This is a genomic window from Coprococcus ammoniilyticus, from assembly GCF_025567345.1.
Classification (GTDB): domain Bacteria; phylum Bacillota; class Clostridia; order Lachnospirales; family Lachnospiraceae; genus Coprococcus; species Coprococcus ammoniilyticus.
The window spans coordinates 224,527-339,869 of sequence record NZ_JAOQJS010000001.1 but is presented as its reverse complement, the minus strand read 5'-3'; the positions used below and the strand labels follow the sequence as shown (position 1 = coordinate 339,869).

Annotated in this window: 89 protein-coding genes, 1 tRNA gene and 1 other annotated feature (2 of these 91 only partly in view); of the genes, 55 read left to right on the top strand and 35 right to left on the bottom strand. The window is 42.7% G+C overall.

Annotated elements, in window-relative coordinates; all coding sequences use genetic code 11:
- A protein-coding gene (locus OCV60_RS01375) for an FtsX-like permease family protein (protein ID WP_262529094.1) crosses the window boundary here: on the top strand, window positions 1-1,910 show its 3' portion. It extends 472 nt beyond the left edge of the window; the window shows 1,910 of its 2,382 coding nt (coding positions 473-2,382); its start codon lies off the left edge, out of view; the stop codon is at window positions 1,908-1,910.
- Between the two features lie 75 nt (window positions 1,911-1,985).
- Here OCV60_RS01375 and OCV60_RS01370 read toward each other — a convergent pair whose 3' ends face one another.
- Window positions 1,986-3,509, bottom strand: coding sequence for an aminoacyl-histidine dipeptidase (locus OCV60_RS01370; RefSeq protein ID WP_262529093.1), 1,524 nt, complete (start codon window positions 3,507-3,509; stop codon window positions 1,986-1,988).
- Window positions 3,510-3,669: 160 nt separating this feature from the next.
- The gene (locus tag OCV60_RS01365; protein WP_117822447.1) at window positions 3,670-4,416 is read right to left on the bottom strand and encodes a helix-turn-helix transcriptional regulator; all 747 of its coding nucleotides are present in this window, start codon (window positions 4,414-4,416) and stop codon (window positions 3,670-3,672) included.
- 212 nt (window positions 4,417-4,628) lie between these two features.
- Between OCV60_RS01365 and OCV60_RS01360 the strand changes: the two genes are divergently transcribed.
- Window positions 4,629-8,075, top strand: a complete 3,447-nt coding sequence (locus OCV60_RS01360) for a carbohydrate binding domain-containing protein (protein WP_117822448.1) — start codon at window positions 4,629-4,631, stop codon at window positions 8,073-8,075.
- Window positions 8,076-8,173: 98 nt separating this feature from the next.
- Here OCV60_RS01360 and OCV60_RS01355 read toward each other — a convergent pair whose 3' ends face one another.
- Complete coding sequence (locus tag OCV60_RS01355; RefSeq protein ID WP_008401711.1) at window positions 8,174-9,058, bottom strand: YitT family protein; 885 nt, start codon at window positions 9,056-9,058, stop codon at window positions 8,174-8,176.
- A gap of 193 nt (window positions 9,059-9,251) precedes the next feature.
- On the opposite strand from OCV60_RS01355, the gene OCV60_RS01350 reads away from it, so the two are divergent.
- The 4 genes from OCV60_RS01350 to OCV60_RS01335 all read left to right on the top strand — a co-directional run bounded on the left by OCV60_RS01350 (window position 9,252) and on the right by OCV60_RS01335 (window position 13,555).
- Window positions 9,252-10,286 carry an alpha/beta hydrolase gene (locus tag OCV60_RS01350; RefSeq protein ID WP_117822449.1) on the top strand — a complete coding sequence of 345 codons (1,035 nt, stop codon included), beginning with the start codon at window positions 9,252-9,254 and terminating at the stop codon, window positions 10,284-10,286.
- Between the two features lie 79 nt (window positions 10,287-10,365).
- Window positions 10,366-11,199 carry an Mrp/NBP35 family ATP-binding protein gene (locus tag OCV60_RS01345; protein WP_117784589.1) on the top strand — a complete coding sequence of 278 codons (834 nt, stop codon included), beginning with the start codon at window positions 10,366-10,368 and terminating at the stop codon, window positions 11,197-11,199.
- Complete coding sequence (locus OCV60_RS01340; RefSeq protein WP_117784590.1) at window positions 11,196-12,110, top strand: radical SAM protein; 915 nt, start codon at window positions 11,196-11,198, stop codon at window positions 12,108-12,110. Before OCV60_RS01345 ends, OCV60_RS01340 begins: the two co-directional genes overlap by 4 nt.
- 83 nt (window positions 12,111-12,193) lie before the next feature.
- On the top strand, window positions 12,194-13,555 hold the full coding sequence (locus tag OCV60_RS01335) for a CAP domain-containing protein (RefSeq protein ID WP_262529088.1): 1,362 nt from the start codon (window positions 12,194-12,196) through the stop codon (window positions 13,553-13,555).
- 86 nt (window positions 13,556-13,641) lie between these two features.
- Here OCV60_RS01335 and OCV60_RS01330 read toward each other — a convergent pair whose 3' ends face one another.
- The 8 genes from OCV60_RS01330 to OCV60_RS01295 form a co-directional block, all read right to left on the bottom strand.
- Complete coding sequence (locus OCV60_RS01330; protein ID WP_262529087.1) at window positions 13,642-14,844, bottom strand: DHHW family protein; 1,203 nt, start codon at window positions 14,842-14,844, stop codon at window positions 13,642-13,644.
- A 12-nt stretch (window positions 14,845-14,856) separates the two neighbouring features.
- Complete coding sequence (locus OCV60_RS01325) at window positions 14,857-16,284, bottom strand: MBOAT family O-acyltransferase (protein WP_021944299.1); 1,428 nt, start codon at window positions 16,282-16,284, stop codon at window positions 14,857-14,859.
- A gap of 460 nt (window positions 16,285-16,744) precedes the next feature.
- A complete protein-coding gene (gene trpA, locus OCV60_RS01320; RefSeq protein WP_008401720.1) occupies window positions 16,745-17,515 on the bottom strand; it encodes a tryptophan synthase subunit alpha in 771 nt (256 codons plus the stop codon).
- Window positions 17,508-18,692 carry a tryptophan synthase subunit beta gene (trpB, locus tag OCV60_RS01315; RefSeq protein WP_008401721.1) on the bottom strand — a complete coding sequence of 395 codons (1,185 nt, stop codon included), beginning with the start codon at window positions 18,690-18,692 and terminating at the stop codon, window positions 17,508-17,510. The genes trpA and trpB overlap by 8 nt, the downstream gene beginning before the upstream one ends.
- A gap of 94 nt (window positions 18,693-18,786) precedes the next feature.
- The gene (gene trpC, locus OCV60_RS01310; protein ID WP_262529085.1) at window positions 18,787-19,617 is read right to left on the bottom strand and encodes an indole-3-glycerol phosphate synthase TrpC; all 831 of its coding nucleotides are present in this window, start codon (window positions 19,615-19,617) and stop codon (window positions 18,787-18,789) included.
- A 70-nt stretch (window positions 19,618-19,687) separates the two neighbouring features.
- A complete protein-coding gene (trpD, locus tag OCV60_RS01305) occupies window positions 19,688-20,698 on the bottom strand; it encodes an anthranilate phosphoribosyltransferase (protein WP_262529084.1) in 1,011 nt (336 codons plus the stop codon).
- A 234-nt stretch (window positions 20,699-20,932) separates the two neighbouring features.
- Window positions 20,933-21,499, bottom strand: a complete 567-nt coding sequence (locus OCV60_RS01300; RefSeq protein WP_262529083.1) for an anthranilate synthase component II — start codon at window positions 21,497-21,499, stop codon at window positions 20,933-20,935.
- Entirely contained in the window at window positions 21,496-22,983 is a 1,488-nt protein-coding gene (locus OCV60_RS01295) for an anthranilate synthase component I family protein (RefSeq protein ID WP_262529081.1), read from the bottom strand. The genes OCV60_RS01300 and OCV60_RS01295 overlap by 4 nt, the downstream gene beginning before the upstream one ends.
- 150 nt (window positions 22,984-23,133) lie before the next feature.
- Window positions 23,134-23,382, bottom strand: a binding site (T-box leader).
- A 200-nt stretch (window positions 23,383-23,582) separates the two neighbouring features.
- Here OCV60_RS01295 and pta point away from each other — a divergent pair.
- From pta to OCV60_RS01265, 6 genes are all read left to right on the top strand, one after another.
- Window positions 23,583-24,632, top strand: a complete 1,050-nt coding sequence (gene pta / locus OCV60_RS01290; RefSeq protein WP_008401728.1) for a phosphate acetyltransferase — start codon at window positions 23,583-23,585, stop codon at window positions 24,630-24,632.
- Window positions 24,633-24,956: 324 nt separating this feature from the next.
- Window positions 24,957-26,123, top strand: a complete 1,167-nt coding sequence (locus tag OCV60_RS01285) for a hypothetical protein (RefSeq protein WP_262529080.1) — start codon at window positions 24,957-24,959, stop codon at window positions 26,121-26,123.
- Between the two features lie 87 nt (window positions 26,124-26,210).
- Window positions 26,211-27,050, top strand: a complete 840-nt coding sequence (locus tag OCV60_RS01280; protein WP_262529079.1) for a DUF6734 family protein — start codon at window positions 26,211-26,213, stop codon at window positions 27,048-27,050.
- 10 nt (window positions 27,051-27,060) lie between these two features.
- Window positions 27,061-27,528: a GtrA family protein gene (locus OCV60_RS01275; protein ID WP_262529078.1), complete on the top strand. Its 468-nt coding sequence runs from the start codon at window positions 27,061-27,063 to the stop codon at window positions 27,526-27,528.
- A gap of 221 nt (window positions 27,529-27,749) precedes the next feature.
- Window positions 27,750-28,988, top strand: a complete 1,239-nt coding sequence (gene fabF / locus OCV60_RS01270; RefSeq protein WP_008401733.1) for a beta-ketoacyl-ACP synthase II — start codon at window positions 27,750-27,752, stop codon at window positions 28,986-28,988.
- A 6-nt stretch (window positions 28,989-28,994) separates the two neighbouring features.
- Window positions 28,995-30,704, top strand: coding sequence for an acetyl-CoA carboxylase carboxyltransferase subunit alpha (locus OCV60_RS01265; protein ID WP_262529077.1), 1,710 nt, complete (start codon window positions 28,995-28,997; stop codon window positions 30,702-30,704).
- Window positions 30,705-30,790: 86 nt separating this feature from the next.
- On the opposite strand, the gene OCV60_RS01260 is transcribed toward OCV60_RS01265, so the two are convergent.
- Together OCV60_RS01260 and OCV60_RS01255 are read right to left on the bottom strand one after the other, a co-directional pair.
- Window positions 30,791-31,360: an iron-containing alcohol dehydrogenase gene (locus OCV60_RS01260; RefSeq protein ID WP_262529076.1), complete on the bottom strand. Its 570-nt coding sequence runs from the start codon at window positions 31,358-31,360 to the stop codon at window positions 30,791-30,793.
- Window positions 31,361-31,409: 49 nt separating this feature from the next.
- Window positions 31,410-32,279: a DMT family transporter gene (locus OCV60_RS01255; RefSeq protein WP_021944311.1), complete on the bottom strand. Its 870-nt coding sequence runs from the start codon at window positions 32,277-32,279 to the stop codon at window positions 31,410-31,412.
- A 238-nt stretch (window positions 32,280-32,517) separates the two neighbouring features.
- Between OCV60_RS01255 and dnaK the strand changes: the two genes are divergently transcribed.
- The 5 genes from dnaK (at window position 32,518) to OCV60_RS01230 (ending at window position 39,300) form a co-directional block, all read left to right on the top strand.
- Window positions 32,518-34,272, top strand: a complete 1,755-nt coding sequence (dnaK, locus tag OCV60_RS01250) for a molecular chaperone DnaK (RefSeq protein ID WP_173783734.1) — start codon at window positions 32,518-32,520, stop codon at window positions 34,270-34,272.
- 105 nt (window positions 34,273-34,377) lie between these two features.
- Window positions 34,378-34,773: a zinc ribbon domain-containing protein gene (locus OCV60_RS01245; protein ID WP_021944313.1), complete on the top strand. Its 396-nt coding sequence runs from the start codon at window positions 34,378-34,380 to the stop codon at window positions 34,771-34,773.
- Between the two features lie 14 nt (window positions 34,774-34,787).
- On the top strand, window positions 34,788-35,699 hold the full coding sequence (locus tag OCV60_RS01240) for a DUF5685 family protein (RefSeq protein WP_262529075.1): 912 nt from the start codon (window positions 34,788-34,790) through the stop codon (window positions 35,697-35,699).
- A complete protein-coding gene (locus tag OCV60_RS01235; protein ID WP_262529073.1) occupies window positions 35,700-36,500 on the top strand; it encodes a J domain-containing protein in 801 nt (266 codons plus the stop codon).
- 355 nt (window positions 36,501-36,855) lie between these two features.
- On the top strand, window positions 36,856-39,300 hold the full coding sequence (locus OCV60_RS01230; protein ID WP_021944316.1) for a glycogen/starch/alpha-glucan phosphorylase: 2,445 nt from the start codon (window positions 36,856-36,858) through the stop codon (window positions 39,298-39,300).
- Between the two features lie 282 nt (window positions 39,301-39,582).
- On the opposite strand, the gene OCV60_RS01225 is transcribed toward OCV60_RS01230, so the two are convergent.
- The 3 genes from OCV60_RS01225 to OCV60_RS01215 form a co-directional block, all read right to left on the bottom strand.
- Window positions 39,583-41,946 (bottom strand): right-handed parallel beta-helix repeat-containing protein, encoded by a 2,364-nt coding sequence (locus tag OCV60_RS01225; RefSeq protein ID WP_262529071.1) that lies wholly within the window; start codon window positions 41,944-41,946, stop codon window positions 39,583-39,585.
- Between the two features lie 81 nt (window positions 41,947-42,027).
- A complete protein-coding gene (locus tag OCV60_RS01220) occupies window positions 42,028-44,700 on the bottom strand; it encodes a right-handed parallel beta-helix repeat-containing protein (RefSeq protein WP_117822460.1) in 2,673 nt (890 codons plus the stop codon).
- Window positions 44,701-44,728: 28 nt separating this feature from the next.
- Complete coding sequence (locus OCV60_RS01215; RefSeq protein WP_021944319.1) at window positions 44,729-45,679, bottom strand: glycosyltransferase family 2 protein; 951 nt, start codon at window positions 45,677-45,679, stop codon at window positions 44,729-44,731.
- Between the two features lie 190 nt (window positions 45,680-45,869).
- On the opposite strand from OCV60_RS01215, the gene OCV60_RS01210 reads away from it, so the two are divergent.
- Window positions 45,870-47,114, top strand: a complete 1,245-nt coding sequence (locus tag OCV60_RS01210; protein ID WP_021944320.1) for an acyltransferase family protein — start codon at window positions 45,870-45,872, stop codon at window positions 47,112-47,114.
- 79 nt (window positions 47,115-47,193) lie between these two features.
- Here OCV60_RS01210 and OCV60_RS01205 read toward each other — a convergent pair whose 3' ends face one another.
- Window positions 47,194-49,677: a glycoside hydrolase family 94 protein gene (locus OCV60_RS01205; protein WP_021944321.1), complete on the bottom strand. Its 2,484-nt coding sequence runs from the start codon at window positions 49,675-49,677 to the stop codon at window positions 47,194-47,196.
- A gap of 268 nt (window positions 49,678-49,945) precedes the next feature.
- Here OCV60_RS01205 and OCV60_RS01200 point away from each other — a divergent pair, with 268 nt between their 5' ends.
- A complete protein-coding gene (locus OCV60_RS01200; RefSeq protein WP_262529068.1) occupies window positions 49,946-51,142 on the top strand; it encodes a hypothetical protein in 1,197 nt (398 codons plus the stop codon).
- Window positions 51,143-51,243: 101 nt separating this feature from the next.
- A complete protein-coding gene (locus OCV60_RS01195; protein ID WP_021944323.1) occupies window positions 51,244-52,029 on the top strand; it encodes a hypothetical protein in 786 nt (261 codons plus the stop codon).
- A 302-nt stretch (window positions 52,030-52,331) separates the two neighbouring features.
- Here the strand turns inward: OCV60_RS01195 and OCV60_RS01190 are convergent, their stop codons facing one another.
- The gene (locus OCV60_RS01190; RefSeq protein WP_173789089.1) at window positions 52,332-53,333 is read right to left on the bottom strand and encodes an aldose 1-epimerase; all 1,002 of its coding nucleotides are present in this window, start codon (window positions 53,331-53,333) and stop codon (window positions 52,332-52,334) included.
- 336 nt (window positions 53,334-53,669) lie between these two features.
- Here OCV60_RS01190 and OCV60_RS01185 point away from each other — a divergent pair, with 336 nt between their 5' ends.
- Entirely contained in the window at window positions 53,670-54,686 is a 1,017-nt protein-coding gene (locus OCV60_RS01185) for a GDSL-type esterase/lipase family protein (protein ID WP_173789090.1), read from the top strand.
- A 69-nt stretch (window positions 54,687-54,755) separates the two neighbouring features.
- A complete protein-coding gene (locus OCV60_RS01180) occupies window positions 54,756-55,244 on the top strand; it encodes a DUF4358 domain-containing protein (RefSeq protein WP_117784610.1) in 489 nt (162 codons plus the stop codon).
- A gap of 93 nt (window positions 55,245-55,337) precedes the next feature.
- Here the strand turns inward: OCV60_RS01180 and OCV60_RS01175 are convergent, their stop codons facing one another.
- A complete protein-coding gene (locus OCV60_RS01175) occupies window positions 55,338-55,679 on the bottom strand; it encodes a helix-turn-helix domain-containing protein (RefSeq protein ID WP_021944327.1) in 342 nt (113 codons plus the stop codon).
- Between the two features lie 207 nt (window positions 55,680-55,886).
- Here OCV60_RS01175 and recJ point away from each other — a divergent pair, with 207 nt between their 5' ends.
- From recJ to OCV60_RS01115, 12 genes are all read left to right on the top strand, one after another.
- Complete coding sequence (gene recJ / locus OCV60_RS01170; protein ID WP_117784611.1) at window positions 55,887-57,764, top strand: single-stranded-DNA-specific exonuclease RecJ; 1,878 nt, start codon at window positions 55,887-55,889, stop codon at window positions 57,762-57,764.
- A gap of 88 nt (window positions 57,765-57,852) precedes the next feature.
- Window positions 57,853-58,377, top strand: a complete 525-nt coding sequence (locus tag OCV60_RS01165; protein ID WP_021944329.1) for an adenine phosphoribosyltransferase — start codon at window positions 57,853-57,855, stop codon at window positions 58,375-58,377.
- Window positions 58,378-58,475: 98 nt separating this feature from the next.
- A complete protein-coding gene (locus OCV60_RS01160; protein ID WP_117784737.1) occupies window positions 58,476-60,779 on the top strand; it encodes a RelA/SpoT family protein in 2,304 nt (767 codons plus the stop codon).
- 9 nt (window positions 60,780-60,788) lie between these two features.
- Window positions 60,789-61,421, top strand: coding sequence for an MBL fold metallo-hydrolase (locus OCV60_RS01155; RefSeq protein ID WP_118615110.1), 633 nt, complete (start codon window positions 60,789-60,791; stop codon window positions 61,419-61,421).
- A gap of 24 nt (window positions 61,422-61,445) precedes the next feature.
- Window positions 61,446-62,999: a coproporphyrinogen dehydrogenase HemZ gene (gene hemZ / locus OCV60_RS01150; RefSeq protein WP_117784612.1), complete on the top strand. Its 1,554-nt coding sequence runs from the start codon at window positions 61,446-61,448 to the stop codon at window positions 62,997-62,999.
- The gene (locus OCV60_RS01145; RefSeq protein WP_021944333.1) at window positions 62,996-63,616 is read left to right on the top strand and encodes an HD-GYP domain-containing protein; all 621 of its coding nucleotides are present in this window, start codon (window positions 62,996-62,998) and stop codon (window positions 63,614-63,616) included. The genes hemZ and OCV60_RS01145 overlap by 4 nt, the downstream gene beginning before the upstream one ends.
- A 41-nt stretch (window positions 63,617-63,657) precedes the next feature.
- Complete coding sequence (hisS, locus tag OCV60_RS01140; protein WP_021944334.1) at window positions 63,658-64,908, top strand: histidine--tRNA ligase; 1,251 nt, start codon at window positions 63,658-63,660, stop codon at window positions 64,906-64,908.
- 23 nt (window positions 64,909-64,931) lie between these two features.
- On the top strand, window positions 64,932-66,737 hold the full coding sequence (aspS, locus tag OCV60_RS01135) for an aspartate--tRNA ligase (RefSeq protein ID WP_262529064.1): 1,806 nt from the start codon (window positions 64,932-64,934) through the stop codon (window positions 66,735-66,737).
- A gap of 188 nt (window positions 66,738-66,925) precedes the next feature.
- The gene (locus OCV60_RS01130; RefSeq protein WP_021944336.1) at window positions 66,926-67,738 is read left to right on the top strand and encodes a hypothetical protein; all 813 of its coding nucleotides are present in this window, start codon (window positions 66,926-66,928) and stop codon (window positions 67,736-67,738) included.
- 110 nt (window positions 67,739-67,848) lie between these two features.
- Window positions 67,849-68,388 carry a DUF4342 domain-containing protein gene (locus OCV60_RS01125; protein WP_173789091.1) on the top strand — a complete coding sequence of 180 codons (540 nt, stop codon included), beginning with the start codon at window positions 67,849-67,851 and terminating at the stop codon, window positions 68,386-68,388.
- Between the two features lie 255 nt (window positions 68,389-68,643).
- A complete protein-coding gene (locus OCV60_RS01120) occupies window positions 68,644-69,327 on the top strand; it encodes a response regulator transcription factor (RefSeq protein ID WP_021944338.1) in 684 nt (227 codons plus the stop codon).
- Window positions 69,328-69,422: 95 nt separating this feature from the next.
- Window positions 69,423-70,721 carry a sensor histidine kinase gene (locus OCV60_RS01115; RefSeq protein WP_117784614.1) on the top strand — a complete coding sequence of 433 codons (1,299 nt, stop codon included), beginning with the start codon at window positions 69,423-69,425 and terminating at the stop codon, window positions 70,719-70,721.
- A 278-nt stretch (window positions 70,722-70,999) separates the two neighbouring features.
- Here OCV60_RS01115 and OCV60_RS01110 read toward each other — a convergent pair whose 3' ends face one another.
- The 7 genes from OCV60_RS01110 to OCV60_RS01080 all read right to left on the bottom strand — a co-directional run bounded on the left by OCV60_RS01110 (window position 71,000) and on the right by OCV60_RS01080 (window position 75,357).
- Window positions 71,000-72,367 (bottom strand): MATE family efflux transporter, encoded by a 1,368-nt coding sequence (locus OCV60_RS01110; protein WP_262529062.1) that lies wholly within the window; start codon window positions 72,365-72,367, stop codon window positions 71,000-71,002.
- Window positions 72,368-72,382: 15 nt separating this feature from the next.
- Window positions 72,383-72,859: a dihydrofolate reductase gene (locus tag OCV60_RS01105; RefSeq protein WP_262529061.1), complete on the bottom strand. Its 477-nt coding sequence runs from the start codon at window positions 72,857-72,859 to the stop codon at window positions 72,383-72,385.
- A gap of 60 nt (window positions 72,860-72,919) precedes the next feature.
- Window positions 72,920-73,366, bottom strand: coding sequence for a YunG family protein (locus tag OCV60_RS01100; RefSeq protein WP_243104438.1), 447 nt, complete (start codon window positions 73,364-73,366; stop codon window positions 72,920-72,922).
- Between the two features lie 67 nt (window positions 73,367-73,433).
- Window positions 73,434-73,985, bottom strand: coding sequence for a histidine phosphatase family protein (locus tag OCV60_RS01095; protein ID WP_262529060.1), 552 nt, complete (start codon window positions 73,983-73,985; stop codon window positions 73,434-73,436).
- A 34-nt stretch (window positions 73,986-74,019) separates the two neighbouring features.
- A complete protein-coding gene (locus OCV60_RS01090) occupies window positions 74,020-74,637 on the bottom strand; it encodes a flavodoxin family protein (RefSeq protein ID WP_262529059.1) in 618 nt (205 codons plus the stop codon).
- Window positions 74,634-75,131 (bottom strand): hypothetical protein, encoded by a 498-nt coding sequence (locus OCV60_RS01085; protein ID WP_118675202.1) that lies wholly within the window; start codon window positions 75,129-75,131, stop codon window positions 74,634-74,636. Before OCV60_RS01085 ends, OCV60_RS01090 begins: the two co-directional genes overlap by 4 nt.
- Window positions 75,132-75,138: 7 nt before the next feature.
- Entirely contained in the window at window positions 75,139-75,357 is a 219-nt protein-coding gene (locus OCV60_RS01080) for a helix-turn-helix domain-containing protein (RefSeq protein WP_118482885.1), read from the bottom strand.
- 87 nt (window positions 75,358-75,444) lie between these two features.
- Here OCV60_RS01080 and OCV60_RS01075 point away from each other — a divergent pair, with 87 nt between their 5' ends.
- On the top strand, window positions 75,445-75,702 hold the full coding sequence (locus OCV60_RS01075; protein ID WP_147352424.1) for a hypothetical protein: 258 nt from the start codon (window positions 75,445-75,447) through the stop codon (window positions 75,700-75,702).
- Here the strand turns inward: OCV60_RS01075 and rlmD are convergent.
- From rlmD to OCV60_RS01050, 5 genes are all read right to left on the bottom strand, one after another.
- A complete protein-coding gene (gene rlmD, locus OCV60_RS01070) occupies window positions 75,666-77,117 on the bottom strand; it encodes a 23S rRNA (uracil(1939)-C(5))-methyltransferase RlmD (protein ID WP_262529055.1) in 1,452 nt (483 codons plus the stop codon). The genes OCV60_RS01075 and rlmD overlap by 37 nt on opposite strands.
- A gap of 19 nt (window positions 77,118-77,136) precedes the next feature.
- Window positions 77,137-78,078, bottom strand: coding sequence for a 3'-5' exoribonuclease YhaM family protein (locus tag OCV60_RS01065; RefSeq protein WP_021944344.1), 942 nt, complete (start codon window positions 78,076-78,078; stop codon window positions 77,137-77,139).
- Between the two features lie 16 nt (window positions 78,079-78,094).
- Window positions 78,095-78,724 (bottom strand): uracil phosphoribosyltransferase, encoded by a 630-nt coding sequence (gene upp / locus OCV60_RS01060; RefSeq protein WP_117807840.1) that lies wholly within the window; start codon window positions 78,722-78,724, stop codon window positions 78,095-78,097.
- 206 nt (window positions 78,725-78,930) lie between these two features.
- Window positions 78,931-79,536 carry a transglutaminase-like domain-containing protein gene (locus OCV60_RS01055; RefSeq protein ID WP_008401776.1) on the bottom strand — a complete coding sequence of 202 codons (606 nt, stop codon included), beginning with the start codon at window positions 79,534-79,536 and terminating at the stop codon, window positions 78,931-78,933.
- 63 nt (window positions 79,537-79,599) lie between these two features.
- Window positions 79,600-80,799 (bottom strand): class I SAM-dependent rRNA methyltransferase, encoded by a 1,200-nt coding sequence (locus OCV60_RS01050; RefSeq protein ID WP_262529052.1) that lies wholly within the window; start codon window positions 80,797-80,799, stop codon window positions 79,600-79,602.
- A 221-nt stretch (window positions 80,800-81,020) separates the two neighbouring features.
- On the opposite strand from OCV60_RS01050, the gene uvrB reads away from it, so the two are divergent.
- The 3 genes from uvrB to OCV60_RS01035 all read left to right on the top strand — a co-directional run bounded on the left by uvrB (window position 81,021) and on the right by OCV60_RS01035 (window position 86,712).
- The gene (gene uvrB, locus OCV60_RS01045) at window positions 81,021-83,009 is read left to right on the top strand and encodes an excinuclease ABC subunit UvrB (RefSeq protein WP_021944347.1); all 1,989 of its coding nucleotides are present in this window, start codon (window positions 81,021-81,023) and stop codon (window positions 83,007-83,009) included.
- Between the two features lie 318 nt (window positions 83,010-83,327).
- The gene (gene uvrA, locus OCV60_RS01040; RefSeq protein ID WP_008401783.1) at window positions 83,328-86,165 is read left to right on the top strand and encodes an excinuclease ABC subunit UvrA; all 2,838 of its coding nucleotides are present in this window, start codon (window positions 83,328-83,330) and stop codon (window positions 86,163-86,165) included.
- A gap of 118 nt (window positions 86,166-86,283) precedes the next feature.
- A complete protein-coding gene (locus OCV60_RS01035) occupies window positions 86,284-86,712 on the top strand; it encodes a hypothetical protein (protein ID WP_008401785.1) in 429 nt (142 codons plus the stop codon).
- A gap of 47 nt (window positions 86,713-86,759) precedes the next feature.
- Here OCV60_RS01035 and OCV60_RS01030 read toward each other — a convergent pair whose 3' ends face one another.
- Window positions 86,760-88,067 (bottom strand): MATE family efflux transporter, encoded by a 1,308-nt coding sequence (locus tag OCV60_RS01030; protein ID WP_008401786.1) that lies wholly within the window; start codon window positions 88,065-88,067, stop codon window positions 86,760-86,762.
- A gap of 250 nt (window positions 88,068-88,317) precedes the next feature.
- On the opposite strand from OCV60_RS01030, the gene OCV60_RS01025 reads away from it, so the two are divergent.
- The gene (locus tag OCV60_RS01025) at window positions 88,318-89,355 is read left to right on the top strand and encodes a YeiH family protein (protein WP_008401789.1); all 1,038 of its coding nucleotides are present in this window, start codon (window positions 88,318-88,320) and stop codon (window positions 89,353-89,355) included.
- A 152-nt stretch (window positions 89,356-89,507) separates the two neighbouring features.
- Here OCV60_RS01025 and fba read toward each other — a convergent pair whose 3' ends face one another.
- Window positions 89,508-90,377, bottom strand: a complete 870-nt coding sequence (gene fba / locus OCV60_RS01020; RefSeq protein WP_021944348.1) for a class II fructose-1,6-bisphosphate aldolase — start codon at window positions 90,375-90,377, stop codon at window positions 89,508-89,510.
- Window positions 90,378-90,682: 305 nt separating this feature from the next.
- Here fba and OCV60_RS01015 point away from each other — a divergent pair, with 305 nt between their 5' ends.
- From OCV60_RS01015 to OCV60_RS00995, 5 genes are all read left to right on the top strand, one after another.
- Window positions 90,683-93,316 (top strand): ABC transporter ATP-binding protein/permease, encoded by a 2,634-nt coding sequence (locus tag OCV60_RS01015; protein WP_008401791.1) that lies wholly within the window; start codon window positions 90,683-90,685, stop codon window positions 93,314-93,316.
- A gap of 19 nt (window positions 93,317-93,335) precedes the next feature.
- Window positions 93,336-94,040 (top strand): ABC transporter ATP-binding protein, encoded by a 705-nt coding sequence (locus OCV60_RS01010; protein WP_008401792.1) that lies wholly within the window; start codon window positions 93,336-93,338, stop codon window positions 94,038-94,040.
- Window positions 94,041-94,049: 9 nt separating this feature from the next.
- Complete coding sequence (locus tag OCV60_RS01005; RefSeq protein ID WP_021944349.1) at window positions 94,050-96,605, top strand: ABC transporter permease; 2,556 nt, start codon at window positions 94,050-94,052, stop codon at window positions 96,603-96,605.
- Between the two features lie 136 nt (window positions 96,606-96,741).
- On the top strand, window positions 96,742-97,896 hold the full coding sequence (locus OCV60_RS01000; RefSeq protein ID WP_021944350.1) for an FprA family A-type flavoprotein: 1,155 nt from the start codon (window positions 96,742-96,744) through the stop codon (window positions 97,894-97,896).
- Between the two features lie 75 nt (window positions 97,897-97,971).
- Window positions 97,972-98,580: a phosphoribosylanthranilate isomerase gene (locus OCV60_RS00995; RefSeq protein WP_021944351.1), complete on the top strand. Its 609-nt coding sequence runs from the start codon at window positions 97,972-97,974 to the stop codon at window positions 98,578-98,580.
- Between the two features lie 501 nt (window positions 98,581-99,081).
- On the opposite strand, the gene OCV60_RS00990 is transcribed toward OCV60_RS00995, so the two are convergent.
- A tRNA-Pro gene (locus OCV60_RS00990) sits at window positions 99,082-99,155 on the bottom strand.
- 522 nt (window positions 99,156-99,677) lie between these two features.
- On the opposite strand from OCV60_RS00990, the gene OCV60_RS00985 reads away from it, so the two are divergent.
- The 3 genes from OCV60_RS00985 to OCV60_RS00975 all read left to right on the top strand — a co-directional run bounded on the left by OCV60_RS00985 (window position 99,678) and on the right by OCV60_RS00975 (window position 104,429).
- Entirely contained in the window at window positions 99,678-102,119 is a 2,442-nt protein-coding gene (locus OCV60_RS00985) for a winged helix-turn-helix domain-containing protein (RefSeq protein WP_021944352.1), read from the top strand.
- A gap of 173 nt (window positions 102,120-102,292) precedes the next feature.
- On the top strand, window positions 102,293-102,496 hold the full coding sequence (locus OCV60_RS00980) for a helix-turn-helix domain-containing protein (RefSeq protein WP_021944353.1): 204 nt from the start codon (window positions 102,293-102,295) through the stop codon (window positions 102,494-102,496).
- Between the two features lie 130 nt (window positions 102,497-102,626).
- On the top strand, window positions 102,627-104,429 hold the full coding sequence (locus OCV60_RS00975) for a bifunctional homocysteine S-methyltransferase/methylenetetrahydrofolate reductase (RefSeq protein ID WP_021944354.1): 1,803 nt from the start codon (window positions 102,627-102,629) through the stop codon (window positions 104,427-104,429).
- Here the strand turns inward: OCV60_RS00975 and OCV60_RS00970 are convergent.
- On the bottom strand, window positions 104,392-105,756 hold the full coding sequence (locus OCV60_RS00970) for an MATE family efflux transporter (RefSeq protein ID WP_173789096.1): 1,365 nt from the start codon (window positions 105,754-105,756) through the stop codon (window positions 104,392-104,394). The genes OCV60_RS00975 and OCV60_RS00970 overlap by 38 nt on opposite strands.
- Before the next feature lie 276 nt (window positions 105,757-106,032).
- Between OCV60_RS00970 and OCV60_RS00965 the strand changes: the two genes are divergently transcribed.
- The 8 genes from OCV60_RS00965 to OCV60_RS00930 all read left to right on the top strand — a co-directional run.
- Window positions 106,033-107,316, top strand: coding sequence for a L,D-transpeptidase family protein (locus OCV60_RS00965; protein ID WP_117784629.1), 1,284 nt, complete (start codon window positions 106,033-106,035; stop codon window positions 107,314-107,316).
- A 129-nt stretch (window positions 107,317-107,445) separates the two neighbouring features.
- A complete protein-coding gene (gene hflX / locus OCV60_RS00960) occupies window positions 107,446-108,672 on the top strand; it encodes a GTPase HflX (protein ID WP_117784741.1) in 1,227 nt (408 codons plus the stop codon).
- 151 nt (window positions 108,673-108,823) lie between these two features.
- Window positions 108,824-111,127: a hypothetical protein gene (locus OCV60_RS00955; RefSeq protein WP_262529049.1), complete on the top strand. Its 2,304-nt coding sequence runs from the start codon at window positions 108,824-108,826 to the stop codon at window positions 111,125-111,127.
- Between the two features lie 32 nt (window positions 111,128-111,159).
- Window positions 111,160-111,927, top strand: a complete 768-nt coding sequence (gene aroD / locus OCV60_RS00950) for a type I 3-dehydroquinate dehydratase (protein ID WP_021944359.1) — start codon at window positions 111,160-111,162, stop codon at window positions 111,925-111,927.
- A 20-nt stretch (window positions 111,928-111,947) separates the two neighbouring features.
- Complete coding sequence (locus OCV60_RS00945) at window positions 111,948-113,570, top strand: aminotransferase class I/II-fold pyridoxal phosphate-dependent enzyme (protein ID WP_021944360.1); 1,623 nt, start codon at window positions 111,948-111,950, stop codon at window positions 113,568-113,570.
- A gap of 82 nt (window positions 113,571-113,652) precedes the next feature.
- Window positions 113,653-114,279, top strand: a complete 627-nt coding sequence (gene tmk, locus OCV60_RS00940; protein ID WP_021944361.1) for a dTMP kinase — start codon at window positions 113,653-113,655, stop codon at window positions 114,277-114,279.
- A gap of 19 nt (window positions 114,280-114,298) precedes the next feature.
- Entirely contained in the window at window positions 114,299-115,291 is a 993-nt protein-coding gene (locus tag OCV60_RS00935; protein ID WP_021944362.1) for a DNA polymerase III subunit, read from the top strand.
- Window positions 115,291-115,343, top strand: partial view of a PSP1 domain-containing protein gene (locus tag OCV60_RS00930; protein ID WP_021944363.1) — the 5' portion only. 856 nt of this gene lie beyond the right edge of the window; only the first 53 of its 909 coding nucleotides appear in the window; the start codon lies at window positions 115,291-115,293; the stop codon falls past the right edge of the window. The genes OCV60_RS00935 and OCV60_RS00930 overlap by 1 nt, the downstream gene beginning before the upstream one ends.

Below are 115,343 nucleotides of genomic sequence, written 5' to 3'. Positions count from 1 at the left end.
TTTTAAATGATTATGATTATAGTACACAGGATGTCTATAAGGTTGCGATCGTAAATGGAAGTACACGGGGAAATTTATACAACATCTATATTCATTTTAATGATCGACGGGACTATCAACCGGGATATAAAGCAATAAAAAAATATTTGGATCTGAGTACTAAGCAGATCTTTAATGGTGATACCGCCCATGGATTTATGGAAGGATACCATATGATCACAAATGGAGATCTGAACGCGATAGAGATTGACAGATCAGGCGGACTGGAGGATACCAATATTGGACAACTCCTCATGGGTTTTATCATACTGATCATACTCACTTCACTCATTCTTGGTATTCATATTTTCCTGTCGTATATGAGTGAAAGAAATAATCAGCAGGGAATCCTTATGAGTCTTGGATTTTCAAATAGCTATATTTTTTCGGCATATTTCCTGGAGGGTTTCATTCTAATAATCATTGGATGTGTGCTTGGACTTATACTTGGAAGATATATAACCATTTTGATCTTTAAACTTATACAGTCATTACGAACCATCCCACTGGAGCATTTTGCTCCACAGTTCCAGCCAATTTCATATTTGGTCATTTTGGGAATCTGTGTCTTGGATTTTGTAGTTGGAATCTGTCCTGTATTAATATATCGTTCCAGAATGAAATTGATCGATATTATGAAAGGCGGCAGAAACAATTATAAGGTAAAGGATAAACGTGGATCTGAAAAAGGAAATATCATGATGCGGTATTCCATTCGGGATACCGGAGATTATGAAAAGGTATTTTCATTCCTGTCTCTTGTATTGATCGGAATGGTAACGATGCTGGTTCTTATGGTAAATCGTTATGTATCATATCAGTTATTGTCTGAGGAAAGTCAGGATGTACAGTTTTCACTAATATCCGATGATGTCAGCCATATGGATGATTTTGAAAATCTCATACCGGGCGTTTCCTACTATGATGAGGTTTATGATACTATGGGTGAGTTTTTCATTGATCCTTCTCTTATCAATATGGACTATGCAGATGATTTGATATTTTCAGATGATGAAAAGGGTGTGTGGTGTGAGATCGTTGGTGTCAGTGAAAAACAATATAACCGAAAAATAGAGATGTCACAGGAGGTCAGCTATAATAAGTTTGTCCAATCTGGGGGAGTGATCATAATTGATAATTATAAGAATACAGAAGATTGTATTTTAAATGATATCCCGGATACACTAAGGTATGCGGGTCGTCAGGAGGAAGAAGGATCGGTATTTTCAGGGGGAGAAGTCCCGGTTTTCGGAAGGAGCAGATTCTTAAACTGGAAGGATCAGAATGGAATCGCTATCATTCTTCCTGAAGAGCTGTTTAAAAAACAATTCGATTATACAAATGTACTTATTAATATAAATGTAAAGTCGGGTTATGAGTTAAAGGCAGCAGAGTTTCTGAATACACATGCACCTGTATATGAATATTCTTTCTTTGATACTTTGACAGATTACATCCGGGATCAGGATAATAAGAAAACGATTCAGGGTGGTACTTATGGAATTTTTGTAATCATTATGGTAATTAATTTCCTGGCAGTTTTATATATCCATGCACTGACATTCGTTCGACGCAGACATAACTTTGCCATCCTGAAGGCAATTGGCCGCACAGACAGCAGTATTATTTTGCCGATGCTTCTGACCAAGATTGGTCAGGGAATTGTTGTATCTATTGTAGCTGTCTTTATAGTGACACTTTTGTGCCGCTTATATTTGCCAGAAATAACAAAAAATATTGTGTTGGTTGATGGCTGGAAAAGCATAGCACTGGTGCTTGCATTTGTTCTGTTTATTCAGATAGTGGCAATTTTTATGGATGTTATTCAATTAAAAAGACAAAGAATCTTAAAGGATCTGAGAGAGGAATAAGGGAGGGTAATTATGATAAGAGCTGACACGATAACAATAGAATTGTTAGGTGTCAGCTCCTTTTTGTAAGATGTATTATTTTAATTCTTTCAATATCTCTAAGGTGTATTCCCATGTCCGGCGGACACTTTCAACGTTCATGGATTCATTGGTTGTGTGGATATCGTCCATATCCGGTCCGAAGGATACACAGTCGAGTCCCGGCATTTTCGACGCAAAGATTCCACATTCTACACCGGCATGGAGTGCCTGTATTACAGGTTCTTTTCCATACTGCTGTTTGAATATTTTTACCATCAGATCGCGAAGCGGAGAATCTTCCCGGTATTCCCATGCGGGATAATCTCCGGTTACTGTCAGTGTTCCGCCTGCAAGAGTGGCGAGAGATTTCAGGCTGTTAAGCAGAGCATCTTTTTCGCTTCCGATACTGCTTCGGACGGAGCTTTTAAAAGATACCATGCCATTTGTTGATTGATCGTCTGGTTTGATCGTTGACAGGATACCGAGGTTCAGGGAAGTCTGAACCAGTCCTGCGATATCCTTGCTCATTTTCCGGACACCATTTGGATAAGCCATTAAGACATCGATCACGGTATGGGTAGATGTATCCGCCATTGTGGCTGCCGGAAGATCAACAGGCTCTAAGGTGATACAGATATCCGGGTCTGTATGGGTGCATTCATGACGGATGATCTGATTCCACTTGGAGATGAGATCCTGAAGACTTGCGTGCGCAGAATTTGCTGGAATATCTGCATGGCCTGGTGTGCTTATGTCAGACATATCGGTATCAGAAAAGATAACGACAGCTTCTGCATCGGTCGGAATGGCGTTATCCTTTAAGCCACCGGAGAGTGTAGATAATTTCATATCAAAATCGTTTGCAAGTGCGTTCAGAACACGTCCTAACACCTTGCTGGCATTTGCACTTTGCTTGTTGATCTCGACACCGGAATGACCGCCACAGGCATGTGAGACAGAGAGCTTATAGGCAGATGCCTTTTCGTTCGTATTTTCCCATTTAACAGGGATCTGAACATCTGCGGTTGCGCCGCCTGCACAACTGACAAGCAGATAGCCTTCGTCTTCGGAATCAAGATTTAACATGATACGGGATGAAAGTGGTGTGCAGTCAAGAGCCACCGCACCGAGCATGCCGATCTCCTCATCAACCGTGAAGACTGCTTCCAGTGGTGGATGTGGGATATCGTGAGAGTCGAGTATTGCAAGTGCAAATGCGACAGCGATTCCATCATCACCGCCAAGGGTCGTGCCTTCTGCGCTGATAATGCCGTTTTCCAACTTGAGTTTCAGACCGTCGGTATCCATATTGATCGGGCAGTCCTTTTCTTTCACAGCAACCATGTCAATATGTCCCTGCAGCATGACAGGGGCGGAAGTTTCATAGCCGGATGTTCCCGGCTTAAAGATAATGACATTGTTGGAAGCATCTTTGATATATTTCAGTTCATGTGCTTCGGCAAATGCAGCCAGATAATTACTGATCGCATCGGTATGACCGGAGCCGTGTGGGATGGAGCAGATTTCTTCAAAATAATGGAATACATTTTGCGGTTCTATAGATGATAATATAGACATATGTGCCTCCTTGAAATAAGCTCACGATATAATGCTGAAAAATCACTTGCTTGCAAGGGATGATTTTTCGAATGCATTGAGTGAGCTATGCTTACACTATAATATAAAATAAAATATGCATATCCAGTATAACACAAGATATGCACAGATAGTTGTTGTATTATTTTCCAAGGGCAGTTGTTCGTAAAAAAGATTCCTGATATTTTCTTGGAGTGACTCCAGTTGTCTTTCGAAATACTTCTGTAAAATAACTCTGGCTGGGAAATGCCAGAATTGAGGCAATTTCAGAAGGCGAGAAATCAGAATAAAGTAACATATTTTTCGCTGTTTCAATTTTTTTATCACGAATATAGTTGCTGATTGTCTGACCGGTTTCCTTTTTAAAAAGCCGGGATAGATAGGAGATATTTAATCCTGTCAGCTTAGCAAGTTGTTCTGCTGTGATATGGGTATGAAGATGATCATAGATATAATCCAGACAGACAGCAATATGGAGTGATGATATTTTGGATTTTCGAAGGTTTCGCATTCGTTTCGCATAATCCATACACATGGCAGGATGAAGTGCTGCAACTTCCTCTGGCGTTTTGCAACGGTCCGCTTTTTGGATATAGAAATCGCTCAGACTGTAGGCATTTGACAATTCCATACCACCTTCAATGCAGTAACGTGCAATAATTGCTGTTGTAATGACATAATGGTATTTTATGTTTTGAAGATAGTGGTCGGACAAGGTGCCTAATCCTTCTTTATCTAATAAGGATTCCTGACACAGCTGTTCAACCTTTGCTACATCTCCTTCTTTTATCGCTGTATAAAAGGAAACCTCCGGATTGTATGGAGCCCGCAGAAGATTATTTTCCCTTTGAACAAATTCTCGGTATACAAGTTCTTTTTTCAGTTGCATATTCTATCCCCGTTCGTATAAAACAGTCATAAGACTATATAGTAAATATGACAGATAAAACAATAAGACTATTAGTAAATTTGTATAAATTGTATCATAAAACATGACTATGGTCAATAAAACGATATAAAAGTAATATAAACGATATAAAGAAAACAGTAGTCTTCTTATACTATTTGCATAACAAAAATTTATACGGGAGGTATGTATTCATGAAAAATGCAAAAAAGATTATTGCTTTTTTAATGGCTCTTACACTTTTAGTAAGCACCATCCAGATGCCGGTTATGGCTGCAACAACAAAAAAAGCAACAATCAAGACGGTATCGATTGTAAAGCCTGAGACAAAAACGCTTGTTTTAAAAGCAAAGAAATCATACCAGTTGAAAACAAAAGTAACTGTAAATGGAAAAATCAGTAAGAAAGTAACCTACAAATCTTCAAATGAAAAGGTTGCTACCGTAAGTAAAAACGGTAAAATCAAGGCATTGAAAAAGGGAAAAACAACTATAACAGTAAGAAGCAAGGTAAATAAGAAGAAAAAGACAACCTTGAAGGTTATTGTTGGAACACCTGTTAAAGCTGTAAAGCTCAATAAAAGCAAGGTGAAAACACAGGTTGGCAAGAAGGTAAAATTAAAAGCAACAGTTTCACCTAAAAAATCCAGTGTAAAGGGTGTAAAGTTTACTTCAAGCAATAAGAAGGTTGCAACAGTAAGTAAAAAGGGTGTTGTTACCTGTAAAAAGGCTGGAAAAGTTACAATTACAGCTACGGCTAAAGATGGAAGTGCAAAGAAGGCAAAATGTACAATTACTATTAAAAAGAAGAAAACTGAGCCATCCAATAAACCGGGAACGCCAAACAAGCCGGGAACGCCAAACAAGCCGGTAACACCAAACAAGCCGGTAACACCAAACAAGCCGGATGATAAAGACGACCAGGATAACAAGGGCGATGAAGACAACAAGCTTTCTTATGATGGATATAATCTGAAATGGGAAGATGACTTTGATGGTGATGCGTTAAATGAGGATGACTGGAATTATGAAGAGCATGCACCAGGATGGGTAAACAGTGAATTACAGGCATATGTAAAGTCTGATCAGAATGTATATGTAAAGGATGGAAAGCTGGTTATCCAGCCTGTCAAGACAAAGAATGAAGATGGTTCATATTCTATTACTTCAGGAAGAATCAATACACAGGGTAAGCATGATTTTACATATGGATTGTTTGAGGTAAGAGCTAAGGTTCCAAGTGGAAAAGGTTTCCTTCCGGCCTTCTGGATGATGCCAACAGATGAAAATCTGTATGGACAGTGGCCAAGATGTGGTGAGATTGATGCTATGGAAGTTATGGGGCAGGAAACAGATAAGGTTTATGGCACGATTCACTATGGAAGTCCACATGCGGAAAAGCAGGGAACATATACATTAGAGAATGGAAATTTTGCAGATGAATATCATACATTTTCATGTGACTGGCAGCCGGGTAAGATCACATGGTATGTAGATGGAATAAAATATCATGAGACAAGTGACTGGTTCACAGCCGTTGAGGGTGAAACAGAGGTTGCTTATCCTGCACCATTTGATCAGCCATTTTACATGATCTTAAATCTTGCAGTTGGTGGATCATGGGTTGGATATCCGGATGATGATGCAGATTATATCAATACTCAGAGTTATAGTATTGATTATGTAAAAGTATATCAGAAGGACAGCTATAATGAAGATGTAGAAAAACCTGTTAACGAAGTAATTATCCGTGATCCGGATGCAAATGGAAACTATGTAAACAATGGAGATTTTGCTAAGACAGAAGATCTCACAGATGACATAGACTGGAAATTCCTTACCACTTTAGAAGGAGAAGGAAATGCAGTTATTAAAAACAAGGCAATTGAAATACATACAGATAAAGCCGGAACAGTTGATTACAGTATTCAGCTTGTTCAGCCATCAATTCCTGCAGAAAAAGGCGGCGAATATACAGTAACATTTGATGCATGGGCAGATGAAGCACGTACTATGAAAGTAGATGTATCTGCACCAGATCGTTCCTACAAGCGTTATCTGAATGATACGGTTGTTGATCTTACAACAGAGAAGCAGACCTATACTTATACATACACCATGACGGATAAGCCGGATGCAAATGCACGTCTGGAGTTCAATTTCGGTGCTACAGATTCAACAGCTACTGTATACATTACAAATGTATCAATTAAAAAGACAGCACAGAAGGAAATTGATAATAGTAAAAAACCTTTATCAGATGGTAACTATATTTACAATGGTGGTTTTCAGGAAGGTAAGAATCGTCTCGGTGACTGGACTGTGACAAATAACTGCCAGGCAGTAGTTAGCGTAACAGGATTGGCAGATGGCCGTCGTCTTATGGTAAAGGCTGATACAAAGAATAAAGCGGATGTAATCCTTTCACAGGATGGTCTTCCACTTAACGTTGAGACAGAATATGCATTGAGCTTTGACGCACAGGCAGATACAGATATGCAGCTTGATGTAGTTATTGCAGGTGAAACATTTACTGCAGATGTAACAACAGACAAACAGACATTTAACTATGTATTTAAAACACCGGAAGAGTTAACTGATGCATTTAAGACGATAACATATTTCCTTGGAAATAAGGGAACGATCTATTTGGACAATGTTCGCGTTGTTGAAAATACACTGATTAAGAACGGAAGTTTTAAGGCAGGTTTCTCTGGTTACGAAGTATATGCAGAAGGCAGCACAGATGTATCTTATGTAGTCGACAGTCAGACAGAAGATTGTGCAGCAGATTTTACGATCAAGGATACAGGTGCTCAGGACTGGATGATCCAGTTAAAGCAGAACAATATTAGTCTTGAAGAAGGTCAGTGGTACAGACTATCATTAAAGGCAAAATCAGATATGAACCGTAAGCTTATGGTTGCACTTCAGAGAGATGGTTCATCTGATGATGACTGGACACCATATTCAGGATCAAAGACAGTTGATCTTACAGATGAATATCAGTCTATTGTTGTTGAGTTCAAGATGAAGAACAAGAGTGATCCTAGAACAATTTTAAGTATTTCTATGGGTGCTGTAGGCGGTGTTCAGATCAAACAGCAGCATAGAATCTGTATTGATGATATTATTCTTGAGAAAATTGATGCTCCAAAGGTTGATGAGACGGAGTCAGATGTGAATCTGATCAAGAACGCAGATTTCTCAGAGGGAGACAATGGACTTTCAAACTGGGAAGGTGGTATTATGGGTGATGCTGTTGGAACACAGACAGTTGATAAGGGTGTTATCACTTATGAATTATCAGATGTTGGAACTGCTGACTGGAATGTACAGTTGAAGCAGACGGGACTGGCATTGGAAAATGGAAAGACCTATGAAGCAAGTATTACTTTAAAGTCAACCGAAGCAAGAACGGTATTATTGAATTTCATGAGCAACACTTATAAATGGTATGGTGGAGAAACAATTGTTCTTCCAAAGAATGAAGAGGTTGTAAAAACCATTACATTCACAATGAATGAAGAGACAGATACTGATGCTGGATTCTTCCTCTCTATGGGTAAGATTGCGGATGTTGATACCCCTGCATCTACAATCACAGTATCAAATATCTCTTTAAAAAAGCTTGCTGAATAATTCACAGGCATATAAACACATAAGTATTTACACAAGACAGGCATCGGTATTGTTACCGGTGCCTGTTTCGATTATGTAGATAAGTTATCAGGATGTTATTATTGTTTGTTAAAGCTGTAAACTTCGGCAATCTCGCTGATGGAGACATAGGCTTTATCGTCAAGTTCATGGACAATATTCTTCATCTTTCCAATCTGGAAACGGTTTACAACAATGTAGATCATGGTCTTTTCCTGATCCGAATAGAAGCCCTTTGCATCGATCATCGTTATACCGCAGGAAAATGTATCCGAGAGTTCCTGACAGATTTCCTGTGGCTTCGTTGTAATGATATAGGCGGCTTTGGAACGGTCAATACCTTCTACGATAAAGTCGATAGTCTTAAGTGCAGCCATATATGTAACGATGGAATAGAGAGGCAGGATCCAACTGTTCAGGATAATGCCACAGATGATATAAAGCATTACATTATATGCCATAACAAAGGTTCCGACGGTGATGCCAAGGCGTTTGGCAAATATGATTGCAAGTGTCTCGATACCATCCATTGCACCGCCAAAACGGATCGCAAGTCCGCTTCCCGCACCGGAGATCAGACCGCCAAAGAGTGCGCACAGAAGCAGATCGGAGCCTGCAAGCGGAGATACAAATCGGACATCGACAGGAAGGACATCTGTAATCAACCATGCACCCAGAGAGTAGATCGCAACTACATAGATCGCATAGATGGTGAAGGTAGATCCCTGCTTTTTCCAGCCATATAAGAATAGTGGAATATTTAAAATAATAAGGAAAACAGAAAGTGACAGGTGTTCCGGAGTGATCTGACTTAGTAGCATGGAAGTACCGGATATGCCACTGTCATAGAGATTAACAGGACTTAAAAATATCGTAATACCGAAGGCATTGATAAGCCCGGCAATGGTCAGCCCGAGGATATTTTTCCAGTGTAGGGAACGAAAGATGGTTTTTAGTTTATTCATATAAAAGCCTCCTGTTCTGTCATATACATTTTTTACTATGGTCAAATATTACACGAGAAAACCATTGATTACAAGAGAATCGTGCTTAATTTAATTAAATCTTTACTGGAAGTTTATTGTTTTCTTGCATTCGTATTTGTCAGAGAGTAAGATAGACTTATATATTATGTGATATTAGAGGAAATAGAATAATATGAAAAATGTTTCGGAAATTATAGAGCAGGGAAATAAGAATGCAGAGCTTCCGGCGTGGTTAAATATGCGGCATGCATGGAGTGCCAGTGATGCAAAGCGGGATGAAGGACTGGCATATCCGGATAATGTAATTCAGATCAAGAATTTGGATTATAAGAAAGCGATAGACGTTAAAAAATGGAATGAATCTTTCCAGAGAGAAGATAATGAAAGAATCATTTATTATAATGAACCGGACGATGCTTCGAATCTTGATTCTGAACGTTATGCATCAAACAGTTTATTTGATATATATTATCCGGCTGAGCCGGATGCGCAGACAACATATCCGGTGATCGTCAGCGTTCATGGCGGTGGATGGTTTTATGGAGATAAAGAGCTGTATAGTTATTATTGCTGCCATCTGGCATCAAAGGGATTTGCGGTTGTGAATTTTAATTACCGGCTGGCACCTCAGAACAAATATCCGGCAGCGATTGAGGATGTGGCATACATTATCCATTATATTCACGAGAATGCAGGGATGCTTCATCTGGATACGGAAAAGTTTTATATGCTGGGGGATTCAGCAGGAGCGCAGCTTACGGCAAATTACTGTATTATTGCCGGGAATGCAGCGTATCGGAGCAAGCTGGATTTCTTTACATATGACAGACTTCCAAAGGCTGTGTGCCTGAACTGCGGAGCATATGAGATGGACAAGCGGGAGGATAATATTTCTGACTGGTATATGAAGAAGGAAGATGGAAGTTATGTAGTATCTGAAGAGCAGAGAAAGTTGTTCCTTTCACAGCTTGAGTATCTGACGAAAGATTTTCCACCGGCATATCTGATGTACAGTGTAAATGATGATCTGAGATTTCAGACCATTCATCTGGATGAACGAATGGAGAAGCTGGGTGTCCGGCATGTGATCCGGTCATTTGGAGAGAAACATCCGGACAGCGGACATGTATTTCACATTAATCTGAAAAACCCGGAAGGCGTACAGTGCAATGAGGAAGAATGTGCATGGTTCCGTCAGTATGAATAAGTACATGGCGGTTCATATAGAAAGTATATGTATTTGTAAGACTTGAAAAAATATGAAATGAAATTTGGAGTACAAGAAAATGGCAGAAGGTTGTAATCATAATTGTAGTAGTTGTGGAGAGAGCTGTTCATCAAGAACTGCTCCTCAGAGTTTACTTGAAACACCACATGAAGGAACAAAGATCAAACATATCATAGCAGTTATCAGTGGAAAAGGCGGTGTTGGAAAATCATCCGTAACGACATCCCTTGCAGTTACCTTGAATCGTCTTGGTTATAAAACGGCGGTTCTGGATGCAGATATTACCGGACCTTCGATTCCGACAGCATTTGGAATAAATGAAGAACCGGAGAGAGGCGATGATTTCCTGTATGCGGTTGAAACAAAGACCGGAATCAAGATGATGTCGATCAATCTGTTGATCGAAGATCAGACGGCACCGGTTATCTGGCGTGGTCCGATCATCGCGGGAGCAGTAAAACAGTTTTATACAGATGTTGTCTGGGGAGATATTGATTATATGCTGGTTGATTGTCCGCCCGGAACCGGAGATGTACCGCTTACGGTATTCCAGTCTCTGCCGGTTGATGGCGCAGTTATTGTTACAACACCTCAGGATCTGGTGTCTCTTATTGTGGAGAAGGCAGTCCGTATGGCAGACGATATGGGAATCCGTATCTTAGGTCTGGTTGAGAATATGTCATATTTCAAATGCCCGGATTGCGGCAAAGAACACAGCATCTTCGGTGAGAGTAAAGTAGAGGAGATACAGGATCGTTTCGGTATCGAGACGGTCGTAAAGCTTCCGATCGACCCTGCACTTGCCGGTCTGATGGATGAAGGTAAGATCGAGGATATGCCGGAATCAAAGCTGAAGGAATTCGCACAGACGATCGTGGGAAAGATAGGATGAAACTTAGAAAATTACTGGAAAGCTGCCACCTGTGTCCGAGAAAATGCGGGGTGAACCGCATAAACGGACAGACAGGGGCATGTAATGAAACATTATCAATATCAGCCGCAAGGGCGGCATTGCATATGTGGGAGGAGCCTTGCATTTCCGGAGAGAACGGATCGGGCGCGGTATTCTTTTCCGGTTGTTCACTTGGATGTGCATATTGCCAAAACCATGATATATCCGGGGGCTTGAATGGAAAAGAGATCACGATAAAGCGCTTATCGGAAATTTTCTTTGAGTTAAAAGAGCAGGGAGCCAATAATATCAATCTGGTAACGCCGGATCATTTTATTCCTCAGATCATAGAGGCAATCGATATGGCAAAGGAGCAGGGGTTCAATCTTCCGTTTGTCTATAATTGCAGTGGATATGAGGAGATCGACGCCCTGAAGCTGTTAGATGGATACATTGACATTTACCTGCCCGATTTTAAATATATGTCGGCAGAACTGGCGGCGAGATACAGTCACGCACCGGATTATCCGGAGGTGGCGAAAACGGCACTGGCGGAGATGGTACGGCAGGTTGGAGGAGATCAGACGACATTTGACGAGGATGGCATCATGAAGCGTGGTGTTATTGTCCGTCATCTGGAGCTTCCGGGATGTATCGAGGATTCCAAGGCTGTCATTCGTTACTTATATAAAACATATGGAAATAATATTTACATCAGTATTATGAACCAGTATACGCCGATGGAGGGTATCGGTAAGAAATTCCCGGAACTGAACCGCAAACTGACGGAACGGGAGTATGATGAACTGGTTGATTATGCGATTTCGATCGGTGTAGAAAATGGTTTCATCCAGGAAGGGGAAACGGCATCAGAAAGTTTTATACCTCCATTTACAAATGAAGGGGTATGATGCAGAAATGTCCGGTATAATAGTTGAAACAGATCAGATGAAAATATCTGGTTTAAAATAAAAAAGGAAAGGAAGATGGGAGTATGAAAAACATCTTAAAGCAGGCTGCAATGAGTATCTTACTTGTTGCGCTGGTGTGTTCTTTCTGTGTAACACCTGCAATGGCAGCGACAGAGTTTATCGGAGAGATAAAAGAAAACAGTACAGTTGTTTCAGATGAAAGTGCAGAACTTGCTGCAAGTTCAGGCTGGGTAAAGAAGAGTTCCGGCCGTTTTGAATATTACAGCAAGGCAGGCAAGGTAACGAAGAAGCTGGTGAAGAAGAATGGGTTCTTCCGTTATTATCTGAAAAAGAATGGCAAATGGAAAGCGCAGAAAAAGGTATGGGTGACAATCTCACATAACCAGTATTATGCGAATGCAAAAGGCAAGGTCACCACGATCTACTATGGTGCCAGCAAAAAGGCAAAGCGGTATTCCGGTGGTAAATGGAAGTATGTGAAGAATGATACTTTGCGTCTGGCAAATGGGAACGTGTATTATTTCAGTGCAAATGGTATCCGTCAGACGAAGCATAGCTGGTATAAGATCAATGATAATCGTCATGTTCTGGTCGGCGAAAAGGGTTCCGATACCGTAGATTATCTGTTGAAGAAGGATCACGGTGCATGGAAATGTTATGTCAGCACAAAGAAAGGCTGGGATAAGTTCAGAAGCAAGTGGGCACAGGCATATGGCAAGATCTATTACTTTGATGCAACCGGAAAGGCATCCAGAATCTACTATGTGGAGTCCATGAAATGCTATGAATACAAAAATGGCAAATATGTAATGTGGAGAAATACAACAAAATACATTGGTAAATATCTGTTGTATTTTGGTTCCGATGGTGTACGTGTTACCAAATCCGGTTGGTATAGGATATCATCAGATAAAGAGATCTATGTAAATTCACAGGGAGTTGTTACGGATTCCAGAACACCTGTAAAAGAAACAACCGGACATTCTGCAACCGGCTGGTATACGATCAAGCTTAGTAATGGCAGTACAAAGCAGGTATATGGATATTTTGATTATGATGCAGAAAATGCGATCATCCGTCAGTTAAATGCTTACAGAAAGGCAAATGGTCTTAATGAATTGACAAGATCACAGAGCTTGATGAATTCTGCAAGAGTACGAGCATATGAGTGCTCTTATTCCTTCTCACATACAAGACCGGATGGTACTCAGTGTTTTACTGCTTCATCAGAAATGAATGGCGAAAATATTGCAGCCGGCTATCCTTCTGCAGATGCAGCAATGACAGCCTGGAAAAATTCACCGGGACATGATGCAAATATGAAATTGCCACTATTCAGTAAAATTGGTGTTGGTGTATTTGTAGCAGTATCCAGTGATAATTGTGGATATAAATATTACTACGTTCAGAACTTTGGTATTTAGAAACAGATTGTATATTTTATTCATAAAGTAAAAGGTACTTCAGAATGTTTAACATAATTGTATGACATCCTGAGGTACCTTTATTTTTATAAGCCTGCTTTTATAAGGTCGTTTTCATCGGAAAAAGTAATGCAGTTATATAAGAATAATACCTGATCGTAGTCTTCGACATTTACCAGATTGCTGATCGATTGATTCGTGTACCGCAGGTCGATCATGGTCACGGTATCGTAGTTATTGATCAGAAACTGTATCATTGAATTCGCATAGCTGTCCTTGATCACAAGAATGGAACGGTTTTCAGAATCCGAAATATTTGAATCATTTGCCGCATCGGATGCTTTGTTACGGCTGATTGTTGCAACTGCAACATTCTGTCCGGTATAAGATGCGTATTTGTCTTTGACGTCCAGATAGTCACGGAAGAAAATGGAGTCATAGGAAGCTTCTTTATCAAGTCCATTCGAGGTTGTCATGGATGGTGTTGCACTATTATCTGCCAGAGTGTAGAAATCAATCTCATCTTTTGTAACAGACTGATCTAAGGTCTTTGAGAACAGGGTTCCCTGAAATTCTGTGCTGGCGGTTTCCTTTGTAAAATCCTTCAATTCATAAGGAGTATATCCAAGTTCTGCTCCGGCAGACTGATATGCATAGTAAGCACCAAGGGATGTCCAGTGGTGGTCGGTATGATAATAGATATACTCGCTATCATGTTCCTTTAAGGCATTATATATATTGATCGGTGTCACACTGGATAGTTCGTTATAACAGGATTCGATCATGTCTTTTTCATCAACTGATACATTCTTAACAGCCGAAGGCAGCAGGGAATTTCCATAGACACCGACAGAGGTCGGACACAGCATGAAGTAGGTTGGAATCTCCGGATGCTTTGCAGCGAAGCTGTTAATGACAGCAAGATTTGTATGGATCTTATCAGCATCATATGCCGCACCGATATCGTCATAATCCGAAAGTACCTGCATCATCCGATCGTCTTTTGTATATACTGTTGAAATCTCTGTTTTGCCTATCAACCGTTCAGAATCATTCATGGCTGAGATCCACTGTTCCCTGCCATAGAACCGGTCAGAGAACCAGGAATCAAAACCGTTCATAAATGTCTCGTCCTTGATGGAGGAAAGACTGATGGTTGGAAATTCCGACAGATAACGATTTTCATTTTCGGAAAAAGGCGCTTTCTCTTTTGGCAGCTTAACAAGTGTCAAAATGGGAAGAGCGATGATGATACATGCAAATATGATAATTCCGATTTTTTTATGCATAAGGGCTCACCTCTAAAAATTAAAGTACAAAAATGGGTTATAGCTTGCGTTGACAAGGTAGGCGGTGGAAAGCAACATCAGAATCGCCATCAAAATGACGCTTCCGTAATTGCCGACAGCCGGAACTTTGTCTGCGAGCTTAACAGCCAGCTTCTTTGGCAGATCCGTAGAACCGATGATCGCAATGATGAATAACAATCCGAAGTTCACAAGGATATATATGGTATAACTGTCGTAGAAGCTACTGCCAAAGCGGAACATCCGTCCCATATAGGAGAATGCCTGTGCGATCGTTGATGTATCAAAGAGTACCCATCCAAGCATGACGAGGACGATCGCATAAACACGTTTTATAATAGAAGGAATCTTTGTAAAGATATCCTGCTTTCCTACTTTTGTCAGAGCAGTTGTAACCAGCTTTTCTATAATGATCAGAACACCGTACAGAGAACCCCACAGAATGAAGTTCCAGCTTGCACCATGCCAGACACCGGTTAAGAACCAGACAACTGCGGTGTTGAATATCGTACGGGCAAGTCCCTTGCGGCTTCCGCCGAGAGGAAAATATACATAGCTCTTGAACCAGCCGGAGAGTGTCATATGCCATCTGCGCCAGAATTCACTGATACTCTTGGACATATACGGATAATTGAAATTTTCCGGGAAATGGAAACCGAGCATCTTACCCAGACCGATCGCCATATCAGAATAACCGGAAAAATCAAAATAGATCTGTAAGGTATAAGCGGCAATACCAAGCCATGCGGTTGCAACCGGAAGCTCGGATAAGTCCATAGCTTTGACATTTGTCCAGACAACACCGATATTATTTGCGATCAGAACCTTCTTGCCAAGACCGACCGCGAAGCGGAGAATACCATCCCAGATCAGGTCGATGTCGATCACACGTTCATTCAGCTCGGCAGCTACATCTTCATAACGAACGATCGGACCTGCTACGATCTGTGGGAACAGCGTGACAAAGGCTGCAAAGGTGATCGGATTCTTCTGAACAGAGATGTTCTTCCGGTACAGGTCGATCGTATATGACATGGACTGGAAGGTAAAGAAGCTGATACCGATCGGAAGCAGAGAGGTCGGTGAACCATAGTGCGTTCCGAATATGTTATTAATATTTTCTATGATGAAATTGCTGTATTTGAAAAAGCCAAGCAAGGACAGATTCATGACCATCGATACGATCAGTGCAAGCTTTCGAAGTGCCTGACGGTCGCCTGCCTTATAAATGACCAGACCTGCAAAATAATCGATCATTGTCGATGCGATCAGTACAAATACATAGATTGGTTCGCCCCATGCGTAGAAGAACAGTCCGCTGATCAGGATGAACAGGTTCCGTAACTGCTTCGGGACAATATAATAGATAACCAGTGTAACCGGTAAAAATATATATAAAAATGTCAAACTGGAAAAGACCATGTGATACCCCAACTAACTTCATTATTATGTCGACTTCTGTCGCCGTAACAATTATAAAGTTAACGTATGGTAGTGTCAATCAGATTAAATATTAAATATTTGTGAGAAACCGGCTAAGAAACGGGAAAATATATAGATTGTGTGTATAGTTACAATATCGGCAGGCATATACAGATATACAGCAGTATTAAGACTACCAATATAGGATTTTAAGGAGATGAGAAAAAATCAGCCCATGTGAAACCATGTGACTATATAAAAGAACTGCCTTACTTAGACTCGCTGTGGTTTCTATGATCTGCATATACGTGATTCGCAAATGTTCCTGTGCCAACTCGCCTTTCAGGCTCAGACAGGCACCCACATTTGCTCGTATATGCATCTCATTACGAAATCCTCACTAATGTCTTAGTAAGGCAGTTCTTTTATATAGATTGTATAGTTTCACATGGGTGTCCTTCTATCGGATAGCATCCTTCATGCTTGCGACATAGTCTTTGATGTAAGGAACGCAGTCCCTGCCATATTTGGCGCAGAGCTTGACGATGGCAGAGCCGACGATCACACCGTCAGCATGAGCAGCCATTTCCTTTGCCTGCTCCGGTGTAGAGATTCCGAAGCCGATCGCACACGGAGTATCCGTTGCGGCTTTGACCAGCTTGGTCATAGCACCGATATCGGTCGTGATCTTGCTTCTTGTTCCGGTAACACCGAGAGAAGAAACACAGTAGATAAATCCATTTGCTTCCTTTGCGATCATGCTGATACGGTCGTGAGAGGTTGGTGCGATCATGGATACCAGATCCAGATCATACTTCTTACAGATACCGTCGAACTCATCCTTTTCCTCATAAGGGATATCCGGCAGGATCAGTCCGTCAATGCCGATCTCCTTACAAATGCTGATAAATTTTTCAGAGCCGTAAGAGAAGACAACATTTGCATAAGTCATAAATACCATAGGGATGGTGACTGTCTTACGGAGCTTTCTTACAAGGTCAAATACATCATTTGTCGTAACATGGTTTGCAAGTGCACGGATATTTGCACCCTGGATAACAGGCCCTTCTGCGGTTGGATCTGAGAATGGGATACCAAGCTCGATCAGGTCTGCACCTGCTTCTACCATGGCATATACGATCTGTTCTGTTGTTTCAAGATCAGGGTCACCACATGTAACAAATGGGATGAACGCCTTTCCGTTTTTGAATGCATTTTTAATATTACTCATAGAGATCCTCCCCTCTGTATCTGGCGATGGCGGCAACGTCTTTATCGCCTCGTCCTGAAATGTTAATGACCATGATCTGGTCTTTGTCCATCTGTGGTGCAAGCTTCATTGCATAGGCAACCGCATGAGCACTTTCGATCGCCGGGATAACACCCTCGATTTTGGACAGATATTCAAATGCATCAACAGCTTCGTCATCTGTAACAGCGACATATTCTGCTCTGCCGATGTCATGCAGGTATGCATGTTCCGGCCCGATTCCCGGATAGTCAAGACCTGCTGAAATAGAATAAACCGGTGCGATCTGTCCGAATTCATCCTGACAGAAGTAGGACTTCATACCATGGAAGATACCCAGTCTTCCGGTATTGATCGTTGCGGCTGTCTCAAATGTATCAATTCCACGTCCGGCTGCTTCACATCCGATCAGGCGAACGCTCTTATCCGGAATAAAGTTATAGAATGCGCCGATCGCATTGGAACCGCCGCCGACACAGGCGAGAACGGCATCCGGCAGTCTGCCTTCCTTCTCCATAAGCTGTTCCTTGATCTCCTTGCTGATAACAGCCTGAAAATCACGAACCATCTCAGGGAAAGGATAAGGTCCCATAACAGAACCCAGAACATAATGAGTATCATCGATTCTGGAAGTCCATTCACGGAAGGTTTCGGAAACGGCATCCTTTAATGTACCTGTACCGGTTTCTACCGGGTGAACCTTTGCTCCTAATAATTTCATACGGTAGACATTTAAAGCCTGACGGATGGTGTCTTCCTTGCCCATGAAGATTTCACATTCCATACCCATCATGGCAGCAACTGTAGCAGTTGCAACACCATGCTGACCGGCGCCTGTCTCGGCGATAACTCTTGTCTTACCCATTCGTTTTGCAAGGAGCATCTGACCGATAACATTGTTGATCTTATGTGCTCCAGTATGGTTTAAGTCCTCGCGCTTCAGGTAGATCTTTGCACCGCCGAGATCCTCTGTCATTCTCTTGGCATAGTACAGACGGCTAGGTCTGCCGGCGTATTCATTTAACAGTTCTGTCAGCTCCCGGTTGAATTCCGGGTCATCTTTGTATTTCTTATATGCTTCTTCAAGCTCAAGCATGGCGTTCATCAGTGTTTCCGGTATGTACTGTCCGCCATGGATTCCAAAACGTCCTTTTGACATATATGTTTCCTCCTGTATGTGTTGTTTCTATATTATAAATATCATTAATGCTTTCAAATAAAGTTCGTTGTTCCTGCAGAAACAGGATCCGGTTCTATCCTATAGCTTCACCCCGTAACCATGCAAATGCGGCTTTCTTATCAGGGCTTCGCATAAAGGTTTCTCCGATCAATACTGCATCTGTGCCATTTCCCTTTAAACGGTCAATGTCCTCCGGTGTGCGGATGCCGCTTTCGGATACATAGACGACCGGTTTACCATTTATCGAATCCGGGATCAATGTCCGAAGTCTTACACTGTTCATGATGTCAACGGTAAAGGTCTTCAGATCGCGGTTATTTACACCGATAATGTCTGCGCCGATCGCGATCGCCCGTCTGACTTCTTTTTCGTCATGTGCTTCTACCAGAACGGACAGCCCGAGGCTTGTTGCAAGCTCGTAATAGCTTTTGAGCTGCTCGTCGGTAAGGATCGCACAGATCAGAAGGATCGCAGAGGCACCGATCACCTTTGCTTCATAGATCATATAAGGATCGACGGTGAAATCCTTCCGCAGGATCGGAGTGGATATTGATTCATGGATCGCTGTCAGATATTCGTTGCTTCCCTGAAAATAAAAAGGTTCGGTCAGCACGGATATGGCGGATGCACCGGCGGCTTCATATTCTTTCGCAATCTCGATATATGGGAAATCCGGTGCAATCAGTCCTTTGGAAGGGGAAGCCTTTTTTACTTCGCAGATAAAGGAGATTCCCGGCTTTGCCAGATTGTCACGGAAAGGAAAAACGGTATAAGGTTTTGTTCCGTTCTCTGTTTCCTTTTCTACGATTGCAAGAGCTTTTGCCTTCATTTCTTCAAATGAGATCTGCTCTTTGCATTTGGCAATCCGTTCTTTTGTTTTTGCTGCTATTTCATCTAAGATCATATATATTCCTCCATAGCGGTCCGGAGATTAAAGGTTCCGGGTCGGTTATGTGTTTTGCTTTTACAAATAATTAAGCGTTTGTTGCTGCTATAAAGTCTTCCAGCTTCTTCAGACCGCTGCCATTTGCCAGAATATCGGCTGCAAGGGCGAAGCCTTCTTCAAGTGAGATTTGGTTTGTGATATGCAAAGCTGCACCGGCATTTAAGATAACGGCTGTACGTTTGCCATCTGTGATCTTGCCGGATAAGATATCCTTTGTGATCTGTGCATTTTCTTCCGGTGTGCCACCGACCAGTTCGGCTTTGTCACAGAGGGTGAAGCCGTATGCGGTTGGGTCTAAGGTATAGGTGTTAAATGTGCCATCGTTGAATTCACATACAGTTGTTGTTGTAACCGCTGAGATTTCATCCAGACCGTCGTTTCCATGAACGACCATACCACGTTTTACACCGAGGTTGCTGAGTACTTTTGCAAGCGGATCAACGAGGGAGGCATCATAGACACCGAGTAACTGAAGATTTGCTTTTGCCGGATTTGCAAGAGGTCCTAAGATGTTGAATACAGTAGGAATCTTGATTTCTTTTCTTGGAGCACCGACAAATTTCATGGCTGTGTGATATTTCTGTGCAAATAAGAAGCAGGTACCAAGATCCTTCAGACAGGCTTCGCTGACTTTACAGTCTGCTGCGATGTTGACGCCAAGGGCTTCCAGGCAGTCGGCTGTTCCGCATTTGCTGGATGCTGCACGGTTGCCATGCTTTGCCACCTTACCACCGCCTGCGGCTGTTACTAATGAGGAAACAGTTGAGATGTTAAAGGTTCCTGCGCAGTCTCCACCGGTTCCTACGATGTCGATCTCCTCATCGACATCCGGTGTAAATTCACCACAGTGTTTTCTCATGATCTCAGCAAATGCTGTGATCTCATCGATCGTTTCACCTTTAATATGAAGTGCTGTTAAGAAGCTTCCAATCTGTGCCTGTGTTGCTTCTCCGCTCATAATTTCATCCATAACGGCTGCTGCCATTTCTTTGTCAAGATCCTTACCATTAACAACTGCTGCGATTGCTTCTATAATCATATTCATATCCTCCTTGAATGTATGTTCTAATAAACATTTGCGAATCCTATAAAGTATATTCATGATTAAACATTCTGACTTGCCAAAACAGTGGCATTTGAGACCGCCGGTTCTTGATGGTGCGTTAGCAGCATCTTAGTACCGCTGCAGGTCTCAACGAGCGGAAGCGTCCACTGGTTGGTAATGTCAGGAATGTTTAATCATAGAAATATAGTGCTGATTGCAAATGTTTGATTACGCCTCTAAAAAGTTTCGTAAGATGATCGTTCCTTTTGGTGTCAGAATCGATTCCGGATGGAACTGGACACCATATATTTCATAATCCTTGTGTTTGACTGCCATGATCTCATCATCGTCGGTTCGGGCAATAACGGTAAGAACATCCGGGAAGTTTTCTTCGGAAGCGGCAAGAGAATGATATCTGGCAACCTCGATCCGTTTCTGAAGTCCCTTGAACAGTTTGCAGTTGATGTCGACATTTGCAACGGACATTTTGCCATGCATCAGCTTTTTGGCGTATGTGATCGTTGCACCGTAGGTTTCACAGATTGCCTGATGTCCGAGACAGACACCAAGGATCGGAACCTTGCCGGCAAAATAGGAGATGGCTTCTTCACAGATACCTGCATCGGAAGGCCTTCCGGGACCGGGTGAAATGATGATCTTCTCCGAGTTCATTGCTTCAATCTCCTGACAGGTGTATTCATCATTTCGTATTACCTTGATGTCAGGATTGATCTTTCCTACAAGCTGATACAGATTGTAGGAAAAGCTGTCATAATTATCGATCAGTAATATCATGCTTCGTCACCTCGTATTTTCTGAGAATTAATCAATGCATCCGTTACGGCTTTTGCTTTGTTGATGCATTCCTGGAATTCATTTGCCGGTACACTGTCGGCTACAATGCCGGCACCGGAACGGACAAATACTTTATTTCCTTTGCGGTATGCGATTCGGATCGCGATGCAGGTATCCAGATTTCCTGAGAAATCGATATAACCGATCGCGCCGCCGTAAATACCTCGTTTGTTATTTTCAAGCTCGTTGATGATCTCACATGCCCGGATCTTCGGTGCACCGGATAAGGTTCCGGCCGGAAGAACCGCATCGACAGCGGAGATCGCATCCAGATCCTCACGGAGTGTTCCGCGTACGGTAGAGCCGATATGCATAACGTGTGAATAACGCTGGATGGACATGTATCGTTCGACTTCGACCGTTCCAAACTGACTGACCTTTCCGAGATCATTTCTTCCGAGATCCACTAACATATTGTGTTCTGCAAGTTCCTTTTCATCTGCCATCAGGCTCTTTTCCAGTTCCAGATCTTCGACCTTTGTTTTTCCCCTTGGCCTTGTGCCTGCCAGAGGAAATGTATGGAGAACGCCATCCTCTACCTTGACCAGAGTTTCAGGGGAAGCCCCGGCAACCTCGATCGTGTCACCATCAAAGTAGAACATGTAAGGAGATGGGTTTGTGCTTCGGAGCAGCCGGTAGGTATCGAACAGGCTTCCTTCCATTTCGGCTTCCAGTCGGTTGGAAAGCACGACCTGGAAAATATCTCCTTCATATATATAGTGCTTTGCCTTTTCTACCATCCGGCAGTAGGCTTCTTTGTCAAATAATGGTTTGAATTCTGTCTTAAGAACAGGAGCAGGAATATCGGCTTCTGCGCCATGGAGAATGAGTTCTTTCATTTCTTTGATATCCTGTAAGGCTTTCTGATATCCTTCTTCGATATTTGCTGTGCCGGCATTTGCGATCAGGATCAGTTTGGATCTTACATTGTCAAATGCGATCACCTTGTCAAATAACATCAGGTCGACATCCTGAAATCCTTCCTCGTCCTTTGCATCAAGCACCAGCTTCTTTTCACTGTATTTCAGATAGTCATAAGAGAAATATCCAACCAGTCCGCCGGTGAAAGTAGGGAAGCCTTCGATCTTAGGGCTCTTATAATCTTTTAAAACCTCACGGATGAAGATTTCCGGATGGATGCCGGAGGTCTCTTTGATGACTGCTCCGTTCTCATCCTTTAATGTCAGGGTTCCGTTCATACAGATGATATCCAGTTTTGGACTGTATCCAAGGAAAGTGTATCTTCCCCAGAGCTCCTGATTCTCCACGCTTTCCAGAATGTAGCAATGCTCATTTTCCGCTTTTAGTTTCTTCAACAGATTGATCGGAGTGATGATATCGGAGAGCATCTCATAACAGACCGGAACCATGTGATATCCCTGTTTCGCATATTCTTTTGCTTCGCTAAGTGTTGGTCGTATCATATGTTTCACCTCGTTCATAAATAATAGTTTAATAAGTTATTTGAAATTGTTCATGTATGGTGAGGTGCGCTTTGTCTGATCTGCTTTTTATAAAAAGAAAAAGCACCGTCAGAAGATTGTATAAAAAAATCTCATCCAAAAGCAAAACGCTTATAGGACAAGATACAAATACAACACTCCTGCGGTGCCACCTATATTCATCAAAATCTGATGCACTCAACCATATACTAACATATATGTACTTTCTATAACGGGAAGTCTCCGTCGCCCCTACTAGATTCGCTCGTTCGGTTTGCCCTCGCAAGTCCATTCACTTAAGAAATCATCACTGCAATCTCACCACCTGCAGTTCTCTGGACATGTTGTTCATAAGCTACTCTTCTTGCTCATTGGTTTGTTTTATTGTATTCATATTGCACCGGTATGATATATTTGTCAAGAACTAATTTTATAATTGTTCAAAAAAAGGTACAATTATTTCGATGGAAAACCTTGTTTATTCGTTAAAAATCACTATAATAAAAGTAAGATGACTCGCTATGCGCAAGTATAGCTTTTAATACTGAAAATATACGGAACGTGTATGTAATGCATGATATATGATTCGTATAAATAATCAATGGAGGACTATAATCGTGGAAGAACGTAAAAATTTTGGTTTCGGTGTATTGATCGATATTTTGAAGAAAAATCCAAAAACAATTGTTTTGACTGAAGGTACTGATCCCCGTATTCTGGAAGCATCTTCAAGACTTCTTGCAAGTAACTTCCTGCATCCGATTCTTGTAGGAGATCCTGATAAGATTTATGAAGTTGCAGAGGAAAGCGGTTTTAATATAAGAGGTTCCGAGATCATTAATCCAAGGAATTTTGATCGTATGGATGAGATGGTTGAGATGTTCTGTGAACTCAGAAAGAGCAAGGGTGTGACACCGGAGCAGGCAAGAGAGATCCTGTATCAAAACAACTACTTTGGTACGATGCTTGTTAAGATGGGAATTGCAGATTCGCTTCTCGGTGGTGCTACATATTCAACTGCAGATACAGTAAGACCTGCTTTACAGCTGATCAAGACAAGACCGGGCAACACACTGGTTTCATCCTGCTTCATTCTGGTACGTCCGTTTGCAACAGGTGGTAATGAAGTGTTCGCTATGGGTGACTGTGGTATCAACATCAAGCCAAATGAAGATGAGCTGGTTGAGATCGCAGAGGAGACGGTTCGTTGTGCAAGAATCTTCGGTGTAGATCCAAAGGTTGCATTCTTAAGCTATTCAACCTATGGCTCTGGTAAGGGCGAAGATGTGGATAAGATGAGAAATGCAGCAAGAAAGACAAAGGAGCGTAACCCTGATCTTCCGATCTCAGGTGAGATTCAGTTCGATGCAGCCGTATCACCTAGAGTTGCAAAGAAGAAATGTCCACAGTCAGAGGTTGCAGGAAATGCAAATACCTTTATCTTCCCTGATATCAATGCAGGAAATATCGGTTATAAGATTGCACAGAGAATGGGTAACTTCTCAGCATATGGCCCGATCCTGTTAGGACTTAATTCTCCTATCAACGATCTGTCCAGAGGATGTACAGCAGATGAGGTTTATTCTATGGCGATCATCACAGCAGCATTAGCAGATAATAAAGATGCATAAATTGTAGATAGATAAAAGCCGGACACTATCTTTGGTTTAAAGAGATAGTGTCCGGCTTTTGTCTATTGTCTAAAGATGATTATTCTATTTGCAGGAATTCTGCGGCTGTTAATATTTGTGGCTTTTGAAGTCCTGATTCTGCTGATTTTTCATTGCAAGAAAGTGTGATTTTTCTTGAAATAAATGGGTAAATGGTTTACCATAATATCATGAGTATTTAGTATGGGATTGTAGCGTTTTTTTAGCGTGAAGGGCGAACAAATGACGCCTGTGAGACAGAAAAATTGGGACAGCATATTTGTGGGTGTCAGAATGGAGATTTGAATGAGTTTCGTGTATTCATTGTTTTTGAAGAGAGCCGGAGAGGAACTTTCACAATTTGATAACAGAATTTCTAACATGCTTCCAGTGGCTGCCGGTCTGGTTTTTTTTGATATGCGAAACTATCGTAATGATAATGGGGAATTTAATGTTTATATAGAGTGGAATGAGGAATTGAATTCCATCCTGAATGACAGACTGCCTTCGGGTGGTTATTTTATAAAGGCAACAGGAAAACAGGCAAGACAGTTGGAAGAAAAAACAGGTGGAATTCCTGTTTATATGAAGTTGATCGCACATGAGGGCAGGCTGTATCCGTATCGCACATATGTGATGTGGAATGGCAGGCCTTTTAGTGTGGAATTTAACGGAAATATATTAATCCCGGTTGATTATAAGAAGAAAGCAGAGAACGTGAGGATACAGGGTTCGCAGAATGGCGGTAAAGGAAATCGTACGGATGTATCTGGAAGTCAGATGAGCAGTCAGAGAGGGGTGTTTGGCACAAGCCAGCGTGGAATCTTCTTTGGCAGTCAGCGAGGATTTTTGACAGATAGTAATCGGGGCTTCTTTTTTGAAAGTCAGAATGGCTTTTCCTTTGGCAGTAACCGAGGTTATCTGACGGGCAGCAATCGTGAATTCTGGACGAGTAGCAATCGACCTTGGATGTATGAGTGGGAATATGAGAATGGCAGCCAGAGAAGTCTATTCGGTGGTAGTCAGAGAAGTCTGTTTAGTACAAGTCAACGTGGAAATTTCTTTGGAAGTCAAGGTAGATTTTGGGGGACAAGTCAGCAGGGATTCCTTTTTGGAAGTCAGCGGGAGTTTTTGACAGGTAGCAATCGGGGCTTCTTTTTTGGAAGCCGGAACGGCTTTTTCTATGGCAGCAACCGAGGCTATCTGACGGGCAGCAATCGTGAATTCTGGACAAGCAGTAATCGACCTTGGATGTATGAGTGGGAATACGAGAATGGCAGTCAGCGTGGATTTTTAGCAGGCAGCCGGTACACACCGACATTTTATCAGGCAACAGATGGTGGAGCAGATGATTATGATATTCCGCATTGGTATTACATGCCGCCGGAATGGCAGCTTATAAACCGGTCAAAACGACCATGCAGCAGAAAAGGCGGAAACAGCACATTTGGCTATGGGCTGGATTTAATATAGAGCGGAAGCGTCCCTTGGCTGAGAAGGTCAAGAGCCTGTAACTAATCAATATTTAGTCGGTTTTCAATTATCTTGAAAGGACAACATATGGACGGATTTCATTCCTTATGGTCAAAACCATATATGGCGGGAAAACAAGCGGAAGAATATTGGATGCAGGACTATGAAGTCCTTACGATGATTCTTTCGGCATTGATGTGGAGAAAATACAATGGGGGGATCCGTTTGTGTGCGGATGAAGAGGCAAGAGCATTTATCGAGAAGCTGGGACTTGCGCACATCTGGAATCTCGGAATCGAGGAAATTACAGTGCCGGAAGCGGTACCGGAAAAGGTGTTCTGGGCAGCCGGCAAATTATATTCATTGAAAAAAATGCAGATGCCTGCGGTCATGGTGGATCTGGATCTGATCATCTGGAAGGATATACGGAATATTATAAAAGATACGGATATCTGTGCAATACACAGAGAAGGGATATTCCCTGATGTGTATCCGGGAAAAGAGTTTTTCCATATGAAGCCGGAGTATCGGTTTGACCCGGACTGGAGCTTTGAGGTTCTTCCGGTCAATACCTGTATGTTATATATCGCGGATGAAGCGTTTAAGAATTATTATGTTGACAGTTCAATCACATTTATGGAGAATTGTCTGGAGACAGAGGAGAATCTCTGTCATATGGTATTTGCGGAACAGCGGCTTCTTGCGATGTGTGCAGAGAAGCAGGGAAAGCAGATATCATCTTTTTTTCCCGGTTCGGCACAGATCGAGAACCAGGATATATTCACACATTTATGGGGCTATAAGAACATTCTAAAATTCAATTATAAAGAAAGGGAAGCTTTTAACCGTAAAATGTATGATCGCATCGTCCGGGAATTTCCGGAAGAAGAGACGACACTCAAGCAGCTTCCGATATCAGGACTATAGGGAGAATGGTATGAAACTTTTACGCAAAATACCAAAGGAAATATACATATATATCGCATGGGGCATACTCGTAGGGGCAGTGAACTTAGGGTCTGCCTGGGTTTTTATGTACAAATGCGGGATAAATGAGATCTATGCCAATTATATGTCGTGGATTCTGTACAACTATGTGTCATTTGCGACAAACCGCAAATCTGTATTCCACACAAAGGCTGCAACGATAAAGGCATATTTTATTGAACTGGGATTATTCTATCTGAGCCGGATATCTACACTTCTGATCGAAACGGGGATTATCTTTGCGCTTGTTACCGGACTGAAATGGAATGCGATGGGAGTGAAGGTATTTACATCTATCCTTGTGATCTTTTTGAATTATTTCATCAGTAAGAAATTCATCTTTTCCATTCAATACGAAAAGAAAAATAGCGGAGAAATGTTGTCGGAAGACGAAGTATGCCGCGAAATCGTGAGATAATTAATAAAAACTTTACAAGATTTATTTCCATATTTTTGTAAAATGTAGTACAATATCGGCGTAACCATGCATTCTGTGTGGTTTATACATAAGCTGACAAAGTAAATTTTTATAGAATTTAACAATGCAGGATTTCTTCTATATCTTTCACAGATAATCTGGATGGTATATATATGGAAGAAAATGGAAATCATACTTTATATTAAGGAGAATTATTGAATATGAGTAGAAGAGTAGTGATTACAGGAATGGGAGCGGTTACTCCACTTGGTCTGAATGTGGATGAGTTCTGGAATGGCTTAAAAGAAGGCAGACATGGTTTTGGACCGATTACACAGTTTGATGCATCAGAATATAAGTGCAAGGTTGTAGGTGAAGTAAAAGGATTTGTAGCAAAAGATTATATTGATCCAAAGGCCGCAAGAAGAATGGCAAGATTTTCACAGTTCGCGGTTGCAGCAGCAAAGGAAGCAGTTGCAGATGCAAAGCTTGACATGACAGCAGAAGATCCATACATGGTTGGAACCTGTGTCGGTTCCGGTGTAGGAAGTCTTCAGGAGCTTGAAAGTGCATATGAGAAGATCATGACAAAAGGACCGAATCGTGTAAGCCCATTTACAGTACCTATGATGATCAGCAATATTGCAGCAGGTAATATTGCGATCCAGCTTGGCTGCAAGGGAAAGAGTATTGATGTTGTTACAGCATGTGCATCCGGTACAAACAGTATCGGTGAAGCATTCCGTACAATTCAGTATGGAGATGCAGATGTAATGATCGCCGGTGGTACAGAAGCAGCAGTTTCACCAATCGGTATCTCGACATTTGATGCGTTAACAGCGTTGTCATCATCTGATAACCCAGACAGATGCTCAATTCCATTTGATAAAGAGAGAGATGGTTTCGTTCTTGGTGAAGGTTCCGGTATCGTTATTCTTGAGGAACTGGAACATGCTAAGAAGCGTGGCGCAAAGATCTATGCCGAGATCAGCGGATACGGATGCTCCAGTGATGCATTCCATATCACAGCACCGGAAGATTCAGGCGAGAGCCCTGCAAGAGCAATGTTAAATGCTGTAAAGGATGCGGGCGTATCACCGGAGGATGTTGCATATATCAATGCACACGGAACCAGTACACATTTAAACGATCTGGTTGAGACCAGAGCGATCAAGAAAGCATTTGGCGATCATGCAAAGGACATCAAGATCAATTCTACAAAGTCTATGACAGGACATCTTCTTGGTGCAGCAGGTGCAATCGAATGTATCGTTACAGCAAAGACGATCGAAGAAGGCTATATCCACAGAACCCGTGGACTTCATGAGAGTGAAGAAGAACTGGATCTTGATTATTGTAAGGAGCCATATGAGCAGGAGGTTGACTGTGCGATCAGCAATTCTCTTGGATTTGGTGGACATAACGCATGTATTCTTTTACAGAAATATAAGGAGCAGTAAAAAGAAATGTTATTTATAAAGAAAAAGGCAAAAGAAGCCGAGATGGAAAAAATGAAGGCTGTCGAAGCAGAACAGCCAAAACCGGAGACTGTAAAATGTCCGAAATGTGGAGCTGAGCTTGATAAGCAGAGAGTTGTAAAGGCAAAATATATTTGTTATGAATGTGGTTCTTATTTCCGTGTTAAGACAAAGAACCGTATCAAGATGGTAACAGATCCAAAGTCATTTGAACCATGGTTTGAAGATATGCCGATGTCAAATCCGTTAAATACAGCCGGATATGAAGATAAGGTTAAGGCTGCGCAGGAAAAGACAGGACTGAAAGAAGCGGTTACAGTCGGTAAGGCTCTGATCAATGGTGAGCCGGCTATGATCGGTATCTGTGATGCCAGATTCCTGATGAGCAGTATGGGCTATGTTGTTGGTGAGAAGATTGCCAGAGCGGTTGAGCGTGCGACAGAAGAAAAGCTTCCTGTATTCATGTTCTGTTGTTCCGGTGGTGCCAGAATGCAGGAGGGTATCATTTCCCTGATGCAGATGGCAAAAACCTCCGCAGCATTGAAGAAACATTCAGAAGCCGGATTGTTATATGTATCGATCCTTACAGATCCTACAACCGGTGGTGTAACAGCCAGCTTTGCAATGCTTGGCGATATCATCTTAGGTGAGCCCGGTGCTCTGGTTGGATTTGCAGGCCCTCGTGTTATCAAACAGACGATCGGACAGGATCTTCCGGAAGGCTTCCAGCGTTCTGAGTTCCTGGTAGAGCATGGTATTATTGATGGTATTATCACCAGAGATAAGATGAAGGATACCATGTATCAGTTGATCGTTACGCATAAACAGAGAACCGGTTATGCAAACTTCGATAAGGAAGAAGACGAGAAGTTTGATATCAGCGAGATCTTAAAGGAGAGATTGACTTCTGTTGAGAATAAGACTCCTTGGGAGAAAATTCGTGGTACAAGACAGATGACTCGTCCTTGCGCACTTGATTATATTGATTATATCTGTGAAGATTTCCATGAGATCCATGGAGACAGAACAATGAATGACGATAAAGCGATTGTTGGTGGTATCGGTCATATCGATGGACAGCCTGTAACCGTGATCGCACAGGTAAAGGGTTCCAGCATGACAGAGTGTATGGAGCGTAACTTCGGTATGCCGCTTCCGGATGGATACCGTAAGGCTCTTCGTCTGATGAAACAGGCAGAGAAGTTCAACCGTCCTATCATCACATTTGTAAATACACCCGGTGCATTCTGTGGACTGGAAGCAGAGGAGCGTGGTATGGGTGAAGCAATCGCAAGAAACCTTTACGAGATGTCAGCCCTTAAAGTTCCTGTACTTTGTATCCTGATCGGTGAAGGCGGCAGCGGTGGAGCACTTGCTATGGCAGTTGGTAATGAAGTATGGATGCTTGAAAATGCAGTATACTCCATTCTTTCACCGGAAGGCTATGCATCAATTCTCTGGAAGGACAGCAATCGTGCAGAGGAGGCGGCAGAGGTTATGCAGCTTACCGCACAGGATCTTTCAAGACTTGGTGTGATCGAGAAGGTTATTCCTGAGTATGGCGGAGCAGATAAAGAATCTGTCCCATATATCGGTAAATTCATTAAAATGAATGCCAAGGAATTCCTGAAGAAATTCGATGGAATGAGCGGCGAAGAAATTGCTGCTGCAAGATATAAGAGATTCCGTGAGATGTAAATAAAATAAAAAACAGGGATGTAACGTTGAGGGTATCATAATGATTATGATGCCCTCGATGTAACATCCCTGTTTTTATATAAATCCTAGATCAATGACTCGTACAGCTTGGTGATATCCTCAACGCTTGTCTCCTTTGGATTGCCTGGGCGGCATGCATCATCATATGCAGACTGAGCAAGGAAAGGAATATCCTCCGGTTTTACGATATCTTTTAAGTCGGCAGGAATTCCGGCTGTTGTAGGTACAGCGAAGATAGGTACGGATTTATTCTTGGTAGGAGCAACGCCCTCAAGACTTCTGATATCAGCAAAATCCGGATTTGCGATCACGATACCAACGCCCTTTGCTGTGTCCATGGATGATCCGCCACCGATTGCAATGATGTAATCAGCTTCAGCAGCCTTAAAAGCAGCAACACCTGACTGAACATTCTCGATGGTTGGGTTTGGTTTAATGTTGGAATAGATCTCATATGCAAGACCAGTGTTGTCCAGAACATCTGTTACTTTCTTAGTAACACCGAACTTAATGAGATCAGGATCAGAGCAGACAAATGCTTTCTTGAAGCCACGGCCGATGGCCTCTGTAGCGATCTCTGTGATCGCACCTGCTCCATGATAAGATGTTTCGTTTAATACAAATCTGTTAGCCATATAAATAATAAGAAATATTATAGTAATAATTATAAAAAAGTATCTAAATTTACTTGCCGGCTGCATCTGCTTTTAATCCTGCGCGCCAGTTCAGATAAGAAATGCCGATGATAACGGCATACCCGATAAAGCTCAATGCATCCGGTATCTGGCTGAAGAAGATGAAACCAAGGATTGCCGAGGTGATGATCTGCGAATAATCGAAGATCGATATTTCCTTTGCCGGAGCATGTGAATAAGCAGCCGTGATCGAGAATTGACCGACAGCAGCGGAGGCACCTGCCATTAACAGACAGAACAACTGGAAAAATGACATCGGTTTATAAAAGGCGATCACAAATGGCAGCATGACCAGAGTCGAAAATGCGGAGAAAAAGAATACGATCTGTGGATTTTTTGCACCGTGGTTGCTTAGATATCTTACTGCCGCATAAGCAGCGCCTGCACCCATACCGCCGGTAAAACCGATGAGACCCGGAGCAAAATCAGCGAAGTTCAGGGATGGTTTGATAACAAATAAAGCGCCGATGAATACCCCGATCAGAGCAGCATATTGTTTCAGACTTGCCTTTTCCTTTAACAGGAAGATTGAGAAGATAACAGCGGCAAACGGTGACAGCTTATTCAGGATCGAAGCGTCGGCGATGTTCATGTGATCGACTGCATAGAAGTTACACATGATACCGAGTGTGCCGCAGATCGACCGCATAAACAGCATCGGAATGTGCCGTTTCTCATAATGCAGTCCGAGATCACTTCGGATCAGGACAACAAGCGCGATGAATGCTGCGACCAGATTGCGGAAAAATGCTTTTTCAATCGTAGGAAGATCACCGGATAATCGTACGAATACGTTCATAAAAGAAAAACCGACACCGGCCAGAATTATATAAAGAATTGCTTTTGTTTTCTCTCGCATATAAAAACACCACTTTCTGTAAAACTCTTTAGATATCATAGCTCTTTCTTAACTCAAAAGCTAGCCAAAGTTTTATGAAACACTTTATACTTGCTTTATAAACTATACACAATTTATTCAAAAAACTTGTCTATCATACTTTTAGAAAAAACAAAGTAGATACTATTTATATAGATATTACACAATACAGGATATATCAGTATAGATATCTTCGTCCGGATAGAAAAGGAGATCATACATGAGCAGGGTAATAGGAATAGATTTAGGAACGACAAATAGCTGCGTGGCCGTTCTGGAAGGCGAACAGGCGACAATCATACCGAATGCCGAAGGCAACCGTACTACACCATCGATAGTAGCCATTACGAAAAATGGCGACAGACTGGTGGGGGATGCTGCAAAGAGACAGCTTACGGTAAATGTAGACAGAACCATTGCATCGATCAAGAGAGAAATGGGAACAGCATATAGAAAAAGAATAGATGGAAAAGATTATTCACCACAGGAGATATCGGCGATCATTCTGTCAAAGTTAAGAGCGGATGCAGAAAACTATCTGGGTGAGCCGGTTCATGATGCGGTCATCACGGTTCCGGCGTATTTTGATGACAGTCAGAGACAGGCGACGAAGGATGCCGGAAAGATCGCAGGGTTAAATGTACTTCGAATCATTAACGAGCCGACATCAGCGGCACTTGCCTATGGTCTGGATAACGGACAGGCACAGAAGATTCTGGTATATGACCTTGGTGGCGGAACCTTTGATGTATCCGTGATCGAAATCGGAGATCATGTGATCGAGGTTCTTGCAACTGCAGGCGACAATCATCTTGGTGGTGATGATTTTGACGAGCGTCTGGTGCAGTATGTGATAAAGTCATTTAAGAAAGAAACAAGGATCAATCTGGAGAAAGATATAACAGCGGTACAGCGTATCCGGGAAGCATGCGAAGAGGCAAAGAAGGAATTATCCAGTACGCTGCAGACTCATATCAATCTTCCGTTTATCACGGTCGTAAAGAACGAGCCGAAGCATCTCGATATGCTCATAACCAGAGAGTTGTTCAATGAGCTGACAGATGATCTTGTAAAACGGACAGACGGTCCGGTCAATCAGGCACTTCGGGATGCAGGTATATCAGCCGGAAGTTTAGATAAGGTATTATTGGTTGGTGGGTCAACCAGAATCCCTGCCGTTATGGACGAGGTTAAGAGGATAACCGGAAAAGAGCTTTCGAAGAATCTCAACCCGGATGAGTGCGTTGCGATGGGAGCTGCGATTCAGGGAGGAAAGCTCAGTGGTGGTCTGACCGTTACGAATAAGGTAAATGATATTTTGTTGATGGATGTAACACCATTGTCTCTGTCAATCGAGACTTTAGGTGGTATTGCAAATGTACTGATCCCAAGAAATTCACCAATTCCGACCAGGGTATCCAAGATCTTTACGACGGCCGGAAATTTCCAGCGTGATGTAGAGGTAAAGGTGTATCAGGGCGAACGCAAATATACCAGAGATAATAAGCTGCTTGGTAACTTCCGCCTGAGTGGGATCAAGCGAGCACTTGCAGGAGTTCCGCAGATCGAGGTTACATTTGATCTTGATGTAAATGGTATCCTAAAGGTATCTGCAAAGGATCTTGGCAGAGGCGTGGAACAGCAGATCGTGATCACATCCAGCACGAATCTTTCAGAGGAAGAAATCCGTCGGGCAAGGGAAGATGCCATGCGGTATGAGGAAGAGACTCAGGGCAACAAGGAAAATATGGATATCTGGAACGAAGCTGAAGCATATGTATATAAAGTAGAAAATCAGTTAGAGGTACAAAGTCAGAATCTGGATAAGGCTCAGATCAAGAAGATTCGGAGAGATCTGGAATACTTAAAGAAACTGGTATGTCGGACGGATGCTGACCGGATCACGGATATAGAAGCGGGCAATATAAAGGGTGCTTACAGACAGTTACAGGAATCTGCAATGATCCTTGGATAGGCAGAATATTACGATCGTCGGATCGGAAATATATAGATAGAATACATGATTTGAAGGTGCTGAAATGGCAGCAGATCTGCAGGGTAAAGAAAGAGTGGTGCTTATATGAGAGATAAGATTTACAACTTTATGCGAACAAGATATGGAAATGATCAGTTTTCATCATTTCTGACTTGGATGGGACTGATCCTGATCATCATAGATGTCTGGGCGAAGACAGGAGTTTTGTATTTCCTTGGACTTGCTTCTTTTATCTATGGATATGTGCGCATCTTTTCTAAGAAATATGACAAACGTGCGGCAGAAAATAAGTGGTTTCTAAGCCACACGACAGGCGTTCGAAATGTATTTAAACGGATGAAGAAAAGCAAAGAAGCCGGAAAAGATTATAAGATCTTCACCTGCCCACGTTGTGAGCAGATGATCCGGATTCCACGAGGCAAGGGCAGGATCGAGATAAGATGTCCGAAATGTGGGAATACTTTTATTAAGAAAAGCTGATTGGAGACAGGCGCGTGTTTGGATATATAGTAGTAAACCAGCAGGAAATGAAATTTAAAGAATTTGACGAATATCACAGGTATTACTGCGGGTTGTGCAGGGCATTAAAAGAAGATCAGGGCGCAAAAGGCCAGTTGTCATTAAGCTACGATATGACATTTCTGGTGCTGCTGCTTACCGGATTGTATGAGCCGTCAGAGGAGCGGGGTACAAAAAGGTGTGTGGTCCATCCGATGACAAAGCATGAATATGCTAGAAATCTGTACTCCGATTATGCAGCGGATATGAACCGTATACTTACATATTACAAATGCATGGATGACTGGACAGATGATAAGAAGCTGTTTCGTAAGCTGTATGCGGAGCTTTTAATACCGAAGAAAGAGTTGGAAAAGGAAGACAGCCGATTATATGATTACAGACAAAAGATTGATACTATTGCAGATCGGCTTGCAAAGATCAGCGAGCTTGAGAAAGAAAACAGTGAAGATCTGGATCGGTTATCAGGATATTTTGGTGAAGTGCTGGCAGAGATATTTGCCGTAAGAGCTGATGCATGGGAAGAAAATCTGAGAAAGATCGGTTATTATCTTGGAAGATTTGTATATATTCTGGACGCTTACGATGATATTGAAAAGGACCGAAAAAAACACAGCTTTAATCCATTGATACACAAGCTTACATGTAGTGAAGAAATGAAGACAGAGGACATTCCGGTGGAGGAATGGCAGAAGCTTGCAGACTGGGTAAAAGAAGTCCTGATGATGCAGGCGGCAGAATGTGCCAGAGAATTTGAGAAGCTTCCGATTATAAAAAATGTGGAAATTCTCAGGAATATCGTGTATTCTGGCATATGGAATAATTATTATAAAGCAACTGCCGAAAGATGCGGTAGCAAAGCAGATAACAGGCAGAATGGAGAATAAATGAAAGATCCTTATGAAGTACTGGGATTGTCGCATGATGCCAGTAATGATGAAGTAAAAAGTGCATACAGACGATTGAGCAGAAAATATCATCCGGATGCGAATATCAACAATCCAAATAAAGCTGAGGCTGAGGAGAAGTTCAAAGAGATCCAGCAGGCATATAAGGCGATCATGGATGGTGATACCGGTTATGGAAATTCATACGGAGCAGGTGGATATGGCAGCCCATATGGAAATGGTTCATATGGTTCAGGCAGTTACCGAAACAGCAACAGCGGTGGAAGAACGACTTATGATGAGTCAGATCCGTTTGGCGGATTCTATGGCGGCTTTGGACCGTTTGGTGGGTTTGGCGGTTATACCGGCGGAAGACGGGAGGAATATGATCCAAACGATCAGGATTCCAGATATTTTCAGGCAGCCAGAAACTATCTGCGGTCAGGCAGTTATGAGGAAGCAAGAACAGTATTGAACCAGATCCAGGATCATAATGCAAAATGGCATTATTATTCCGGTGTGTGCAATGCCGGACTTGGTAATCAGATTCGGGCGCTTGAGATGCTTCAGAGAGCGATACAGTTAGAGCCGGATAATATGGAATACAAGCAGGCGTACGAACAGATCAAGAGCGGATCGAAATGGTATATGGATCAGGGACAGGGCTACGGCATGGATATGTCAGGCCGGGATATGACAAAATGCTGTAATACATTCTGCACTACCCTGCTTTGTCTCTCCTGCTGTGGTGGAAATATGTGCTGTTTCCCTTGTGGCGGCTATTATTCAGGCGGTTATTAGAAGGAAAATCCCTTATGAAACTGTTAAGATATTGGTATGTTGCATAGGGCAAGAGCGTATAAATAACTATAAAAACAGAAAATAATTGAAAAATCATTGTAAAATTGCAAGATTAATTAGACTTTGGTCTAAAAAATATGTATTTTTCTACAAAAAATTAAGACATGTATTGAGAAATACATGTTTTTTTGTTAAAATAATATAGGTTTCTTCCAAAAATTCTCATGGTAAAATCGGTTATTATGATGAATCAGGACGAAAGAGATATAAAGGATCCGGATAATACCGGCATCTGATTATAGAAAAATCGTCAGGGATGCATTCTGGCGTGCAATTTTCAAGGAGGATACGATAAATGAAAAAGTTGATTGATTTCGACAAAGAGGGCTTCAAAAAAGAGGTTATTACAAATGTGAAAACATTGTACAGAAGACCAATCGAAGAGGCAACTCCACAGCAGGTATTCCAGGCTGTCAGCTACGCTGTTAAGGATGATATAATAGACAGATGGATAGCAACACATAAGGAATATGAGAAGAAGAACGTTAAGACAGTTTACTATCTGTCCATGGAGTTCCTGATGGGTAGAGCCCTGGGAAACAATCTGATCAATCTGACATACTATGATGCAGTAAAAGAAGCATTAGATGAACTTGGATTTGATCTGAATCTGATTGAGGATCAGGAGCCGGATGCAGCACTTGGTAACGGTGGTTTGGGACGTCTTGCAGCATGTTTCCTGGATTCTCTTGCAACACTTGGTTATCCAGCATACGGATGTGGTATCCGTTATCGTTATGGTATGTTCAAGCAGGCGATCAAGGATGGTTATCAGATCGAGCTGCCGGATGACTGGTTAAAGGATGGCAACCCATTTGAAATCAAGCGCCCGGAGTATGCTGTAGAAGTTAAATTTGGCGGTTATGTAAGAGTTGAGAACAGAGATGGAAGAAATTACTTTATTCAGGATGGTTATCAGACAGTTCGTGCCGTACCATATGATGTTCCGGTTGTCGGTTATGGCAACAATGTTGTAAATACACTTCGTATCTGGGATGCAGAAGCAGATCAGGAATTCTGTCTTGATTCATTTGATAAGGGTGAATATGAAAAGGCTGTTGAGCAGCAGAACCTTGCTAAGACGATTGTTGAAGTTCTTTATCCAAATGATAATCACTATGCAGGTAAGGAATTAAGACTGAGACAGCAGTACTTCTTCATTTCAGCGTCTGTTCAGAGAGCAATCCTGAAATTCAAGGAGAAGAACAGCGATATTCATAATCTTCCGGATAAAGTTACGTTCCAGATGAATGATACACATCCAACAGTTGCAGTAGCAGAGTTGATGAGAATCCTTATGGATGAAGAAGGTCTTGAGTGGGATGACGCATGGGATATCACAACCAGAACATGTGCATACACCAACCATACGATCATGGCTGAGGCTCTTGAGAAATGGCCGATAGAATTATTCTCAAGGTTACTTCCTCGTATCTACCAGATCGTAGAAGAGATTAACAGAAGATTCGTACTGAAGATTCAGTCTATGTATCCGGGCAACCAGGATAAGGTTAAGAACATGGCTATCCTTTATGATGGTCAGGTTAAGATGGCACATCTTGCTATCGCAGGTTCTTACTCTGTAAATGGTGTTGCAGCACTTCATACAAAGATTCTGGAAGAGAGAGAGCTGAAGGACTTCTATGAGATGAGACCTGAGCAGTTCAATAATAAGACAAATGGTATTACACAGAGACGTTTCCTTCTTCATGGTAATCCGCTTCTTGCAAGCTGGATCACAGATAAGATCGGTGATGAATGGATCGTTAAACTTTCAAATCTGAAGAAGTTAAAAGTATATGCTACTGATGAGAAGTATCAGCAGGAATTTATGAATATCAAGTACCAGAACAAGATCCGTCTTGCAAATTATATCAAGGAGCATAATGGCGTGGATGTAGATCCTCGTTCTATCTTTGATGTACAGGTTAAGAGACTTCATGAGTACAAGAGACAGCTTCTTAATATTTTACATGTTATGTATCAGTATAACGAGCTGAAGACAAATCCATCATATGATATGTATCCAACAACATATATCTTTGGTGCAAAGGCTTCCGCCGGTTATAAGAGAGCAAAGCTTATCATCAAGCTGATCAACTCCGTTGCAGATGTTATCAACAACGATGCATCTATCAAGGGTAAGATCAAGGTTGTATTCATTGAGAACTACAGAGTATCCAATGCAGAGCTGATCTTCGCAGCAGCAGATGTCAGCGAGCAGATTTCAACAGCTTCCAGAGAAGCATCCGGTACAGGTAATATGAAGTTCATGTTAAACGGTGCAGTTACACTTGGAACCATGGATGGTGCAAATGTAGAGATTGTTGAAGAAGTTGGTGAAGAAAATGCAGTTATCTTCGGTTTAAGAGCTGAAGAAGTTATGAAGTATGAGCGTGAAGGTGGATACAATCCAAAGGATATCTACAACAATGATGCAGCAGTAAGAACTGTTCTTACACAGCTTATCAATGGTATGTATTCTTCTGATGATCCGGATCGTTTCAGAGATCTGTATGATTCACTTATCAACGAAGATGTATACTTCATCCTTAAGGATTTTGCTTCTTATGTAGAAGCTCACAGAAAGATCGATACTCTTTACAGAGATGAGAAGAACTGGGCTAAGATGGTTATGTTGAATACAGCATGCTCCGGTAAGTTCTCATCTGACAGAACAATCGAAGAGTATGCAAAAGAGATCTGGAACCTCAAAAAGGTTAAAGTCACATTAGACTAATAATATATGTACGACCCGTGATCGTTATATAGTACATCCATTATTCCGCAAGACACTTTCGTTCTATCCTCGGTGCAGCGGTACATAAGGTTGCAAAAGACGCAACCTAAGTACCGGCACTCGGATAGGCTTGCTGTATAATGATGTACATATATAATGCTCACGGGTCTGTTTATGTATAAAAAAAGATATATATACATTTATGCCGCAGAACGCTCGCGCTCTGCGGCATAAATGTATTATAGGGGGCTTTCAATAAGTGATATCTCCATTTCGGAGGGATTATTTTTTTAGCTTCACTTTTTTAGTGGCAGTGTATACCTTGCGGCGGGAGGCTTTGGAAATTTTATTTGAGTAGATGTTGCCTTTGCACTTCTGGTCTGCATATACACCGAAGGTCACTTTGGATATTTTATTGCCGATCACTTTGATATTTGCCTGGAGAGCTGAGACGCCAGGACCTTTTTTATTGCCGGTAATAGTGTTGTTTTTAACTGTCACTTTATATTGTGTGGAAGCCGGTTGCACATAGATGGCTGCCTTGGAGCTTCCGGATATTGTATTTTTATCGATTGTCAGCACATTTTTGGTACTGCATATATTAATACCGCTTGTTGCTGCCTTCTTGATCGTATTTCCCGAAACCGTTTTCTTTATAGTCGATGCGTTGAAGACCTGAAGACCGTATTTTCCGGCTGACAGGATCTGGTTGTTTGTAACTCCTCCGGTTACGGTTGACTTTGTGGAGATGCAGATCGCAGTATCGTTACTGTTTTCCATAGCGTTGCCTATAATGGAACCGCGAACCTTGGAACCGTTATAAAGGAAGATTGCTCTTCCACAGGAATATTTTGCAGTTCCTGCCTGAATCTTGTTTCCGGTTATGGTTTTAGAGGCTGACTTCTGAGACAGCTTGATCGCAGGAGCATTTTTGCCGATGGCTGTGATCGTGTTGTTTTTGATCTTTCCGGCTTCACAGTTATTGTACAGGCTGATACCTGTATCTGTACAGCCACCGGTGATGGTATTGGATAGAATATCTGCCACCGTAGAGTTTGTACTGAGACTGATGCCGCCGCTTGCACATTTCTTTATTTTATTCTTGGATAATAAACCGGTACAACCGCTGTTCTGATAGATGTGGATACCATAACCGCCGCAGTTGGAAATTGTGTTGCTGATAATATCCTTAGCCGTTGATGAGAAATGAATGGCAATACCGTGTCCGGTCATTCCGGAGACCTTGTTGTTTGACAGGACAAGTCCTTTTGCATAGCTTTGAATAAAGATGCCGTCTCGTTCATTTTTCAGAGGATCCTTTGCGCTGAATCCCTTTCCGGTAACGGTATTGTTTGTAAAGGTACAGTTCCAGGCATCAGTGATGTGGATGCCGGTAACGGCTGTTGTGATATTGTTATTGGATACGGTTACACCGGTAATGTAATAATTTCCGGTAGGGAAATATTTACCGTCCGCACCTTTCATTTTTTTCAACTGGTTGTGGCCAAATACCTTAATAGCTGCAGGATTTTCACAGGATGGAGAATACTTTAAGGTGATTGTGTTATCGCTGATGACAGAGTTCAGATCGTAGATGATCTTTCCTTTGTATGGTTGTTTACTGTCCAGAATGGTAGAAATAACAGAGCCTTCGTAGGATTTAAAATTTTGGAACAGGATACCGCCGCCGCAGTTTGTGATCGTATTGTTTTTGATCTCACAGTTGCGGTAGTTAAGTCCGATAATACATTCTTCCATAACATTATTGAAGGTATTGTTATTGATCTTGATATTCTCATGGTAAGCACCCAGAAGAAGTGTATGGCTGCCAATGCCACGGATGACATTCTGAAATTTACATCCGGTGATCTCAACGTTTTTCATTGTTGTGCCATCCTGAACGACACCCGGAAATGCGGCTTCTTTACATGGAGTATCAAGCTGAAGGGCTTCCTGGTTGACGTGAGCGTTTGTCACACCGGTTTCCCGTCCGTTATTTTTGAAAGTGCAGTTTTTTACATAGAAGCCATTGATCGCACAAACCTCCATCTGATGCACACAGCCGCCGCCCGACAGGGTGATACCGGACAGATTCACATTTGTTGCATGAAAGAGACGGATCATACTGGAAGTATTCTCACTGTTTCCGATCAGCGTTCCGCCATTGATCGTTATATTTTTAAATCCATCATATCCGGTGCAGAGATCACTTTTGTTGTAGTTTGTCTGGTCTTTGTAGGAGCCGGGAGTACCGGATATGATCATGTTGAATTTACCATTGTCTGCACAGGTCAGTGTAACACCTTTCAGATTTAATGTGGTGTTGCTGAAAATACGGGCTGTCGATGACAGGGTATAAGAACCGGAAGGAACGGTTACAGTAATGATACTGTCCGTCTGATCTGCCATATCTCTGGCAGTTTTTAAAGCTGTGTTTAATTCTGTTGTAATGTCAGTTCCGTTTTTAACAGTCAGTGTGATCACACTGTCAGAGATAAGCATGTCGTCATTCGATGCGGCGGCAAAGACCGGCGCTGTTGTAAAACCGGAAGCCGGCATTGCAGCATTTGAGCGAAATGCAGTTCCGAAGATAAGACCGGATGCAAGGACTGCTCCCGCCATACATGAGATAAGATGTTTTTTCATAAAACTTCCCCTTTCAAAAATATCAGATGTTCTGGTTGACTGTTAAAAAAACAGATGCCACTAAGTATCTGCCTGACAGGATCAGGCGGTAAAGTTTCCGCTTGTATAGGAACCATAGATGCTGAGATTTCCAAAGGAACGATAGGCACGAACACGATAGTAGATTGTTTTGCCCTTTGGAAGATCCTGTAAAGCATAGGATGTCTGTCCCTTGCCAAGCTGTTTTGTCGATTTGCCGGAAAAATGATCGGTTGTACTGTATTGTACTTCATAGCCACTGATTCCTTTGACCTTCTTCCATGATAAGGTTGCCTGATTGCGTGCTGTATTCATAGAACAGGTGAGATCCGTTACCGTACCGCATATTTTCTGGTCAGTGTCATTAATCGACAGATCTTTATTTGCTATATCGTTATATATATTATTGCTGATCGCACCGGATACGGATGAGGAAGCAGCAATACCATATTTGAAATCAGTAATATCGTTGTCAGAAATAGCTACATTACATTTGGATAGTTGCATACCATTTAATGATGCAGATCCACATAAGGTATTTTTGACAACTGTCAGCAGGTAATTGCTGTGTGCAGCAATGTTGATTGGGGCATTGCCTTTTGCGGAAATATAGTTATACGAGATAGTTGTATCGTTATTGATGCTCTGGACATTGATGCCGTAATTGCTGCACTCACTGATTGTATTATTGTTGATGCCGCCACAGACCGTTGCTTCTTTTTCCAGAAGGATACCGTTGGTTCCACTTCCATTGATAGAGTTTCCCTCAATGTTCTGACCGATGCTGCTGGCTCCATTTACTGCGATCGCACTTTTGCCAATGGAAGAGAGCACATTTTCACTGACCAGCTCTGCAACCTTGGAATGATTGGCAATAGATACGGCATACAGGGCTACATCCGAGATCGTGTTGTTTTTTACGGAACCTGCAATTTTGGAGGCCTTATCAACCAGAATTCCCATTCCGGAGGAGACATCCGTTTTTGATGCATAGATCCGGTTGGATGAAATCTCTTTTGCAAAAGAGCGTCCGGTAATCTCAATTGCATTTGCAACGGTTGCTTTTGTTTTATCACCCATGTCACGTACCCGGTTTGTCGAGATCAGCCCGGTACGGCTGTTGCTGTATACTTTGATCGCCGGATTGCCACTGACAGCACCAAAGGCATTTCCTGTTATGTTCGTGACACGGCTGTTGTTCCCAACCAGAATACCGCCGGCTTTGCAGTTTTTTACAATGTTGTTTGCAATATCATAGATACATGCACTGGAGTCTGTCAGAAAGATTCCGGTTCCGGTACAGTTTTTAAAGGTGTTATTTTCAATCGCAGAGGCGGTACTGTTGTCCGTAATATACAGACCATAACGCGGCATGTTCTTGATCTCATTTCCGGTTACGGAGATATTCTTACTGGACTGATCAATACGGATGCCATCTCTGGAAGTTCGTAATTTGTCATCCGGCGAGAAATTATATCCATTGATCGTATTACCGGATACCTCGCAATCTCTTGCATCGGATAAGGTGATACCGTCTCCCGGTGTGATGATCGTATTGTTTCGTATAATAACGGAGCTGATATAGAAATCTTCATCCGGCAGAGGAAATCCATCTCCTCCTGTGATGTTGCTGTTCAGCTTTCTTCCATAAACGAAGATTCCGGCAGTTTTTAATGTTGTCGGATGGTAGGTCAGCTTCAAGGTGTTGCCGCTGACTTCTGTTACTGCATTGTTGATAACAGCGTTGTCGATCTTCTTTGCGCCATTTAAAACCGTTGTGTTCATGGATACTTCGTATTCCTTGGCATTCTGAACCAGAATACCGCCGCCGCAGTTGGTGATCGTGTTGTTCTTTACTTCACAGTTTACATAGTTTAAGCAGACAACACATTCTTCCAGCACATTGATAAATGTGTTATTGTTGATCTTGATATTTTCGTGATATGCACCGCAGAGCATGGTGTGTGTTCCGACACCACGGGCAATATTCTGGAATGTATTGTGTGTGATCTCCACATTCTTCATAGGGGTTCCGTCCGGATAAGTGCCGGGATATACCAGTTCACTGTATGGCATATCGAGCTGTATGGCTTCTTCTTTTTCAAAGTTTTTGGTATCGTCAGCACGTTTGCCGTGGTTTTTAAATGTGCAGTTTCTGACATAAAAGCCGTCGATCGCAGCAACCTCTAGCTGATGTACGCATCCGCCGCCCGTGAAAGTAAGACCGTCAAGGGTAATATTAGTAGCATGAAAGATACGAACGATACAACTCAGATTGGCTTCGGTGCTTTCCCAGATTCCGCCCAGAACCGTGATATTCTTATAGGCATCATAGCCGGAGCAGGCTTCACTGTTGTTGTAATCGTCATAGTCTTTGTAATTTTCTGTTGATGATGGACCGGTGATCAGCATATTGAACCGATGGGAACCGGCAAATGTAAAGTGAACATCCGTGACATCCAGCGTTGTATTGCTGTAAATATGCAGCGCAGCGGAAAGAAGATAACTACCTTTTTGAACCCTGACTGTAACAATCTGCCCGGAGCTTTCGGCAAGATCTCTGGCATTGATCAGCGCTTCGTTCAGCTTTTGGGATATGTCGCTGCCGTCTTCCGCAGTAACCTGTATAACAGTGTCTTCGGAACTGGTTTCTTCCGCAGATACAGAAAAAGAAAATCCGTAGAGGAGCAATGGAAGAATCAGCAGATGCAAAATAATATATGTAAGTTTCTTCATTATATATACGCCTTCTTTGTTTTTATTCCTAATGGATCGGATCTACATGATCCTTATTTGTTTCCGATACGATGTAATGTGGCCGGTTTTTTACTTCCAGATATGTCTTGGCAATGTATTTACCCATAATACCCATGCACAGGAACTGAAGTCCAGCAATAAAGATGATGATACAGGCAAGAGATGGCCAGCCGGCAACCGGATCTCCGAATATTTCTTTTCTTATAATAATGAAAATAACCATAAGAAAGGAAAAGATCGTCAGAAAAATGCCAAGCCCGGATGCAAGGGACATCGGGGTTTCGGAAAAATTGATGATTCCATCGACCGCATATTTGAATAAGCCCCAGAAACTCCATTTTGTTTCTCCGGCAATGCGGTTTACATTTTCATATTCCAGCCATTTGGTCTTAAAACCGATCCAGCCAAAGATACCCTTTGAGAATCGGTTGTATTCGCACATGGCGACGATACTGTCTACCATTTCACGCTTCATCAGACGAAAATCCCTGGCACCATCGACAACATCTGCGTCCGAGATCTTGTTGATAAGCTTATAAAAATTCCTTGCAAAGAAGGAACGGATCTTTGGTTCTCCGATCCTCGATACCCGCCGGGTGGCAACGCTGTCATAATCCTCGGTTTCCAGACAGTGGAGCATATCAGGCAGTAGGGCAGGGGGATCCTGCATATCTGCATCCATGATGGCGGCATAGTCACCATCTGAATTACAGAAGCCGGCATACATGGCAGCTTCTTTTCCAAAGTTTCTTGAAAATGATATGTATTTGTAATGAGAATCCGTATCACAGATTTCTTTCATGACGGAAAGGGTTGTATCTGTAGAACCATCATTGATCAGAAGTATCTCAAATGTATATTGATCCAGAGTCTGGATTACTTTGTTTAGTTCGTCCTTAAATAAAGGAAGTGCTTCCGCTTCATTGTAACAGGGAACGATCAGATTCACTTTTTTCATATAACTTCTCCTTGTGCCGCTGCCATATGAACTGGCAAAACGGTATTCTTTAATTTTAGTTCAGGGAGAATGGAGTGTCAAGGAATCTGCCAGTGCTTTTGAAAATATAAGATTTGCATATGTATGTTGTTAGATGCTATAATAAATCCAAATGAGCAAAAAAAGTTTTATTGCACAGGAGAGAAGGAATATGAAGGTAAAAGCAAAATCATTTGAGGCATGGAAGGTTATCATGATTACCCTTGTCTTTTTATCATATTGTGTGGGGATGATGCCAGGAGAAAAAGCGCAGGCAGTTTATGACAAATATCTGGATAATGGGATATTTGGAATGGCATTTTTCTTTGTTCTGGTAGGATTTGGAATCGGTATTCATTATCATAAGAAGTTTATTAATCTGAACAAGAAGAATTATCTGGAATTTCTTGGAAAGAAGCTGGGGATTCTGTATCCGCTTTATATGATCATGCAGACAGTATTCCTGATCCTCGCATTGTGCAGCCATCCCGGTTCACAGGAAATTAAAACACTGATCGTGAAGTATATCATCAGTATACCGATGCTTCAGGCAATGATACCGAAGGCTGGATATTATATGGCACTGAATCCGGTCAGTTGGTTTGTATCAGCAATCTTTCTGATCTATCTTCTGGCTCCGGTGATCGGTATGCTGGCGGCAAGAATGAAGCGGGATCTGAAAAGAAGCGGATTGGTGATAGTCGGGCTGATCGTTGTATATATAATTGTTGCAGGACCACTTGCTGATGCAATGGTATTGAAGCAGGATATGCCATATCTGTTTCTGATGAATCTTATTTTATTCTGTATTGGTGTCTGGCTTGCAAATTTCAGACTGAATATTCGGATCGAGACAGATCGTTCCGCTGGAAGAAATCTTCTGACCGGAGCAGAGCTGGTAGTGCTTGTGGCAGCGGTTCTCATTTATCTGGGAACAGTTGGGAAATATGGAATTCCTGCAGCACTTCTGAGATTGCTGCTGTATGTGCTGATCGTGATGGTATTTTCTTATGACGGTGGAATGATTTCTCATATATTTACATTATCACCATTTGGAATCTTAAGCTCTATGGTATTTGATTTTTACCTGACCCAGTATTTTGTGATCCGTTATATTGGAACTCCGATCCAGAAGAGATTTGGAGACAGTGGTAAGGATATAGTTATCAGTATCATTCTGGCTTATATCATTAACTGGTGCATCGTATTAGTGATCAAGGTAATTAAAAAGATATATCGAAAGATTCGCTACAGGGTATCTTCCTTTGCCGGAGATCTTGGAACAGATGGGGTTGTAGATGATTATCTGGATGATGGATATGAAGAGATCGATCAGACCAATATCAATACGGAAGCTTATGACCGAAGCCGGTTGGATCCAATGGCAGTTGAGATTACAGAAACGGAAGATGAATAGAAATAAAAATGAGACACATATGATCTGCAATATACAGTCATATGTGTCTCGTTTTTTATATCAATATCTGATATATGGATTACCCCATTACTACTTCTACAGTATGAGTCTTGCCATCACCAAATACTGGAAGAACATTGCTCTCGATAGCATTGCCATCTACAGTAACACTCTTGATACCCTTATTTACATGATTCGGATTTGTAACCTTGATATCATATGTAGCACCACGGAACTGACGTGTAGCATTCAGACCATCCCATGCAGCAGGAATAGATGGATCGATCTTAAGACCATCGAAGTCTGCTGAGATACCTAAGATGTACTGTGAAATAGCGACCATGTTCCAGGCTGCTGTACCTGTAAGCCATGAGTTCTTACCCTGACCAAAGTGGTTACCCGGCTTTCCAATATCGGAACCGGCATCCTTACCACCGATCATCTGACCATATACATATGGTTCAGTCTTGTGAATATCGGATGTCTCCTCAGTGAAAGCAGGAGCGATCTCTGAGTAATATTTGAATGCCTGATCGCCGGCGCCTGCGTAAGCAGCAGCACAGATGATCCATGCATTGTTATGTGTGAAGATACCGGCATTCTCTTTGTATCCGCCTGGGTATGTTGAGATCTCACCATACTGGATGTAATACTTTGTGAATGCAGGATTGTTAAGTACAAGTCCGTACTGTGTATTCAGACGCTCATCAATAGCAGCAAGTGTCTTCTTGTCGCAGCCCTGATCTTTACCAATGTCTGACATAATAGCGAAGCCCTGTGGCTCGATGAAGATCTGTCCTTCTTCACATTCCTTAGATCCCATCTTCTCACCATTTGCATCGTATGCTCTTAAGAACCAGTCACCATCCCAAGCGGATTCCATGATGTTAGCTTTCATCTTATCGATCTCAGCCTGAGCAGCTTCTGCTTCAGCGTCCATTCCAAGGTGCTTAAGAATAGCAACATAGTTAGGACCTGCATATGTAAAGAGTGTAGCAACCATAACTGACTCAGCAACCTTTGAGTATCCGCCTTCAGCAGCGAACTTAGGGTTGGTGTATGTCTGGAAGCTTTCACCCGGTGTATCGGAGAAGCATGAAAGGTTGATACAGTCGTTCCAGTCAGCTCTCATTGCAAGTGGAAGTCCGTGTGGTCCAAGGTTGTTTACGATCTTGTAGAAGGAAACCTTTAAGTGGTCAAGCATTGGCTTAGCGATGGACATATCGTTGTCATATGGAACCATCTCATCAAGAATACCCCAGTCGCCTGTCTCCTTGATGTATGCAGATACAGAAAGGATCAGCCATAATGGATCGTCTGAGAAGTCACCACCGATATCTGCATTACCCTTCTTTGTAAGTGGCTGATACTGATGATAGCATCCACCATCCGGGAACTGTGTAGAAGCGATATCAATAATTCTTTCTCTTGCACGATCAGGAATCTGATGAACAAATCCAAGTACATCCTGGTTGGAATCACGGAATCCCATACCACGGCCGATACCGGACTCGAAGTATGATGCTGAACGTGAAAGGTTGAATGTAACCATACACTGATACTGATTCCAGATATTAACCATACGGTTAACCTTATCATCAGGAGTATTAACATTTAAGATGCTTAAGAGGTTGTTCCAGTGCTCTTTGAGTTCTGCAAGACCTGCTGCAACCTTCTCAGGAGTGTTGTATTTCTCCATCATCTCAAGAGCCTTAACCTTGTTGATCGTCTTGCCATCAGCTTCGAACTTCTGGTCAACAGGCATCTCAACATATCCAAGAATAAATACAAGAGTCTTTGTCTCGCCCGGAGCAAGAGTGATCTTCTTGTAGTGTGAAGCGATTGGTGACCATCCATCTGCAAATGAATCATTTGACTTGCCGGCTTCAACAGCCTGTGGGTTGTGGAAACCATTGTAAAGTCCGATGAATGAATCTCTGTCTGTATCGTAACCGTCGATCTCGTCATTTACTGTGTAGAATGCGAAATGATCACGTCTGTCTCTGTACTCTGTCTTGTGGTAGATTGTTGAACCAACAACCTCTACACGACCTGTACTGAAGTTTCTCTGGAAGTTTGTGCAGTCATCCTGTGCATCCCAGAGACACCACTCTTCAAATGAGAAGAATGAGAAAGTCTTCTCTTCTGAGCTTTCATTTGTAAGAACAACCTGCTGAACTTCTCCGGCATAATTCTGAGGTACGAAGAAAGTAACCTCTGCCTTTAAGTTGTTCTTCTTACCGGTGATCACTGTGTAACCCATACCATGACGGCATTCATATTCGTCAAGCTCTGTCTTAACCGGTGACCAGCCCGGATTCCAGATTGTACCATTCTCGTTAATATAGAAATAACGACCACCCATATCGATAGGTACATTGTTATAACGGTATCTTGTAATTCTACGAAGACGAGCATCTTTGTAGAAGCTGTAACCTCCCGCTGTATTTGAAATCAGTGAGAAGAAATCCTGTGTTCCAAGGTAGTTGATCCAAGGATAAGGAGTTCTAGGAGATGTGATGACATACTCCTTGTTGGCATCATCAAAATAACCAAACTTCATGTAATATATACCTTCCTTTCATGTGTATTAAGATAAGTAGTGTCTGCCGTTATCAGGCAGTATCCGCTGCTCCATGATCTCTCCCTTACAAAGGACATAACACGCCCTTTATAAAAACAGCCATATGGGCATATTATATAATAAAATAGGATATTTGACAACAAAACCCATGATAAAATGTGGAAAAATAATCATTGTAAAAAGAAGCACAGTTTGATAGGCTTATATACAATATAAGTATTATTTTTACATATGAGGAGGAGTTTATATGTATTGTTCAAATTGTGGGGCAGAAATAGAAGGTGAGGTATGTCCGGTATGTGGAATGAAAATGCCACAGACTTATACCCAGCAGGCGGAAATGTATTATGGCAACCAGCCAAATCAGCAGGCAGGGATGTATTATAACGGCCAGCCAAATCAGCAGGCAGGGATGTATTATAACAGCCAGCCAAATCAGCAGGCAGCTATGTATTATGAAAATTCATCAGCACAGCAGATTATACCGGATTACGGAAATCAACCACAGAAACAAAAGAAAAAATCAAAAGCAGGTCTGATAATAGGATTTGCAGCAGGTATTCTTGTTTTGGTTATAGTAGCGGTGATCATATATTTTAAAAGTGATTTTTATATAGGTCCAAAGGAAAGTGAACGCCTGGTCAATGAAGTAATGACAGCTTATGGGAGCATCAATGATGCGGATATTGACAATGTATTAAAATGTATAGATGAATCAGGAACCGGTACTAATATGGTAACTGATATGATTGAGAATCTGGAATATATAGAATCAATAGGGATTCATTATTCATTCGATTATGAGATTCAATCCATTGAAAAGGCAGACAAAGATACCATTGAGGATTTGTGTGATAATCTATATGAGGAATCAAAAGTTTCTGATAAAATAAAATCTGCATTTGTTTGTAAAACGGAATACACAATATCATATACAGATGAGACAAGGTCTGATACGGAAAATTTATCATTTGTATGTTATAAAAAAGGGGACAAATGGTACATATACTGTTCTGATGATAACGGGTTTGAATGTGGAGAGTTAATAAGCAGTAAGTTAGTTGATCAGTTCATGTCAGGTATAGAGGAAGCGGATACAGATAAGATCGTATCCCTTGTTGATAGTAAATGTGTCTCTGATAATGATATTGAGACGTTATCCAGCAGCTTTGAAGTTTTGCAGTCTATGGGTGTAGAATATACGATAGATTATAAAATCACTTCATCCAAAAAAGCAGATGAGGAAGATATAAAGGATGTGTGTGAAACTCTTTATAATGATGCATCTGAAGCAGACAAGATAAATTGTGCTTACATCTGTGATGTTGATTTTTCTATAACCATGAGCTACCTTGGCGAAACAGAGACAGGAGATAATAAGATGTCATTGATCTGCTACGAGAAGGAAGGTAAATGGTATATTGGTGGAACAGTAGAAAATTAATCATTGTAAAAAGAAGCTTCATCTGATACACTCAAAATGTGAGCAGACACAAAAAGTTCACAAATACTATTTATTATTTTTTACTTTTAGGAGGAGAGATTATGAATTGTCCAAATTGCGGAGCAGAGACAAATGAATCTGTTTGTCCTGTATGTGGGGCAGCAGTAGGTACAAGTGGTGGATTCGCACTTGCAGGGAATGATCAGCCACAGCAGCCGGAAAATGCAGCATATGGTGCACAACCACAGCAGGGAATGGGGATGGATCCACAGTATGGTGGACCACAGTATCAGGGAGATCCAATGCAGAATGGTTATGCGGGAAATGCATATGGTACACCGGGATTTGATAATGGCGTAGGTTATCAGCAGCCACCAAAAAAGAAGAAATCCGGCGCAGGAGCAGTTATTGGAATCATTGTTGCACTTGCAGTAATTGCAGCAGCAGTTATATTCCTGTTTTCAGGTTCGCTTGGGGGAGCCAAGAAGAGCAAGAAATTAGTAGATCAGTTTATGACCGGAATTGAAGAAGCAGATACAGATAAGATCGTATCACTTGTTGATAAAGAATGTGTTGCAGACAATGATGTGGCAACATTATCCAGCAGCTTCGAGCTTCTGACCTCTATGGGGGTTGAGTATTCTATTGATTACAAGATCACATCAACAGAGAAGGCAAACAGAGCAACTATCAAGAATATGTGCGAAGGTCTGTATGGTGATACATCTGTAGCAAGCAAAGTAAGGTGTGCTTATATCTGTGATGTTGATTATACCATGACAATAAACTACCTTGGAGAGAAAGAGACAGAGGATGACAAGATGTCACTGATCTGTTACAAGAAGGGCGGCAAATGGTATCTCGGTGGAACGGTAGAGACCGAATAAGACCGAGCCTTATATGAAAACATGGCATATGCTATTCTTTACACAGAATACATATGCCGTGTTTTTTATAAATCTATGTCTACCGGATGTGTCCTTTCAGAGAAACGGCTCTGCTATAAAATGACATTAGCGTGGATTTCGTAGTAAGATGCACATTGCCAGTAAATACGGGTGCTTGTTTGAGCCGAAGGCGAGTTAGCACAGGAGTATTTACAAATTAGGCATGTGCAGCGAACAGAAATCGCAGCGAGTCATTTATAGCAGAGCCGTTTCTCTGAAAGAACATATCCCGATAGACTTTTTTATCTTACAAAAATTCTCTCGGTTACGGTTTTGGATTCGCCGGGAGCCAGTTCGGTGTAGCCGGTTACGGCAGGATCACCGGAAAGGTTTGGAGCATCAATGTTCCAGCTCATAGGTTCCGGACAGAAGAATTCTTTCATGCCGTGATCATTCCACATGATCCAGTATTTCATAACATCACATACTTCGTAGCAGACACGGACGCCTGTAACTTTATCGGTTACGATGACACCATAGAATGGCTTGCCGTCTAATTCATTCATTTCAGCGGTATAGAGGTCGTTGTCGATGTCCTGAAGAACAGGAACCATGTCACCCTCTTTGTACATCATATCATATCTGGTAAGCGGCAGTGTTTTCTCGGTTGGAATACAGGTGTCGCTGAGTTCCCATTTGTCACCGATCGGAACCTGCAGACGCACATTTGCGCCGCTTCCGCCATTTGTAAACGGTGCTTTGAATGCGATATGGTTACATACACCATAAGGCATCTGAACCTTGGAAAGGTTGGTCAGTGTAAAGGAATAATCCAGTCCGTCTGCTGTCAGTGTAAAGACAAATTCTGCCTTGAAGCTGACAGGGAAAGTTTCGAAAAATTCATCATTTTCATCATATATATAAGAAGTCTTTGCAACAGCACTTTCACCCTCTACATACATGTCATCAATTGTATGGCAGCGTTTGTGAAGAAAACCATGCAGATGGTTGCCCAGCGGATCGTTGCAAGGAAAATGATACATGGCATCTGAGGTTTTCAGATTTCCATGAGATAATCTGTTTGGAAGATATAAAGTAGGCATACCGTATACCTCGGCAGCAGCCTTCAGTTCTTCCGGTGAAAGTGACAGATCATTTCTTAAGATATCAATATTAAGGGCTGTGTTTTCCAGCTTCATTACATTACTTCCGTTAAAAGGTGCGATCAATGCACGAAAATCTCCTGCGATAAGTTCGATACAGGTTTCGCCTTTAAAATCATAGTTTTTTGCGCTAAAACTCATAGTAGCCTCCCATATAAAGTGATAAGTATTTGTATTTAAGATACATAAAACGGAAAAAGTCTGCAAGATAATATTATGTATGTGTAAGTGTGAAAACAGACCCATCTCAAAAATCTAATAGAATAGTAACACTTAAGTTAAAAAGTGTCCATAAAAATGAAACAAGATTTGTTAATTTCAACAATCAGAAAAGTCGAAAAACGACTAAAACTGCGAATTATGTAGAAATTTTAAAATCTGTACACTTATGTAAAGTGGTATGCTATAATCGAAGCTAACGGGATAAGACCCTTTCCTTTTATAAAATGTAAGGCAAAAAGAGGAATGAATAAGAGAATGGACAATGAGAAAAGATATAGCACCAGGATAAAAAGTGAGCGGTGCGATAAGATAAAGATCAGCAGTGTGGCTGCCGTATTTCTGGTATGTTCGATAGCGATATTTGCGACAAGATACAGACAGGATATATGGAACTTTGACAGAGAAAATGGAAATGACCATCAGATAGAAAATGTTGCGACCGGATCGGATGCATCGGAGGAGGCTTCCGAGGAAAAAACGACGGAGAAGATAACAACGGAAGCAGCGACAACAGAGAAACCGACTACGGAAAAGGTAACAACGGAAGCAGCGGAAACGGAAGAAACAACGACTGCCGCATCATCCGAGGAAGGCGGTTCAACAGTAAAATATGTGAATATCGAGGACCCGGATACATCATCTAAAGGAAATGACTGGTATGATAAGAAACTGTATACGCCGGGAAATGTAACGGATGATGCTTATTTTGATACAGCGGTACTGATCGGTGATTCAAGAACCGAGGGACTTAGTCTTTATACCGGAATGTCGAATCTGGACGCGTTCTGTTCCAAGGGGCTGAATATCGAAAAGGTCATGACAGAGCCGATTGTTTCTACAAGTGACGGAATGTTGACGGCACTGGAAGCACTGAAGCAGAAGGATTATGAGAATATATACATTTCATTTGGTATTAACGAGCTTGGATGGATCTATGAGGATGTATTCATTGAGGACTATAAAGCATTTATTGATGCAATAAGAGAGATACAGCCAAATGCAACGATCTATGTTGAGAATATTCTTCCGGTATCCAAGGCTTTATCAGATGAAGATGAGATTTATAATAACTCCAACATTAAAGCATTCAACAAGCTGTTGAAACGGATGTGTAAGGATTATGGCGATATCATTTATCTGGATGTTGCAAGCAGTGTGACGGTAGACGGAGTTCTCCCGGCAGATGCCAGTACCGATGGACGACATTGCAATCAGGAATATTGCGAGAAATGGCTGGATTACATCCGACAGAATGTATATATAAAGAAGTAAATGCCCGGATAGAGATATTCGGATCATCATAACAGTATCAGACAGAAGTAACAGGAGAGAATAAACAAGATGAAGAAATTAGTAAAGTTATGTGCAATTTTTAGCCTGGCAGGAATGCTTGCAGGCTGTGGAACAACGGTTGGTGGAGCAGGTGGTTCAAAGGAAGACCTGAATATAAATGTTAAGGACATGGCAAATGAACTGAAGAGCGGGCTGACATTTGAAGATACGCTTTCAGAGCTTGATACAGGCATGGCACTCACATATTACGGAATTGATGCAGACAGCGTAAAAGACAGCGTGATAATCGTATCGACCGGAGCAACTGCTGAGGAGATTGCAGTATTTGAGGCAGCAGATTCGGATGCGGCTGACAAGGTAAAAACAGCCTGTGAAGACAGAAAAGAAAAACAGACAACATCATATGCAGATTACAAGCCATCCGAAACCGGACGTCTTGACAAGGCGATCATAAAAGAGGACGGAAATTATGTTGTATACTGTGTAACAGATGATACGGATAAGGCAAACGAGATCATCAACAAATATTTCAAATAACAGATATAAAAAACGAACCTGTAAGCAAAAGGCTTTCAGATTCGTTTTTTGTTATGATATGGAAATATGCCATTATATCAATAGGAATAGCTGTTAATCAGAATTGGAAATGGAATTGAACATTTCTATGTATTCTATAAATAATTGCTTCCTTTTTTCGTCGTCAGAAGTCATGATCTCGACTACGGTATGTGGAATGCAGGATAAAATTGTATCCGATTTTTTGATCCCGCGGATCAGATAATCAAGATCTACGCCGAAATGATCACAGAAATCAATCATTTTTTCAAGGGACAGACTGGATTTTCCCCGTTCTATGGCGCTGCAATGTTTGACAGAGATATCGAGCATCTCTGCAAGCTGGTACTGCGTAAGGTTATTTGAGCGCCGGATCTGTACGATCCTCTGACCGATCTGTGCGTATAAGTTCTCCATAAAAATACCTCCAAACTACATTATATTTTGAATAAAAAAACAAATAAACAACCTGTGAGGTGTATAAGAACACAACCTGAAAGGTGAATTACGGTATTACAGCAATGCGGCGGAATGTAAGAAGTTGACGGTCGATTTTTTACTGGTGTATAATTCCTTTGCAATCAGGAATAGCGGAAGAATAGATATGGATGGGAGTAAGAGTAAATGGCAACAGAGATAAAACCTCCGATAAAATATGATATGGTGTGGACAATGTATGGAAAGCGGGCTGATTTCTTTGGGATCGCAGAGCGTTTTCATATTGATCCGGTAACTGCAAGGGTGATTCGGAACCGGGATGTGATAACAGATGAAGAGATTGATACCTATCTGAATGGGGGGCTTGACCGGCTGCATGATCCTGTGATGATGAAGAATATGGAGAAGGGCTGCAGCCTTATGCTGGAGGAGATCCGGAGTCGGAACCGGATACGGATCATTTCGGATTATGATGTGGATGGTGTAAGTTCAAACTACATATTGTATAAAGGCTTACAGCGTGTGTGGGAGCATGAAAATGGTTCGCCTGCAGGAGACGGGATCGATTATGATATTCCGCACCGGATCTATGATGGATATGGAATCAATATCCGTATGGTAGATGCGGCGGCAGCCGATCAGGTCAGTATGATCATTACCTGTGATAACGGGATTGCGGCATTTGATGCGGTGAGAAAAGCAAAAGAATATGGGATGCGGGTAATCGTGACGGATCACCATGATATTCCATATGATACAGATGAAAATGATATTCGGGTATACAAAGTACCGGAAGCGGATGCGGTGATCGATCACAAGCAGCCGGGCTGTGAATATCCGTGCAAGGAATTGTGCGGAGCGGGTGTGGCATACAAATTTATCCAGTTGTTATATCGGATGTGCGGGATACCGGAAGCGGAGTGTGAGGCATTTATAGAGATCCTTGGAATTGCAACCGTCTGTGATGTTATGAATCTGGTAGATGAGAACCGTATCATTGTAAGAGAGGCACTTCACCGGTTATCTGACAGTAGTAATTATGGTTTGAAGGCACTGATCACAAACAGCGGCAGGGATGGTAAGAAGCTGTCAGCATTTGATCTGGGATTTATCATTGGACCGTGTATCAATGCAGCGGGCAGACTTGGAGATGCGAAGACCAGCCTGGAATTCCTGCTTGAAACAGACAGCTTTAAGGCAAATGAGCGTGCGATTGAACTGTTAAATATCAATAATACCCGAAAAGATATGACAGAGCAGGGAACAAAAACGGCAATCGGGCTGCTTGAAACTTCGGATCATCTGCTTATGGGAGCAGTTCCGGAGACAGGAGTTGCGGCATTGTCGGACCGGGTACTTGTTATGTATATTCCGAAACTGCATGAAAGTCTGGTCGGGATTATCGCAGGCAGGATCAAGGAACGGTATTATCGTCCGGTGCTGTTATTTACGGACAGCGAAGAAGAAGGAATCATCAAGGGCTCCGGTCGTTCGATCGAAGGCTATAATATGTATGATGAGATCAATAAATGCAGTGATTATTTCACGAAGTTCGGAGGACATGAGATGGCAGCGGGCTTTTCCATGGAGAAGCGGAATCTGGCCAGACTTCGGGAAAAAATGAATGCGAATTGTACGCTTGACGAAAAACTTCTGACACCGAAGCTCCGGATCGATGTGCCGATGCCGCTCGATTATGTAAGTATTCCACTGACCGAAGAACTGGAGGTTCTGGAGCCATTTGGAAAAGGCAACGAGAAGCCGGTATTTGCACAGAGTGGTGTGCGTGTAAAAAGCGCAAGGATCATGGGAAAAAGACAGAATGTTCTGCGGGTTTCGTTCCTGATGGAGAACGGTGGTACGATCGAAGGCATAAGTTTTGACCCGGAAGTGTTTATTTCTAACATAAAACAGTGGTTTGGAACAAATGAATGTGATAAAATACTAAAAGGAATGCCCAGTCATGTGGTGTTGGATGTTGCCTATTATCCGGATATCAATGAATTTGCGGGAAGAAGAACTTTGCAGATCCGGTTGCTGGAATATCGGAAACATGAGGAATAAAGGCTTTGCTGATAGTTTGATATCATGTGGGCAGAAAAGGAAAATGTAAATAATTGTAGAATATACATATATATGCAGGAGGAAGATTATGAAAAAGATAGAAGAATACGTTACAAGTATACCGGATTTTCCGGAACCGGGAATTATTTTCAGAGATATTACAAGCGTGATCGGAGATCCGGATGGATTGAAGCTGGCGATTGATTCATTAGATGACCTGCTTGAAGGCGTAGATTATGACGTAGTAGCCGGAGCAGAGTCCAGAGGCTTTATCTTTGGAACACCACTTGCATATAAGAATGGAAAAGGATTTGCATTGGTAAGAAAGAAAGGCAAGTTACCAAGGGAGACGATTGAAGCATCTTATGATCTGGAATATGGCAGTGCAACGATCGAGATGCATAAGGATGCGATCAAACCGGGACAGAAGGTTGTTCTTGTAGATGATCTGATCGCAACCGGAGGAACCATGGAAGCCGCTGCAAGGCTGGTTGAAGAACTTGGCGGTAAAGTGGTAAAGATCATATTCTTGATCGAACTTGCAGGTTTAAAGGGCAGAGAGAAGCTTGCCAAATATGATGTAGCTTCTGTTATTTGCTATGATGGCAAATAAAAATGATCATCTGGTCTTCAGATGAGTCTGAAATAGAAAAATTCGAATTGGGAAAAGTGGTGAAGATCATGGAAAACGTAAAAGATAAAGCAGGAAGCATGGATGAATTAAAAGAGCTTGCGGCAAAGGCGGGTGCAATGGAGAATAAACCAATGCGGGAAAAACGGGATATCGATCTGTCTACACCTGCGGATTTTACTCCGCCGGAGGATCTGTATAAGGAACTGATCAAAAAGATCCTGACCTATCATCCATCAACAGATATTTCGATGATTGAGAAGGCATATAAGGTGGCATCCAAGGCGCATGAAGGACAGCTTCGTAAGTCAGGAGAGCCATATATCATGCATCCACTCTGTGTTGCTATTATTCTTGCAGAACTGGAGCTGGATAAGGAGACGATCGTTGCCGGAATCCTTCATGATGTAGTAGAAGATACAGTCATGACTTCAGAGGAGATTGCAGCAGAGTTCTCGGAAGAAGTGGCATTTCTGGTGGAAGGTGTTACCAAACTGACCCAGTTGAAGATGACAACGGATAAGATTGAGGTACAGGCAGAAAACCTGAGAAAAATGTTCTTATCGATGGCAAAAGATATTCGCGTTATCCTGATCAAGCTGGCAGACAGACTGCATAACTTAAGAACATTACAGTATCAGTCTCCTGCGAAACAGGTGGAAAAAGCGCGTGAAACAATGGATATCTATGCACCAATCGCACATCGTCTTGGTATCAGTAAGATCAAGGTAGAACTGGATGACTTGTCCATGAAGTATCTGATGCCGGAGGTATATAAGGATCTGACAGCACAGATCGATGCGAGAATGCATGAAAGGGAAGCCTATATCAAACGTATCGTTGCGGATGTAAAGAAGCATATTGACAATGCGCATCTGGATGCAGAGATCGACGGTCGTGTAAAGCATCTGTTCAGTATTTATAAGAAGATGAAGAACCAGAACAAGACACTGGATCAGATTTATGATATTTTTGCAGTCCGGATTAAAGTGGAGACCGTCCGGGACTGTTATTCGGCACTGGGAATCATCCATGAGATGTACAAGCCGATTCCGGGACGTTTTAAAGATTATATCGCAATGCCAAAGTCCAATATGTATCAGTCCCTTCATACAACACTGATCGGACCGGAGGGACAGCCATTTGAAATACAGATCCGTACATTTGAGATGCACCGGACGGCTGAATATGGTATTGCTGCACACTGGAAATATAAAGAGAACATAACCGGTACGGTTATGCAGAAGGAAGAGGAGAAGTTATCATGGCTTCGTCAGATTCTGGAGTGGCAGAGAGATACTTCAGATAATAAGGAGTTCATGAACTTCGTTAAGACAGACCTGGATCTGTTTGCAGAACAGGTATATTGCTTTACACCGGCAGGTGATGTCAAGAATCTGCCAAGTGGATCGACACCGATCGATTTTGCTTATGCCATTCATACGGCAGTCGGTAATAAGATGGTGGGTGCGCGGATTAACGGAAGACAGGTTCCAATCGATACCAAGTTAAATAATGGTGACCGGGTAGAGATCATAACATCCCAGAATTCGGCAGGACCATCAAGAGACTGGCTGAATATCGTAAAGAGTGCACAGGCAAAGACGAAGATCAATCAGTGGTTCAAGCATCAGTTTAAGGATGAGAACATCAGCCGCGGTAAGGAACTGATCCTTGCATACTGTAAATCAAAGGGACTGGATTACTCCCTGTATTCCAAGCCGGAATATCAGGAACGTGTCTATAAAAAATATAATTTCAATGACTGGGAAGCTACAATGGCGGCTGTTGGTCATGGGGGAATCAAGGAAGGTCAGGTTGTCAACAAGCTGATCGAGGAATACAACAAGGATCATACGGAACAGCCGGATGACAAGGAAATTCTGGAGGCATATGCACTGAAGCGGGCACCGCATTCCTCCCACGGACAGGGTGGAATCATCGTAAAGGGTGCAGATGATGTAGCGGTTCGTTTCTCCAAATGCTGTTCACCGGTACCGGGTGATGAGATCATCGGATTTATCACCAGAGGACGAGGCATCTCGATCCATCGTACAGACTGTGTTAATGTGCTCTGTATGAGCGAGGAAGACAGAAACAGGATCATTGATGCGGAATGGCAGCAGGATGCAGTTGCAGAGAATACTTACCTTACAGAAATCAATATCTATGCGGATGACAGAAGCGGAATCCTCTTTGATATAACGAAAATCTTAAGTGAGGCAAATATCAGTGTAAACAGTATTAACAGCCGTACAAGCAAGCAGGGTAAGGCGACAATCACGATCAGCTTCTCGATCAAATCGGTCGACCAGTTGAATACGATCATTGCAAAGATACGAAATGTGGAGAGCATTATTGATATAGAGAGAACAGTGGGATAGGAGATCCGGATGGCAGAATTAGAAGTGAAATTATATCAGTTGGGTGATTTGGGAACCAATTGTTATATCGTAAGTAATAAAGAAACAAAGGAAGCAATCGTAGTTGATCCGGCAGATAATGCAGATTTTATTTATAGGAGTCTGACAGATGCAGGACTTGCCTGTGTAGGAATCTTCCTGACACATGGACATTATGATCATATCGGAGCATTGGATGATCTGAGAAAACTGACAGGAGTAAAGGCATATGCTTCCGAGGACGAGAAGCAGGTGCTTGAGAGCAGGACAGGAAATCTGTCTGCGGTGTTTGGCCATCCGCTTGAAACATCAGCGGATATTTATCTGCAGGATGGACAGGAGGTTGCAGTTCTAGGAACTGTGGTACGGTGTATCAGTGTGCCGGGACATACGATAGGTGGCATGTGTTATTATTTCGCAGAAGAACATCTGCTGTTTACCGGAGATACATTATTTGCATCGTCAGTTGGCAGATCGGATTTCCCAACCGGAAATGAACAGGATCTGTTAGAGGCGATCGAGACGAAGCTTCTTGTATTACCGGAGGAAACAGCTGTGTATCCGGGACATAACGGAACTTCAAGGATTGGAAGAGAAAGAAAATTCAATCCATTTTTTTCATAAATAACGATAAGGAACTTGGTTGACATGATTTGTCTGATTCAGAATGTAGAAGATTATAATAATGACCTGAGAGTGATCCTCATGGCGTTTTACATGGGTGTGAAGATCATCACACCGGAGAATATAGAAAAGAAGCCTGAACTTGGGGCAGATGTTGCTGCAACCCTTGTGGCAGAATTTGCAGAAGGTCAGACAAAGATCTGGATGAAGGACGGCGGTCTGGATGTGAAATCGGAAGGAGCTTCTGAGGATAAACAGCAGGACTGGTCTGCGGGAGAAGTCTGTGGAAAACCGGATATCGTGATCGATCAGGATTATCATGACAGAAAGGTATTCCGTAATGTTCTGAAGCGTGCCATGTACCGGATGTTGTCAGAGAGAACCGGAAGAGTTCTGCCATGGGGTAGTCTGACCGGCGTACGTCCGGTGAAGATTGCAATGGAAGCGGTAGAACGTGGATGTACAGATGAGGAGATACAAAAGCTGTATCAGGAAACTTATGTGGCAAGCCGGGAAAAGGCAGAAGCCTGTGTGAAGATCGCCAGACGTGAGAAAGCAATTATCGAGACGATCGATGAGCGAAATGAATACTGCCTGTATATCGGCATACCGTTTTGTCCGACGAGATGTCTGTACTGCTCCTTTACCTCTTATCCGATCGGTGTTTATAAGGATAAGGTCGATGCTTATCTGGATACAATGGAAAAGGAAATGGAGTATATTGCGGAAAGTTATACCGAGAAGAAACTGGCATCCATTTATATTGGTGGCGGTACGCCGTCTTCGATCAGTGCAGAGCAGATGGATCGTCTGTGCAGCATGATCGAGAAGCATTTTGACTTGTCGCAGGTTCGGGAATATACGATCGAAGCAGGTCGTCCGGACAGTACAACAGCAGATAAGCTGCAGGTGATGAAAGCGCATGGCGTTGATCGTATCAGTATCAATCCGCAGACGATGAATGGAGAGACACTGAAGCTGATCGGAAGAGCACATACACCGGAGCAGGCAGAAGAAGCATTTATGAGAGCCAGAGAAGCTGGCTTTGACAATATTAATATGGACTTGATCGTAGGTCTTCCGGGTGAAGATGCAGAGATGGTGAAGCGGACACTGGAAAAGGTGAAGAAGCTTGCACCGGAGAGCCTTACGGTTCACACACTTGCAATCAAACGGGCAGCGCATCTGAAACAGGAGATGGACAAATACAGCTTTGCAGGTGATGTAGATGAGCAGTTATCACTGGTTGGACAGGCCGCAGAAGAACTGGGACTTGCACCATATTATCTGTACAGACAGAAGAATATGGCGGGAAATCTGGAAAATGTCGGATATGCAAGACATGGACTGGAATGTCTCTATAATATTCTGATCATGGAAGAACGGACAGACATTATAGGAATCGGTGCGGGAAGCTCCAGCAAGCTGATCCGCCGGGAGGGAGATCTGGATCCGGTTACAGGAGAGACGGTTATAGGAAACCGGATCGACCGTGTGGAAAATTGTAAGAGTGTAGACGATTATATCGCAAGAATTGATGAAATGATTGACAGAAAAAAGCAGGCGTTTGCAAAATGACAGATAAAGTTATAAACTTAGACACAGATAAAGAAATAGAATACTATGAACAGGATCTGGACGATGCCATCCGTCATGGAATGTGTGTCAGCCGGTTGTCTTCGGAGCTTGCCAGAGAACTGGGGCTCCCGGAAGAAGAGATTCATAAGATCGCAGTTGCCGGTATGATCCATGATATCGGAAAGCTCCGCATCACACCGTATATATATGGCCGTGGCAATTCCATGAAGATTGAGGAAATGCGGTATGTGAGACTTCATGCGAAGCTTGGGGCAGATATCGCAAGGCAAGAAGGCTACGGGGATGATATTGCAGATATTATTTTGTATCATCACGAGAACTATGATGGTTCCGGTTATCCGTACTGTCTTCAGGGAGAGGAGATCCCGATCGGAGCAAGGATTATTCGTGTGTGTGATGTATTTGTCGCGCTGATCAGTGACCGTGCATACCGGAAAGCATTTGAACCAAAGATCGCATTATTGATGGTGATCGATGAGGTGCGGCATTTTGACATGAAAGTATTTCTCGCATTTCAGAGAATTATAAATACAACTGATATTTTAGATGAGGTTCAGTTAATTTTAAAAGGGAGCTATGAATCACGGATCAGTTGATGTATAGTATAAAAATATGAACAATAGATGGAGGATGGAATATGATAACCCAGGCACCAAGAGGAACCAGTGACTGGTTCGGTGACAAGATGAGAACACGTACACAGGTAGAAGCAATGGCGAGAAATCTGTGTGAGAAATTCAATATAAAGGAAGTAATCACACCTGTATTTGAACATACGGTGCTGTTCCAGCGTGGTGTTGGAGAGACAACCGATGTAGTACAGAAGGAAATGTACACCTTTGTTGATAAGGGTGGAAGAAGTATCACATTGAAGCCGGAAGGTACAGCAGGTGCGATCCGTGCTTATGTTGAGAATAAATTATATGCAGAACCACAGCCGGTCAAGATGTTCTATATTACACCGGCATTTCGTTATGAGAAGCCGGAAAGCGGACGACTTCGTCAGCATCATCAATTTGGTGTTGAGTTTGTCGGATCTCCAAATCCAATGGCAGAAGTAGAGGTTATGACACTGGTATCAACTCTCATCAAACAGATTGGTCTGTCAGATGCAAAGCTTCATATTAACAGTATCGGATGTCCAAAATGTAAGAAAGTGTACAATGATGCACTGATTTCTTATCTGAAAGGTCATGAAGAAGGACTCTGCAATACCTGTAAAGAGCGTATGGTTAAAAATCCGCTTCGTGTAATTGACTGTAAAGAGCCGGGTTGTAAGGCGATCGTAAAGGATGCTCCAAGAACAATTGATTATCTGTGTGAGGAATGCGATGCTCATTTCAAGGAGCTTCAGAGACTTCTGACAGAGCTTGAGATTCCATTTGAGGTTGACACCGGAATCGTTCGTGGCCTGGATTACTATACAAAGACAGTATTTGAATTCGTAAATAAAGAGGGCTTCACCTTATGCGGTGGGGGAAGATATGACAATCTGGTATATGAGATTGATGGAAAAGAGGCACAGCCATCTGTTGGATTCGGTATGGGAATTGAAAGAATCCTGTATTTCCTTGAGAAAGAAAATATCAATCTCGCGCCGGAAAAACCGATTGATTTATATGTCGGCATCATGGGTGATTCCGCAAAGGCAAAAGCGTACAAGCTGGTATATGATCTTCGTCTGGCCGGTTATATCGTAGAGACAGATTACATGAATCGAAGCGTAAAGGCGCAGATGAAATATGCAAATAAATTAAATGCGAGATACACGATCATTATTGGTGATAATGAATTAGAGACCAATACCGGTCGTATCAAGAATATGGAAACGGGCGAGCAGACCGAGATTGCGCTGGATCAGCTTGCAAGTGTATTAGAAGAAAGATAAGAACCATAGGAGGATATAGAAAAATGGCAGAATCAATGCAGGGATTGAAGCGTTCCCACAGATGTGCAGAGGTTTCAAACGCTCTTGAAGGACAGAAAGTAACCGTAATGGGCTGGGTTCAGAAGAGCAGAAATAAAGGTGGAATCATATTTGTCGATCTCAGAGACAGAAGCGGTATTCTTCAGATCATATTTGAGGAATCCAAATGCGGAAACGAGTGCTTTGAGAAAGCAACAAAGCTTAAGAGTGAGTTTGTAGCAGCGATCGAAGGTACCGTCTGCAAGCGTGCCGGTGCAGTAAATGAGAATCTGACAACCGGAGATATTGAAGTTGTGGCAACTTCCCTTCGTATCTTATCAGAGGCCGAGACACCTCCATTCCCGATCGAAGAGAACAGCAAGACAAAAGAAGAATTACGTTTGAAATACAGATATCTGGATCTGAGAAGACCGGATCTTCAGAGAAACCTGGTTATGAAGAGCAAGGTTATGACTATTGCCAGACAGTTCATGGCAAATGAAGGTTTCCTTGAGATTGAGACACCTATGTTATGTAAGTCAACACCGGAGGGCGCAAGAGATTATCTCGTACCAAGCCGTATCCATCCGGGTACATTCTATGCATTACCACAGTCTCCACAGATCTACAAGCAGCTTCTGATGTGCTCCGGTTATGACCGTTATTTCCAGATCGCAAGATGTTTCCGTGATGAGGATCTTCGTGCAGACAGACAGCCGGAGTTCACACAGATGGATATGGAGTTATCCTTCGTAGATGTGGATGACGTTATTGATGTAAATGAAAGACTTCTTGCAAAATTATTCAAGGAGATTCTGGATGTAGATGTAAAACTTCCAATCCGCCGTATGACATGGATCGAAGCAATGAACCGTTTCGGTTCTGATAAGCCTGATCTTCGTTTTGGTATGGAATTAAAGGATATCAGCGAAGTTGTTAAGGGCTGTGGATTCGGCGTATTTACAGGTGCACTTGAAAATGGCGGATCTGTCCGTGGTATCAATGCAAAGGGACAGGGAGCAATGCCTCGTAAGAAGATTGATGCTCTGGTTGAATTTGCAAAGACATACGGAGCAAAAGGTCTTGCATATATTGCCATTAATGAAGATGGCACTTACAAGTCATCTTTTGCAAAGTTTATGACTGAAGATGAGATGAACAATATCGTAGCAGCACTTTCCGGTGAACCGGGAGACTTGCTGTTATTTGCAGCAGATAAGAACAAGGTTGTATGGGATACACTTGGAGCACTCCGCTGCCACCTTGCAGACCAGATGGGACTGCTTGACAAGAATGTATTTGAATTCGTATGGATCACAGAATTTCCACTTCTTGAGTGGTCAGATGAACAGAACCGTTTCACAGCTATGCACCATCCATTTACTATGCCGATGGAAGAGGATCTGGCGATCATTGATACAGATCCGGGTAAGGTTCGTGCAAAGGCCTATGATATCGTATTAAATGGTAACGAGATTGGTGGTGGATCTGTCAGAATCCATCAGGATGATATTCAGGAGAAGATGTTTGAATGCCTTGGATTTACAAGGGAACAGGCGTATGAAAGATTTGGTTTCCTGTTAGACGCATTCAAATATGGAGTACCACCTCACGCAGGACTGGCTTATGGACTGGATCGTCTGGTCATGCTTATGGCAAAACAGGATTCTATCCGTGATGTGATCGCATTTCCTAAGGTAAAGGATGCATCCTGCCTGATGACAAATGCTCCGGACTATGTGGATGAGGCTCAGCTCAAAGAGCTTGGTATTGACATTACAGTTTTAGACGAACAGAAGACGGAAGAATAAAAAATAATGAAACTGCACACTGTATATCCTTATTGTGTGTAAGCAACGAACCAGAACCTGTGTTTGTACCGGGTTATGGTGACTGCCTGGGATATACGGGGTGCGGTTTTGTTTTATAATAGGGCGCATTGGTTAAAGATAAAGCGGATGGGTTCTGGTTTTGAAAGAAATGTGGAGGATAAATGATTATGAAAAGAGGACATTGTATTCTGGCGGCAGGTTTGTGTATTCTGGCAGGGCTTGTATCCGGATGCGGAGATAAAAAGCAGCAGACCTCCGAAGAGATAACAACGGCAGAGGATGGAACGGTTGCAGTAGAAGTGCTGGATAATGATCAGATTGCACTGGTATATAATGGATATGATCCGGAAGTTCATGGAATGATGTTTACGATTACAAATAAATCGGATGATCAGATGGTAAATGTGTATTTCAGTGATGTAGTGGTTGATGGAGAGACGCTTCAGCCAATGTTTGGACTGGATGTGGAAGCACAGACAAGTGAGGATCAGATTTGTCTGGTGGATTGTGATGCAGCGCCGGCTGCTTTGACTGGTATTGTATGTGTGGATGACATGGAAGGTTATACGATCGGTACATATGAGATCGATGACGTTGCCCTTTCAAATGAAAAAGATGATACAAAGGAATATACCGTAAAAGAGGGAGCTGTAACGATTCTTGATAATGACAAGGTTACAGTATCTTATATTGGAATTGAGAATGACAGTGATGGCGATGACGCAGAACAGGTACTGGCATTTGAGGTTTACAATAAAACGGATAAAAAGATACAGGCAACATTTGACACAGTTCTTGTAAATGGAAAAGAAGAGGAAATTTCTTATGTGGCAGATGCAATGGGGCATACATATGCAACCTTATTCTGTGACGTGTCCGACGTGAAAGCAATGACAACGCTGACTGGTGAATTTACTGTTTATGATGAAGATGATGAGTTGATCGGGAGCTATTCGATCGAGAAAGCTGCATTGAAATAGAAGGTTAGTTTATTAATCTGATTTTAATCTTTCTCCTATTTTAGATTAATTCGTGGCTGGTATAGTAATACCATCAGCTGAGGAGAGAATAGAGAAAGAAGGAAAAAGATATGGATAATTTAGAAAAAGTAGAGAAGTTAAGAGAAAAAACAGGTGTCAGCTATGAAGAAGCCAAGGCAGCTTTGGAAGCAACGAATTATGATGTGTTGGATGCGATCATTTATCTGGAAAAGAACGGTAAGGTAAAAGCACCGGAGGTTACCAGTTACACGACGGAACAGGCACAGCAGACATCAACAGAATTTGAACAGGCACAGCAGGAATATACCAGAGACTGCAATAAAAAGACCTTTGGTCAGATGATGGATCAGTTTTTTTCCTGGTGTGGAAAACTTTTAAAGAAAAGCGTGGATTCCAAGTTCATCATAGAAAGACGCGGCAGCACTATGGTGAATGTACCTGTTCTGGTATTGATACTTGCGATCGTCTTCGCATTCTGGATTACGATTCCATTATTAGTGGTCGGTTTATTCTGTGAATGCAGATACCATTTCGCAGGAATCGACAATATCAATGTAGACTTGAACAGTGCCTGCGACAAGGTTGCGGATACGGTAGAAACTATTAAGACAGACATTAACAAGAACTAATGTGAGAGATTAATTTACAATACACAGATTTATTTTAAGGGACATGAAACGAAAATACATTGTCCATGTTCTGATATACTATTATGCAGCAAGCCTTTGCGAATGTCGGTACTTAGCGATCCACGGAGTGGAGCGGTTAGAACCGCTACATGAGCAACAGAGCGAGAGCGTCTTGCGGAATAATAGTATGTCAGAATATGGACATAGGTACTCAAGATACTCCCTTAAAATAAATCGTCACAACAAGGAGTAGAGATGAGCCGGAAGATTTTGATTGTAGAGGATGAAGAAAAGATTGCCAGATTTGTAGAGCTGGAATTGGTTCATGAAGGCTATGAAGTAATAAAGGCATTTGACGGGCGGACAGGTCTGGATCTGGCATTATCAGAACATGCTGACCTGATCGTGCTGGATGTTATGCTTCCAAGGCTAAATGGTCTGGAGGTTCTTCGCCGTATTCGTAAAGAAGGAAATACTGTACCGATCCTGCTGCTTACTGCAAGGGATGCGGTAATGGACAAGGTGTCCGGGCTGGATGCGGGAGCGGATGATTACATTACAAAGCCATTTGCGATCGAAGAACTTCTGGCTCGTATCCGTGTAGCGCTGAAGCGGAAAAGCACAGACCGGCAGGAGACACATAAGCTAGAGATCCATGGAGTCAGCCTGGATACTGACCGGCACGAGGTTATGGTGGCGGGAGAACCGGTGGAGCTTACCAATCGGGAATTTGAACTGCTGCATACGCTGATGGAGAATAAGAATATCGTCATGGATCGGGAAAAGCTGATGAATATTGTCTGTGGGTATGAGTATGTCGGTGAGACAAATATCATAGATGTATATATCCGGTATCTGCGTACGAAGATCGATGACCGGTTCGGTATCAAGCTGATCACAACGGTACGAGGCGTAGGCTATGTGATCAGGGAATCATAGGAAGGTGTAACGGGATAGAGTATACAGTCTGATGATAAGGGTAGATGCAGAAACAAGAGCAAGATTGAAAGAATGTATAAGAAGAGGTATCACGGATGAATGAAAATAAGAGGATGACCTCGATCGCCAGAAAAATAAATATCAGCTTCTGGCTGAAGGAAGTAGGCAATGTAATAGGAATCAATATTATCATTGCCTTTCTTATTATGGGAACCTGGATGTACTGGTGTACCACAAAGCTTCCGGATCAGGTAACAGGTGAGCATTATTATTTTAATGTCAATCAAGAAAAGCATACACTGGAATATGTGATCGATGGAAATGACCGGAAATCATATGCATATGATTTCCGGGATGTAAGGGATCTGGTAGCTGTACCGGGAATCATACTGTTATCGGCAGAAGGATTTGTGTTGTTTTTTGCGTTATTCCGGACTTCTGTTGTCAGAAGAAAGCTGAAGCCGTTAAATGATCTGGCGGTAAAGGCAGAACAGATCAGTAAGATGTCATTTGAGCAAAATGGTATGGAGGATCAGAAGAAACGTTCCGATAAGAAGTCTGCAAAGACGTTTGACCAGAATCAGATGGATCATCTGGAACAGGCAATATCACATATTTCTCCGGATGATGCCGAACAGGGAGTCCATACCGGAGACAAGGAATTGAAAAGTATTGAGATCGCGTTGAATAACCTGCTTCGGAATATGAAGGAAAACGAAAGGCGGCAGGTACGGTTTGTATCGGATGCATCACATGAGCTTCGGACACCTATTGCTGTGATCCAGGGATACGTGAATATGCTGGATCGATGGGGAAAAGAGGATGAAAAGGTTCTGACAGAATCCATCGAAGCCCTTAAGAATGAGTCTCAGCACATGAAGGAGCTGGTAGAACAGCTTCTGTTCCTTGCGCGGGGTGACAGCGGAAGAAATACTCTGAATAAAGTGAAACTGGATCTGAATCAGATGGTCAGTGAGGTCTGGGAGGAATCCCAGATGATCGATGAGAAGCACCGCTATCTGTTCCGTGGAACAGATCCTGCATATATGACAGGTGATATAGCCATGATCAAACAGTCCATCCGGATCTTTGTACAGAATGCGGCAAAGTATTCTTCGGATGGTGCGGATATTACATTAGGAGTTATGCTGGAATCCGGTTATGTCAGTTATATGATCCAGGATGAGGGCATCGGAATGGAATCGTCAGATGTCGTTCATATCTTTGAACGATTCTACCGATCGGACGAAGCGAGAAACGGCGAGACCGGCGGTTCCGGCCTGGGACTTTCCATAGCCAAATGGATCGTCGATGCTCACTCCGGCACGATTCAGGTTGTATCCCGTCCGGAGATCGGCACCCGTTTTATTGTCCGTTTCCCGATGTGTGAGTAAAAAAGAGGTTGTTGATGATTCTTGTGTTATTTATAGTTGTGATATTTTGGCTCTGCTGGTATGGATATATACATAAGACATCAGTGAAGTTTTCGTTGTGAGGTTTGCACTAGCTGTCAGCACCAAGCCCATGTCTGAACCCGTAAGGGTGAGTTTGGGCGACTGCTGGCAATAAGCGTGCAAATCCGAGCAGAAAACGGAACGGTCTTTGTATATGTCCATACCAGCAGAGCCAAAATATCATGGCAAAAAGTAGAGGTTGAACAACAACAACCTCTTTAGCGGAAAGGTCTGGTGCGAAATTCATTCCAGACCATGAAAATGGCGACCACTCCGGCAAGTCCATCGGCGATAGGGCCGGAATACATAATGCCATCAATGCCCATAAATAGCGGCAGAATAATTAATAATGGGAGAAGGAACAGGATCTGTCTGGTTAATGACAGGAATGTTCCTTTTTTCGGTTTGCCGATCGATGTAAAGAAGTTCGAAGTGATCGGCTGCATAAAGTTTATAAACGTAAAGAACAGAAAAATACGAAAATAGCTGATCGAAAACTGGAAGTAGCTTTCGGAGCCATTTCCGAAAATGGATATGATCTGCCTTGGCACAAACTGGAACAACAGAAATGCAATGAGCGCGATCACAAATCCACAGGTAGAGGCGAACAGATAGGCAGACTTTACCCGTTTGTATTTTTCTGCGCCATAGTTATAGCTGGTGATTGGCTGTAAGCCTTGTGATATACCGATGATCAGGGATAGGAATACCTGGTTTACTTTTGTGATGATTCCGGCACAGGCGATAGGGATTGCTTCGCCATAGATAGAAAGGGAGCCATAGTATTTGAGAGATTTGTTCATAATGATCTGTACGATCATCATGGCAAGCTGGTTGCTGCAAGGAGCAGTACCAAGGGATGAGACTCTCGCTATGATCGATCTGCTGATGCGGAGATGTTCTTTTCTTATCGTTACAGTCTTGCAGTGGGATAAAAACCAGATGACAAGACCGGCGGAGATTACCTGACCGATAACGGTTGCGATGGCTGCACCTGCCATACCCATCTGGAGAACGGATACAAACAGTGCATCTAAGATCGTATTGATCACGGCTCCGGTGAGGTTACAGATCATGCTGATCTTCGGTCTCCCATCAGCCCGGATCAGATGACCGCTTCCGGTTGTGAGGATCAGAAAAGGAAATCCGATTGCAACAATGCCTGTGTAAGTTTTTGCATAGGAAAGTACATTGTCGGGAGATCCAAAGAAGTGGAGCAGAGGCTCTAAGAACAGCAGGGTGATCGTGGTTAAAATTACACCACAGCCAAAGAGCATGACAGCGGAATTGCCGATATAATAAACTGCTTTTTCCTTTTCTCCTTTTCCCATAGCCAGATTAAAAGCAGATGCGCCGCCGATGCCGAACAGCAGAGCGATCGCGATACAGGATATGGAAAGTGGAAATGAAATATTGGTCGCAGCATTACCAAGTTCGCCGACATTTCGCCCAATGAAAAACTGGTCAACAATGTTATAAAGAGAGCTAACCAGCATGGCTACTATACTTGGAATGGCAAATTGCATTAATAATTTTTTTACGGGTTGAGTGCCGAGAGGATTTTCATTCGTTGTCTGTGTATTCATGTGAGTTGTCCTTGTTTACAGTTTCTTGCGGGTGTAGGTTGTGCGGGTAAATGTAATGTCGTCACCACCGGATTCGCCGGTTGTAATATCGAATTCATCTGCATTGAATTCAGGGAAGAAGACATCTCCGTCTTCAACGACAGTATCAACTTCTGTGATATACATCGTATCAACCAGTGGAAGTGCCTCTTTGAACAGCCCATATCCACCGGAGATATAGACATTTCCCTCTTTTACAGCATCAAGAGCTTCCTGTAAGGAATGAACGGTAAGCAGGTTTTCACCGGAGTAATTGGCAGTATTTGATACAACGATATTCATTCGGTTCGGGAGAGGATGTCCGATCTCTTCATATGACTTACGTCCCATAACCACAGTATTCCCTGTTGTCAGTTCTTTAAACTGTTTCTGTTCTCCTTTGATCCGCCATGGGATCTGTCCATTTTTTCCAATTACATTATTTTTTGAACGTGCGACGATTAATCCTATCATAGTATGGGTTCCTTTCTCAGATGTCATATTTATTTTTCAGCATACCTGATCTTACGAAAATCAGCAAGTGGATTGCTGGTTTAAGCATGCCAGTTGTTGTTTCAGATATTCATATCTTAAACGTTTTTCTTCTTTTGCAAAATGTACTTCACGGAACTGCTCAGGATTGTTCTTATAAGAAAGAGTCTCATCACCAAACTGTTCACTGGTCAGGTCAAATATATGACCGTTGACATCGTTATAGCAATGATAGTTTCCGCCGGGACGCAGGATGCCATACACCTTGCCGCCAAAGATGTCCTGAACCAGAAATGCTGTGATAGAACACTGCCCCAAAGTTTTATTCTCCGGTGTCCAGCCATCACGCAGTCTTGGTGCGCAAGTATCAGCGCACCAGATATCAGATAATCTGTCATACAGATCCTGTGGTGTATGGATTCCTTTATACTTGTTTGTTATGGCAGGAACGGTTGCCTGTTCCCAACCATAGAAGTTGTAGGTCTTCATTTTCAAATATCTCCTCATTTGCTATTGAATGAAATGTGTTGCTTTTGTTTGGATTTATAAATGATATTTATAGTATGCGTTTCAGTTTGCAGTTCTCGATTCCTGCGCTCCAGAATTCTGACAGCGGGATCCCTTTGACCTGACAGATGATACTGGAATTCATAGCTCCATGTCCGACAATCAGGACATCTTTTCCTTCGTCTAATTGTGGTTTTACAACCTCTTTCAGGAATTCTCCTGTTCTCGCAAATAGCTGTTCAAAGCTTTCTCCACCATCCTTTGGAACTTTATAGTTTGCCGGATCAAGAAAGAGATCTTTTATTGGACAGCCGGGAGTAGTTATGCAGTTTGCGGTTCCTTCATAGTTGCCAAAACTCATTTCTTTTAACCGGTCGTCCGTTATGATCGGAATGTTCCGCCCTTTTAATACGATCTCGGCTGTTTCCTTTGCTCGGATAAGGGGAGAGCAGTAGCAGATATCAAAATGGATATCGGCATATTCTGTTCTGGCATGCTCCGCCATCTGCCGTCCTTCTTCATTTAGCGGAATATCGGTTCTTCCCTGCAATCGCCGTGCATTGTTCCAGTCTGTTTTTCCATGTCTCATAATGTATAACATAGTTTATCAGTTCTCCTTCTGGTATGCTATTATTTTATCGAATGAAATGTGTCCATGCATGTTCCTCAGTCTTTGGAAGTCCGAATTGTTCTTTTCCGAGAGCAATGCTTTTCATAAGAAATGCCATATTCCGTGCAAGGACACGCATAGTCTGTTTTCCTTCTTCATCTCGGCTGGCTTCTCCCTGCGCACGGCCATGAATAGAGTTCCAATATTGACTGGATGCGATCGGCATATTTGTTATTGTAAAATATTTGTTGAGCTCATCAAAGGTTGCAGAACAGCCACCGCGTCTTGCACAGACAACGCTGGCACCAACCTTCATAGTTTTGTCAAAATGTGTGCTGTAAAACAATCGGTCAAGAACAGCGATCAGGGTTGCATTTGCAGATGCAAAATAGACAGGACTGGCAATTACAAGACCATCAGCTTTTTCAAATTTAGAAGCCAGTTCATTTACAATATCGTCAAAGACACATTTGCCAAGCTCGGCGCATCGCCCGCAGGCGATACATCCACGCACGTCTTTATTTCCGACCTGTATGATCTCAGTGTTTACTCCTTCTTCGTCAAATGCTTTTCGCATTTCTTCTAATGCAATGGTGGTATTTCCATTGATTCTTGGACTTCCGTTTATCATTAATACATTCATGATTTTTCCTCTTTTCTATTTGATAATTCTTTTTCGTACTTAATAAATTCAACAATAAGGATAATGGAATGTAATATTAATTCACCTATTAATATCCAAAAAAATACATAAAATGTAAAATCCGCGTCACCTTTTGGAAAGCACCAGTTATTTGGATTATCCTTATCTACAATAATATTCATTTTGCTGTATATGTAGTATGAGGAATCGCTGGTGAACTTTTTTTCATATTTTTTGTCATTGTATGTATAGTTTATTTTGATATGGTATATGGTCTCGCCGTATGTAGTCGGATTATCATAATCCGGGGAAGATCTAAGGACATATTCTGAGTTGCAATCTTCTACGGTAGCTGCGATTTTGGCACCATTGGCTTTTATCTTTATAACCTGCTGGGCATCTTTATAAAAGACACCACAAAAGAATAGCAGAAGAACGGTAGTGGCGAGCATCAGGATTGCAGTTTCCTGAATGTTTTTCTTTTTATCTGTCATATGAATTCTAATTTTTTACATCCCCTTTTTCTTTTGCAATGTTTTCCATGCGGATATAATAAGCTAAAAGGCGGAGAACATAGTCTGGTGCATTGCGCGTTCCTCTTTCCCATTCCGTAACGGTTCTGTATGGGATATTAAAACATTCACAAAACTCTTTGCGGTTCATTCCGGTAGATTCCCGGAGTTTTTTTATCTCAATCTGACATTCGGTTAGTTGCTCCATTCCGTGCCACCTCCTGTTTGCATTTTTATCATTATAGCACAAAATAAAGATTACACAATGTGTAATATGATGGTGAGATGATCGCATTTGCTTGAAAGAGTAAATGCTACTGGATTTAGTATAACCTTAATGGAGTATATTAAGCAGGATGGAATGGTAATTGGTGTGAGTACTGGAAGCCTTCTTTTCTCAAATAATTTGGTAGGAAATTTAGGGCTCATAAATACAAGATTAGATGTGCATTGTCCGAATGGAGAAGAGAGAGGTAAGGGAGAATATCCGCTAAAGGAGGTTCTGCTCTCACTTCGCTATGCTCGTGACAGCAGAACTACGGACTCAACATGACCGGTATGGCCAAATTGGTCGACGACAGCGACTTTTTCGAGGTGGTAGCCGGCGGGAGTGAGGATGGCGATGTCACGGGCAAGGGTTGCGGGATCGCAGCTTACATAGACAAGCCGTTTTGGATTCATCCGGATCAGGGTGTCAAGGAGTACCTTGTCACAGCCTTTTCTTGGTGGATCGACAACGACGACATCTGCCTGGGAACCATCGCCGCCTTTTTCGTAAATGGCAGGAACGACTTCCTCCGCTTTTCCGGTAAAGAATTCGACGTTGTGGATATCGTTAAGTTCCGCATTTTTACGGGCATCCAAGATTGCCTGAGGAACGATCTCCACACCGTATACCTGTTTTGCTTTCTGAGCAAGGAACAGGGAGATGGTTCCGATGCCGCAGTACATATCCCAGACGGTTTCCTCGCCGTTCAGATCTGCATATTCCAATGCTTTTTCATAAAGTACCTTAGTCTGCACAGGGTTTACCTGATAGAAGGACAGAGGTGAGATCCGGTATTTTACATTGCCGATATAATCTGTGATGTATGGACTGCCCCACAGTGTTTTGCAGGTTGGTCCAAGAATCTTATTTGTTTTTTCTGTATTGATGTTCAGGCAGATTGAAGTCATTCCGGAAATTTTTGTCAGATGGGAGATGAGTTCATCTGTATGAGGTAGTTTTTTTCCATTTACGATGAGACAGACCATAACTTCGCCGGTTGTAAACCCGACACGGGTCAGAATATGACGTACCAGACCCTGTCCGGTTGTTTCGTTATAAGTGGAAATGTTATATTCCGTGAGAAATGCGCGGATGATCGGCAGAATCTGATCATTTACTTCTGCACCGATCGCACAGGTATCGGAATCGATGATCGAATGGGTTCTGCCGGCATAGAAGCCGATCACGATATTGCCGTTTTTATCTCTGCCAACCGGAAACTGTGCTTTATTTCGATAGTGGTATGGTTCTTTCATACCATAGATCGGTTCCATCAGAGTATCGGGATTCTCAATCTTGCCGATCCGGCGCAGACATTCTCTTACCTTGTTCCATTTGTATTCCAGCTGCTTCTCATAGGAAATGTGCTGAAGACTGCATCCGCCACAGCTCTTTGCGACCGGGCAGACCGGAGTTACGCGGTAAGGGGATGGTGTGATCAGGCGAACCAGCCGTCCGTAGGCGATCGATTTTTTTGCTTTCATGATCGAGATCTCGGCTACGTCACCGATCACTGTATCTTTGACAAATACAGTGATATTCTGCACGTTATTTCCATCTTCGGATGAAGCTTTCGTGGAAATGTCTGTGCCTGTTTTGTTATTTGCTACATCAGAAAGAGAGAGATGGCCGATGCCTTCTCCCTCATTTCCCATGTCCGTTATTTCTATTGTATATATACTGTTCTTTTTAAGTTCCATAAAATAAATATCGTATCCTTTATTTTGTAGATCTGCGGATATTACTTTCTATCATTTTATTGTAACCAAGCCAGCCGGTCTCGTCCTTGCTGTCTAATGCTTCCATGAATGTCTGGATCTTGGCATCTGTATTATCGGCAAATGATAATGCAAGTGCTTCGATCAGGGCAGGCTTCTTTGGAGAGCCGTATTCCAGTTCGCCGTGGTGGGCGAGGATACAGTGCTCCAGTTCGTTTGCTTCCTTTGCAGGAAATTCCGGAACAGAATCACGAATCTTGTCGCGGATCATCATAGTACCCATTACGATGTGACCAAGTAACTGACCGGAATCTGTGTAATCGTTTTCCGGGAATGTTGAAAGCTCATAGACCTTGCCGATGTCATGAAGCATGGCAGCAGTCAGGAGCAGGTCACGATTTAAGATCGGGTAGTATGTAGTGTAGTAGTCACACATGCTGGTAACTGCCAGAGTGTGCTCTAACAGACCACCGACAAATCCATGATGAATGGATTTGGCAGCCGAATGCTTTTTGAATTCTTTTGCAAGAGCTTTGTCCTCTACAAAGAAGCTTTCCAGAAGCTTTTTGTAGTAAGGCTTTTCGATCGTTGCGATAATGCCAAGCAGCTTGTCAAACATTTCGTCGACATTTTTTTTCGTGCATGGCATATAGTCGTTGATATCGTATTCCCCTTCTTCAGCGATACGGATCTTCTTAATTGTCAACTGGAGAGTGTTGTTAAATGAGGTAACCTGGCCGTCAACCTTAACATAGTTCATGGATTCAAAATGTCCAATTCCGCTGTTCAGTTCCCAGATCTTACCATCCATTGTTCCGCTGGCATCTACCAGTTGCAGAGAATAGTAGGATTTACCTGATTTTGTCTTTCCTGTGATCTTGTTTTTGCAGAGGTAAACCTCTGAAACCATTTCGCCTTCGCGAAGCTCGTGTATATATCTCATAATGTAAGCCTTCCTGTTATTTTGTTCCGAAAATTCTGTCGCCGGCATCACCGAGACCCGGGCAGATGTAAGCATTTTCATTTAAGCATCTGTCAAGCTGACCAACATAGATCTGGATGTCCGGGTGATCCTTCTGAAGTCTTTCCAGACCTTCGGGAGCAGCGATGATACACATGAATTTGATATTCTTGCCGCCGTGCTGTTTGATAAATGAAACAGCTTCGGAACCGGAACCGCCGGTTGCTAACATTGGATCAACAACAAGGATTGTTCTCTGCTCGATCGGATCCGGCAGTTTACAGTAATACTCATGCGGCTCGTGTGTTTCCGGGTCTCTGTAGAGCCCGATGTGTCCAACCTTTGCTGATGGAACCAGAGCAAGGATGCCGCTTACCATGCCAAGACCGGCACGGAGGATCGGTACAACTGCCATCTTTTTGCCTGCGATCATAGGAGATTTGCAGGTTTCGATCGGAGTCTTGATCTCTACATCTTCTGTAGGCAGATCACGAAGTGCTTCGTAGCCCATAAGCATAGCGATTTCTTCTACAAGTGTACGGAATTCATTTGTTCCGGTGTTCTCGTTTCTTAACATTGATATTTTGTGTTTGATCAAAGGATGATTCATAATTGTGACATTACTCATATCGGTAACCCCTTTTCGTAAAATTTTTAACTGTGTATAATTCTACCATAAGACAACAGGAAATTAAACCCTGCGATACCGGAAAAATCAACGGAAATCATTTCAGACAGACATAAAAAATCATCGACCGCGCCAACAGAACAGTTTTTAGAATGATTAGGAAAAACTGTCAGTCGGCAGGACCGATGATTTTGTAAAATATAATATTAATCGTTGTAGTCCGGCAGATCGTTATAGTACATTTTGATCGCATTTGTGCTCTTTTCCAGAACTGCCATTGTCGATGGAAGAGGAACCGCGATCAGATCGTCGAATTCAAATTCACCAAGCTCCGGTCGGATCTCATATCCAAGATTTCGTTCGTTGATCGAGAAATCAGCTTGAAACTGGTAATTGTTTCCTCTGGCGTCCAAGCGGATCCATTTCTTGACATCCGGTTCAAATACTGCATTCAGTGCATGAAGTGCCAGCTTGTTATCATATGTGAACCGTTTGATCCTCTGGTAGCAGAATCCGGTGTAAATACCATTTGCACGCATCAGTGCGGCTAACAGATTTGCCTTTGAATAGCTGATACCGGTTTTCTTTTCCAGAACATCTGATGCAGAGATCGTGATCGTGGAATCTTTGGCGTCCCAGGTGTGATCAATTTCATCTCTGACAAAATAATATATGGTTTCTATTTTTTCGTAAACAGATCTGCAGTTTTTGGTAAGATCCATAGCCTTCTCCATAACCATGGGATTGTCGAAATCGACATATTTATCATACTGTAGATATGCTGCATCCCTATTTCTCTGTATTAGCTTCATGTTTACCTCCCAAAAGTATTACAAGTAAGATAAATGACAGAGGACCCATCTCTGAAACTCCAGCTATTTGTCGCTGGTTACTTGAAATATGTAGAACTTCAGATAATATGATTCATCTGCAGCCCACAGAATCGGATGATCAGGAGCCTGAGTACGGAATTCAACCTGTCTCAGTCGTTTGTGAGAGTTGGAAGCAGCCTGCCCGATGGTTTTTGTAAAGAGTTCATAGTCCATGAAATGGGAGCATGAACAGGTGGCAAGAAAGCCGCCATCTTTAACGAGCTTCATGGCTCTCAGATTTATTTCCCGATAACCTTTTACAGCGTTTTTAATTGAGTTGCGTGATTTTGTAAATGCAGGTGGATCCAGAATTACAACGTCGAATTTCTCGCCCTGTTCTTCCAGTTCAGGAAGCAGATCAAAGACATCTTTACAGATAAATGTAACCGAATCCTCCAGATGGTTCAGCTTTGCATTTTCCTGTGCCTGTCTGACCGCAAGTGCGGAAGCATCTACACCCAGTACGCTTGCGGCACCGACAATTCCGGCGTTCAGCGCAAAAGAGCCTGTGTGTGTGAAACAGTCAAGAACTTTTGCATCCTTACAAAGACGCTGGATCGCAAGTCGGTTGTATTTCTGATCAAGAAAGAAGCCGGTCTTCTGACCGTCTTTTACGTCAACAATATAGTGTACGCCATTTTCAACAATTTCCACGTTCGTGTCGAATTCATCCCCAATAAATCCCTTGAATGGCTGCATCCCTTCGTTTATTCTAACTTTAGCATCGCTACGCTCATAAACACCTTTGATTATTATACCATCCGATTTAAGGACATTTTTTAAAATATTTATTAACAAATTTTTAACTCTGTCAATTCCAAGTGCAAGTGACTCAACGACCAGCACATCTTCAAATTTGTCAATCACGATACCGGGCAGGAAGTCTGCCTCGCCAAATACGATACGGCAGCTGCTTGTATCCACGGTTTTCTTACGATAATCCCATGCTGCCTGCAGACGCATGCGGAAGAAATCTTCATTGATCTCGGTATCGACGTGACGTGTCAGCATACGGACAGTGATCTTGGAATTCGTATTGATAAATCCCTTTCCCATCGGATATCCGTCAAAGTCTTTTACAATGATGATATCCCCGTTTTCAAAACTCCCCATGATGGTATCTATTTCATTGTCATAAATCCAGGCGCCGCCGGCTTTGATGGTTCTGCCCTCGCCCTTCTTTAATGTTACGATTGCGCTCATGTTACACCTCGTTCATTTTTTTGATAAGACATAGTATACCATGGATGGCATGGTTTTTAAATCCGCTTTGCGGATGACACAGTGGGAAGCGGAAGGTTCTTACAGAATAAAGAACAAATATTCGATTTGCTCTGTACTTTTTTTAAATGGAATGATATATTAGACAGAGAACAATAATAAGAATATTGATTGTATTTAGATAGATATATCAGGAGAACATAATGGATCATTTCAAATTAGTATCAGAATATCAGCCGACCGGTGATCAGCCGCAGGCGATCAAAGAGCTGGTGGATGGATTTAAAGAGGGAAACCAGTTTGAAACCTTGTTAGGTGTAACCGGTTCCGGTAAGACATTTACCATGGCAAATGTAATAGCACAACTGAATAAACCGACGCTGGTGCTTGCGCACAACAAAACGCTGGCGGCACAGTTATATTCGGAAATGAAGGAATTTTTTCCGGAAAATGCGGTAGAATATTTTGTTTCTTATTATGATTATTACCAGCCGGAAGCATATGTGGCATCGACTGATACTTATATAGCGAAGGATTCTGCGATCAACGATGATATTGACAAGATGCGTCACAGTGCAACAGCGGCCTTGATCGACAGAAAAGATGTTGTGGTCGTATCCTCGGTATCCTGTATTTACGGTATCGGTGATCCGGATGAATACCGGGAGCAGATGCTGTCGCTCCGTGTCGGTATGATCAAGGATCGGGATATGGTGATCGATGAACTGACGGATATCCAGTATGTCAGAAATGATATGGATTTCCACCGTGGAACATTTCGTGTACATGGGGATGTGCTGGAGATTCTTCCAGTATCGACATTTGAAGATGCTGTGCGGGTTGAATTTTTTGGTGATGAGATCGACCGTATCTGTGAATTTGATCCGTTGACCGGGGAGATCAGGCGCAGTCTGAATTTTACCTGTATCTTTCCAGCTTCTCATTATGTTGTCGGACATGAGAAGCTGGAACGTGCACTTACAAAGATCGAAGCGGAATTGGCTGAACGGGTACAGTATTTTAAGGAAAATGATAAGCTGATCGAAGCGCAGCGGATTGAAGAACGGACAAATTTTGATATAGAGATGATGCGGGAGACAGGCTTCTGCTCCGGTATCGAGAATTATTCAGGACCATTATCCGGCAGAGAATCCGGGGAGACTCCGAGCACATTGCTGGATTTCTTCGGTGATGATTTCCTGTTGATCATAGATGAGTCGCATATGACGATTCCGCAGGTCGGAGGAATGTATGCAGGTGATCGTTCCAGAAAACAAAATCTGGTGGATTATGGATTCCGTCTGCCATCCGCATTGGACAACCGTCCGTTAAACTTTGAAGAATTTGAATCGAAGTTAGATCAGGTATTATTTGTATCGGCGACACCATCCAAATATGAAGCAGAACATGAGCTGCTCCGGGCCGAGCAGATCATCCGACCGACCGGATTGCTGGATCCACCGGTGGATGTCCGTCCGGTAGAAGGACAGATCGACGACCTGATGTCAGAGATATTGAAAGAGACAGAACAGGGACACAAGGTTCTGGTTACAACACTTACAAAACGTATGGCAGAGGATCTGACAGATTTCCTGCGTGAGAATGGCATTAAGGTCAAATATCTTCATTCCGATATTGATACAATGGAGCGTGTAGAGATCGTGCGTGATCTCAGAATGGGTGTATTTGACGTATTAGTTGGTATCAACCTCCTTCGTGAGGGACTTGATATTCCGGAGATCACACTGGTGGCTATCCTGGATGCAGATAAAGAGGGCTTCCTGCGTTCGGAGACATCGTTGATCCAGACGATCGGACGTGCTGCGAGAAACTCAGAAGGTCACGTTATCATGTATGCAGATATGATGACAGACTCCATGAAACGTGCGATCTCGGAGACAAATCGTCGTCGAAAGATTCAGGATGCTTATAATAAGGAACATGGGATCATACCGAAGACGATCCAGAAGGGTATCCGTGATCTTATTACAAATGAAGTCACAGAAGATAAACCGGTTGTGGATGCTGAGAAAGATATTGAATCCATGACGAAGAAAGAGCTGAAAGCAATGATCGATAAGCTGACAAAGAAGATGAACATGGCAGCCGCGGACCTGAACTTTGAAATGGCAGCGATCGTCCGTGATGAGCTGAAGAAGTATAAAGAAGCACTTCGGGACTATGATAAGTAGAAAATACAATACAGATCATGCTGTCGTACTAATTGAAAGTGTATAAACATGTATGATCATAATATTATTTGTTTGAATATTAGTTGTTAAACTAATATGAAAGATATCATTACTATTATGAAGTAAGCCTTATCCGAGGCCGGTACTTAAGTTGCGTTTTTTGCAACTTTATGTACCGCTGCACGAGGATACGAGCGGAAGCGTCTTACGGAATAATATGTAATGTATCTTTCATATTGTATAAAAGTAATAATAAATATAATGATCATACATGTTTATAAGATTCAAATAAAATGAGCAGAAAGAAGGTCAACCGAAATGGGTGATATTAAGTATATTACGATTAAAGGTGCAAAAGAACATAACCTGAAGAATATAGATGTGAAGATTCCGAGGGATAAATTTGTCGTTGTGACAGGTCTGTCCGGTTCGGGCAAATCCTCACTGGCATTTGATACGATCTATGCTGAAGGTCAGCGACGCTATATGGAGTCCTTATCTTCCTATGCAAGACAGTTCCTTGGACAGGCAGAGAAGCCGGATGTCGAGAAGATCGAGGGCCTGTCGCCTGCGATATCGATCGATCAGAAATCGACGAATAAGAATCCGAGATCCACAGTCGGAACAGTAACAGAGATCTATGATTATTTCCGTCTGTTATATGCAAGAGCAGGAATCCCACACTGTCCGAAATGTGGAAAAGTGATCAGCAAACAGAGCGTGGATCAGATGGTAGACGATATCATGCAATTGCCGGAACGGACAAAATTCATGGTACTCGCACCGGTTATAAGAGGCAGAAAAGGGGAACATGTGAAGCTGTTGGAGAAGGCGGCAAAGAGCGGTTTTGTTCGTGCGATCATTGATGGCAGCATGTATGAGTTATCCGAGGAGATCAAGCTGGATAAGAATAAGAAGCATAATATTGATATTGTTGTGGATCGTCTGGTCGTTCGTCCTGATATGGAACGAAGACTGACAGATTCTGTAGAGACAACTCTGCGGATGGCAGAAGGTCTGATGAAGATTGAGGTTATAAATACAGATGGAGAAAATGAGATCTTGAATTTCTCTGACAGCTTTTCCTGCCCGGATTGTGGAATCAGCATTGATGAGATCGAGCCCAGAAGTTTTTCATTCAATAATCCATTTGGCGCATGTCCATGTTGTGCCGGTCTGGGATTTAAGATGGAATTTGATCCGGATCTGATGATACCGGATACCAAGCTGTCGATCAATGAAGGGGCAATTGTTGTGCTGGGCTGGCAGTCCTGTAATGATGGAAAGAGTTTCACAAATGCAGTGCTTCGTGCATTAGCAGAGGAATATCATTTCTCACTGGACACACCATTTCAGGATTACAGTGATGAGATCAAAGATCTGTTATTATATGGCAAGAACAGCCGTCCGGTAAAGGTTCACTATAAAGGACAGCGTGGAGAAGGCGTCTATGATATTACATTTGAAGGACTGATCAAGAATGTCCAGCGAAGATACCGGGAGACCGGAGGTGAGACGACCAAGGCCGAGTATGAGACTTTTATGACGATCACGCCATGTGAAGAATGTAAAGGAAAACGTCTGAAACCGACAGCACTGGCTGTTACGATCGCCGATAAGAATATTGATGATCTGACCAGAATGTCGATCGAGGATCTTACAAACTTTATGGATAATATTAAGTTGACAGACCGGCAGATGCTGATCGGCGGGGCAGTTTTAAAGGAGATCCGGGCGAGACTGCATTTTCTGATCGATGTAGGCCTTGATTATCTGGCACTTTATCGTTCTACAGGCACATTGTCCGGTGGCGAGGCACAGCGAATCCGTTTGGCGACACAGATCGGTTCTGGGCTTGTGGGCGTTGCTTATATTCTGGATGAACCAAGTATCGGTCTGCATCAGAGAGATAATGATAAGCTGATCGGAGCATTGGAGCATTTGCGTGATCTTGGAAATACTCTGATCGTAGTAGAGCATGATGAAGATACGATGCGTGCTGCGGATTATATTATAGATATCGGTCCGGGAGCCGGTGAAAATGGTGGTTATGTCGTTGCGGAAGGTACGGCAGAGGAGATCATGAAAAATGAGAACTCGATCACCGGTGATTATTTAAGCGGAAGAAAAAAGATTCCGGTACCGGAGGTACGAAGAAAGCCAACGGGCTGGCTGACCGTTCAGAATGCTTATGAGAACAACCTGAAGCATATCGATGTGAATATACCACTGGGTATTATGGTATGCGTGACTGGTGTATCCGGTTCGGGAAAGAGCTCACTTGTAAATGAGATCTTATATAAGAAGCTGGCGAGAAGACTGAACAAGAGCCGTATCAAACCGGGACATCATGATCACATCGTGGGTTACGATGCACTTGATAAGGTGATCAATATCGATCAGTCTCCAATCGGAAGAAGCCCGAGATCGAACCCGGCAACCTATACAGGTGTATTTGACATGATCCGTGACCTGTTTGCAAATACAAAGGATGCCAAGGCAAGAGGATATAAGAAGGGAAGATTTTCATTCAATGTATCGGGTGGACGATGCGAAGCCTGCCGTGGTGATGGTATCATCAAGATCGAGATGCATTTCCTGCCGGATGTCTATGTTCCTTGTGAGGTATGCGGTGGCAAGCGGTACAATCGTGAGACACTGGAAGTAAAATATAAAGGTAAGAGCATTTATGATGTTCTGGATATGACTGTGGATGAAGCCTGCGAGTTCTTTGCAAATGTTCCAAGCATTCTGCGAAAGATCGAAACGTTAAAGGATGTTGGTCTGGGCTATATCCGTCTGGGACAGCCATCTACCACTTTATCCGGAGGAGAGGCACAGAGAGTAAAGCTTGCGACGGAGCTTGCCAGACGTGGAACCGGAAAGACGATCTACATTCTGGATGAACCGACGACCGGACTTCATTTCGCCGATGTTCATCGTCTGGTGGATATTCTTCGCAGACTTAGTGACAGCGGAAATACCGTAGTTGTTATCGAGCATAATCTGGATGTTATAAAGACTGCCGATTATATCATCGATATGGGACCGGAAGGCGGTGTCCGCGGTGGAACAGTGATCGCACAGGGAACACCGGAGGAGATCGCAGAATGTGAGAATTCATATACCGGACAATATCTGAAGCGGTATTTATAAAGTGTGAAGATAGAGAATACAATTAAGCTCTTATATAGATATCAGTTTTATAGAATGTGTAGAATTGATATAGAGGAATTAGAGATATAGAAATTTGGAAACATAAGGAATTAGCAACATGAGGAATGATAAGATCATTGGCGCATTGATCGGCCTTGTAGGTGCGGCCGGTAATTCCGGCTGGACAGAGAAAACAGATCAGACGATCGCAAGTGCGTTATTACAGGAAGACAATGATGAGACAATAGAGGAAATACACCGGGAGAAATACCGACTTTCTCCCGGGTGTTCCACCTGTACGGCTCCATGCGGGAATACATCTGATTATGATATGAGCTGTTTCTGGAATGGCAGCCTGGAAGAACAGAAGCGTAAGCATGACATAATCAATGAATTACAGCAGGTGGCAGAACAGTATAACAGCGGAAATCTTAAGAGATTACCTGAGGTCTGTTTCCGTGCACTTGCATGCTTTTCCTATGGCATGGACGAAGCTGCATACGAGTCTTTAATGAGCGACTTCCATAATATAGCCGAAACTGTTTAAGAGTAGAACTGCAGATAGAGTTACAGTTATATCTTAGCGTTTATGTTCTATATAGATTTGCTTTTCAGGTAGCCAAGGCTGACAAATAACACTACGACTTCAACGATCGGCATAACAAACCACAGGCTGGATGCACCCAGACACAATGGAAATACAAGGATACAGATACTGCTTAAGATGATATTTCGGAGCAGTGAGATGCACAGGGATTGTGCAGATCGCAGTATCGCCTGTAAATAGTAAGAAGTCAGCAGGTTAATGCCAAATGGCAGGAATGCAAAAAAGTAGGTTCGTATACCCAGATTTGCAATATCAGTCAGTGTTGGATTCATTTTAATAAAAATACGACAGACCGCAGTCGGGAATAAGATTCCACTAAGCGAGAAGATGGCACCCATTATAAGGATAGTGGTATATGCCATCTTTTTTATTCCTTTGATTCGGACCCCATTTCCTGCACCATAATTAGTAGAGATAACAGGCTGGATCGACTGACCGACTCCGGTAAACAGGGAGTTGAACAGGATTACACAGTTTGAGATCACGCTGTAGATCGAGAGTGCATTTTCACCGCAGTATTTCAGGATCTGGATATTAAACAGCAGTACGATGAATCCATTTGCAAATTCATTGAAAAAACTTGGGATACCACCGACAATAATATGACGGATACTGGGAATCGTGTGAATCGGTCGGATGAAATGAAGACCGTTTTTGCGTGAGAAAAAGTGTGAGCCACCGACAATTACCTGGATAGTCATACCGAGAACGGAAGCGAATGCGGCACCGCCCATTCCCATATGCATAGGAAATACAAAAATGATATCCAGTGCGATATTTACGACGCCGCCAAGCAGAACTCCCGCCATTGCACGGTTTGGATCATTGTCGGCACGGATAAAGATTGCTACATAATTTGAAAATACAGCAACCGGAAGGAAAATGTTGATATAACGCATGTAGGACATGGCGTATGGGAATAAGGTGTCATTTGCTCCCATCAGATGAAGCAGCTTAGGCATGCAGGTGGCATAGATCAGCCATAAAAGGGTAGTAACAGCCGTAATCAGGAAAAAAGAGATTGTAAAATAACGATTGGATTTCTGATGATTACCACTTCCCCTGTGAACACTCATCTGTACAGAGCCGCCGACACCAAACAGGATTCCGGTTGACATCAGGATGCAGAGAAGTGGTGTTGTAATACTTAGGGCAGCAAGAGCATCTGCGCCGACACCTTTTCCAATGACGATCGCATCTGTCAGTGTATAAATAGACATAACCATGGCACTTCCAAGTGATGGTATCAGAAATTTGAAGTATAATTTTTTCAGATTGTCTTTTAATAAATCCATTATAAGTCCTCCTATGCTGTGCTGTTCACAAAAAAAGAGCCAGATAAGATAATCTTATCTGGCTCATAACATTCATGTCCATCCGGGAATCCTGAATAACATTCAGAACACCTTGCAAGGTATATCATATATACCGTCCGATTCGTGCCTATTATACCAAGTTGATAGAAAATGTCAATCAATTTTATGGCATTTTTTGTATGCGGGTGTTATAATAGCATCCGCAAAAAACACAGTGAGGTAGGAATAAATGAATTTTATTAAGAAAAACTGGATAGGAATTCTGGTGTGTTTTATCATAGCAGTTCCTTCATGGTTAATTGGAAAACGGTTTCCGGTTGTCGGCGGACCGATCATTGCGATATTAGCCGGTATGTTGATCGCACTCGTATGGACGGATAAGGGAAAGGCAGAAGCCGGTATCAAATGGACATCAAAGATTGTTTTGCAGACAGCCGTTGTATTATTAGGATTTGGCATGAATCTCGGAGTAATCCTGCAGACAGGAAAACAGTCGCTTCCGATCATTATCTGTACGATCGGTACATCCTTATTGATCGCATGGATCCTTCGAAAGGTGATGAAGGTTCCGGCAAATACTTCGATTCTTGTCGGTGTTGGATCTTCTATCTGTGGTGGTTCCGCAATCGCAGCAACAGCACCGGTTATAGATGCAGATGACGATGAAGTCGCACAGGCTATTTCTGTTATCTTTTTCTTTAACGTGCTTGCGGCTATCTTCTTCCCGATCATAGGAAAAGCAATAGGATTTGATACGGCATCCGGTGATGCATTTGGAATATTTGCGGGAACAGCCATCAATGATACATCTTCTGTAACAGCGGCGGCATCAACATGGGACAGCATGTGGAATCTTGGAAGTGAGACTCTCAATAAGGCAGTAACGGTAAAACTGACCAGAACACTGGCAATTATACCGATCACATTAGTGCTTGCGGCAGTTCGTGCAAGACAGGCGGCAAAGACAGAGCAGAAGACAAATGGATTCAGCTTGAAAAAAGCATTTCCTATGTTCATTCTGTATTTTGTGATCGCATCTATAATCACAACGATCTGTATCAGTCTGGGCGTAAATGCGGATGTATTTGCACCGTTAAAGGAGCTGTCCAAATTCTTCATTATCATGGCTATGGCGGCGATCGGGTTAAACAGCAATGTTATTAAGCTGATCAAAACCGGTGGCAAGCCGATTTTGCTAGGTGCATGCTGTTGGATCGGCATTACCTTGGTCAGCCTGCTTATGCAGCATGTTATGGGAATCTGGTAAAAGCATGTAAGAACGCCCTTGGGGCATATATGGCAGAAAACCTGTAACAGCAATATGCCCCATATGGTTTATACAACAGAACACAAGTGGTCTGTGAAATAAATCCATATGGGGCATATTATTGTTATACGATATTCGTATTACGAAAGAAATTAGTCGTTAGCTTTGCCAACTGATCCGAAAAGTTCCATCTTTTCTTTAACAGTAGCCTTGATAGCTTCGAAACCAGGAGCAAGAAGCTTTCTAGGATCAAATCCCTTACCTTCAAGATCCTTACCAGCCTCGATGTACTTTCTTGTAGCATCTGCGAATGATAACTGGCACTCTGTGTTAACATTGATTTTTGAAACGCCAAGTGAGATAGCTTTCTTGATCATGTCAGCAGGGATACCTGTACCACCGTGAAGAACTAATGGCATAGTACCTGTCTTCTGCTGGATAGCATCAAGTGTTTCGAATGAAAGACCCTTCCAGTTTGCTGGGTACTTACCATGGATGTTACCGATACCGGCAGCAAGCATATCTACGCCAAGATCAGCGATGATCTTACACTCTTCTGGATCTGCGCACTCGCCCATACCAATAACACCGTCTTCTTCACCACCGATTGAACCAACTTCACACTCGATAGAAAGACCAAGCTGATGAGCAACATTAACAAGCTCTGTTGACTTAGCAAGGTTCTCTTCGAATGGATAGTGTGAACCATCGAACATGATAGATGTGAATCCGGCCTTAACACACTTGTAGCATCCTTCATATGTTCCGTGATCAAGGTGAAGAGCTACAGGAACTGTAATTCCTAAAGAATCGTGCATAGCCTTAACCATAGCTGCAACTGTTTCAAATCCAGTCATATACTTTCCAGCGCCTTCTGAAACACCAAGGATTACAGGAGACTGAAGTTCCTGAGCTGTAAGAAGAACAGCCTTTGTCCATTCAAGGTTATTGATGTTAAACTGACCAACGGCATATTTTCCAGCCTTAGCCTTTTCCAACATTTCTTTTGCTGAAACTAACATTATAAATTCCTCCATTATAAAAATTATTTTGGGCTTTCATCTGCCCGAATTGTCCACATTTATAATGTAAAAATCCGGTTAGATAACCCTACTCTGTCGCCATTATACATTATTTATTTCCAAAATAAAAGCCATTTACAAAAACTTGATAAAAATAAAAAAATACTGCGCCATAATAACCCTGATGTCGCAGCGTAGTATTTTATCATTATGTAAAACATTTATAAAAGAATCCGCCATTTCCTTGAAATGCTAAAACTGGGATGGTAAAATTTTTATAATATAATTCGTGGAGGAAACAATATATGCTTCAGTTAAAGAAGATTGTGAAGGACTATCAGACCGGAGATGAAGTGGTAAAGGCGTTAAAAGGCATTTCCATTAATTTCAGAAAGAATGAATTCGTATCGGTACTTGGTCAGTCCGGCTGTGGTAAGACAACGCTTCTTAATATTATAGGCGGACTTGATCAGTATACGAGTGGTGATCTGGTTATCAATGGCAGATCAACAAAAGAATTCAAGGCAAGAGACTGGGATTCATACCGGAATAATTCGATCGGTTTTGTATTCCAGAGTTACAATCTGATTCCGCATCAGACGGTTCTCGCAAATGTCGAGCTGGCGCTGACCTTATCCGGTGTATCCAAATCCGAGCGTAGAAAACGTGCAAAAGAGGTGTTGGAAAAGGTTGGTCTGGGCGATCAGATCTATAAGAAGCCGAATCAGATGTCCGGTGGACAGATGCAGCGAGTAGCGATCGCCAGAGCATTGATCAATGATCCTGATATCCTGCTTGCAGATGAGCCGACCGGAGCCCTGGACTCCGAAACCAGTGTCCAGATCATGGAGCTGTTAAAGGAGATCGCAGAAGAAAAGCTGGTCATCATGGTAACACACAATCCGGAGCTTGCAGACAAATATTCTACAAGAATCGTGAAGCTGTTAGATGGTAAGATCATAGATGATTCCGCACCATTTTCAGATGAAGACGAAGCGAAAGAATCAGAAGAAGCATATGCACCGAGAAAGACATCTATGTCTGTGTTTACGGCATTTTCCCTCAGCTTTAATAACCTGCTGACGAAGAAAGGACGAACCCTTTTAACGGCATTTGCCGGAAGTATCGGTATCATCGGTATCGCGCTGATTCTGTCATTATCCAGTGGATTCCAGGGCTATATCAATGATGTGCAGGAGGAAACCCTGTCATCCTATCCAATCGAGATCCAGAAAAAGGCAATGGATTATTCTGACCTGATCTCGGAAATGGCGGGTAATACAAAGGAAGAAGATCTGAGTGATCATGACCCGGATCGTGTATACTCTGGTGATGTCATGGGCGATATGATGGTGTCCATGCTCTCAGAGGTAAAGGAAAACGATCTGGAAACATTTAAGAAATATATTGAAGATGATACAAATGGATTCAAGGATATCGTGAGTGATATCAAGTATACCTATGATACTCCGATGTATGTATTTAACGAAAATGCAGCAGGCGGTACACAGCAGGTAAATCCAAGTATCATGATGCGAGAGATGGGATTTGGCGATATGGAAGAATCCCAGAAATCCCTGTCAGGATTCATGTCGGCATTCAGTTACGGAAATAATTCCATGGATATGTGGAAGCAGTTAATGAGTAATCGGGAGCTGTTGGAACAGCAGTACGATGTGCTTGCAGGACACTGGCCTCAGAATAAAAATGAAGTTGTACTGGTCGTTGATAAGAATAACGAGATCAGTGATTTTACCTTATATACATTAGGTGTCAGAAATGCTTCTGATCTTGGAGAGATGGTTCCGAAGATCATGGCAGGTAAAGATTACGATGCACCGGAGGAAATGAGCTTCTCCTATGATGATCTTTTAAATCTCAAATTCAAGCTCATTCTGCCGAGTGACATTTATCAAAAAAATGCAGACGGAACATGGGCAGACAAGAGTTCCGATGAAGATTATATGGCAGATGTGATCAGCAAAGGTCTGGATATTCAGGTTTGTGGTATCATCCGTCAGAGCGAATCCTCTTATGCAGCATCGATCGATGCGGGAATGATCGGTTATACCGCTGAACTTGCAGAGTATGTTGTATCCGAAAATGAAAAATCGGAGATCGTAAAACGGCAGCTTGACAATCCGGATACCGATGTATTTACAGGACTTCCGTTTTCAAACGGAGAAGATATCGACATGAGTCAGGTGGACATGCAGCAGATCGTTGCATCCATGAACCTGTCAGAGGAACAGCAGGCATATATTTCACAGATGTCTGATGAGCAGTTATTTGAAATGTTAAAGGAACAGGGCTATTTTGCACAGTCTACCGCAACCTATGATGATAATATCGAGAAGCTTGGATTTGCGGATCTGGCAAAGCCGTCCGTTATCAGCCTGTATTGTTCAGAATTCGCGGACAAGGATAAGCTGACAGATCTGATCGACAAATATAATGATTCACATTCAGACAGCGAGATCACTTATACCGATTATATCGGGCTGATGCTATCTTCCGTTACGAAGATCATCGATGCGATCACTTATGTATTGATCGCATTTGTAGCTATCTCGTTGATCGTATCATCGATCATGATCGGAATCATTACCTATATCTCTGTACTGGAGAGAACGAAGGAGATCGGTATTCTTCGAAGTATCGGAGCGTCGAAAAAGGATATTTCCCGTGTGTTTAACGCAGAGACATTTATTATCGGACTGGTATCCGGTGCGATCGGTATTCTGGTTACGGTGCTGTTAAATATCCCGATAAGCAAGGTGATAGAGAAATTTGTAAATGTGCCAAATGTATCTTCACTTCCGGTAAAGGGTGCGGTGATCCTTGTGATCATTAGTGTTGTGCTTACTTTGATCGGCGGTCTTATCCCATCTAAGATGGCAGCGAAGAAAGACCCTGTAATAGCACTTAGAAGTGAATAACAGAAAGGAGCGAGGCGGCATGAGTGCATATGTTGAGTTTAAGGATGTTAAGAAAATATATAAGACCGGTGAGGTTGAAATCCATGCTCTGCGGGATGTGAACTTCGAGATTGAAAAAGGAGAATTCTGTGTCATCGTTGGAGCGTCAGGAGCGGGAAAGACAACGATTCTGAATATCCTGGGCGGAATGGACACGCTGTCCGGCGGCAGCGTATATCTGGACGGAAAAGAAATCTCCGGGCTGAACAAGCGGCAGCTTACGGCATACAGGAGATATGATGTAGGATTTGTATTTCAGTTCTATAATCTGGTGCAGAATCTGACGGCACTGGAAAATGTAGAGCTTGCGGCACAGATCTGTAAGGACCCGTTAGATGCGGCAACGGTATTAAAGCAGGTAGGGCTTGAGGATCGTATGGCAAATTTCCCTGCACAGTTATCCGGTGGAGAGCAGCAGCGGGTAGCGATCGCCAGAGCACTTGCAAAGAATCCGAAGCTGCTTTTATGTGATGAACCGACCGGTGCGCTGGACTATAATACAGGAAAATCCGTACTCAAATTGCTTCAGGATACCTGTAGGAACACCGGAACTACGGTTATCGTTATCACACATAATCAGGCACTTACAGCAATGGCAGATCGTGTGATCACAGTTAAGAGCGGAACAGTAGAGAAGGTTGTTCTGAATGATAACATTAAAAATGTAGAAGATTTGGAATGGTAGGTATGTCTTATGAAATCAATGATGCGTCGTACGACATTTCGAGAAATTAAAAACAGTTTTGGACGGTTTGCAGCGATTCTCGCGATCATAGCGTTAGGTGTTGGTTTCTTTTCAGGCCTGAAGATGACCAAGCCGGCTATGGTGAAGACGATTACGGATTTCCTCAGTGATTCGGAATTCTATGATCTGCATCTGGTGTCTACGCTTGGCTATACAGATGAGGATGTGGAAGCATTTGCGGGTGAGGATGATGTCCGGTATGCAGAGGGCAGCTATTCATTTGATGTGCTTTATGATGGTATGGGTGATAATGAACGTGCACTCAAAACCTTGTCATTGCCGGAGCATGTGAATGACATCCGTCTGGTGGATGGCAGACTGCCGGAAGCGGATGATGAATGCGTAGTGGATGACAAGCTGACAGATGTGAGAATCGGTGATGTCATTACCGTGGCAGATACGAATGGTGATGCCACTGAGACAAAGCTCCGCTATAGGGAATTTACGGTTACCGGAACCGTACAGTCCTCCCTTTATATTAATTTTGAACGTGGAACGACTACTCTCGGGACCGGTAAATTAAGTGGATTTGTATATATGAAGCCGGAAGCATTTGACTGTGAATGCTACACTGACGTCTATGTCAGGTTTGATCAGGACTATGCGTTATACGATGATGCGTACGATACCTATATGGACGAGAAAAAGGATGACTGGGATGCTATCTGTCATGACCGTGTTACGAAACGATATCAGGCGCTTTTGATGCAGACCGGGCTTACCGAAGATATGGTTGCCGGCGTAACCATAGATGACGCACCGGATGTCAGTTATTATATTCTTGGCAGGGAGACGAATGTCGGTTATGTCTGTTTTGAGAGTGATTCCGATATCGTGGATGGTGTAGCAAAGGTATTTCCGGTGTTCTTTGTATTGGTTGCTGTGCTTGTCTGTATGACGACGATGAATCGTATGGTCGAGGAACAGCGAACAATGATCGGAATGCTAAAGGCACTTGGATACAGTGAGCATACGATCATGGGCAAATATATGATCTATTCAGGGCTGGCAGCAGTTATCGGATGTATAGGAGGCTTTTTTGCAGGGACGTATGCATTCCCACGGGTAATCTGGAAAGCATATCATATGATGTATCTGAATATTAGCTTAAAATATATTGTAGACTGGAAGCTGGCAGGAATTGCTATGCTGGTATCTCTGGCATGTTCGGTAGGAACAACATGGTTTACCTGCCGGTATGAACTGTCGGAGACTGCGGCAGGTCTGATGCGGCCGAAGGCACCGAAGGCGGGCAAACGTGTATTTCTTGAGAAAATATCATTTGTATGGAAACGGTTAAAATTCCTGCATAAGGTATCGGTTCGAAATATCTTCCGGTATAAGAAGCGTTTCTTTATGATGGTAATAGGAATCAGCGGATGCACAGCCCTGCTTCTGACCGGATTTGGTATCAATGATTCGATCGCCGGCTTTGCAGATCGTCAGTATGATGAGATCCAGATCTCAGACGGAACGATGACCCTTGCAGAGAGTGTTGATGATGTGAAGAAAACGAATGCAGCTTCTGAGGAAAATCAGAAGGATCAGCAGAAAGCAACGCAGACGGGTTCGGAATCAGCGGCAGCCGGTGATCTGTATGATAAATTAGACAAATATATGCAGGACTATGATTTTGTTGGTGAGACAAGCTGGGATCTGATAGAGTCCGATGGCATTAAGAGCATTAATCTGGTTATTATGAAGGAACCGGAGCATTCGGACAAATACATGGATTTTCACAACAGTAAGAATGAGAAGGTCGCTTATCCGGGCAAGGACGAGGCGATTATCAACAGTGCTCTGGCAACCCGGTATGATCTGTCCGTTGGAGATACCATTACGATCCGGAACAGTGATATGAAAGAGATCAAGGCAAAGATTTCCGGCATCTTTGAAAATTATGTATATAATTATGTATATCTGTCGCCGGAAACATACATGGATCAGATGGGAGAAGCTCCGGTATATCATTCCGTCTATTTCAATCTAAAGCCTGATATGGATGCACATGAAGTGGCTGCCGATCTTATGAAAGAAAATGTAGTTTCTGCAGTAGTCGTGAATGGAGATATGCGCGAACGTATCAGCAATATGATGAAGAGTCTGGACTATATCGTTCTGGTCGTTATCCTGTCGGCGGCAGCACTGGCATTTATCGTGCTGTATAACCTGACAAATATCAATATTACAGAACGAATCCGGGAGATTGCAACAGTAAAGGTGCTTGGATTTTTCAGAAATGAAACCTCATCTTATGTGTTCCGTGAAAACTGGGTGCTGACGGCAATCGGAATAGCGGTCGGTCTGGTGCTCGGAGTATTTCTGCATAGCTTTGTTATGGATCAGATTCGTGTGGATATGGTTTCATTTGACACTTACATTTCACCGCTTAGTTATGTGTACAGCATTATTCTGACGTTTGCTTTTAATGGCTGTGTCAACCTGTTCATGTCGGTGAGACTGGAGCGGATCAATATGGCGGAGTCCTTGAAGTCTGTGGATTAAAGCGGATAAGATAAAAATGCAAAGAACATATTGTATCGGGTTCTGTGTTGATACCATATGTTATAAGAAAATTGCAGGTGTATAGAGTGATTGCAGGCAGAAAATATATAAATGAAATGACAGGAGGAAGAAAAGAATGACAGTTACAAATGATATTAAGTACATCGGTGTGAATGACCATGAGATTGATCTGTTTGAGGGACAGTATATTGTGCCAAATGGCATGGCATATAATTCTTATGTGATCATGGATGAGAAGATTGCCGTTATGGATACGGTGGATCAAAATTTTACAGACGAATGGTTTGCAAAGCTGGAAACGGAGCTTGCAGGCCGGACACCGGATTACATCGTAGTTCAGCATATGGAGCCGGATCATTCGGCGAATCTTGCAAATTTCATGGAGAAGTATCCGACAGCAACAGTTGTTGCAACGGCGGCAGCATTTAACATGATGAAGAACTTCTTTGGAAAAGATTATGCTGATAGAAGAATGATGGTGAAAGAGGGAGATACCTTATCACTTGGAAAGCATGAGCTGACATTTGTCATGGCTCCGATGGTACACTGGCCGGAGGTTATGGTGACCTATGACAGCACAGATAAGGTATTATTCTCCGCGGACGGCTTCGGCAAATTCGGAGCCTTGGATGTAGAGGAGGACTGGGCATGTGAGGCTCGCCGTTACTACATCGGAATCGTAGGAAAGTTCGGTGCACAGGTTCAGGCATTGTTGAAGAAGGCAGCAGGACTGGATATCCAGATCATCTGTCCGCTTCATGGACCGGTTCTGACAGAGAATCTCGGATACTACATCGGTTTATATGATACATGGTCATCGTATGGAGTGGAAACAGATGGCGTAGTGATCGCTTACACATCTGTTTATGGACATACAAAAGAAGCAGCAGAGCTTCTTGCAAAGAAGCTGACTGAAAAGGGATGTCCAAAGGTAGCAGTCAATGATCTTGCCCGTTGTGATATGGCAGAGGCAGTAGAGGATGCGTTCCGTTATGGCAAACTGGTGCTTGCAACAACGACCTATAACGGTGACATTTTCCCATTTATGAGAGAGTTCATCAATCACCTGACAGAGCGTAATTTCCAGAACCGCACGATCGGTTTGATCGAGAATGGCGCGTGGGCTCCAATGGCTGCAAAGGTTATGAAGGGTATGTTTGAAAACAGCAAGAATCTGACATTTACTGATACAACAGTTCAGATCAAGGCGGCATTAAATAACGCAAGCCTTGCACAGATCGATGCACTGGCAGATGAACTGTGTAAATAATCGATTTTATATAGAAGTATTGTTCTACCACTATGATAAAGAGGTCGTACATATAAATGACAGAATGGAGAAGCTATGAGTCTGGTAAAAATCTGTGGAATCACAGAAGAACAGGAAGTTGAATATGTAAATGAAGCCGGCGTGGATTTTATGGGAATGGTGATGTTCTTTCCGAAAAGCAAGCGGAATATCACAGTAGAAGAAGCATCTTCCCTTATAAAAAAATTGAACCCTGCGGTCACATCCGTAGCGGTAACGGTAGAACCGACGCTCGATCAGATCCGGGAGATCGAAGCTGCCGGAATCCAGATGATCCAGATTCATGGGGATATCAGCGAGGAACTGCTGCAGGAGATCCATATTCCTGTTATCAAAGCATTTAATGTACATGATCTGTCTTCTTATGAGAGATATCATCAGGCGGACATAGTAAAAGGATATATCTTTGATGCACAGACACCGGGCAGCGGGAAGACCTTTAATTGGTCTGTGCTCTCCGATATTCCGCACGATGAGAAGTTTGCCCTTCTTGCCGGAGGTTTAAATCCTGACAATGTGGCAGAGGCATTTGCCGCAACTCATGTGGATGGTGCAGACACCAGCTCCGGTGTGGAGAACGACACCGGAATCGGCAAAGACCGGGAGAAGATCCTGAGATTTGTGGCGAATGTGAAGAAGCAGTAGAAGATGTATTATTTCAGGCACTTTGTGGGCAGTGATACGTTTTTGAGCAGACATTGGTTATTTTCATTGACTGCTTGAAGGGTATCATGCTTATAGGGTGCTGTTTTATTGTGCGATTCGCAGCAATGCTTTTCGTACATCATCCAGATAATTTCTTCCGACCATCTGGGTCTGTTTATTTGCAAGATAGATCGTGGAGCCGGATAAGGAGGGATAATACTGGGTGAAAAGATCGGATTTAATTAGACAACTTGAGGCAGGAGGGTTTGTTTTTGAGCGCATGGGGGAAGTCATGATATTTATGTTAAAGGGAGTAAGAAAGAAACAATCCCCATTCTAACGCCGGTTCTTAGTGAGCCGCCAAAGGCGGGGAACTTAGCACCGTTGCGTTAGAATAGAGTGCAAACGTCTTGCGTAATAATGGGTAATGTGTTCTTCCATTTTTAAGATTCGGAAAAACGGATTGTTTTATAACTGTGCGTAAAAAAGAGCACAAAAAAATCGGCGCGACAGGATTTGAACCTGCGACCTCTTCGTCCCGAACGAAGCGCTCTACCAAGCTGAGCCACGCGCCGAAAGAAAATCCATACTCAAATGTATGGTTCCCAACACCTGTATTAGTATAAATATTTCTCCTGAAAAAAGCAAGTGTTTTGTTAGAAAGAATTAAAAATTATAAAAAAGCGTGCAACACTAGCCGTTTGTCCAGTGTACAGTCTACTAAAACAAGTGATATAATGAGTGAATAACCCCGGCAAGCAATTACACAGCATGCCTGCTAGCAGGCGAAGCTGTGTAATTATTTGCCGGGCAAACAGACATGAGCATGAAGGGCGAAAGTCCGGAATGCGAATGCCTGTGGCGATTTCGGGAGTTCGAAGAACGGAGAAATCGCAGATATTCACGAAGAAGAAATATGCAAATGACAGCATGCCTGCTAGCAGGCGAAGCTGTGTAATTATTTGCCGGGCAAACAGACATGAGCAAGAAGGACGAAAGTCCGGAATGCGAATGCCTGAGGCGATTTCGGGAGTTCGAAGAACGGAGAAATCGCAGTTATTCACGGAGAAGAAGGAACAAACGAAAGGACAGCGGTTATGAACGGAACTAGATCAATAGAAAAAGACTGTTATATCAAACCGAAAAAAGCGTGGCGGTTATTAAAGACAGCAGATGATGAGAATGTAACCGCGTACATATATGGAGTCAGTGGAACAGGAAAAAGCACCCTGATCACTCGCTATCTGGGAAAGAGAAAATACAAAATGCTTCATGCAGGAACGATAACACCGGAGGAACTTCAGATTCCGGAAGGAGCGGTGCGGAAGATCATAGTGATCGATGATCTGCATGAGTTGATCTGGGAAGAAGATGATGCAATCCAGGATGCTATTTTCCGGTTGATCGTGAGGGAAGATGTCTGGGTGATCTTGTCAGGACGATGCCCGGTTCCGCCGTGGCTTACCACGATCCGGTTTCGGGAAGGCTTCTACATCATAGATGAAACCATGCTTATTATGGACATGCAGGCTATATTAAAATATGTGGAACAGACACAGATGGTTTTAACAGAAGCCCAGAAGCAGCGTCTGTCACGCGAAACCGGAGGTATGGCATTTGCATTGTGCGTGGCAATGTCCATGTATTATGAACTGGGATATACAAATGGACTGACTGATTCAGAGTATGATGAATATTCCAGAAAAGTAATAGAGCAGATGTGGAATTATCTGGAATTTCATGTATACGACAAGTGGGATATCCGTATGCAGGAATTCTTGATGAAGATATCGATCGTGGATACATTTACGGTTCGTCTGGCAGAGATGATTACAGGAACAAATGATGCAGAAAATCTGATCGAACATGCAAGATGGATGGGTAATTTCTTAGATGAACAGATGGGAGCAAATGGAGAAAAAATCTATAAGCTTCGAGATCATATGCGGTTATCCATGCAGCGCAGGATGCACAGAAAGTACACAAAGGAACAGATAAAAAATGTATATGAAAATGCCGGACTGTTCTATCAGTTAGCTGGTGATCCAATGCAGGCACTTACAATGTATGAGAAAGCAGGTTCAACAGAACGGATGCTTTCTATCCTGATCGACAATGCAAGAAAATCACCAAACAGCGCATATTTTTATGAATTGAAGCAATATTATCTCGCACTGCCGGAAGAGAGCGTGAAAAAAAGTCCGGAGCTTATGTGTGGCATGAGTATGCTGCAATCGCTATTGCTGAATCCGGAAGAAAGTGAACGGTGGTATCAGGAACTGCAGGCATATGCAGACAGTCATCAGGGCAGTAGCCGGAGAATCGCAAAAAATAATCTGCTGTATCTGGAGATTGGATTGCCGCACAGAGGTTCTGTGGATATGGTCAATATTATGAAGCAGGCATACCGGCTGGTATTTGACCGGCAGGCAACGCTTGGAGAATTATCAGTTACATCCAACCAGCCATCGATGATGAACGGCGGCAAGGATTTCTGTGAATGGAGCAAAAAAGACCGCGAACTGGCAGGCAAGATAGGTAAGCTTGTGGAATTTGTTCTTGGCAAATACGGCAAAGGGTTGGTCAATCTGGCATTGGCAGAGAGCTTTTTTGAAAAAGGCGAAGACAATTACGAGGTTGCTGTCCTTGCAAATAAAGGACGGATGCAGGCAGAAGCAGGCGGCAAGATCGAGCAGTGCTTTGTAGCAGATGGAATCCTGGCATGGCTGCATATCATAAATGGAAAAGTTCAGGAGGCAGAAGAGATTCTGCGCAGCTTTTATGAAAAAGCAGAAAAGGAAGGTGCAGAAAAGCTACTTCCGAATATACAGGCATTTCTGATCCGGTGTGCATTGTACAAGGGCGAGTGGTCAGAAGTGAACCGATGGATGGAACAGACGGCAGATGAAAATGTGGAATTTTCGATCTATGAGCGTTTCTTATATATAACGAAGGTGCGGGTATATATCCAGCGTGGAAAATATGATCAGGCATATAATCTGCTAGTAAAGCTGCAATATTATGCAGATGTCATGAAGCGTACTTATATCCGGATAGAATGTAATCTGTTGATGGCGGTTACTTTGTACCGGATGGGAAATGATGACTGGAAAGTGGTTCTTCAGAAAGGTCTTGCAGAAGCGGAAGAGTACCATTTTGTAAGGGTGATATCCAGAGAAGGAGCGGCTATATATCCATTGCTACAGGCATTTCCGGATGACGAAGGTAAGGCAGAGGAGGATGCAGAACTGGTGAAAACACACCGCCAGTATTACAGACAGGTAATGAAGGAAACGGAGAATGTTGCAAAGTCGTATCCGGGGTATCTCAAAGCAGGAAAGGCTGAGGTCCGGTTAAATGAAACCGGTATCCGTATCATTAAACTTCTGGCAGAAGGATATTCCAGAATACAGGTTGCAGAGCAGCTCGATATGACGGAAGCAAATGTAAAATATCATATGGCACAGGCGTATAAAAAGTTAGGTGTAAAAGATAAAGCTGGGGCAGTACTGGAAGCAAAAAACAGACAGTTGATCTGACTCTGATAAGGGAGTCTGGGTTCAATATATTCCTGAAACGATTAAAAAACGGTAAAATAAGACAGAAAACGGGACATTTTTGTAGGGACTATTGCAAATTGACCGGTATTTTTGTAAACTGATGCTGTATTGGTTTTGGGGACGAATACAAATGGGTTAAGGAGGAAACAAGAATGGATGAGAGAGAAGTATATGGAAATGAAGTCCGGAAACTTCGAGACAGTATGGGAATGAACCGTAAAAAGTTCTGTGACTATTATGGGATTCCATATCGTACCGTGCAGGATTGGGAGGCAGGAAAAAGAAAGATGCCATCCTATGTGCTTCGGATGATGAAGTACGTTGCAGAAAAAGAGCAGATGATAAAGGTATCATAATGTTCTGATTAAATGAAATGATCTGTATGCAGGATAGTCAGAAATGACAGACTTGCATGCAGATCATTTTTTGATTTATAATGTTGTGCAAGTCGGATTTTGAAACGAACAAGGAGATAAGCAGATTTTTATGAAATTAAAGGAATACATACAGACAAAACGTATCATTGCAGATGGAGCGTTTGGTACTTATTATATATCGTTATATGGGGATGGGAGCAGGGCAGAAAATGGTGCAGGACTTTCCAATCTTCCGGAGCTTGCTAATATAAAAGCGCCGGAGCGTGTTATCGGGATCCATACAGAATATATAGAGGCCGGCGCACAGTTTGTCCGGACGAATACATTTGCATCAAATACAAAGAGTCTTTCTGCTGATATGGAAAAAGTGAAAGAGAATATCTGTGCAGCGGTTATGTGTGCAAAAATGGCAGCAGGCAAAGTGGATCGGGAAATTTATCTTGCAGGTGATATCGGACCGATCCCTGTCGAAGGTATGCTGCATTCTGACCGGCTGACACAGGAATATATTGCGATTGGAGAGACATTGCTCAGTCAAGGAATCGATATCCTGTTATTTGAGACCTTCCCGGAGCTCGAAACGATCCTTCCGGCGGTTACATATCTGAAAGAAAACCATGACTGTACGATCCTGGTACATTTCAGCGTGAATCAGTTTGGTTACAGCAATACAGGGCTGTCTGCAAAACGTCTGATCGCAGAGGCAAATGCCTGCCCGTATATTGATGGTACCGGTTTAAACTGTGGTGTCGGTCCCGGACATATGGAGAAGCTGATCCGGAAGATCGCACCGGACGATACGACATTTCTGTCGGTGTTTCCAAATTCCGGATACCCGAAGTATCTGAACAATCGTCTGACATTCACAGATAATGCAGAATATTTTACTGAGAAGATGGAAGAGATCGCAGCTCTTGATGTCGGTATCTTTGGCGGCTGCTGCGGTACAACACCGGAGTATATCCGAAGGATCGCAGCAGGCATATCAGCCGATCATCCGGTTAGGAAAACAGAAACAGAGGCAGAGAAGATTACTGTCCCTGAGCATCCGGCATATGGATTTATGGAACGCCGTGTGAAAGAGCCTGCCCACAAACTGATCGCAGTTGAACTGGTGCCACCATTGAATGCAAATGATGAAAAGCTATTAGATGCGGCGCATATATTAAAAAATGCAGAGGTCGATGTTGTAACTTTCCCGGATTCCCCATCCGGAAGAACCAGAGCGGATTCCGTATTGATGGCAGAGAAGATCAGGCTGGAGACCGGATTATGTGTAATGCCGCATATCTGCTGTCGGGATAAGAATGCGATTGCAATCCGTTCTACGATCCTTGGCGCGAGCCTGAACCATATCACGAACTTCCTTTTGCTGACAGGGGATCCGGTTCCGATACTGTTCCGTCAGACAACAAAGAGTGTATTTAACTTTGATTCGGTTGGAATGATGAAGATTGTTCAGGAGATGAACAGTGATACATTTACCGGCCATCCGGTTACCTATGGCGGGGCGATCAATCACAACCGGATGAATACCAAGGCAGAAACAGAACGGATCAGAAGAAAAATGGCAGCGGGAGCGACCTTCTTTATGACACAGCCGATCTTTTCAGCCGAGCAGGCAGATGTTATAAGGCAGATGAAAAAAGAAACCGGGGCAACGATCCTGGTTGGATTGATGCCCCTTGTCAGCCGTAAAAATGCGGTATTTATGAAAAATGAAATGACCGGTATTGAGATACCGGATACGGTCATAGAACGATACCGGGAAGATATGAGCCGGGAAGAAGGAGAAGCCTGTGGTGTCCAGATCGCCAGAGAATTCATGGCGATGACAGATGATTTTGCAGACGGATATTATTTCTCATTCCCATTTAATCGTGTTCATATGCTGAAGAAGATCTTGAAATAGAAGCAAACATTTTCTCCGGAGGATTGGACAGGTACATGATCGTAAGCATGAGCGTGCAGGCTGCCCAGATGATCGGTTCTGTGATCGCAACACCGAGATAGCCAAGTGCAGGAGCAAGGAACAGAACAGCAAGGATTTTTCCTACCATTTCCATGGTACTGGAAAGAACCGGTACGATCTTTCTTCCCATACCCTGCATTGCACAGCGGAGAACAAATAAAGGTCCAAGGACATAGAAGCAGCAGACGCTGATCCTTATATACATAACTGCCGGATCGATGACTGCCGGGTCATTTGTTCCTGCGATCAGCCGGATCAGAAGCGGGGAAGCAGGGAATCCGATCAGAATGATGATCGTGGTTGCGATCGTATTGATAATGATGCCGGCACGGACACCTGTTTTTACACGGTCGATCCGCTTTGCACCCAGATTCTGGCTGACAAATGTTGTAACTGCATTTCCGATGATATAGAGAACGACATCCAGAATGTCGAAGATCTTTCTGGCAGCCGTATGTGCGGTAATGATATTTGTTCCTAATTTATTGATCGAACTCTGTAAGGTGACAGTACCGAAATTAACGATGCAGCTCATGAAGCCCATAGCCAGAGCGGACTGTACCAGATCATTAAAATCTGCACGGGCAACATGGAATTCGTCTTTTTCCGGAATCAGAAAACGACACTTTGTAAATATATAGATAAAACATGCAATTCCTGCGACTGCCTGCGAGATGACAGTTGCGATGGCAGCACCAGCAACGCCTGACTGGAAGACCTGAATGAACAGCAGATCCAGACCGATATTTAATACAACGGATATGCTCAGGAAGATAAGCGGTGTTTTGCTGTCACCGACAGCACGCAGCAGATTTGCGCCAAAATTATAAACAGCGGAGAAGATCAGTCCGGCTAAAATATATTTGACGTAGTTGTCAGCCATATGTATAATTTTCTCAGGTGTATCAAGAAGCACCAAAAGGTCATAGATAAACAGTAATCCTACGATGGTAAGTACAATGGCGGAGACAAGTGTGAGAATGGCAGAAACACCGATGCATTTTCTCATATTTTTCTTATCCTGCGCACCAAAATATCGGGCAATCGGTATGGACAGACCCAGAGTGGCACTGTTTAAGAAGCCGATCAGGGTGTTGGAAATAACACTGGTCGCTCCAACTGCGGCAAGTGCTTCCGGATTGATACAGTTTCCGACGATAGCGGAGTCACAGAAGTTATAAAGCTGCTGTGCGATCTGACCCAGGATCATTGGAAGAGCGTAGAGCCAGATTACTTTTATTGGTTTTCCTTCGGTTAAATCTTTCATATATATAAACGGCAGCATTTAAAATTGCTGCATCCTCCTTTCTGCTTTATAGAATTATATACATTTTTGTAAAAGTGTAAATAGCTTATACGGCAAAAAGGTATGGAGAAAATGATTGAGGTAATTTAGTGAAAATGACGGTTTGTGGAAGAAAATGATTTCTGATACAGGAAAATGAATGCGCAGCAAAACCGGGTAACCGGATATGTAAGATAAATTTAGATTTGATAAAATAGTTATATGCTAGAATAAAATAACTGGAAGGTCTGGTCACATATGAAGAAAAAAGGATTTTTATTTTTTGCAGTCTACATTTTGGTACTGGTGGGTATCGGAGTGATGGCTGTTACAAGAGCAGGAGAAACAAGCAGAAGAAAGATATCCATATATAAAGAGGCAACACCGGAGGATGGAACCGGGCAGGAAACAGAGACCTTGCAGGAGGTACTTCATCTGACAAGAGAGGCAGAGATCCTTGAAGTTGCAGAGCTTCCGCAGAAACAGGAATATAACGGTCTGCGGCTGGATGATAACGGGATGCCTTATGCGATCAGGATCAACCGGACACTGAATATCGTAACGGTATACAGTCTGGATGATGAGGGACATTATACAGTGCCGGTAAGAGCAATGCGGTGCTCGATCTCATTGGATGATACAACACCGGTCGGATTGTTTACGACGACAGAGAAGCGTCTGGAATGGGCGTTCCTGCAGGGAAATGTATATGGACAATATGCATATCAGATCCATGGAGGAATTTATTTCCATTCTGTGCCATATACAGAAAATAAACATGATAAGCTGGAAACATGGGAATATAACAAGCTTGGTGAGGGTGCATCCCTTGGCTGTATCCGGTTATGTGTGGCAGATGTCAAGTGGATCTATGAGAACTGTCTGCCGGGAACACAGGTTTATCTGTTTAACAGTGACTATCCGGGACCGCTTGGCAGACCGCAGCAGCCATATACATTTGCAGATGTGTCTGAAACCGGATGGGATCCGACAGATACGGCAGATGACAGCCCGTATGAAGGAACGGCAGCGATCTATGGCGCAGAGGATCATACGATCAAGATTGGTGAACCATTTGACAGCAGAACAGGGGTCATGGCATTTTCATCGGACAGACAGAATGTAACAGACCGGCTTATGGTAGATGGTACAGTGGATAATCAGATACCGGGGGAATATAAGTTAGCGTATTCTTTCTATGACAATGGAAAGAAAATAGAGCGGGATATATTTATCCGGGTTGTTGATACAGAAGCTCCGGTTATTACGATGCTGCCAGACCGGTTATATCTGGCCGGATATCATGGAGATAAAGAAGAACTGGCAGACCTGATCGCCAGAAATATTACTGCTTATGACAATGAGAAACAGATCATCCAATACAGATGGACACCAGAGAAGGATACAACAGAGGATGCAGAGCTTGTTATAGATCTTTCCAGGGTGGAGGATATACCGGGAAGCTATGAGATATCCTGTTACGCAGAAGATGCGGCAGGCAACCGATCCGAAAGTTATACAATATGGATCGAACTGGAATAAACAATAGTTGAAGATATCCTGATATAAAGGAGAGAAGCATAATTGGAGATTAAGTCAGAAAATGAACAGAAATCCGGCTACGAGGTTCTGGCGGAAACAGAGGAACGGGTTATCCTGTTTGCTGCAGCGATGGATGGTGTGGAGGTTTCTGAAACAGAAAAGTCGCTGGACGAACTGGAGGAGCTGTTAAAGACAGCAGGAGCACAGTCGGTTGGACGTCTGATCCAGAGCAGGGACCGGGCAGCCAGTGACCTGTATCTTGGAAGAGGAAAGGTAGAAGAGCTTCGGAGCATGATCGCAATGTATGATGCGACCGGAGTGGTGTGTGACGATGAGCTGTCGCCGGCACAGTTGATGAATCTGCAGGATGCATTGGAGATCAAGGTTATGGATCGTACAATGGTCATCCTTGATATATTTGCGGCACATGCAGGCAGTTATGAAGGCAAGCTGCAGGTCGAGCTTGCACAGTTGAAGTTCCGTGCGACCAGACTGGTCGGAATGAGGGATTCCCTGTCACGTCTGGGTGGTGGAATCGGAACCAGAGGACCTGGTGAGAAAAAGCTGGAGATCGACCGAAGAGTGATCAGAGACCGTATATCCAAGCTGAAAGCGGATCTGCGGCAGGTGGAAAACCGACGGACGGAGCAGCGAAAGCAGAGAAGCCGGACCGGAATCCCGGTTATCAGCATCGTAGGATATACGAATGCAGGAAAATCCACTCTGCTGAACAAACTGACGGATGCCGGAGTGTTGGAGGAAGATAAGCTATTTGCAACACTGGATCCTGCAACAAGGAATGCGGAGCTTCCGGCGGGGCAGCAGGTGTTATTTACGGATACAGTCGGATTCATCCGAAAACTTCCGCATCATCTGGTAGAGGCATTCAAGTCAACACTGGAAGAAGCCAGATACAGTGATGTGATCCTTCATGTGGTGGATGCATCGGATCCGAACTGGGATGATCATGTTGCTACAGTATATACAACGCTCAGACAGTTGAATATTGATGAGGAGAAAGGCCGACCGGTAATCACGGTATTTAACAAGATCGATAAGCTGCCGGAGGATGCCGATCAGTCATCAATCAAGGATTTGAGAGCGGATCGTATGGTTTATATGTCGGCAAGAACCGGAGCAGGTATACCGGAGCTGTTGTCGGTGATCGAAGAAGTTCTCCGGGAGCAGAAAACCTATATCCGCCATACATTTTCCTATCAGGAAGCGGGAAAACCGGGGCTTATCCGGAAATATGGCGAAATGATCACAGAAGAATATCTGGAGGATGGCATTTTCGTGGAGGCGTATGTTCCGAAGAGCCTGATCGGGCAGATTGGCTTGTCTGATGAGGATTAAAGGAATATAGAGGTATTAAAAGTAAATTAAAATCAGGCAAATGCTTTGACAAATCCGGAGATATCTACTAATGTAAGATTTGTCAGGGCTTAAGGCAAATATAAACAGAAAGCTGATTTCTGTAACATATTTATTATGAAAGGAAAGACAAATGGACGAAAATAATATGAATCAGGGATTTCCAGAAAATCCAGACGGTTATCAGGCAGCTCCGAATAATGGGGAATATGCCAATTACAACGCAGATCCAAATGGGAATGCATATGGCGGTTACAACGCAGATCCAAATGGAAATGCATATGGCAGTTATAATGCGGATCCGAATATGGGTGGCTATGCAGACTATAATGCAGATGCAGGCAATGGCGGTTATGTACAGCCGGAAATGAATGCATATGGAGATCAGGTTCCATATCAGGTTCCTGCACCAAAGAAGAAAAAAGGCGGCAAGATCGCATTGATCTCACTTATCGCAGTGGTATTAGTTGCTGCAATTGTTGCTGTTGTATTCTTCCTTGTAAGAAAAACACCGGAAGAAGTGATCAAGAGTTCGATCAAGAAAACAATTACTGATACGGTAGATAAATCTCCGGTGGAGGAAGCAACCGGTATTTCAGAATTCAGTGATGACAAGATGGATTTTGATGTCGATATGACAGTCAATAGTATCTATCAGATGGATGGTATCGCAGGATCTAATCTGGATCTGAATGGTGCATTTGAGAAGCAGAGTGACAATTCATATAATATGAATCTGAATGGTACTCTTTCAATCGCAGATCAGGCATTATCCGCAAGTGTGTATTGTGTTGACCGGGTGATCTATTTTGAATTGCCGGAATTATACAATGATGTGTTTAAAATGGATCTGGCATCTATGATGGATGCACTTGACACATCTGATCTTGATACAGATACACAGAATAAAGTGAAAGAGCTGTATGAGAAATATATGACTCCTGCAAATGAAAAGCTTAAGAAAGCAATTTCTTTTGATAAGGTCGGAAATGTAACAGTAGAGAACCACAATGGAGATTCTGTTTCCTGTAAACAGTATACAGTTACACTCCCAACTGCAGATGTAAAGGCATATGTTACTGCATTATGCAATTATCTGAATGCATATGCATCTGAATTTATAACAGATGAGCAGCTTGAGTCTGCTGACATAACAAGATCAGATCTTGCACAGATATTTAATTATGTACCAACCTATTATGGTATGCTGTTCTCAAGAGATTTTGTATTAAATGTATATGTAAAGCATAATGAAGTTGTTAAACTGGGTATGGATTACAAGTTTACTGTACTTAATGCGGAGGCTTCACTGGCAGTTGACTTTATGGGTACAGACAGTCCGGCTGATGATATCTATGCAGTGCTTTCTGTTACAAAGGATGAAGAAGAACTTGCATCTGTTACGATCAGTGACAAGAGTGAGAATGGCAAGGGTTCATATACAAAGAAGCTGGAAGAGACAGTTGTTGTAAATGGAGAAACGACCGCAACTCTTACACAGAACAGTTCATTTGTAAAATCAACAAATGCATTTGAGAGCCATATGACAGTTTCTGCAGCAGAACAGCCTGTATTTGCTTATGATCTGACAGGAAGCCTGAAGGACATCAACAAAGGAAAGTCCTATACAGTTGCTATAGATTCCCTGAAGGTAACAAACGGTGATTCTACCGTATATGCAGATCTGAGCGGTGAGATTAAATTAGGTGATCTTGGTGCTGAGATTAAGGCACCGGATTCTTCCAAGAATGTGATCGATTATACAGAAATGACAGATGATTACATGCAGAATAATATGAACACAGACAATCTGGAAAAGATCGTATCTGCATGGAAAAAGGCACTTGGTTCATCAGCAGATATAAAGGATGATATCAGTCTTGGAGATCTGACATCTTCTGATATTGATCTTGGAGATATCTCAGACATTGAGGATGATTCTGAGATGGTCGTAGACAGTGCTGATATTGATGATCAGGACTATTCCGGCATCAAGATGTCAGGCAACAGCTATACGATCGCGATCAAGGATCCGTCCGGCTATGACCGTGGATATGCAGATGATTCTGAAGTTGATATTTACAATGATAAGTACAATGTATACTACACACTGACACCGGATTGTGATAAAGAAAAAGAATGCGAGAACTTTAAAGCATATTTTGATTATCTTGGAGAAGATGGCAAAGTAGTTGATGAGAAGATGGAGCAGGTTACAGGTGCAAATGGCCAGACGCTGGACTGCTATGTAATAAATTCAGAAGTTTACGGAACAAATACCCGTGATTATTATTACTTCTATCCTGTCAACGACAAGGATTACCTGGTTGTAAATGTCAATGTATGGGCAGACGGAGAAGGCGAAGAAGTAAAGGCAGATATAACAGCCATAGCAGATGAGCTTGTAAATGATCAGGTCATTGATATACAGAAATAGCAGGAGAAAAGAATTCCGGGAGCACAGATAATATGAATGTAGTAGAAGTGAAAAGGGTAAGGATCGGTGAGGGTGCAACTAAGATCTGCGTACCGATGGTTGCACCGACAGACTATGATGTAGATGCGCAGATCCGTACGATCAAAAGATCTAAGACAGATCTGGTAGAATTCCGGGCAGACTGCTTTGAGGACTGTCTGGATATGGATATATTAACAAAGACGCTGGAAAAGATTCAGGATAAGTTATCTGAGTTCCCGATCATTTTCACATTTCGTACCAGAAGTGAAGGCGGCAGTCATGATATTACACCGGATCAGTACCGGGAAATGCTTCTGCATGTGATCAAAAGCGGATATGCGGATCTGATCGATGTAGAATATTTCTATGATATTCCATTCGTGACGGAAGTGATCGAGACAGCACATGCACATGGCGTAAAGGTTATTGTATCGAATCATGATTTTAAGACTACGCTACCGATGGAGCAGATCGTAAACCGGTTTAAAGATATGATCAATACCGGAACAGATATTGCAAAGATTGCAATGATGCCGGAAGATGGCTCGCAGGTTGTTGATATGATGCAGGCTGCAAAGGAGCTTCAGGAATCTGGAAATCAGACACCATTGATCGTTATTTCGATGGGTGAGCTTGGCGTATCCACAAGAACGACCGGAGAAATGTACGGAAATTGTATCTCATTCGCAACTGCGGGAATCCCTTCTGCACCGGGGCAGATCGATGTAGAAGCACTTCGCAGTCAGCTGGAAATGATACATAATATAATTGGCAGCTAAAGATGAAGGATGGAGACTGGATGGTTTTATTTGCAGAGAACAGGGATTTTTTGCAGATAAGATTCTCCGGTCTTTCTTCTTATAGAACAGGAGAGATCAGCTTGAAAGAATATATTAATCAATATCTGGACAGATACAGGAAAGGGGATTATTACCCATGGCATATGCCGGGACATAAAAGGCAGGATGTATTTAAAGATGATTTCTGGGAAAATATGTTTCTCCGGGATTTTACGGAAGCAGAAGGGCTGGACGATCTTCATGAACCGGAGCTGTTCATGAAGGACAGTCTGGAGCAGATGCAGCGGTTTTATGGTACGGAGAAAACCTATATGATGGTAAATGGAGCCACCGGAGGCATCCTGACAGCCCTGTATGCCTGTGCACCGGAGGGGGCATCTGTGTTGATGGGACGGAATTGTCACAAATCGGTTTGCCATGCAGTCAGTCTTCTGAATCTGAAGCCGGAATATGTCGTACCGGAGTTGCTGCCGGGAACGGATATATTTGCAGATATCACACCGGAACAGATGGAACAGGCATTAAATGAACTAAAAAAAACGGACAGGCTGCCGGCTGTGGTTGTTATCACATCCCCAACGTACGAGGGCGTGATATCAGATATCTGTGGGATTAAAAATGTGCTTGAGCCATATAATATTCCATTGATCGTAGATGAGGCACATGGAGCACATCTCCCGTTTATGCCGAAACGAAATCTGTCAGCGGTCGCAGCAGGAGCAGATCTGGTCATACAGAGTACACATAAGACGCTTCCTTCACTGACACAGACAGCACTTCTTCATGTGAACCGAAAGGAGCTGGTTCCGAAGGTGGAGCGGTATTTGCATATTTTTCAGACATCATCACCCTCTTATCTGTTCACACAGAGCATGGAGAAAGCAGTCGTATATGCGGGGAATCATCCGGAAGTATTTGATGCATATAGAAAACGACTAAAGCATTTTCGAAAAAAATGTAAGGAACTGAGGCATATCAGACTGTTACAACCGAAGCAGACATGTTATGCTTATGATAAAGGTAAGCTTGTATTTACTGTATCAGGTGTGCACCCGGCAGAACCGGGAACGGACAGCCGGAACGACATTCCGGCTACAGGACCGTGGCTTGCGCATGTATTAGCGGCGGAATATCAGCAGGTGGTTGAGATGGCAGGAACGCATCATGTGATCCTGATGACCTCATTTGCAGATAAGAAAAAGGCATTTGAGCATCTCTATGAGATATTGAAACATATAGATTCGGAGCTGACAGAAGCAGCGGATAAAGCAGGAAGAAATGCAGATCAGATGAACCATGCAGATTCCATGTCGGTGCTACCGGATATGGAGAATGCCGTTTTATGTAGTACAGGGTTTCATCTGCCGGAGCAGGTTATGACGCCGGGAGCAGCGTGGAGACTGGATAGCAGCGGAGAGAAGCTGGCAGAGGCGGAAGGAAGCATAGCGGCAGATTATGTATATGCATATCCACCTGGAATTGCAGTTATAACACCGGGCGAGAAGATCGACGGGCAGGTGATCCGGGATATTACGCAGATGGTGGAAACCGGTCTGAATATGATCGGAGTCGAATATCAGACGGATGGGATCTATATTCCGGTTACAGAACCTGTGCGGTAAAGGAAACATCAAAAGTTCAGGTGTTTAGATGACGATCATTCATTTACAAATATGATTAAACACATAAAGGAGCATGGAATATATGCAGGGAATATTTATAACGATGGAAGGTCCGGACGGAGCCGGTAAGACAACACAGATCGAACTGTTAAAGGATTATCTGAATAAAAAGGGATATGATGTACTTATCACCAGAGATCCGGGCGGAAATGCTGTCAGTGAAGCAATCCGTGAGGTCATTTTGAATAAAGATTTTACAGAGATGGGATATATGACAGAGCTGTTATTATATGCAGCAGCGAGAGCACAGCTTGTAAAGGAGAATATCAAGCCGGCATTATCTGCAGGCAAAGCAGTTATCGCAGACCGTTTTGTGGATTCATCAGCCGTATATCAGGGAATCGGACGGGGACTTGGAATTGATACCGTTTATAAAGTAAATGAATTTGCCTTGCAGGGCATCCTGCCGGATATGACATTTTTAATGGACCTGGATGCAGAAGTCGGTATTGCCAGAAAGAAAAATCAGGCAGAGCTTGACCGTATGGAACAGGAAAGTCTGGACTTCCATAAGAAGGTTGTTGAGGGCTATAGAAGTCTTGCAGAAATGAATCCCGATCGTATCGTAAAAGTCGATGCAGCTTTGCCAAAAGAGGCAATACATGATATAATAACTTCGTATGTAGAAAAATGGCTGGCAAGACCATAGCATAAGCAAGGAGAATAGCATGATAGAATTTTCTGAAATTATCGGACATGAGGATATAATCCAGCATTTTAAGAGAAGTATAGAGATGGGAAAGGTATCCCAGGGCTATATCATAAATGGAGAAGAAGGCAGCGGAAAGAAGACTCTGACGCGTGCCATAATCAAGACTCTGGAGTGTGAAGAAGGCGGAACGGAACCATGCTGCAAGTGCAAATCATGCAAGCAGATGGATACGGATAATCAGCCGGATGTTACATGGGTCACACATGACAAGCCAAATGTGATCTCGGTAGAGGAGATTCGTGATCAGGTAAATAAAGATATAACGATCAAACCGTATAGCAGCCGGTACAAGATCTATGTGATCGACGATGCACAACTTTTAAATGCAAATGCACAGAATGCTCTGCTCAAGACAATCGAGGAGCCACCGGAGTATGCGATCATTTTCCTGCTGACCAGCAATATTGACAAGATCCTTCCGACGATCATTTCCAGATGTATCGTACTGAATATCAAGCCTGTCAGAGAGCGGGATGTACTGGATTACCTGATGAATGAGCTGAAGCTTCCAAAGGAAAAAGCAGATTTCTGTATGGACTTTGCACAGGGAAATCTGGGTAAGGCGATCCGGCTTGCGACCAGTGAAGAATATAAAGAGATCATAGAGGATGTAACAGGCATTCTCCGCAGGATCCCGGATATGACAGTCGATGATATTATATTTGCGATCAAGAATATGAACCATCATAAGCTGAAGATCAGTGATTATATTGATCTGATGATGATGTGGTATCGTGACATCCTGATGTTAAAGATCACAGGAAATGCCGGACGACTGATGTTTAAGGAATATTATACAGATATCCGCAAACAGTCAGCTCACATTTCCTATGAGGGTATCGAGAATGTTTTAAAGGCGATGGATAAGGCGAAGATCCGTCTGGAAGCAAATGTTAATTTTGATGTGGCTATGGAACTTATGCTTCTGACTATAAAGGAGAATAAATAATGAAAGAGATCATAGGAGTCCGGTTCAGACCGAACGGCAAGATTTATTTCTT

What these genes read in the sequence shown, in the direction of transcription:
- OCV60_RS01370 (WP_262529093.1), bottom strand. Translation starts at nt 3,509, where the DNA reads ATGTCTATATTATCATCTATAGAACCGCAAAATGTATTCCATTATTTT.
- OCV60_RS01365 (WP_117822447.1), bottom strand. Translation starts at nt 4,416, where the DNA reads ATGCAACTGAAAAAAGAACTTGTATACCGAGAATTTGTTCAAAGGGAA.
- OCV60_RS01360 (WP_117822448.1), top strand. Translation starts at nt 4,629, where the DNA reads ATGAAAAATGCAAAAAAGATTATTGCTTTTTTAATGGCTCTTACACTT.
- OCV60_RS01355 (WP_008401711.1), bottom strand. Translation starts at nt 9,058, where the DNA reads ATGAATAAACTAAAAACCATCTTTCGTTCCCTACACTGGAAAAATATC.
- OCV60_RS01350 (WP_117822449.1), top strand. Translation starts at nt 9,252, where the DNA reads ATGAAAAATGTTTCGGAAATTATAGAGCAGGGAAATAAGAATGCAGAG.
- OCV60_RS01345 (WP_117784589.1), top strand. Translation starts at nt 10,366, where the DNA reads ATGGCAGAAGGTTGTAATCATAATTGTAGTAGTTGTGGAGAGAGCTGT.
- OCV60_RS01340 (WP_117784590.1), top strand. Translation starts at nt 11,196, where the DNA reads ATGAAACTTAGAAAATTACTGGAAAGCTGCCACCTGTGTCCGAGAAAA.
- OCV60_RS01335 (WP_262529088.1), top strand. Translation starts at nt 12,194, where the DNA reads ATGAAAAACATCTTAAAGCAGGCTGCAATGAGTATCTTACTTGTTGCG.
- OCV60_RS01330 (WP_262529087.1), bottom strand. Translation starts at nt 14,844, where the DNA reads ATGCATAAAAAAATCGGAATTATCATATTTGCATGTATCATCATCGCT.
- OCV60_RS01325 (WP_021944299.1), bottom strand. Translation starts at nt 16,284, where the DNA reads ATGGTCTTTTCCAGTTTGACATTTTTATATATATTTTTACCGGTTACA.
- trpA (WP_008401720.1), bottom strand. Translation starts at nt 17,515, where the DNA reads ATGAGTAATATTAAAAATGCATTCAAAAACGGAAAGGCGTTCATCCCA.
- trpB (WP_008401721.1), bottom strand. Translation starts at nt 18,692, where the DNA reads ATGTCAAAAGGACGTTTTGGAATCCATGGCGGACAGTACATACCGGAA.
- trpC (WP_262529085.1), bottom strand. Translation starts at nt 19,617, where the DNA reads ATGATCTTAGATGAAATAGCAGCAAAAACAAAAGAACGGATTGCCAAA.
- trpD (WP_262529084.1), bottom strand. Translation starts at nt 20,698, where the DNA reads ATGATTATAGAAGCAATCGCAGCAGTTGTTAATGGTAAGGATCTTGAC.
- OCV60_RS01300 (WP_262529083.1), bottom strand. Translation starts at nt 21,499, where the DNA reads ATGATATTACTGATCGATAATTATGACAGCTTTTCCTACAATCTGTAT.
- OCV60_RS01295 (WP_262529081.1), bottom strand. Translation starts at nt 22,983, where the DNA reads ATGATACGACCAACACTTAGCGAAGCAAAAGAATATGCGAAACAGGGA.
- pta (WP_008401728.1), top strand. Translation starts at nt 23,583, where the DNA reads ATGATTCGTATAAATAATCAATGGAGGACTATAATCGTGGAAGAACGT.
- OCV60_RS01285 (WP_262529080.1), top strand. Translation starts at nt 24,957, where the DNA reads ATGAGTTTCGTGTATTCATTGTTTTTGAAGAGAGCCGGAGAGGAACTT.
- OCV60_RS01280 (WP_262529079.1), top strand. Translation starts at nt 26,211, where the DNA reads ATGGACGGATTTCATTCCTTATGGTCAAAACCATATATGGCGGGAAAA.
- OCV60_RS01275 (WP_262529078.1), top strand. Translation starts at nt 27,061, where the DNA reads ATGAAACTTTTACGCAAAATACCAAAGGAAATATACATATATATCGCA.
- fabF (WP_008401733.1), top strand. Translation starts at nt 27,750, where the DNA reads ATGAGTAGAAGAGTAGTGATTACAGGAATGGGAGCGGTTACTCCACTT.
- OCV60_RS01265 (WP_262529077.1), top strand. Translation starts at nt 28,995, where the DNA reads ATGTTATTTATAAAGAAAAAGGCAAAAGAAGCCGAGATGGAAAAAATG.
- OCV60_RS01260 (WP_262529076.1), bottom strand. Translation starts at nt 31,360, where the DNA reads ATGGCTAACAGATTTGTATTAAACGAAACATCTTATCATGGAGCAGGT.
- OCV60_RS01255 (WP_021944311.1), bottom strand. Translation starts at nt 32,279, where the DNA reads ATGCGAGAGAAAACAAAAGCAATTCTTTATATAATTCTGGCCGGTGTC.
- dnaK (WP_173783734.1), top strand. Translation starts at nt 32,518, where the DNA reads ATGAGCAGGGTAATAGGAATAGATTTAGGAACGACAAATAGCTGCGTG.
- OCV60_RS01245 (WP_021944313.1), top strand. Translation starts at nt 34,378, where the DNA reads ATGAGAGATAAGATTTACAACTTTATGCGAACAAGATATGGAAATGAT.
- OCV60_RS01235 (WP_262529073.1), top strand. Translation starts at nt 35,700, where the DNA reads ATGAAAGATCCTTATGAAGTACTGGGATTGTCGCATGATGCCAGTAAT.
- OCV60_RS01230 (WP_021944316.1), top strand. Translation starts at nt 36,856, where the DNA reads ATGAAAAAGTTGATTGATTTCGACAAAGAGGGCTTCAAAAAAGAGGTT.
- OCV60_RS01225 (WP_262529071.1), bottom strand. Translation starts at nt 41,946, where the DNA reads ATGAAAAAACATCTTATCTCATGTATGGCGGGAGCAGTCCTTGCATCC.
- OCV60_RS01220 (WP_117822460.1), bottom strand. Translation starts at nt 44,700, where the DNA reads ATGAAGAAACTTACATATATTATTTTGCATCTGCTGATTCTTCCATTG.
- OCV60_RS01215 (WP_021944319.1), bottom strand. Translation starts at nt 45,679, where the DNA reads ATGAAAAAAGTGAATCTGATCGTTCCCTGTTACAATGAAGCGGAAGCA.
- OCV60_RS01210 (WP_021944320.1), top strand. Translation starts at nt 45,870, where the DNA reads ATGAAGGTAAAAGCAAAATCATTTGAGGCATGGAAGGTTATCATGATT.
- OCV60_RS01205 (WP_021944321.1), bottom strand. Translation starts at nt 49,677, where the DNA reads ATGAAGTTTGGTTATTTTGATGATGCCAACAAGGAGTATGTCATCACA.
- OCV60_RS01200 (WP_262529068.1), top strand. Translation starts at nt 49,946, where the DNA reads ATGTATTGTTCAAATTGTGGGGCAGAAATAGAAGGTGAGGTATGTCCG.
- OCV60_RS01195 (WP_021944323.1), top strand. Translation starts at nt 51,244, where the DNA reads ATGAATTGTCCAAATTGCGGAGCAGAGACAAATGAATCTGTTTGTCCT.
- OCV60_RS01190 (WP_173789089.1), bottom strand. Translation starts at nt 53,333, where the DNA reads ATGAGTTTTAGCGCAAAAAACTATGATTTTAAAGGCGAAACCTGTATC.
- OCV60_RS01185 (WP_173789090.1), top strand. Translation starts at nt 53,670, where the DNA reads ATGGACAATGAGAAAAGATATAGCACCAGGATAAAAAGTGAGCGGTGC.
- OCV60_RS01180 (WP_117784610.1), top strand. Translation starts at nt 54,756, where the DNA reads ATGAAGAAATTAGTAAAGTTATGTGCAATTTTTAGCCTGGCAGGAATG.
- OCV60_RS01175 (WP_021944327.1), bottom strand. Translation starts at nt 55,679, where the DNA reads ATGGAGAACTTATACGCACAGATCGGTCAGAGGATCGTACAGATCCGG.
- recJ (WP_117784611.1), top strand. Translation starts at nt 55,887, where the DNA reads ATGGCAACAGAGATAAAACCTCCGATAAAATATGATATGGTGTGGACA.
- OCV60_RS01165 (WP_021944329.1), top strand. Translation starts at nt 57,853, where the DNA reads ATGAAAAAGATAGAAGAATACGTTACAAGTATACCGGATTTTCCGGAA.
- OCV60_RS01160 (WP_117784737.1), top strand. Translation starts at nt 58,476, where the DNA reads ATGGATGAATTAAAAGAGCTTGCGGCAAAGGCGGGTGCAATGGAGAAT.
- OCV60_RS01155 (WP_118615110.1), top strand. Translation starts at nt 60,789, where the DNA reads ATGGCAGAATTAGAAGTGAAATTATATCAGTTGGGTGATTTGGGAACC.
- hemZ (WP_117784612.1), top strand. Translation starts at nt 61,446, where the DNA reads ATGATTTGTCTGATTCAGAATGTAGAAGATTATAATAATGACCTGAGA.
- OCV60_RS01145 (WP_021944333.1), top strand. Translation starts at nt 62,996, where the DNA reads ATGACAGATAAAGTTATAAACTTAGACACAGATAAAGAAATAGAATAC.
- hisS (WP_021944334.1), top strand. Translation starts at nt 63,658, where the DNA reads ATGATAACCCAGGCACCAAGAGGAACCAGTGACTGGTTCGGTGACAAG.
- aspS (WP_262529064.1), top strand. Translation starts at nt 64,932, where the DNA reads ATGGCAGAATCAATGCAGGGATTGAAGCGTTCCCACAGATGTGCAGAG.
- OCV60_RS01130 (WP_021944336.1), top strand. Translation starts at nt 66,926, where the DNA reads ATGAAAAGAGGACATTGTATTCTGGCGGCAGGTTTGTGTATTCTGGCA.
- OCV60_RS01125 (WP_173789091.1), top strand. Translation starts at nt 67,849, where the DNA reads ATGGATAATTTAGAAAAAGTAGAGAAGTTAAGAGAAAAAACAGGTGTC.
- OCV60_RS01120 (WP_021944338.1), top strand. Translation starts at nt 68,644, where the DNA reads ATGAGCCGGAAGATTTTGATTGTAGAGGATGAAGAAAAGATTGCCAGA.
- OCV60_RS01115 (WP_117784614.1), top strand. Translation starts at nt 69,423, where the DNA reads ATGAATGAAAATAAGAGGATGACCTCGATCGCCAGAAAAATAAATATC.
- OCV60_RS01110 (WP_262529062.1), bottom strand. Translation starts at nt 72,367, where the DNA reads ATGAATACACAGACAACGAATGAAAATCCTCTCGGCACTCAACCCGTA.
- OCV60_RS01105 (WP_262529061.1), bottom strand. Translation starts at nt 72,859, where the DNA reads ATGATAGGATTAATCGTCGCACGTTCAAAAAATAATGTAATTGGAAAA.
- OCV60_RS01100 (WP_243104438.1), bottom strand. Translation starts at nt 73,366, where the DNA reads ATGAAGACCTACAACTTCTATGGTTGGGAACAGGCAACCGTTCCTGCC.
- OCV60_RS01095 (WP_262529060.1), bottom strand. Translation starts at nt 73,985, where the DNA reads ATGTTATACATTATGAGACATGGAAAAACAGACTGGAACAATGCACGG.
- OCV60_RS01090 (WP_262529059.1), bottom strand. Translation starts at nt 74,637, where the DNA reads ATGAATGTATTAATGATAAACGGAAGTCCAAGAATCAATGGAAATACC.
- OCV60_RS01085 (WP_118675202.1), bottom strand. Translation starts at nt 75,131, where the DNA reads ATGACAGATAAAAAGAAAAACATTCAGGAAACTGCAATCCTGATGCTC.
- OCV60_RS01080 (WP_118482885.1), bottom strand. Translation starts at nt 75,357, where the DNA reads ATGGAGCAACTAACCGAATGTCAGATTGAGATAAAAAAACTCCGGGAA.
- rlmD (WP_262529055.1), bottom strand. Translation starts at nt 77,117, where the DNA reads ATGGAACTTAAAAAGAACAGTATATATACAATAGAAATAACGGACATG.
- OCV60_RS01065 (WP_021944344.1), bottom strand. Translation starts at nt 78,078, where the DNA reads ATGAGATATATACACGAGCTTCGCGAAGGCGAAATGGTTTCAGAGGTT.
- upp (WP_117807840.1), bottom strand. Translation starts at nt 78,724, where the DNA reads ATGAGTAATGTCACAATTATGAATCATCCTTTGATCAAACACAAAATA.
- OCV60_RS01055 (WP_008401776.1), bottom strand. Translation starts at nt 79,536, where the DNA reads ATGAAGCTAATACAGAGAAATAGGGATGCAGCATATCTACAGTATGAT.
- OCV60_RS01050 (WP_262529052.1), bottom strand. Translation starts at nt 80,799, where the DNA reads ATGAGCGCAATCGTAACATTAAAGAAGGGCGAGGGCAGAACCATCAAA.
- uvrB (WP_021944347.1), top strand. Translation starts at nt 81,021, where the DNA reads ATGGATCATTTCAAATTAGTATCAGAATATCAGCCGACCGGTGATCAG.
- uvrA (WP_008401783.1), top strand. Translation starts at nt 83,328, where the DNA reads ATGGGTGATATTAAGTATATTACGATTAAAGGTGCAAAAGAACATAAC.
- OCV60_RS01035 (WP_008401785.1), top strand. Translation starts at nt 86,284, where the DNA reads ATGAGGAATGATAAGATCATTGGCGCATTGATCGGCCTTGTAGGTGCG.
- OCV60_RS01030 (WP_008401786.1), bottom strand. Translation starts at nt 88,067, where the DNA reads ATGGATTTATTAAAAGACAATCTGAAAAAATTATACTTCAAATTTCTG.
- OCV60_RS01025 (WP_008401789.1), top strand. Translation starts at nt 88,318, where the DNA reads ATGAATTTTATTAAGAAAAACTGGATAGGAATTCTGGTGTGTTTTATC.
- fba (WP_021944348.1), bottom strand. Translation starts at nt 90,377, where the DNA reads ATGTTAGTTTCAGCAAAAGAAATGTTGGAAAAGGCTAAGGCTGGAAAA.
- OCV60_RS01015 (WP_008401791.1), top strand. Translation starts at nt 90,683, where the DNA reads ATGCTTCAGTTAAAGAAGATTGTGAAGGACTATCAGACCGGAGATGAA.
- OCV60_RS01010 (WP_008401792.1), top strand. Translation starts at nt 93,336, where the DNA reads ATGAGTGCATATGTTGAGTTTAAGGATGTTAAGAAAATATATAAGACC.
- OCV60_RS01005 (WP_021944349.1), top strand. Translation starts at nt 94,050, where the DNA reads ATGAAATCAATGATGCGTCGTACGACATTTCGAGAAATTAAAAACAGT.
- OCV60_RS01000 (WP_021944350.1), top strand. Translation starts at nt 96,742, where the DNA reads ATGACAGTTACAAATGATATTAAGTACATCGGTGTGAATGACCATGAG.
- OCV60_RS00995 (WP_021944351.1), top strand. Translation starts at nt 97,972, where the DNA reads ATGAGTCTGGTAAAAATCTGTGGAATCACAGAAGAACAGGAAGTTGAA.
- OCV60_RS00985 (WP_021944352.1), top strand. Translation starts at nt 99,678, where the DNA reads ATGAACGGAACTAGATCAATAGAAAAAGACTGTTATATCAAACCGAAA.
- OCV60_RS00980 (WP_021944353.1), top strand. Translation starts at nt 102,293, where the DNA reads ATGGATGAGAGAGAAGTATATGGAAATGAAGTCCGGAAACTTCGAGAC.
- OCV60_RS00975 (WP_021944354.1), top strand. Translation starts at nt 102,627, where the DNA reads ATGAAATTAAAGGAATACATACAGACAAAACGTATCATTGCAGATGGA.
- OCV60_RS00970 (WP_173789096.1), bottom strand. Translation starts at nt 105,756, where the DNA reads ATGAAAGATTTAACCGAAGGAAAACCAATAAAAGTAATCTGGCTCTAC.
- OCV60_RS00965 (WP_117784629.1), top strand. Translation starts at nt 106,033, where the DNA reads ATGAAGAAAAAAGGATTTTTATTTTTTGCAGTCTACATTTTGGTACTG.
- hflX (WP_117784741.1), top strand. Translation starts at nt 107,446, where the DNA reads ATGGATGGTGTGGAGGTTTCTGAAACAGAAAAGTCGCTGGACGAACTG.
- OCV60_RS00955 (WP_262529049.1), top strand. Translation starts at nt 108,824, where the DNA reads ATGGACGAAAATAATATGAATCAGGGATTTCCAGAAAATCCAGACGGT.
- aroD (WP_021944359.1), top strand. Translation starts at nt 111,160, where the DNA reads ATGAATGTAGTAGAAGTGAAAAGGGTAAGGATCGGTGAGGGTGCAACT.
- OCV60_RS00945 (WP_021944360.1), top strand. Translation starts at nt 111,948, where the DNA reads ATGGTTTTATTTGCAGAGAACAGGGATTTTTTGCAGATAAGATTCTCC.
- tmk (WP_021944361.1), top strand. Translation starts at nt 113,653, where the DNA reads ATGCAGGGAATATTTATAACGATGGAAGGTCCGGACGGAGCCGGTAAG.
- OCV60_RS00935 (WP_021944362.1), top strand. Translation starts at nt 114,299, where the DNA reads ATGATAGAATTTTCTGAAATTATCGGACATGAGGATATAATCCAGCAT.